Source organism: Desulfobulbus rhabdoformis (genome assembly GCF_016919065.1).
Classification (GTDB): Bacteria; Desulfobacterota; Desulfobulbia; order Desulfobulbales; family Desulfobulbaceae; genus Desulfobulbus; species Desulfobulbus rhabdoformis.
In genome coordinates, this window is sequence record NZ_JAFFQA010000008.1 from 57,672 (window position 1) to 154,797 (window position 97,126).

The 97,126-nt window shown below is 48.9% G+C and carries 94 protein-coding genes and 3 pseudogenes (1 of these 97 running past the window's edge); 56 read left to right on the forward strand and 41 right to left on the reverse strand.

Annotation, left to right across the window (positions count from 1 at the left end; all coding sequences use genetic code 11):
- From JWJ90_RS05975 to JWJ90_RS06010, 8 genes are all read left to right on the forward strand, one after another.
- A protein-coding gene (locus JWJ90_RS05975) for a 2-oxoacid:acceptor oxidoreductase subunit alpha (RefSeq protein WP_240194776.1) crosses the window boundary here: on the forward strand, nt 1-141 show its end. 999 nt of this gene lie to the left of the window's left edge; the window shows 141 of its 1,140 coding nt (coding positions 1,000-1,140); its start codon lies beyond the left edge, outside the window; it ends in the stop codon at nt 139-141.
- A 9-nt stretch (nt 142-150) separates the two neighbouring features.
- Nucleotides 151-981, forward strand: coding sequence for a 2-oxoacid:ferredoxin oxidoreductase subunit beta (locus JWJ90_RS05980; RefSeq protein WP_205226290.1), 831 nt, complete (start codon nt 151-153; stop codon nt 979-981).
- A 3-nt stretch (nt 982-984) separates the two neighbouring features.
- Complete coding sequence (locus tag JWJ90_RS05985) at nt 985-1,578, forward strand: 2-oxoacid:acceptor oxidoreductase family protein (RefSeq protein WP_205226291.1); 594 nt, start codon at nt 985-987, stop codon at nt 1,576-1,578.
- A gap of 2 nt (nt 1,579-1,580) precedes the next feature.
- On the forward strand, nt 1,581-2,156 hold the full coding sequence (locus JWJ90_RS05990; protein WP_205226292.1) for a flavodoxin family protein: 576 nt from the start codon (nt 1,581-1,583) through the stop codon (nt 2,154-2,156).
- A 302-nt stretch (nt 2,157-2,458) separates the two neighbouring features.
- Entirely contained in the window at nt 2,459-2,638 is a 180-nt protein-coding gene (locus JWJ90_RS05995) for a zinc-ribbon domain-containing protein (protein WP_205226293.1), read from the forward strand.
- Between the two features lie 79 nt (nt 2,639-2,717).
- Nucleotides 2,718-3,317 carry a hypothetical protein gene (locus JWJ90_RS06000; protein ID WP_205226294.1) on the forward strand — a complete coding sequence of 200 codons (600 nt, stop codon included), beginning with the start codon at nt 2,718-2,720 and terminating at the stop codon, nt 3,315-3,317.
- Between the two features lie 212 nt (nt 3,318-3,529).
- Nucleotides 3,530-3,808: a TIGR03905 family TSCPD domain-containing protein gene (locus JWJ90_RS06005; protein ID WP_240194777.1), complete on the forward strand. Its 279-nt coding sequence runs from the start codon at nt 3,530-3,532 to the stop codon at nt 3,806-3,808.
- Nucleotides 3,809-4,324: 516 nt separating this feature from the next.
- Complete coding sequence (locus JWJ90_RS06010) at nt 4,325-5,374, forward strand: porin (RefSeq protein ID WP_205226295.1); 1,050 nt, start codon at nt 4,325-4,327, stop codon at nt 5,372-5,374.
- Between the two features lie 628 nt (nt 5,375-6,002).
- Here JWJ90_RS06010 and JWJ90_RS06015 read toward each other — a convergent pair.
- The 8 genes from JWJ90_RS06015 to JWJ90_RS06050 all read right to left on the reverse strand — a co-directional run bounded on the left by JWJ90_RS06015 (nt 6,003) and on the right by JWJ90_RS06050 (nt 14,752).
- Nucleotides 6,003-6,662, reverse strand: a complete 660-nt coding sequence (locus tag JWJ90_RS06015) for a YccT family protein (RefSeq protein ID WP_205226296.1) — start codon at nt 6,660-6,662, stop codon at nt 6,003-6,005.
- Between the two features lie 502 nt (nt 6,663-7,164).
- Complete coding sequence (locus JWJ90_RS06020; RefSeq protein WP_205226297.1) at nt 7,165-8,205, reverse strand: extracellular solute-binding protein; 1,041 nt, start codon at nt 8,203-8,205, stop codon at nt 7,165-7,167.
- Nucleotides 8,202-8,969, reverse strand: a complete 768-nt coding sequence (gene potC, locus JWJ90_RS06025; RefSeq protein ID WP_205226298.1) for a spermidine/putrescine ABC transporter permease PotC — start codon at nt 8,967-8,969, stop codon at nt 8,202-8,204. The genes JWJ90_RS06020 and potC overlap by 4 nt, the downstream gene beginning before the upstream one ends.
- Nucleotides 8,966-9,820 carry an ABC transporter permease subunit gene (locus JWJ90_RS06030; protein WP_205226299.1) on the reverse strand — a complete coding sequence of 285 codons (855 nt, stop codon included), beginning with the start codon at nt 9,818-9,820 and terminating at the stop codon, nt 8,966-8,968. The genes potC and JWJ90_RS06030 overlap by 4 nt, the downstream gene beginning before the upstream one ends.
- Nucleotides 9,810-10,931: a spermidine/putrescine ABC transporter ATP-binding protein PotA gene (potA, locus tag JWJ90_RS06035; RefSeq protein ID WP_205226300.1), complete on the reverse strand. Its 1,122-nt coding sequence runs from the start codon at nt 10,929-10,931 to the stop codon at nt 9,810-9,812. The genes JWJ90_RS06030 and potA overlap by 11 nt, the downstream gene beginning before the upstream one ends.
- A gap of 158 nt (nt 10,932-11,089) precedes the next feature.
- On the reverse strand, nt 11,090-11,947 hold the full coding sequence (locus JWJ90_RS06040; protein WP_205226301.1) for a YitT family protein: 858 nt from the start codon (nt 11,945-11,947) through the stop codon (nt 11,090-11,092).
- A gap of 284 nt (nt 11,948-12,231) precedes the next feature.
- The gene (locus tag JWJ90_RS06045; protein WP_205226302.1) at nt 12,232-12,453 is read right to left on the reverse strand and encodes a hypothetical protein; all 222 of its coding nucleotides are present in this window, start codon (nt 12,451-12,453) and stop codon (nt 12,232-12,234) included.
- A gap of 262 nt (nt 12,454-12,715) precedes the next feature.
- A complete protein-coding gene (locus tag JWJ90_RS06050; RefSeq protein ID WP_205226303.1) occupies nt 12,716-14,752 on the reverse strand; it encodes a sigma-54-dependent Fis family transcriptional regulator in 2,037 nt (678 codons plus the stop codon).
- A gap of 732 nt (nt 14,753-15,484) precedes the next feature.
- Between JWJ90_RS06050 and JWJ90_RS06055 the strand changes: the two genes are divergently transcribed.
- The 9 genes and pseudogenes from JWJ90_RS06055 to JWJ90_RS06095 form a co-directional block, all read left to right on the forward strand.
- Nucleotides 15,485-16,831 carry a 2-oxo acid dehydrogenase subunit E2 gene (locus JWJ90_RS06055; protein WP_205226304.1) on the forward strand — a complete coding sequence of 449 codons (1,347 nt, stop codon included), beginning with the start codon at nt 15,485-15,487 and terminating at the stop codon, nt 16,829-16,831.
- 15 nt (nt 16,832-16,846) lie between these two features.
- Nucleotides 16,847-17,242 (forward strand): Lin0512 family protein, encoded by a 396-nt coding sequence (locus JWJ90_RS06060; protein ID WP_205226305.1) that lies wholly within the window; start codon nt 16,847-16,849, stop codon nt 17,240-17,242.
- Between the two features lie 197 nt (nt 17,243-17,439).
- Nucleotides 17,440-18,399 (forward strand): thiamine pyrophosphate-dependent dehydrogenase E1 component subunit alpha, encoded by a 960-nt coding sequence (locus JWJ90_RS06065; RefSeq protein WP_205226306.1) that lies wholly within the window; start codon nt 17,440-17,442, stop codon nt 18,397-18,399.
- A 65-nt stretch (nt 18,400-18,464) separates the two neighbouring features.
- Nucleotides 18,465-19,439, forward strand: a complete 975-nt coding sequence (locus tag JWJ90_RS06070; protein ID WP_205226307.1) for an alpha-ketoacid dehydrogenase subunit beta — start codon at nt 18,465-18,467, stop codon at nt 19,437-19,439.
- Between the two features lie 41 nt (nt 19,440-19,480).
- Nucleotides 19,481-20,470: an ATP-NAD kinase family protein gene (locus JWJ90_RS06075; RefSeq protein WP_205226308.1), complete on the forward strand. Its 990-nt coding sequence runs from the start codon at nt 19,481-19,483 to the stop codon at nt 20,468-20,470.
- A 148-nt stretch (nt 20,471-20,618) separates the two neighbouring features.
- Nucleotides 20,619-20,930 carry a DUF6506 family protein gene (locus JWJ90_RS06080; RefSeq protein ID WP_205226309.1) on the forward strand — a complete coding sequence of 104 codons (312 nt, stop codon included), beginning with the start codon at nt 20,619-20,621 and terminating at the stop codon, nt 20,928-20,930.
- 18 nt (nt 20,931-20,948) lie between these two features.
- Nucleotides 20,949-21,377: pseudogene (locus JWJ90_RS06085) on the forward strand (alcohol dehydrogenase catalytic domain-containing protein); the annotation flags it as partial.
- Nucleotides 21,378-21,475: 98 nt separating this feature from the next.
- On the forward strand, nt 21,476-22,732 hold the full coding sequence (locus JWJ90_RS06090) for a hypothetical protein (RefSeq protein WP_205226311.1): 1,257 nt from the start codon (nt 21,476-21,478) through the stop codon (nt 22,730-22,732).
- A gap of 36 nt (nt 22,733-22,768) precedes the next feature.
- Nucleotides 22,769-23,392 (forward strand): annotated as a pseudogene (locus JWJ90_RS06095) (zinc-binding dehydrogenase); the annotation flags it as partial.
- 195 nt (nt 23,393-23,587) lie between these two features.
- Here JWJ90_RS06095 and JWJ90_RS06100 read toward each other — a convergent pair.
- From JWJ90_RS06100 to mobB, 6 genes are all read right to left on the reverse strand, one after another.
- Nucleotides 23,588-23,914 carry a carboxymuconolactone decarboxylase family protein gene (locus tag JWJ90_RS06100; protein ID WP_205226313.1) on the reverse strand — a complete coding sequence of 109 codons (327 nt, stop codon included), beginning with the start codon at nt 23,912-23,914 and terminating at the stop codon, nt 23,588-23,590.
- Between the two features lie 695 nt (nt 23,915-24,609).
- On the reverse strand, nt 24,610-25,431 hold the full coding sequence (locus JWJ90_RS06105; RefSeq protein ID WP_205226314.1) for an MBL fold metallo-hydrolase: 822 nt from the start codon (nt 25,429-25,431) through the stop codon (nt 24,610-24,612).
- Nucleotides 25,412-26,269, reverse strand: coding sequence for a lipoyl synthase (gene lipA / locus JWJ90_RS06110; protein WP_205226315.1), 858 nt, complete (start codon nt 26,267-26,269; stop codon nt 25,412-25,414). The genes JWJ90_RS06105 and lipA overlap by 20 nt, the downstream gene beginning before the upstream one ends.
- Nucleotides 26,256-26,966, reverse strand: a complete 711-nt coding sequence (gene lipB / locus JWJ90_RS06115) for a lipoyl(octanoyl) transferase LipB (protein ID WP_205226316.1) — start codon at nt 26,964-26,966, stop codon at nt 26,256-26,258. Before lipB ends, lipA begins: the two co-directional genes overlap by 14 nt.
- A gap of 107 nt (nt 26,967-27,073) precedes the next feature.
- Nucleotides 27,074-28,135: a magnesium/cobalt transporter CorA gene (corA, locus tag JWJ90_RS06120; protein WP_205226317.1), complete on the reverse strand. Its 1,062-nt coding sequence runs from the start codon at nt 28,133-28,135 to the stop codon at nt 27,074-27,076.
- Nucleotides 28,132-28,668, reverse strand: a complete 537-nt coding sequence (gene mobB, locus JWJ90_RS06125; RefSeq protein WP_205226318.1) for a molybdopterin-guanine dinucleotide biosynthesis protein B — start codon at nt 28,666-28,668, stop codon at nt 28,132-28,134. Before mobB ends, corA begins: the two co-directional genes overlap by 4 nt.
- Nucleotides 28,669-29,114: 446 nt before the next feature.
- Between mobB and JWJ90_RS06130 the strand changes: the two genes are divergently transcribed.
- From JWJ90_RS06130 to JWJ90_RS06140, 3 genes are all read left to right on the forward strand, one after another.
- A complete protein-coding gene (locus JWJ90_RS06130) occupies nt 29,115-31,436 on the forward strand; it encodes an AsmA family protein (protein WP_205226319.1) in 2,322 nt (773 codons plus the stop codon).
- 34 nt (nt 31,437-31,470) lie between these two features.
- On the forward strand, nt 31,471-32,307 hold the full coding sequence (locus tag JWJ90_RS06135) for a tetratricopeptide repeat protein (protein WP_205226320.1): 837 nt from the start codon (nt 31,471-31,473) through the stop codon (nt 32,305-32,307).
- A gap of 89 nt (nt 32,308-32,396) precedes the next feature.
- Nucleotides 32,397-32,534, forward strand: a complete 138-nt coding sequence (locus JWJ90_RS06140) for a hypothetical protein (protein WP_205226321.1) — start codon at nt 32,397-32,399, stop codon at nt 32,532-32,534.
- A gap of 147 nt (nt 32,535-32,681) precedes the next feature.
- On the opposite strand, the gene hcp (JWJ90_RS06145) is transcribed toward JWJ90_RS06140, so the two are convergent.
- Entirely contained in the window at nt 32,682-34,403 is a 1,722-nt protein-coding gene (gene hcp / locus JWJ90_RS06145; protein WP_275889071.1) for a hydroxylamine reductase, read from the reverse strand.
- Nucleotides 34,404-34,729: 326 nt separating this feature from the next.
- Here hcp (JWJ90_RS06145) and JWJ90_RS06150 point away from each other — a divergent pair, with 326 nt between their 5' ends.
- The 4 genes from JWJ90_RS06150 to JWJ90_RS06165 are packed head-to-tail and all read left to right on the forward strand — an operon-like array spanning nt 34,730 to nt 37,944.
- A complete protein-coding gene (locus tag JWJ90_RS06150) occupies nt 34,730-35,959 on the forward strand; it encodes an ABC transporter substrate-binding protein (RefSeq protein ID WP_205226322.1) in 1,230 nt (409 codons plus the stop codon).
- Nucleotides 35,956-36,648 carry a GTP-binding protein gene (locus JWJ90_RS06155; RefSeq protein WP_205226323.1) on the forward strand — a complete coding sequence of 231 codons (693 nt, stop codon included), beginning with the start codon at nt 35,956-35,958 and terminating at the stop codon, nt 36,646-36,648. Before JWJ90_RS06150 ends, JWJ90_RS06155 begins: the two co-directional genes overlap by 4 nt.
- A 27-nt stretch (nt 36,649-36,675) precedes the next feature.
- Nucleotides 36,676-37,689 (forward strand): ATP-binding cassette domain-containing protein, encoded by a 1,014-nt coding sequence (locus tag JWJ90_RS06160; protein ID WP_420828897.1) that lies wholly within the window; start codon nt 36,676-36,678, stop codon nt 37,687-37,689.
- A 12-nt stretch (nt 37,690-37,701) separates the two neighbouring features.
- Nucleotides 37,702-37,944, forward strand: coding sequence for a hypothetical protein (locus JWJ90_RS06165; protein WP_205226324.1), 243 nt, complete (start codon nt 37,702-37,704; stop codon nt 37,942-37,944).
- Nucleotides 37,945-38,189: 245 nt separating this feature from the next.
- On the opposite strand, the gene JWJ90_RS06170 is transcribed toward JWJ90_RS06165, so the two are convergent.
- From JWJ90_RS06170 to hcp (JWJ90_RS06185), 4 genes are all read right to left on the reverse strand, one after another.
- Nucleotides 38,190-39,500, reverse strand: a complete 1,311-nt coding sequence (locus tag JWJ90_RS06170; RefSeq protein WP_205226325.1) for a multiheme c-type cytochrome — start codon at nt 39,498-39,500, stop codon at nt 38,190-38,192.
- Nucleotides 39,501-39,509: 9 nt separating this feature from the next.
- The gene (locus JWJ90_RS06175; protein ID WP_205226326.1) at nt 39,510-40,022 is read right to left on the reverse strand and encodes a cytochrome c3 family protein; all 513 of its coding nucleotides are present in this window, start codon (nt 40,020-40,022) and stop codon (nt 39,510-39,512) included.
- Nucleotides 40,023-40,070: 48 nt separating this feature from the next.
- Nucleotides 40,071-40,265 (reverse strand): ferredoxin, encoded by a 195-nt coding sequence (locus JWJ90_RS06180; RefSeq protein ID WP_205226327.1) that lies wholly within the window; start codon nt 40,263-40,265, stop codon nt 40,071-40,073.
- Nucleotides 40,266-40,398: 133 nt separating this feature from the next.
- Entirely contained in the window at nt 40,399-42,027 is a 1,629-nt protein-coding gene (hcp, locus tag JWJ90_RS06185) for a hydroxylamine reductase (RefSeq protein WP_205226328.1), read from the reverse strand.
- A gap of 381 nt (nt 42,028-42,408) precedes the next feature.
- On the opposite strand from hcp (JWJ90_RS06185), the gene JWJ90_RS06190 reads away from it, so the two are divergent.
- From JWJ90_RS06190 to JWJ90_RS06225, 8 genes are all read left to right on the forward strand, one after another.
- Nucleotides 42,409-43,095: a type 1 glutamine amidotransferase gene (locus JWJ90_RS06190; RefSeq protein WP_205226329.1), complete on the forward strand. Its 687-nt coding sequence runs from the start codon at nt 42,409-42,411 to the stop codon at nt 43,093-43,095.
- A 38-nt stretch (nt 43,096-43,133) separates the two neighbouring features.
- Nucleotides 43,134-44,141, forward strand: coding sequence for a 4Fe-4S binding protein (locus JWJ90_RS06195; protein WP_205226330.1), 1,008 nt, complete (start codon nt 43,134-43,136; stop codon nt 44,139-44,141).
- A gap of 71 nt (nt 44,142-44,212) precedes the next feature.
- Nucleotides 44,213-44,812 (forward strand): TetR/AcrR family transcriptional regulator, encoded by a 600-nt coding sequence (locus JWJ90_RS06200; RefSeq protein ID WP_205226331.1) that lies wholly within the window; start codon nt 44,213-44,215, stop codon nt 44,810-44,812.
- A gap of 268 nt (nt 44,813-45,080) precedes the next feature.
- Complete coding sequence (locus tag JWJ90_RS06205) at nt 45,081-45,398, forward strand: cupin domain-containing protein (protein ID WP_205226332.1); 318 nt, start codon at nt 45,081-45,083, stop codon at nt 45,396-45,398.
- Nucleotides 45,399-45,537: 139 nt separating this feature from the next.
- Nucleotides 45,538-47,172, forward strand: coding sequence for a hydroxylamine reductase (hcp, locus tag JWJ90_RS06210; protein ID WP_205226333.1), 1,635 nt, complete (start codon nt 45,538-45,540; stop codon nt 47,170-47,172).
- An 85-nt stretch (nt 47,173-47,257) separates the two neighbouring features.
- Complete coding sequence (locus JWJ90_RS06215) at nt 47,258-47,881, forward strand: CBS domain-containing protein (RefSeq protein ID WP_205226334.1); 624 nt, start codon at nt 47,258-47,260, stop codon at nt 47,879-47,881.
- Entirely contained in the window at nt 47,881-48,417 is a 537-nt protein-coding gene (locus tag JWJ90_RS06220; RefSeq protein ID WP_205226335.1) for an HPP family protein, read from the forward strand. The genes JWJ90_RS06215 and JWJ90_RS06220 overlap by 1 nt, the downstream gene beginning before the upstream one ends.
- A 57-nt stretch (nt 48,418-48,474) precedes the next feature.
- Nucleotides 48,475-49,665 carry an anaerobic nitric oxide reductase flavorubredoxin gene (locus JWJ90_RS06225; protein WP_205226336.1) on the forward strand — a complete coding sequence of 397 codons (1,191 nt, stop codon included), beginning with the start codon at nt 48,475-48,477 and terminating at the stop codon, nt 49,663-49,665.
- 239 nt (nt 49,666-49,904) lie between these two features.
- Here JWJ90_RS06225 and lpxB read toward each other — a convergent pair whose 3' ends face one another.
- From lpxB to JWJ90_RS06260, 7 genes are all read right to left on the reverse strand, one after another.
- Nucleotides 49,905-51,071, reverse strand: a complete 1,167-nt coding sequence (gene lpxB / locus JWJ90_RS06230) for a lipid-A-disaccharide synthase (RefSeq protein ID WP_205226337.1) — start codon at nt 51,069-51,071, stop codon at nt 49,905-49,907.
- 8 nt (nt 51,072-51,079) lie between these two features.
- Nucleotides 51,080-52,087 carry a Gfo/Idh/MocA family protein gene (locus JWJ90_RS06235; RefSeq protein ID WP_205226338.1) on the reverse strand — a complete coding sequence of 336 codons (1,008 nt, stop codon included), beginning with the start codon at nt 52,085-52,087 and terminating at the stop codon, nt 51,080-51,082.
- Between the two features lie 53 nt (nt 52,088-52,140).
- Nucleotides 52,141-52,848: an ATP-binding cassette domain-containing protein gene (locus tag JWJ90_RS06240; RefSeq protein WP_205226339.1), complete on the reverse strand. Its 708-nt coding sequence runs from the start codon at nt 52,846-52,848 to the stop codon at nt 52,141-52,143.
- Nucleotides 52,841-53,629 (reverse strand): ABC transporter ATP-binding protein, encoded by a 789-nt coding sequence (locus tag JWJ90_RS06245; RefSeq protein ID WP_205226340.1) that lies wholly within the window; start codon nt 53,627-53,629, stop codon nt 52,841-52,843. Before JWJ90_RS06245 ends, JWJ90_RS06240 begins: the two co-directional genes overlap by 8 nt.
- A 23-nt stretch (nt 53,630-53,652) precedes the next feature.
- On the reverse strand, nt 53,653-54,858 hold the full coding sequence (livM, locus tag JWJ90_RS06250) for a high-affinity branched-chain amino acid ABC transporter permease LivM (protein WP_205226341.1): 1,206 nt from the start codon (nt 54,856-54,858) through the stop codon (nt 53,653-53,655).
- 13 nt (nt 54,859-54,871) lie between these two features.
- On the reverse strand, nt 54,872-55,774 hold the full coding sequence (locus JWJ90_RS06255; RefSeq protein ID WP_205226342.1) for a branched-chain amino acid ABC transporter permease: 903 nt from the start codon (nt 55,772-55,774) through the stop codon (nt 54,872-54,874).
- 204 nt (nt 55,775-55,978) lie between these two features.
- Nucleotides 55,979-57,094 carry a branched-chain amino acid ABC transporter substrate-binding protein gene (locus tag JWJ90_RS06260; RefSeq protein ID WP_205226343.1) on the reverse strand — a complete coding sequence of 372 codons (1,116 nt, stop codon included), beginning with the start codon at nt 57,092-57,094 and terminating at the stop codon, nt 55,979-55,981.
- A gap of 329 nt (nt 57,095-57,423) precedes the next feature.
- Between JWJ90_RS06260 and lpxK the strand changes: the two genes are divergently transcribed.
- The 13 genes from lpxK (at nt 57,424) to glyS (ending at nt 70,518) form a co-directional block, all read left to right on the forward strand.
- A complete protein-coding gene (gene lpxK, locus JWJ90_RS06265) occupies nt 57,424-58,491 on the forward strand; it encodes a tetraacyldisaccharide 4'-kinase (RefSeq protein ID WP_205226344.1) in 1,068 nt (355 codons plus the stop codon).
- A 297-nt stretch (nt 58,492-58,788) separates the two neighbouring features.
- Entirely contained in the window at nt 58,789-59,784 is a 996-nt protein-coding gene (lpxC, locus tag JWJ90_RS06270; protein ID WP_205226345.1) for a UDP-3-O-acyl-N-acetylglucosamine deacetylase, read from the forward strand.
- A gap of 205 nt (nt 59,785-59,989) precedes the next feature.
- On the forward strand, nt 59,990-60,805 hold the full coding sequence (gene proC / locus JWJ90_RS06275; RefSeq protein WP_205226346.1) for a pyrroline-5-carboxylate reductase: 816 nt from the start codon (nt 59,990-59,992) through the stop codon (nt 60,803-60,805).
- Nucleotides 60,802-61,665 (forward strand): NAD(+)/NADH kinase, encoded by an 864-nt coding sequence (locus JWJ90_RS06280; RefSeq protein ID WP_205226347.1) that lies wholly within the window; start codon nt 60,802-60,804, stop codon nt 61,663-61,665. The genes proC and JWJ90_RS06280 overlap by 4 nt, the downstream gene beginning before the upstream one ends.
- Before the next feature lie 272 nt (nt 61,666-61,937).
- Complete coding sequence (locus JWJ90_RS06285) at nt 61,938-63,245, forward strand: adenylosuccinate synthase (protein ID WP_205226348.1); 1,308 nt, start codon at nt 61,938-61,940, stop codon at nt 63,243-63,245.
- Between the two features lie 382 nt (nt 63,246-63,627).
- Nucleotides 63,628-63,894 (forward strand): DNA-directed RNA polymerase subunit omega, encoded by a 267-nt coding sequence (gene rpoZ, locus JWJ90_RS06290; RefSeq protein WP_205226349.1) that lies wholly within the window; start codon nt 63,628-63,630, stop codon nt 63,892-63,894.
- Between the two features lie 129 nt (nt 63,895-64,023).
- Nucleotides 64,024-65,184 (forward strand): molecular chaperone DnaJ, encoded by a 1,161-nt coding sequence (gene dnaJ / locus JWJ90_RS06295; protein WP_205226350.1) that lies wholly within the window; start codon nt 64,024-64,026, stop codon nt 65,182-65,184.
- Nucleotides 65,177-65,671, forward strand: a complete 495-nt coding sequence (gene moaC, locus JWJ90_RS06300; RefSeq protein WP_205226351.1) for a cyclic pyranopterin monophosphate synthase MoaC — start codon at nt 65,177-65,179, stop codon at nt 65,669-65,671. Before dnaJ ends, moaC begins: the two co-directional genes overlap by 8 nt.
- A 47-nt stretch (nt 65,672-65,718) precedes the next feature.
- Nucleotides 65,719-66,081, forward strand: coding sequence for an RNA polymerase-binding protein DksA (gene dksA, locus JWJ90_RS06305; RefSeq protein WP_205226352.1), 363 nt, complete (start codon nt 65,719-65,721; stop codon nt 66,079-66,081).
- Nucleotides 66,082-66,086: 5 nt separating this feature from the next.
- Nucleotides 66,087-67,085, forward strand: coding sequence for a galactose-1-phosphate uridylyltransferase (galT, locus tag JWJ90_RS06310; protein WP_205226353.1), 999 nt, complete (start codon nt 66,087-66,089; stop codon nt 67,083-67,085).
- 9 nt (nt 67,086-67,094) lie between these two features.
- Nucleotides 67,095-67,451, forward strand: a complete 357-nt coding sequence (locus tag JWJ90_RS06315) for a response regulator (protein WP_205226354.1) — start codon at nt 67,095-67,097, stop codon at nt 67,449-67,451.
- A 207-nt stretch (nt 67,452-67,658) separates the two neighbouring features.
- Nucleotides 67,659-68,360: a GTP cyclohydrolase I FolE2 gene (locus JWJ90_RS06320; protein WP_205226355.1), complete on the forward strand. Its 702-nt coding sequence runs from the start codon at nt 67,659-67,661 to the stop codon at nt 68,358-68,360.
- 82 nt (nt 68,361-68,442) lie between these two features.
- Nucleotides 68,443-70,518 (forward strand): glycine--tRNA ligase subunit beta, encoded by a 2,076-nt coding sequence (gene glyS / locus JWJ90_RS06325; RefSeq protein ID WP_205226356.1) that lies wholly within the window; start codon nt 68,443-68,445, stop codon nt 70,516-70,518.
- 163 nt (nt 70,519-70,681) lie between these two features.
- On the opposite strand, the gene JWJ90_RS06330 is transcribed toward glyS, so the two are convergent.
- The 11 genes from JWJ90_RS06330 to JWJ90_RS06380 form a co-directional block, all read right to left on the reverse strand.
- The gene (locus JWJ90_RS06330) at nt 70,682-71,077 is read right to left on the reverse strand and encodes a cytochrome c3 family protein (RefSeq protein WP_205226357.1); all 396 of its coding nucleotides are present in this window, start codon (nt 71,075-71,077) and stop codon (nt 70,682-70,684) included.
- Between the two features lie 60 nt (nt 71,078-71,137).
- Nucleotides 71,138-71,986, reverse strand: coding sequence for a c-type cytochrome biogenesis protein CcsB (gene ccsB, locus JWJ90_RS06335; RefSeq protein ID WP_205226358.1), 849 nt, complete (start codon nt 71,984-71,986; stop codon nt 71,138-71,140).
- Between the two features lie 44 nt (nt 71,987-72,030).
- Entirely contained in the window at nt 72,031-73,383 is a 1,353-nt protein-coding gene (locus JWJ90_RS06340) for a cytochrome c biogenesis protein ResB (protein WP_205226359.1), read from the reverse strand.
- Between the two features lie 141 nt (nt 73,384-73,524).
- Entirely contained in the window at nt 73,525-74,751 is a 1,227-nt protein-coding gene (locus JWJ90_RS06345; RefSeq protein ID WP_205226360.1) for a lactate racemase domain-containing protein, read from the reverse strand.
- On the reverse strand, nt 74,735-75,997 hold the full coding sequence (locus JWJ90_RS06350; protein WP_205226361.1) for a (Fe-S)-binding protein: 1,263 nt from the start codon (nt 75,995-75,997) through the stop codon (nt 74,735-74,737). Before JWJ90_RS06350 ends, JWJ90_RS06345 begins: the two co-directional genes overlap by 17 nt.
- Nucleotides 75,994-77,421, reverse strand: a complete 1,428-nt coding sequence (locus JWJ90_RS06355) for an FAD-binding oxidoreductase (protein ID WP_205226362.1) — start codon at nt 77,419-77,421, stop codon at nt 75,994-75,996. Before JWJ90_RS06355 ends, JWJ90_RS06350 begins: the two co-directional genes overlap by 4 nt.
- Nucleotides 77,422-77,428: 7 nt before the next feature.
- Nucleotides 77,429-79,282: a hypothetical protein gene (locus JWJ90_RS06360; RefSeq protein WP_205226363.1), complete on the reverse strand. Its 1,854-nt coding sequence runs from the start codon at nt 79,280-79,282 to the stop codon at nt 77,429-77,431.
- A 42-nt stretch (nt 79,283-79,324) separates the two neighbouring features.
- On the reverse strand, nt 79,325-79,963 hold the full coding sequence (pdxH, locus tag JWJ90_RS06365) for a pyridoxamine 5'-phosphate oxidase (RefSeq protein ID WP_205226364.1): 639 nt from the start codon (nt 79,961-79,963) through the stop codon (nt 79,325-79,327).
- 283 nt (nt 79,964-80,246) lie between these two features.
- Nucleotides 80,247-81,074 (reverse strand): SIR2 family NAD-dependent protein deacylase, encoded by an 828-nt coding sequence (locus JWJ90_RS06370; RefSeq protein WP_205226365.1) that lies wholly within the window; start codon nt 81,072-81,074, stop codon nt 80,247-80,249.
- Nucleotides 81,075-81,346: 272 nt separating this feature from the next.
- On the reverse strand, nt 81,347-81,973 hold the full coding sequence (locus JWJ90_RS06375) for a LysE family translocator (protein ID WP_205226366.1): 627 nt from the start codon (nt 81,971-81,973) through the stop codon (nt 81,347-81,349).
- 12 nt (nt 81,974-81,985) lie between these two features.
- Nucleotides 81,986-82,813, reverse strand: a complete 828-nt coding sequence (locus tag JWJ90_RS06380) for a DUF2156 domain-containing protein (RefSeq protein ID WP_240194779.1) — start codon at nt 82,811-82,813, stop codon at nt 81,986-81,988.
- A gap of 72 nt (nt 82,814-82,885) precedes the next feature.
- Between JWJ90_RS06380 and JWJ90_RS06385 the strand changes: the two genes are divergently transcribed.
- Nucleotides 82,886-83,167: a hypothetical protein gene (locus JWJ90_RS06385; RefSeq protein ID WP_205226368.1), complete on the forward strand. Its 282-nt coding sequence runs from the start codon at nt 82,886-82,888 to the stop codon at nt 83,165-83,167.
- 280 nt (nt 83,168-83,447) lie between these two features.
- Here JWJ90_RS06385 and JWJ90_RS06390 read toward each other — a convergent pair whose 3' ends face one another.
- Nucleotides 83,448-83,792, reverse strand: a complete 345-nt coding sequence (locus JWJ90_RS06390; RefSeq protein ID WP_205226369.1) for a hypothetical protein — start codon at nt 83,790-83,792, stop codon at nt 83,448-83,450.
- A 311-nt stretch (nt 83,793-84,103) separates the two neighbouring features.
- On the opposite strand from JWJ90_RS06390, the gene JWJ90_RS06395 reads away from it, so the two are divergent.
- The 7 genes from JWJ90_RS06395 (at nt 84,104) to secA (ending at nt 92,127) form a co-directional block, all read left to right on the forward strand.
- Nucleotides 84,104-84,289 (forward strand): indolepyruvate ferredoxin oxidoreductase subunit alpha, encoded by a 186-nt coding sequence (locus JWJ90_RS06395; protein WP_205226370.1) that lies wholly within the window; start codon nt 84,104-84,106, stop codon nt 84,287-84,289.
- A 102-nt stretch (nt 84,290-84,391) separates the two neighbouring features.
- Nucleotides 84,392-84,841 carry a hypothetical protein gene (locus JWJ90_RS06400; RefSeq protein ID WP_205226371.1) on the forward strand — a complete coding sequence of 150 codons (450 nt, stop codon included), beginning with the start codon at nt 84,392-84,394 and terminating at the stop codon, nt 84,839-84,841.
- Nucleotides 84,831-85,970, forward strand: a complete 1,140-nt coding sequence (gene alr, locus JWJ90_RS06405; RefSeq protein WP_240194780.1) for an alanine racemase — start codon at nt 84,831-84,833, stop codon at nt 85,968-85,970. Before JWJ90_RS06400 ends, alr begins: the two co-directional genes overlap by 11 nt.
- A 250-nt stretch (nt 85,971-86,220) precedes the next feature.
- Nucleotides 86,221-87,870 carry an arginine--tRNA ligase gene (gene argS, locus JWJ90_RS06410; protein ID WP_205226372.1) on the forward strand — a complete coding sequence of 550 codons (1,650 nt, stop codon included), beginning with the start codon at nt 86,221-86,223 and terminating at the stop codon, nt 87,868-87,870.
- Between the two features lie 460 nt (nt 87,871-88,330).
- Nucleotides 88,331-88,891: a hypothetical protein gene (locus tag JWJ90_RS06415; protein ID WP_205226373.1), complete on the forward strand. Its 561-nt coding sequence runs from the start codon at nt 88,331-88,333 to the stop codon at nt 88,889-88,891.
- 41 nt (nt 88,892-88,932) lie between these two features.
- Nucleotides 88,933-89,433, forward strand: coding sequence for an N-acetyltransferase (locus JWJ90_RS06420; RefSeq protein WP_205226374.1), 501 nt, complete (start codon nt 88,933-88,935; stop codon nt 89,431-89,433).
- Nucleotides 89,434-89,568: 135 nt separating this feature from the next.
- Nucleotides 89,569-92,127 carry a preprotein translocase subunit SecA gene (gene secA, locus JWJ90_RS06425; RefSeq protein WP_205226375.1) on the forward strand — a complete coding sequence of 853 codons (2,559 nt, stop codon included), beginning with the start codon at nt 89,569-89,571 and terminating at the stop codon, nt 92,125-92,127.
- A 224-nt stretch (nt 92,128-92,351) separates the two neighbouring features.
- On the opposite strand, the gene JWJ90_RS06430 is transcribed toward secA, so the two are convergent.
- The 3 genes from JWJ90_RS06430 to JWJ90_RS06440 all read right to left on the reverse strand — a co-directional run bounded on the left by JWJ90_RS06430 (nt 92,352) and on the right by JWJ90_RS06440 (nt 94,621).
- Nucleotides 92,352-93,176, reverse strand: a complete 825-nt coding sequence (locus tag JWJ90_RS06430) for an AraC family transcriptional regulator (RefSeq protein ID WP_205226376.1) — start codon at nt 93,174-93,176, stop codon at nt 92,352-92,354.
- A gap of 463 nt (nt 93,177-93,639) precedes the next feature.
- Nucleotides 93,640-93,942 carry an AzlD domain-containing protein gene (locus JWJ90_RS06435; protein WP_205226377.1) on the reverse strand — a complete coding sequence of 101 codons (303 nt, stop codon included), beginning with the start codon at nt 93,940-93,942 and terminating at the stop codon, nt 93,640-93,642.
- Nucleotides 93,935-94,621: an AzlC family ABC transporter permease gene (locus tag JWJ90_RS06440; protein WP_205226378.1), complete on the reverse strand. Its 687-nt coding sequence runs from the start codon at nt 94,619-94,621 to the stop codon at nt 93,935-93,937. Before JWJ90_RS06440 ends, JWJ90_RS06435 begins: the two co-directional genes overlap by 8 nt.
- Before the next feature lie 223 nt (nt 94,622-94,844).
- On the opposite strand from JWJ90_RS06440, the gene JWJ90_RS06445 reads away from it, so the two are divergent.
- The 3 genes and pseudogenes from JWJ90_RS06445 to JWJ90_RS06455 form a co-directional block, all read left to right on the forward strand.
- Nucleotides 94,845-95,447 carry a TAXI family TRAP transporter solute-binding subunit gene (locus JWJ90_RS06445; protein WP_205226379.1) on the forward strand — a complete coding sequence of 201 codons (603 nt, stop codon included), beginning with the start codon at nt 94,845-94,847 and terminating at the stop codon, nt 95,445-95,447.
- A gap of 445 nt (nt 95,448-95,892) precedes the next feature.
- Nucleotides 95,893-96,210, forward strand: a complete 318-nt coding sequence (locus JWJ90_RS06450) for a putative quinol monooxygenase (protein ID WP_205226380.1) — start codon at nt 95,893-95,895, stop codon at nt 96,208-96,210.
- A 336-nt stretch (nt 96,211-96,546) separates the two neighbouring features.
- Nucleotides 96,547-97,126: pseudogene (locus tag JWJ90_RS06455) on the forward strand (hypothetical protein); the annotation flags it as partial.

Sequence of the window (97,126 nt, forward strand, 5' to 3'; positions counted from 1 at the left end):
GTACCGGAAATGAATAACGGCCAGATCAGCCGTGAGGTTCAACGGGTGAATCAGGGGGATTGTACCATGGTCAAGCATAACCGTATTGATGGCCAGTTTATTACCCCGGATGAACTCTATACCCAGTTGCTTAAACTTTAGGGAGGGGATATGAGTGTTTCAGCGCAGGCAATCCGCCATGAATACCTCCGCCATAACAAGAAGTTTCCCCATGTCTGGTGCCCTGGTTGCGGCAACGGCATCGTCATGGCCGCCCTTTTACGGGCGATTTACAGGTCGCAAATGAGCAAGGATGACATCGTTCTCGCCTCCGGTATAGGTTGTTCCGGGCGTATGCCCACCTATCTGGATTTCAACACCCTCCACTCAACCCACGGTCGGGCCCTGACCTTTGCCACGGGGGTGAAGCTGGCCAAACCCAGCCTGCAGGTGGTGACCATCATGGGCGATGGCGATGCCACCGCCATTGGCGGCAACCATTTTATCCATGCGGCCAGACGGAACCTCGATCTCACAGCGATCATCATCAACAACCAGATTTACGGCATGACCGGTGGGCAGTATTCCCCCACCACTCCCTTTGGGGCACGCTCGACCACTTCGGTTTATGGGCATATCGAACACGCCTTTTCCATTGCCGAGCTGGCCGTCACGGCAGGAGCCTCCTTTGTGGCCAGGTCGACGGTGTATCATGCACAGCTTTTGGATAAGCTCATTGAACAGGCCATGGCCAAGCCGGGGTTTGCGGTCGTCGAGGTCCTGTCCAACTGTCATATTCAGTACGGGCGACGCAATAAGCTGGGGGGGGCAGTGGATATGCTGCAGAGCTTCAAAGACAATTCCGTCACGGTCAACCAGGCCAAAAACCTCACGCCCGAGGAGCTGGACGGTAAGACAACTATCGGCGTCCTGGCAGATAGAGAGCTGCCTATTTCAACCGAGGAGTATGATCGTATTCGCCAAAGGGCAGGGGAGGTGTAAAGCATGCCGAAAGAGAGGAAACAACGCTATGAGATGCGCTTTTCCGGATCCGGTGGCCAGGGGTTGATCACTGCTGCTGTCGTTTTTGCCGAGGCGGTCGGTGTCCATGACGGCAAGTATGTCTGCCAGACCCAGAGTTACGGCCCCGAAGCCCGTGGAGGAAAATCAAAGGCTGAACTGGTCGTCAGTGACACTGCCATCGATTACCCCAAGGCTCGACAGCTGGATCTACTTTTGACCATGAATCAGGCAGCCTGTGATGCCTATTATCGTGATCTCAAGCCGGAAGGGCTGTTGGTTATTGACAGTTCGCTGGTTGAGCAGTATCCCACCAACAGGGTTATTGCTATCCCTTTCACCCAGATAGCCAAAGAAGAATTGGGGAAGGAGATGGTTGCCAATATGGTGGCTCTGGGCGCAGTGGGCCTGCTTTCCGGACAGGTGATCAGTAACAGTCTGGAAAAAGCGCTCTTGTCCCGTGTGCCTGCAGGAACAGAAGAGCTGAATAAAAAGGCCTTGCATCGAGGGATGGATGAGGCCGCTAAAATCAACCTGGACGCGTTACCGCGCACCATACTTCACGATGACGAGGTGTAACCATGAAAGTTGTCGCCTTTAACGGCAGTGCCCGCAAAAACGGCAATACGGCCATGATGATTAACTATATGTTTGAGGAGCTTCATAAAGAGGATATTGAAACCGAGCTGGTCCAGCTGTCCGGTGAACATCCCCATGGTTGTATTGCCTGCTATCAGTGCTTCAAAAAGAAGAATGGCCGCTGCATTGTCGATGTCGACTGTATAAACAGCTGTGTGGAGAAAATGACCGAGGCCGATGGCATTGTCCTCGCTTCACCGACCTACTTTGCCGACATTTCCACCGAGATGAAGGCGCTTATCGATCGTTGTGGTATGGTTTCTCGGGCCAACGGAGACCTCTATAAACGAAAGGTAGGGGCTGCTATTGTCACCCAGCGTCGCGGGGGCGGTATTCATGCCTTTGATTCCATGAATCATTTCTTCACCATCGGCCAGATGATCATTGTCGGCTCAAGCTATTGGAATATCGGCTTTGGTCGTGAAAAGGGGGAAGTTAAAAATGATACAGAGGCTGTGACCGTAATGCGTGATCTTGGCAAAAATATGGGCTGGTTGCTGAAGAAAATTAACGGATGATAAACGGAGAAAAAAGAAGGCAACCTCCTGATTTGTTAAAAAATAATTTGACCGATGTCCCAGAACATCCTATAAAATGACAAGACGGTTGGAGAGTTGCCTCTTCCCTCGTTTTATGGGGATGTTCCCGGATTTTAAGTAAGCGATCCCCGGGGGCTGGCCCTGGAGTGTGATCGGACGGATTACGCGTACGCCTCGTGGCACAATCCCGCGGTGATCGCTTATAGTTTCAGTGATAACCGATGTTTTGAGATAGTTCCGCCATCGGTTACGCGCTTTTGTTTTACACAGGAGAAGAGACGATGCTGGCTATCTGCGAGGAATGTTCAAAAAAATACAACATTGACGAGTCCAAGATGAAGGGCCAACGAGCCCGTTTCTCATGCCAGGAGTGTGGTCATATCATTGTGGTCGTCAAGAGTGGCAATCCTGCTGATACCAAGAAAGAAGAGCCGTTGGCAACGAAGGAAGCTCAGAAATAAGTTGCGTCGTCTCTGCAATGCCGGATGTGTATGCAAAATCATTCTTTAACACGGCAAGGATCATGATGGATCAACAGTCATGTTAATTCCCCGGGAACAACCTTATCTGGAGGGATTAAACAGCTATTACCTCCATCTCGATAAATTTATTGAACACCTGCAGGGGGATATCGGCTCTGGTGCTGTGCACTGCGTTTCCTCCAGTCGAGAATTACTGATTTTTTTCAATGAAGAGGAAGTACTGAGCACCGTACTCAAAGAAGAGGACGGGAAACTCAGTGCAATTGGCTCCTTTGAAATTGTCCGCAGTCATTTCTACTCAAACAGCTTCACGGTCAAGGTTTTTCTGCTTGATGAGAATGCCATCTACTACTGGGCGCAGATGCCTCCTTTTCAACGAGCAAAGGCTAAACTCCGGTCCACGGAGATTCCTTTGCCAGATCTTATTTTTCGCCTTCGGACCAAGGAGTTTTCAGGCTTTATAGAGGTGCAGCTGAACAAGAAGCCTGAGGGAGGTGTTCTCTTTTTCCACGAGGGAGACCGAATCGGTGGCTCTTATTCCTGGGGCAGTGGTGGCATGAGTACAGCCAATGAGGATTACAATAGACTGCTGAGCCGGGTGCAATCCGGCGAGGGGATGTTTACTTTTGGAAGTTTTGTTAAAGAGGAGAGTCCTTGAGAAAGTAGGGGGCATCTTGAATAATTGCTTTTTCTGCCAATCCCGGCGTCATGCTTAAAATTTTATCCTCGGAATATCAATTATATGCCTGCGGTAAAATTTTGCGCAATCCTTGGCCTTGATTGAAAAATCTAATTATTCAAGACACCCTAGGGATGATAGATTCAGCTCATGTGACATGTGACAAATAGAATGAACAGAGTAGAGGTGTTATGCAATTTTTAGAACCAGTTGGAATGGTTAAAGATATTCATATTCCAGAGGGGGTCTGTGCCAAAGCAATCTCCTTTGACATAGAAGAAGGCAAGTTACGCAATCTTCACTTTACTGGTGGATGTCAGGGGAACCTCAGCGCAATTTCAGTATTACTTGAAGGTATGCCGGTCGAAGAAGTTATTTCCAAGGTCAGAGGCATTACCTGTGGCAATAAAGGCACATCCTGTACCGATCAACTTGCTCAAATTCTTGAAAAGCAACTTTCCCTTCCTTGAGTAACGCGCTAACTCACTTCCAAGATGACAGACATTGATACCCGAGCCTTCGGAACTCGGGGTTATTGTATAAAAAAATCCTCAATCAAAACCACCGCAGGTCCCTGACTAGGGATGCTTGAATTACTCCGCATACCAGAGAAAATGATTGACTCGATTGCAACTGTCATCATCTCTTCTTTGAGTCCTCCCCCCTCCACATCCCATTCTTAAATCACCTGTAGTTTGAAAGAATCACCCAACTTCAGGGAGTTTTTTCTGCGCATATTTTCCGTTGTCTATCAACTTTCTTCTTTCTCCCCATCCTTTGCTAGTCTTTGCACACTCTTTTTAACAATTCGCTAAAAAACATTTAACGCAACGGTAACTCTAACCTTTTGATTTTATAAGATTTTCCTGACTGAAATCAAATGCTCTCCTATTGAATACCTGCAGAATTACTAACAATCGCACCGTTTAATTAACAACCGTTAATCAGCATTTAGCTGAAAATTTATAGGTAGTTGACACACCCAAATGGAGGCGGTCTGGAAACCGTTTACTGCTTGTATCGAGGTGCCTGTCCTACACACAGTATTCAAAAGAGAATTGGAGAGAGAAATGAAGAAAGTATTATGTGCATTGGCTGTTGCGTCCATTGCAGCGCCAATTGTTTCGGCTCAGGCTATGACCTTGTATGAAAAGGATGGCCTGAAATACAAGATGAAGGGTGATTGGCAGATTCAGCTTCGTCAGAAGGCCGGTGAAGACAAGGATCTCGATGTAGAATACGATGACCTTGAAATCAAGAATAACATTACCTATGATTTGGGCAACGGCCTGAGAGCCATCGGTGAGCTGGATTTTGGATTTAAAAAGGCTGCCGACGAATCAGACGACGATGAGCGTGGGCACCTTGAGGAGGCCTATCTCGGGTTTGGCTACGAAAACTTTGAATTCGTTTTTGGTAAAACCGATAGCGCGACCGATGAATTCGGTATTGAGGGTGCCATTGAATCACCCCTAAAAGACGATGTTTTTGATAAGGAAAAGGTCGATGAGGGGGACGACCTGCTCAAGGTCAGCGCTGAATTTGCCGATATGGTTACCGTCATCGTTTCTCACGAGCTTGATGCTGAGAGCAGTGACAGTTCTGAAAATGGTGGGTTCACCGATATTTTTGCAAGCGTTGAGTTTTCCGGCTGCACCATTGGGGCTGCGTACTCCTCTTTCGACACCAATGTAGTTGGCGAGGACAGACTTGACCTCTATGGTGTAAGTATTGCCTATGACGCGAAAGTTGTCGAGGTTGGTGCTGATTACAGTGTGGTCGATGATCCCAATAAATATGATTATGATTTCTTAAATATTTATGTCGGGGTACCTGTTAAGTCCTTTAAAATTGGCGCAGGTTTTCAACAGATTGACTACGATACCGATGCAAAGGAAGATGTTTCCGCTTGGTACGCCAATGTCACTTATAAATTTCCGGCACACAAAAACGTGAGCGTTTTTGCTGAAATTCAAGACACCGATGAAGATAATTCCGATATGGGATATCTCGTAGGCGCACGCATTAAATTCTAAGAGTTCGCTTCTCTGTTATAAATTGACTGCCTGTCTCCTGAAACCGTTACGGCGGGTGCAACTGAACAATACATGAATTTGCAAAAATACGTTGTCTTATTAAAAAGATGCGTTGTTCAGTGACCACTCGCCGTCACGGATTCGGGTGTCTGTTCTGGCAGGCAGTCAATCTCATCCAGCTTTTTTTCTATCCTTCCCCGTACAATCCCTTTTATCCCCCCACTCCTCGATCACCCCGGTGAATACTGCGTGAAGGTGACTTCTCATTAGACCTCCTATCAAAAAATGGAAAGAGGTGAGATGAAGAAGGTTCAACGTGTCGAGACAATAATAGGGAATCTCGAATAATTGCTTTTTTTTCCAATCTCGCGGAGTCTGGCGCTTACCTGACCTTGATTGAAAAATTTAATTTTCCAAGACTCCCAATACATTGATAGTAACCGCTTACAGTTTCGATAATACGAGTTCTTTCAGGGGGCCCCCCCTGATCGCTTGCCATTGATATGGGGAGCTCTAAAAAGCAGAAATGCTTTAGAGCTCCCTCTGGTGGAGAATCTATAAATGGGGAATAGGGGAGAGACTTTGTCTATCTCAACAGGATGTTAGCTATCTGGGGACAAGCAAATATTTATTCTTTAATCCATCTCTTGAACTTATCCCGGGTGGCGTCATCAGCCTGCATATACCAGTATTTCAACATGTCATCAGCCATATTTGGTTGTGCCCCTTGGGGAGCCATGTCCTTGCCATGAACTTGCGGCATAGTGTGACGGGACATGGAAGACGAGGCTCCTTGGGAGAAGCCTTGTGAAGTGTAGGCAGGCATGGCAGCTGGAGAATTGGTCCGGTTAAATGCTGCAAGTTCGGTCTCGTAATCCCGCAAAAGCTGAAAACCTTCTTTTTCGAGTTTGTCGACGGCGATCTCTATTTTTTTGCCAGAGAGGGAGGTTACGGCAATATTTGGTTCTTGATTGAATTGTCTGATACTCTGTCCACTTCTGATTCGAGGGATGGTCATTTTAAGTGCTTGATCGGCAGCGCTAAATTTCACCACAAAAACATCAGAATATTCCATGTCTGCATCCATGTGTTTGCCAACATCTTTGATTACCCTCACAGCAAGTTGATTCATACCGTTTTGCAAAGATACTTTGTTTGTAAAATTTGTTGCCTTACCGTTAACGGCGAGAACTGTCATAGTTCTGGGAAGCTCCATAGAGACAGAGGCCCATGCAGGAGAACCAACACATAAAAGAGCAGCGGACAGGAAACCAATAAACAACTTCATAACGAGTTTTTCCTTAAAAAAAGGGTTTGGGCCTCACGCGGTATGCTTCAATGTGAGCAACGCACCGGGATGCCTGTGACGATAGTAATGACCTCTATACGAATTCATTTGCTTGCCAACACTACACTCTGACAAGAAAAACATGTTCCGGTATCAGTCCCGATTTGGTAACTACGGGATAACTAATCGACGGTAAATTATAATTGTATTTCACCCATATTTTTAAAGGATTAGGAAAGAGTTATAACTCTGTGCGGCACGAATGACACGTCACCGAACCAGTGCAGCAAGCCATGTTTACAACCACCAAACGGATATGAGCAGAAACCGTTGGCCTGAGGAATACTTTTTGCCGGCCAATATTGTCTTCTTGCGTTATTTTTAGTGTGCTTTGCATACCTTGGGCAGTTGTTCCCGCTGTCGGCAACATAACTTGCCAATAAAAAAAGGTCGTCTCCTGCGTAGCGGATGACGACCTTATCTCTTTGAAAATAAAAAATCTTTAGTGGGTTTTCAGTTGTACCCAATACTGTTCATAGAGCTTCAGCGTGTCGGCATCAAGGTGATCCAGAAATTCTCCTTGAGCAACCATTTCAGGGCTGGGATTGACGATGCTATTTTTTTTCATCGCCTCAGGGAGCAGAGTAATGGCTTTGGTATTGGGGGAAGAGTAGCCCATGGCTTCGCTTATAGCGGCCGATACCTTGGGGGTAAGTACATAATCCATAAAGGCATAAGCTGCCTCAAGGTGCTCAGCCCCTTTGGGGATGCAAAAACTATCTAGCCAGAGACTGAATCCTTCAGGCGGATAAATATAGGTAATAGCAGGATTCTCGCTGTTGGCGATAAAGGCCTCGCCATTATAGACGAGCCCTGCGGCTACCTCGCCAGCCAAGAGAGCCTGTTTGGGGGAGTCCGAGTCAAAGACGCGAATATTGGGCATAAGTTTCTGTAACTGCTGATAGGCCTTTTCCAGGTGTTCAGGGTTGGTCTCGTTAATGGAGTAGCCCAATGTTTTCAGTCCAATGCCAATGACTTCACGCAGATCATTGGGCATTATCAGCCGCCCTTTGAGTTCCGGTTTCCACAGATCAACCGCCTTGGTAATGGTTTCTTTTGGCAAAAGTTCGGTATTGACCGCAATAGAGGTCGAGCCCCACATGTAGGGAATCGAATAACCGTTGTTCGGGTCAAAGGACTGATTGACGAACCGTGGCGCAACCAAACTGAAATGAGGAATTTTTTTGGTGTCGATTGGAAGAAGCAAGCCTTCTCGCCGCATCAGACCGACAAAGTCTGAAGAGGGGACAACAATATCGTAGCCTTTGCCCACCAGTTTGACCTTGGCATACATGGCTTCGTTGGAATCATAGGTAGAGATATTGACCTTGATTCCTGTTTTTTTACTAAAGTCAGCCACCACCTCATCGGGAATGTATTCCGACCAGATATAGAGATTAAGGACCTTGTCGCTGGCCAGAGCTGAGGTCGTTAGCGCCCAGACGGTCGCAGCCATGAGCACAGCTTGTACAATGTTCTTCATTCTTTCTCCTTAAGCAATGTTCTTGAGAGAACGAGGGCAACTATGGTGATGCCCATCATCACCACGCAGAGAGCGTTAACATCGGGTTTTATCCCGAGACGAACCATGGAGTAAATCCGTAGCGGTAGTACCTCGAAGTCGGGGCCGGTGGTAAAAAAACTGATAATGACGTCATCAAGCGAAAGGGTAAAGCTGAGCAGCCAGCCGCCGACAACAGCGGGTAATGCCAGCGGGATGACTATAAAGCGAAAGACCTGATACTCATCGGCTCCCAGATCCTTGGCTGCATCGAGAATGTCACGCTGAAAGCCATGGAAGCGCGAGTAGACCGTGGTCGCGACAAAGGGCACGCAGAGCACCGCATGGGCCACGAGCAGAGTCGGAAAACCAAGGGGCAGATGCAGGGCTAAAAAGAGTAGCAGCAAAGAGATGGCGATGACGATGTCCGGTGACATCATCATCACAAAAAGACTGCCAAAGAGCAGTTTCCTGCCGGGGAATCGGTATTGGTGCATGATAAAGGCGGCCACTGTTCCCATCAGGGTAGCCAGGGTAGCTGCACAACCGGCAATGAGCAGTGAATTCAGTGCCGCAGACATAAGACTGCTGTTATGCCAAAGCTTTTCGTACCAGCGCAGGGTAAAACCGTGCCAGGCGAGTGAATACTTGGAATCGTTAAAGGAGAAAATCGCTACCACCACAAGGGGCAGATACAAAAAGGCGTAGACCAGGCCAGCATAGATCCATTTGAGCCGGCGACTCATTGCATCGCCTCCCTGTTCAGTCGCTTGCTGGCAAAAAAGTAAAGCAACAGCATCAGCCCCATGGCAACAGTCATGGTTACGGAGGCGGCGGCTCCCATGGGGATGTTGCGGTAGATCAGAAACTGGTCACGAATATAGTTGCCCAAAAGCATGGAGCGCGCACCACCTAACACATCTGCCACGTAAAACATGCCAAGAGCAGGCAGGAAGACCAGCATGCACCCGGCTATAATGCCAGGTGTGGTCAGGGGAACGGTGATACGAAAAAAGGTGTTCAGCCAGTTTGCTCCCAGATCTCGCCCTGCCTCGACCAGGCGGGGATCAACCGCTTTGAGCGCCGCATAGAGGGGCAAAATCATAAAGGGGAGCAGGGTGTACACGAGGCCGATAAACACCGCGGTCTGGGTGTACATCAGCTGTAGGGGCATTTCAATCAGGCCAAGCGCCATGAGTACCTGGTTGATGACGCCGTTTGCCTTGAGCATCATGACCAGGGCGTAGGTGCGAATGAGGGAATTGGTCCAGAAAGGGATCATGACCAGCAGCAGCATGAGGGGTTGCACCTTTGCGGAGGACTGCGCCAAAATATAGGCAAAGGGATACCCCACCAGCAGGCAGAGCAGAGCCGCCACCCCGGCAAGAAGAATGGAGGACCGAGCCATGCTGAAAACAGCAGGGGAGATGAGATGCTGATAATTGGAAAAACTCAGACCGGATTGGACGAGCTGATCATCTCCAGGTAGAAGAAAACTGGCAATAAAAAGGATCAGGTAAGGGATGAGAGCCAGAACAACCATCCAGGTGTAGGTCGAGCCAATAAGGAGCTGTCGAAATCGGGAGCTATTTTTCATAGGGCAGCACTACCTCCCACCCTTCGTACCAGCCAAGGATAACCTTATCCCCTGGCTTGAAGCTGAGGTCTTCACTGTCCTCATCGAAGAATTCCGTTACCTGAACGGTTTTTCCATCCTCAAGGGTGACCTCGACATCATAGGTTGCCCCTTGATAATAGAGGCGTTGCACGGTTCCTTTGAGCTTTGCCTGGTGAAAAGAGGCGAAAAGATCTCGGGACTTGGCCACGTCTTGCTCCAGCTCCAAGCGAAAATCCTCTGGACGCAAGAGCACATGCACCCGTTGACCTGGGGTAACATTCCGCTTACTGCGCAAGCTGACCTGGGCGCCTTCCACCATGGCTGCAAAGGTTTGCGGTCCGCTCTGTTGCTCGATTACACCGTCAAGCACATTGATATCTCCTACAAAGTCCGCAACATAGAGATTGACCGGTTCTTCGTAGATTTCCATGGGAGTGCCAATCTGCTCAATGTGCCCACCCTGCATCACCACCACCCGGTCTGACATGGCAAAGGCCTCGTCTTGATCATGGGTTACCAGAATGAAGCTGATGTTGAGTGTGCGCTGCAGTCGCTTGAGTTCGCGTTGCATCTGTTTGCGCAGGCGGTGATCCAGGGCAGAGAGTGGCTCGTCCAAGAGTAAGACACGAGGTTGATTGACAATGGCGCGTGCTATGGCCACCCGCTGTTGTTGGCCACCTGAGAGTTCAGACGGGCGACGACGTTCTCGACCGGTAAGCTGTACTCGTTTGAGAGCCTGAGCAACGAGGCCGTTGATTTCGTCCTGAGCTTTCCGGGCCATGCGTAACCCAAAGGCCACGTTATCAAAGACGCTCATGTGGGGAAAGAGCGCGTAATTTTGAAAGACCGTATTGACAGCGCGTTTTTCCGGGGGAATTCCCTCAACCGGCATGCCATCAAGCAGCAGGGTACCACTGGTACAGGATTCAAATCCGCCGATCAGCCGCAGCAGGGTGGTCTTGCCACAACCGGATGGCCCCAGCAGTGAGAGAAATTCTCCGTCGGCAACACGTAAGGAGATGTCAGAGAGTGCCTGCTCTCCGTTGTATTGTTTATTCACCTCAATGAGTTCTATAACCGGTTTGTCCAACCAAAGTCTCCCACGCACACGAATAAAAGGTGACCCAAAGTCATTGAATATAAAGAATTAATCCGTTGTACGACTAGAACAACGAAAAAAGTCATCAATAATTTTACTGCATCTGTGACTGCGGATGGTCGCTGAGCGCTCACAGATTGAGGTACGACTTAATAAATTTTTCGTTTCCCAAACGTTGAGCCAATAACGTTAAAGCTGTTTTCGACGATAAACAGGGCATGTTCATCAACGTTGAACACGGCATTTTCTAGCTTTTTTAGCTGAAGGTTGTTGGTAATCGCCATGAGGATCAAGCGATCGTTGCCACTAAAGGCTCCTTTGGCTTTTATAAAGGTTGCACCTTGGCGCAGAACCTCGCTAAAGGTTTTGGCGATAGCCTCATTTTTTTCGCTGATCACATAAACGATTTTTCGCTGATTGAAAAGAGAGAGAACATGCTCAACCGTGGTCGAGGAAATAAAGACAAGGATAATTGAAGCGATGATGATATCAGGAGTGTAAAACGAGATGGTTAACCCGAAAAGCAACACATTAAAGAGCATATAGATCTTGCCCACCCCTAGGTTAAAACGGGTGTTGAGCATGATCGCAGCAATATCGAGTCCACCTGCAGAACCAATCGAGCGCAGGATAATACCCGAACCGGCACCGCTGACAATACCACCAGCAATGGCAGCATAGAGTTGATCCTTAATCTGAAAATCAAAGGTGACCCACTGGGTTGCCAGAGTGATCACCAGCATGCCATAGAGGCTGTACCAAAAAAAACGGCGGCCAACGAAGAACCAGCCCAAAACAAAGAGAGGAATATTAAAAATAAGATACCATAGTGAAGGCGAGAGGAGCTGGGTCTTATAATAGACCAGCAGTGTCGCACCATAGAGGCCGCCGGTTATAAAGGAGTTGTTGATCACTGCTCCGTTAATACCCAATGCAAAGAGCACAGAACCAGCGGTGAGCAAAACAAGATTCCATAAAATAGAAGAGGTGGGATTACGATGTATCATGAGCGTCCCACCTCAAAATCAAAACATATTATTATATACATCGGTTACTCAATACGATAGCCAGGGGGCATGCACCGGATATACAAAGAGGAATCTCAGTCAGGCACCGGTTGCGATACATGTTGTACAAGAAGACCTGAATCCGTGACGGCGGATGGTCTCTGGATAGCATATTCAGTTGATAATACGAAAATTTTCAAACTAATTTATTTGCTATTCAGTTTCACCCGCCGTTACGGATCCAGAGAAGAGGATGTAAGTGGACCATAGCGAAGACAAGAAGGCTAATCGTCATACTCATCGTCAAAATCACTGCCTTCATCCTCCCCCTCATCCAGAGGTTGCAGGCGAATGGGGTCCAAGGAAACGATCAGGTATTCGGCCTCACAATCGTTGCAATAGACGGCATCATCCTCTTCACTGAAACCTTCGATGATGATATCACCGCCACAGAGTTTACATTCTTCAATCTGAACGTCTTCCTCTTCCTCAGTATAATCAATCATTGGTCAATCCTTAGGAAAGTTAAAATCCCTAAAAATGGGTCGCATACCCCAAAGGGGCACAACGCGTCAGCTTCGACACAGTGAAGGGGAAAGCAGCACCCACCTTCTTGTGGGCACTATACACCGCTTAATCCGTCAATGAAAAATGAAATTTTTTCAAGATATTTATTTTTATAAAAAGCAAATAATTTTGTTGGAAAACAGCAAGGAGGTGGCGCTATGCCATGAGTGATGGTTTTTGCGGCAAGGGAGCCTGCGCAGGTCAGAGCAAGCCAAATTTTTTTAATTTCGCATAGGTGGTATTGCGGCCAATTCCCAGTGCTTTGGCCATCTGAGAGACATTGCCGTTATATTGGACCAGAGCCTGCTGTAACGCCTGCTTCTGTATCTCGTCGAAATTAAGCGAGGTGAACTGAGGTGAACCACTGGACGCTGGAATTTGTGGTTGCATTATTGCCTCCTGAACTTTAGGTGGCAGTGTGTCGACAGAAAGTTTGGTGGACTCAAGTAAAACCATGGTGGATTCGATAACGTGTCGAAGCTCACGAATATTACCAGGCCAGGAATAGGCCGCCAGTGCCTCTCGAAATGCGGGATCGACCGCATCAATGGGGCAGTCCAGTTTTTGGGAAAACTCTTGAATAAAGTGATCGGCAAGGAGCTGAATATCGGTTTCCCGCTGGTTGAGTTGCGGCAGAACCAGATTGACTACATGGAGGCGATAGTAGAGATCTTTACGAAAGGTTCTCTCTTCAACCATGGCTTCCATGTTCCGGTTGGTTGCGGCAATCACGCGAACATCGATCGGTAGGGAACGTTTTCCCCCTACCCGGGTTACCTGATGCTCATCAAGCACCCGCAAAAGATTCACCTGAATGGACAGGGGCATCTCGCCAATCTCATCAAGAAAGATCGTTCCTCCCGATGCCTGCTCGAATTTTCCTGCCTGCCCCCCTTTGGAAGCTCCGGTAAATGAGCCCTCCACATAGCCAAACAGTTCGCTTTGAATCAACTCCGGAGCGATAGCTCCACAGTTCACTGCCACAAAAGGCTTTTTCGCTCTGGGACTTGCCCGATGCAGGGCCCTGGCCATGACTTCTTTGCCGGTTCCGGATTGGCCGGTGATAAGCACGGTGGTGTCAGTAGGAGAGACCCGCTTTGCGGTTTTAACCACCTTTTGAAAGGCCACGGATTCACCGATCATACCCGCAAATCCATCGTCATGGTCAATCGTCCTGGCGGCAGCAGGTTTGTTTGACTTGAGCGGGGGATAGATGCAGAGGGTTAGTCCATGCAGGTGATTAAAATTGTTCACCAACGGTGTGGCATAAATGTTCCACGTGGGGTTATGCAGGCAGCGCAGTTCCTCCATGGCAAAAGAATCGGAGAGCGTTTCATGAGCCTGCCGTGAAAAGAACGGAGATAAGTCAAACCACTTCGAGGCATCCTTTCCGCTGAGTTTATGCAGAGAACTCTCGAAAAGTTCTGCTGCCGCCTGGTTGCAGTAACAGACCTTGCCATACCGATCCAGCGTAATCAGGCCGATGGCATTATGGTTGAGAACCGTGCCTATCATCCCCATGCACTGCTTCTGAATATAGAGTGCCTCAATGGCCCGGGCATAATACATAGCCAGAGCCAGGCAGCGATCATGCTCGTTTTCATTAGGACCCGAGATGTCAACACTGCCCAGTAGGACCCCGTGCAGATCAAAGATAGGGGCAGCTGAGCAGGTCCAGCCATGCTGGCTTTCGCAAAAGTGTTCTTTGCCTATGACCCGGTGGGGGAGACCACTGGTCAGGGCAAGTCCAATGGCATTGGTGCCAACACTTCTTTCACTCCAATCTGCCTCAGGCCCAAAATCGATGCCATCAGCCATGCTCAAGGTTTTATAGGAGCCAATGGTTGCGGTCAAGTAGCCGTACCGATCACTGACTGTGAAAAGCAGTCCCTTGCTATCAAGGTAGGAATACAGATCTTTGGGCGTATTTTTAACGGCATCACGCAAAAAATGGTGTTCTGTGTCGAGTTTGCTGCGGTCACAGAAGTGCTCGCATCGTTTACTTGACGGGTCCACCCCCATATGCAGGCAGCGTTTCCAGGAATCAGTGACGCTGGTTTTGATGTACTCCTGATTGAGTTTCTTGCTGGTGACAAACTGACTCCATACGGATTTTTCCAGTTCATTTTCAAGCTCAAAGGGAAAGGCCCCGATCACCCCCCCAGGGTTAACAACGATCTTGTCTTTAAGGGATGGGGTTATCGTAAATTTATTCCTGTTTCGTACGAGCTCGTGCATGACTTTCTACCTGTTCAATCAAAATGACGGCGATGAAGAAAACTACTGCCTGGCAACGTGTAAGCGATCTCGAAACACTTACGTGCCTTCCTTCTCGGGGCGGTCTGGGCCTCTCCCTTTAGGGGGGGGCGAATGCGTGACCTATCCTAAAAAACAAAGCAAGTAAAGGCCTGTTTAATATAGTTTCTAAAAATATTCCTCCCTTTTTTATCATTTTTAACTTTTATCAGATATCAACTGTTCGAATATCGAACAGGGTGATTGCTTTTTTGCAATACCTCCCTCCTATACTTGCTTAAATTCACGGTAAATATCATTCAACAGGGTGTTCAATTTTTGAACACTCCTGCAGTTTTGTCAAAGTTGAAATTTTTCATATGGATATATCCATCTATATACACGAGTGCTTCATTTTTAAAAGAAAATCGGTAAACGCATAAAACGTTTAAGACAGCTCAGAGAGGTCAATGCAGTCAATTATCCCTTATTGATCGTCTTCGTCTGGCCTGGTTCTTGCTCAATCCGGTGCAGGCAATTTTTTGCATGCACCAGCCAAAGCTGATGGCATCGTCAAGAGTCATAATTCTGAATTTCATGCGCCTGAAATGAGAGGATTAGAAGTTCGGAACGTCGTTCTCGAGGTTTTTCACGGGAAGGACAAAGCTAACTTGTGAGGGAAACGGTTCTCCTTGGGCCGAAACCCGACTGATTGAGAAAACGGAGGCAGATACTGTGGCTACAGACATTCTTATGCCCAAATGGGGCCTGACCATGAAGGAAGGAAAACTTTCCAAATGGTTAAAAAACGAAGGGGACACCGTCAAGGCAGGTGAACCTATTTTTGAAGTTGAGACAGATAAAATTACCAATTCGGTAGAGGCCACTGGTGACGGTGTACTTTTCAAGATTCTGGTTGGGGCTGGAGATACCGTAGCCGTAAAAACGGTGGTGGGCATTCTTGCGGCCGATGGCGAGACACCCGATGTCCCGGAGAGTGCAGGAGAAACCGCCTCCACTGCTCCAGCCAAGGGCGCAGCCCCCAAAGCCGCTGAAGCCAAAGCAAAAAATGAAGGCGGCTTTGTCCTCGCCTCTCCCATTGCCAGACGACTTGCCAAAGAAAAAGATATCGATCTGGCCGATGTGACCGGCACCGGGCCCAATGGTCGAGTAACTGAAAAAGATGTCCTTGGCTACACCCCTGCGCCCGATGAGTACGACAGCTACAACGCCGCACCCCAGGCCATTGCCTTTGCGCGTCAGCATGAAATCGATCTCTCCCAGATCACCGGTTCTGGCGAGGGAGGAAAAATCCTTAAGGTCGATCTTCTGCGGGCCATGCAGCCAGCGGCTCAACAGGAACAGACTACAACCTGTTCTTCCGAAAAGCCCGAGATCATTCCCTTTGAAGGTATGCGTAAAGTCATCTCGGACAACATGATGGCCAGCCTCCATGGCATGGCCCAGCTCTCTGTCTTTGTTGAGTGCGATGTCACTGCAATGGAATCGTTTCGTGACAAGGTCCGGGCGAAAAATGCCAAGAAAGAAGACATACCGCGTGTATCTTACAACGATATCATTGCCCTGGCTGTCAGCCGCACCCTCATGAAGTACCCCTATATGAACGCCTGGCTGACCGATGAGGGCATCGTTCGCCACAAGACGGTCAACCTTGGCATCGCCGTGGCTTTACCTGAGGGCTTGGTCGTGCCTCATGTAAAAAATGCCGAGAAGAAGACCCTTTCCGAGCTTGCCGTCGAAATACGCGAGGTGGCAGGCAAAGCGCGGAAAGGTGGCCTGACCATGGATGAGCTCCAAGGCGGAACCTTTACCATCACCAATGTCTCCATGATGGGTGTGGATGGTTTCACCCCCATCATTAACCCGCCTCAGATTGGTATTCTTGGCGTGGGCCGCACAAAGGTGCGTCCGGCGGTCGATGAAAACGGCCAGATCGTCAGCCGAACCATGATGACCTTAAGCCTGACCTTCGATCACCGTGTCGTTGACGGAGCTCCCGCAATGAATTTTCTCCGTGGCCTGGCAGATTGCCTCGAAGACCCGGCCATGATCCTGGCCTGACGCCGCTGTAATTCAATGGAAAAGAAACGGTATATCGTCGAATTGGGTACAGGCGCAGATCTGCACGGCATGAACGTCACCAAGGCGGCCTGCAGGGCGGTGCGAGATGCCATTGGTCGCAGCTGTCTCTGTGGCCTGGTGGAAATTTTACACCGGGAAAATTTTGAGGGGGTGGTGATCGATGTCACGGTTGCCTGTCCCTTTCCCGAACAGGTGAACCAGGAAGAGGTTCTGGCTGTCCTGCCGGTGGGAAAACCCAATATCAAAATCATTCAGGGAGGTCTGATAACCGATGGCCTCTGCGTGGAGTGTTTTGGCAGCAACTGCGCATCCATTGTTGTTGCCAATGCCGCAGTAACGGTATGGATCGAGCCTGCAGAACCTGGATGTTCAAAGGCAATACAAGATTAGAGGGTGTCTTGAATAATTAGATTTTTCAATCAAGGTCAAGGATTGTGAAAAAATTTACCGCAGGCATATAGATGATATTCCGAGGATAAAATTTTGAGCATGACGCAGAGATTGGCAGAAAAAGCAATTATTCAAGATTCCCTAGAGACGATTATTCGATAACTTATATCAAGTGATGATCAATTAAGGAGGATGTCATGACAATTAAGAAAAAAACCATGGTCCAGATGTACAACACCATGTACCGGATCCGTCAATTTGAGAAAAAGCTTCAGGAATTTTTCGCCGCAGGCAAAATTCCAGGCTTTGTCCATCTCTATCTGGGGGAAGAAGCGGTTGCTGCCGGTACCTGCGCCGCTCTGAACAAGGAAGACTACATCACCAGTACCCATCGTGGTCATGGTCATCTGATCGCCAAAGGGGGTGATCTGAAACTGATGATGGCAGAAATTTACGGTAAGTCAACGGGGTACTGTAAAGGGAAGGGCGGTTCCATGCACATCGCAGATGTTGATTTGGGCATCCTGGGTGCCAACGGTATCGTTGGTGGTGGTGGCCCAATCGCTGCCGGAGCGGGCATGGCCATCCAGTACCGAGGTGAGGATCGGGTTGCTGTCTGTTTCTTTGGCGATGGCGCCTCCAACCAAGGGACCACCCAGGAAGCGCTCAACCTGGCCAGCGCCTGGAACCTGCCGGTTGTCTTTGTCAACGAGAACAACGGCTACGGTATCTCCTGCCCCATCAGTAAATCCATGGCCATTACCGATATTGCCGATCGTGCCGCTGGCTATGATATGCCGGGTGTGATTGTTGATGGGAACGATGTCGTCGCAGTTTACGAGGCCATCACCGCCGCCGTTGAGCGTGCACGCAAAGGTGAGGGCCCCTCACTGGTTGAGTGCAAAACCTACCGTTGGCGTGGCCATTTTGAGGGCGATGCTTGCACCTATCGTTCCGATGATGAGTTGGACGAGTGGGTGAAAAAGGATCCGATTCCTCGCTTCGCCAAGAAATTACTGGATGATGGCATCCTCACTCAGAAAGAGCTCGACAAGCTTAACGCCGATATTGATGACGAGCTTGCTGCGGCCATTACCTTTGCCGAGGAGAGTCCTCTCCCTGAACCTGCCGATATGTTTGATGATGTTTACGCCTGATCATAAGTAGCGGCTTTAAGGAATAACACTTCATTTCGTACGATTTATATATTTTGGAGGAATAGATGGCACAAAAAACATATATGCAGGCGCTCAACGACGCCATGCGCGAAGAGATGGAACGTGATCCCAATGTCTTGATTTTTGGTGAGGATGTCGGCCAGTTTGGTGGCTGCTTCGGTGTCACCAAAGGACTCTTTGATCAATTTGGCGAGCGTCGTGTGCGCGACACCCCTATTACCGAAAGCGCGATCGTTGGTGCGGCAACCGGTGCTGCCGCTGCCGGTCTGCGTCCTGTGTGCGAGCTGATGTTTGTCGACTTTATCGGTGTCAGCATGGATCAGCTGTTTAATCAGGCAGCCAAGATGCGCTACATGTTTGGCGGCAAAACGACCATCCCCATGGTGCTGCGCGCGCCTCAGGGCGGTGGCATCGGTGCGGCTGCACAACACAGTCAGTCGCTTGAGTCCTGGTTCATGCATATTCCCGGACTCAAAGTGGTAATGCCGGCGACTCCAGAGGATGCCTATGGGCTGTTGATCAGTGCGATCCGTGATGACAACCCGGTTGTCTTTCTTGAGCATAAGATGCTCTACGGTGTTGAAGGCGAGGTGCCTGATAACGCTGGTCCCATTCCTTTCGGGAAGGCACGGATCCATAGAGAGGGGACCGATGTGACCATCGTAGCACTTTCCAAGATGGTCTACTCCGCACTTGAGGCCGCCGAGACCTTGGCTGCAAAAGGGATCAGTGCCGAGGTGGTTGATCCGCGTACAGTCTCTCCGCTTGATATGGATTCTATCCTTACTTCCGTGAAAAAGACCCATAGCCTGGTCATTGCCCACGAGGCTGTCAAAATAGCTGGTGCGGGTGCCGAAATTGCCGCCCAGGTAGCAGAGGATGCCATTGATTACCTGGATGCGCCGATCATGCGTGTTGGCGCTCCCTTTGTCCCGGTACCGTTCTCACCGCCACTGGAAGAAGCCTTTTTGCCGAATGCAGAGGATATCGTGGCAGCAGTCGAGAAAATTCGTTCCTGAAGACAGGTTCGTTCTTACGACCTTTTACAAACATTTGTCTCATGAAAACAGTCGGTATCATCGCAAACCCTATTTCAGGCAAAGATATTCGTCGTCTCGTCGCCCACGGCAGTGTTTTTGACAATCAGGAGAAGGTCCGCATTGTGCGTCGCCTTTTAGTTGGTCTTGCCTCCGTTGGCATCGAGCGGGTCATCTTCATGCCCGATTATTATGCCATTGTTCAGCGGGCACACAAGGGGATTCATTCCCCCATTGAGATTGCCTCAGCCCCTATGTGCGCAGAGAATACCCAGGAGGATTCGACTAAAGCAGCCCGCCTGATGGTCGATGCCGGAGTCGGCTGTATCTTTGTTCTGGGAGGTGACGGCACCAGTAGGGCCGTGGCCAAAGGCAATGCGGTGGTACCGATTTTGCCTCTATCAACCGGAACCAACAATGTTTTTCCCTACATGATTGAGGCAACCGTCGCTGGATTGGCTGGAGGGGTATTGACCTCCGGCCAAATCAGTGTGGAGGAGGGATGCTTTCGCTCCCCTGTGCTTGAAGTCCTGGATGACGACAACAACCTTGTCGATATAGCCTTGGTTGATGCGGCCGTGCACACAGATACCTTTGTCGGCTCCAAGGCCATCTGGTCCATGAAACAGATAACACAGATTGTTCTTACCCGTTGTCGACCAGACAGCATCGGTCTCTCTGCCATTGGTGGACAGTTACACACTCTTACTCCCCAGGAGCATCGCGGCCTGCACCTGATCCTCGGTCCTGGAGGAAAGCGCGTTCTTTCTCCGATCGCGCCGGGGCTCATTGAGCCGGTGGATATTGCATTAGAGGATCATTTGACTCTTGGTCAATCCATACGTGTCGACCAGTCTCCCTGTGTTATTGCCCTGGATGGCGAGCGGGAAGTAGAGGTGAAACGAGGGGCTCATGTCCATATTCGATTCTCCGATAGAGGACCATGGGTTGTCGATGTCTCCAAGGTTATGGCTTTGGCTCAACAAGCTGGAATATTCGTTCAACCCAGGTAACCCCAGAGGAGAATAAACCAAAAGACGACTTTGCGCAGGTGCGGTGGCTAGGTCAATCCTCTAGAGCTTGCTTGATGGCTCCCTCTTCCTTCTGGTTCTGCCGCCCCTGCGCATTTTCACCAATATGTTCACCACAAAAGGAGCAGTAATGGCAGAAATTGTTAAGGCAGCATTCGTGTTTATTGCCCCCGAGGCCGACCCCAAGACCCATCGCCAATGGATTGAAACCCCTGTGATCCATCTGCTGAGCATTGGGGTTGGGAGTTACACAGAGGCAGTGGATATCTGTAGAGACATCGTAGAACAGGAGGGTGTAAAAGCCATCGAACTTTGTGCAGGTTTTGGCAATAAAGGCGTCGCAATGATTGCAGAGGCTGTTGGAAAGGATATTGCGGTTGGTGTGGTTCGTTTTGATATACATCCAGCACTTGGCAATGTCAGTGGCGATACAATTTTTTGATAAGACGAGGTACAGCCCATGAAAGCAGCGAAGTGGTACGGTAAAAAAGATATTCGCGTTGAAGATGTTCCCACTCCTCCGGCCCCCAAACCAGGAGAGGTACAGATCAAAGTTGCCTGGTGTGGCATCTGTGGATCTGATTTGCACGAGTACCTGGCAGGCCCGATATTTATTCCAGTGGAGCCCCATCCCCTGACCGGAGTCAAGGCGCCATTGATTCTTGGTCATGAGTTTTCCGGAGAAGTTGTTGCTGTAGGTGAGGGCGTAACGACGGTTCAGGTGGGGGATAGTGTCGCCCCTGATGCCTGCCAGCACTGTGGGACCTGTGTGACCTGTCGGGAAGGCCGCTACAATGTCTGTGAAAAACTAGCCTTTACCGGGCTGATGGCCGAAGGCGCCTTTGCCGAACTGGTCAATGTGCCCGCTGAACTTTGTTACGTTCTGCCTATAGTGCATCGCACATGAAATGATACTTGACTGGCCTGCCCAATACTTGTTAATGTCCCATTATCTTACAGGGTCAACCATTTAATGGAGGGGCAGGCATGGATTCACGACGCGGTAGGCCATTAACACCAGAGGTAAAAAAACTTGCTGTATCTGTCAAACATTACTTTGATCAAACTGAGATCGAACCTAATGAACCAAGTGTAAACAGAACAGCTGATGCTCTTGGGATCGGTGTGGCTACTGTTAAACGAATAATGGCGGATTATAATCGTGATCCCAGTCTGCTTGAGGCGCCTGCAAAAAATCGAGGTCGTCCAGTTTATGCCGTCAGTATTTCATATCAGGCGGCAGTCCGTGTGTATATAAGGACTGCGAATAGTGAGGGGCGGCATATCACTCTTGCTGATATACTGGAGTTTCTTAAAAAAAACTATGGTGATGATTCTTTCCACAAGGCAACATTAGCCAGAACCCTGAATAGATGGGGCTTTGAATTTGGCAAAGGCATCCGCTCTCAACATCTAAAAGAAAAAGATCATATTGTAGCGGCCAGGAGACGATATCTTCGTGAGAAAAAAAATAATCGGGTAGATGAAAGCAACACAGCAACTCAGCGCCCAGAAGTGTATCTTGATGAATCCTATGTGAACAAAAATCACAGCAATGATTTCACCTGGTATTTTGGCGAAGATGGCCCATGGTTACAAAAACCAACGGGCAAGGGAGAGCGCCTGATAATACTCAATGCAATTACTTCCAGTGGCTGGGTGCCCGGGGCAAAGCTTGTGTTTAAAAGCACAAAAAAGACAGGGGACTATCACGGGCAAATGAATTGGGAACTTTTTAAAAAGTGGTTTGCAGAGATGCTTCTCCCTAATATCCCAAAAGGTTCTTTAATTATAATGGACAATGCACCATACCATAATATTCTTTCGAAACATTCTCCGCCCACCCCTCATAGTTCCAAGGGAAAAATTAGAGAATGGCTGGAGCAAAATAAGATCTACTGTCGGGACGACTGCTTAAAACCTGAGCTGGTTGAAGTGCTTAAAAAACTGGCACCCGAGCCAATTTATGCGATTGATGAATTGGCTGCCGAGCATGGCCACAAAGTGCTCAGAACTCCTCCGTACCATCCGGAGTTACAGCCGATTGAAACATGCTGGGGCGTTGTTAAGAATCACATTGCGAAACACTGCGATTTCACGATGAAGAACTTGATCAAACAGCTTGATGACGGTTTCAAAAAAGTGACCAAAGAAACATGCACAGCGATTATCCAAAAAATAAGGAAAATAGAGGATGAATTTTGGGTGTCAGACCTGCAAATAGATACAAAATTGATGGAATGAATTGGTATCAATTCATGTGCTACGGACTATAAGGGATTTGACATGGAGGCCGCCTCTTTGATCGAGCCGCTGGCAACAGGCTTTAAGGCCGTGCGCCTGGCAGGATCGCTTTTGGGGCAGACGGTTGTTGTTCTCGGTGCTGGTACCATTGGCCTGGGAACGATAATGTGCGCCAAGGCTGCCGGTGCTTCCACAGTTGTCAGCATAGAAACGGCTGCTGCTCGCAAAGAACTGGCCAAGGAATGTGGTGCTGACATCATCCTTGATCCGTTGGAGTGCGATGTTGTGGCCGAGGTGAAGAAGATGACCGGTGGTTCAGGTGCTGATGTCTCCTTCGAGTGTATCGGCCACAAGGACACCGCCCCCTTGGCTGTTGATATTATACGTAACAACGGCAAAGCGGTGATTGTTGGTATTTTTGAGGAACCGTCGAGTTTTAATTTCTTCAGCCTCAGCGGAACAGACAAGGTCGTGATCGGAACCCTTGCCTATACCATTGATGATTTTCAAGGCGTGGCGAATCTGTTGGCAACCGGCCAGCTCAAAGCAGCCCCGCTTATTACCGGGAAAATCAAGCTTGATGATATCGTGGAAAAAGGTTTTGAGGAGTTGGTGAACAATAAGGCTACCAATATCAAGATTATCGTTACCCCCTTTTGATGTTGTAAAATCGAATTACGTTCTGCAAAAAAAAGGGCCGCTCCACATGGAGCGGCCTTTTTTTTACCTGATATCAAACGCTCTGTTTGGCATCAGATAAAAAAAATCCTCTTGCCGGTCACTGTCGCTATAACCGGCAAGAGGAGAGGTTCAGGGCAACTCAAATTCCCTGAGAAGTTTGTTATGCTTTAACTATCAACCAAACAGATCCTCCAAAGCCTCATATACATAGGACATATACATCAGCTTGGGCGATCCTCCCATGGCAACGGCCATCAAGGCTGCCTGCAGAATTTCATCGCGACTTGCACCCGCAGATGCTGCAGCTTCAACATGGATAGCGATACACATTTCACACTGCGACATAACAGATGTCGCCACAAGGATGAGTTCCAACTGTTTGTGTGGCAGTGCATCAAGCGAAGCGAGCTGCTTGGTAAATTCCAGATATTTGCCATACTCGTTGGGGGAGTATTTGGATAAATAGGCGAGTGCTTGTCCTGCCTTCTCAGATGAGTTCATAGGTGCTCCTCTTTCAAGATTGTTGATGCTGAATGACGATGGGCGATAGAATCTTCGCCTTCATTGCATTCATTATTTCCTCACTTTATAAAGCAAGTAGCGTACCTGATAAGAAGAGGGGCAGAGGAACATTGTGGGGATTTTTGCTCGTTACTTCAAAGAGAAATAGTTCCGTAAAAACAGGATAATGACAGGGGTTGCTTCCACTTGATATTCACCCGTCTCCATTGTTGCGCCCGCTTTTTGCCATTCTCAAGTGTGGCCGACTTTTCCCCTATGATTTTTCACGAATAGAAACCCAAATTTCGCTGAGAAAATAGCGCAATACCTGCTTTGACCGCCCACATTACACTGGCAATTACAAGGGCAAAAACGGTGCTGTACTAAGTCAGGACACACAACTGTGGTCGCATGTTCAGAAATGGAACAGTGATTACTTCCAACTTAAAAAAAATCTAATTGCCTCCAATACGTGGCGTGGGCACGGTCAGACGTCCCCACGCTATCGTTGTTTGTGACATGCCGATTAAAGTAAACTTTATCGGTATGTTGCAGGCAATGAAGGTGGCGTGCTAATGGATGTCCCAAAGGGCGGCGGGGGCAACTGAACAATACATGAATTTGTAAAAATACGTCGTCTTATTAAAAAGATGCGTTGTTCAGCACCCCTCGCCGTCACGGATTCGGGAGGAAATTCAGGGGTGAAGCACGAGAGATTGCTTTTCTGCCTGAAAGATATGGGTGTGTCTTTCAGTACACTGGAAGCGTTGTTTGGAGCGTTCCACCATGGAGCCGAGCCCCATGGTGTCATCTTCAGGAAAGGGGAGGTGGTAGACAACGAGATGTTTGGGGGTGAAAAGGGTGTTGATGAGCTTTTGCCCTTGGGGATGTTGATAGAAAAGAGGGTTCACAAAGACCAGATCAAGCTCTATTCCACTAAGAGCCGTTTCATAGTATTCTCTGACAAAATCGCCATCCCCTGTGAAGAGCAGGGTAAATCCACTAAGATCAAAGAGATAGCAATAATTTATCACAGACTGATACTGCGGTCCCATATGCCGAGTCGCTATGATCCTCCCCGTGATGTTGGGCCCAAGCTGAAAGGGTTCAAACTCACCTGGCTGTAAACTCAGTATCTCAGATTCCACCGATTTTTTTCGGAGATGATTATAGAGCAGGGCCAACTCAGGTGAGAGGGAGGCTGCCTTCGGAAGAAACACCTTTTGAATCTCCCTGGCATGAATAAGTTCCGTCACATACAGCGGGGAGAAATGATCGGAATGTTCATGGGAAAAAAAGAGGTAATCAAGCGTTTTGAAGGCCTGCTTTCCCAGGCGCATATGGAGGAGATCCACCCTGGAAACGGGGCTGAAGCGGCTGGTGGCATCATGATGGATCCCATCCACCAGTATTCCGGTCCCGTCGTATTCGATGAGTATGCCTGCGTTGGCAATCAACGTCAGAGTGATGTCTTTATTCATGAAAGAAAGGTCTGTTTCAGGTTCGTATCGCGGCATAACTTTCTGCAGCGTGGTAGGAGCTGCGGACCAGCGGCCCGGCGACCACCTGACTAAAACCACGACTTTCTCCAATATGAGCCAGTTCCTCAAAGGTGTCAGGCTGTATATATGCAACAAGCGGATGGTGTTCGGGAGAAGGGCGCAGGTATTGACCAAGCGTCAATATCTGGCAGCCCGCTTCGAGTAAATCATCCATGACTGCCAAAATTTCCTCTTTGGTCTCACCAAGGCCAAGCATGAGGCCTGATTTTGTGGAGATAGGCCTCTGGCCTCTCTGAGCGGCGACTCGTCCAATGAGTTCAAGTGACTGTTGATACCCGGCACCGGGCCGCACGGCCCCGTATATACGTGGGACAGTCTCAAGGTTGTGATTGATTACATTGGGCTGGGCAGCAATCACCTGTTGCAGGGGAGTCTCCTCCCCGCGAAAATCGGGAATGAGCACTTCAACAGTTGCCGTTGTCTTTTCTTGAATTGCTCGTATTGTCGCCGCAAAGTGAGCAGCACCGCCATCTGGGAGATCATCACGGGTCACCGAAGTGATCACCACATGCTTAAGCCCCAGTTGCCTGGCAGTAAGAGCGACCATCTCAGGCTCAGTAGGGTCCGGTGGCAGGGGGCGACCATGGGAGACCGCGCAAAAGGCGCAATTTCTGGTGCAGATATCACCCAAAATCATAAAGGTACAGGTTTTATTGGCAAAACACTCGCCAATATTTGGGCATTGGGCTGACTCACAGACCGAGTGAAGATGCCCCTTATCCAGTAAGGCCTGTATCTGATCCATACTATCCGCATTGGGGGCCGGTAACACCAGCCAGTTAGGCCGTTTCAAGAGAGTCCTCCGTAAGTAGCTGTTTAAGGGATGCTGAACGTAGGGGAAATTTAAAGATGGTGGAAAACTGATGACGCATTTCCCGGCGCACCGCCATTAAATGAGGTGTATAGCCAAGCTGCTGCTGCATCGAGGTCACCGAGTGGGCAGTTATACCGCAGGGCACTATAAAACTGAAATGACGAAGATCAGGACATACATTGAGCGCGATACCATGCATGGTGGTCCATTTGCGAACAGCAATCCCCATGGCACCAATTTTCTCACCACCAACCCAGGCTCCGGGGAATTTAGATTTTCTCCCGGCGTTGATCCCATAACGACGCACGGTTTGAATCATGACCTCTTCCATATTCCGGGCATAGGCATGAAGGTCGCGCTGTTCACCACGTAATGCAAGAATGGGGTAACAGACCAGTTGCCCCGGACCATGATAGGTTATATCCCCGCCTCGCGAGGTTTCGTGGACCTTGATGCCGTGCTGTTGCAAGATTTCTGCATTGGCTAACAGATGCTGGTGGCCACCGGAGCTGCCAATCGTTATCGAGGGCGTGTGTTCAAGCATGAGCACCACATTGGGGATGTGACCATGCTCTCGCTTTTTGTGAAGGATCTTTTGGATTCGATGCATCTGCTCATAGTCTTCGAGCATAAGATCAATCCACAGTGTCTCCTTATCAGAGTCATATTTGTCCATATACTTGCATCCTGTCTTTGTTTGGGGAACATTTACCCCATCCAAGATGGATGCCAGTATTTAGAACGCTACTTAGAATGCAGAAGGAGGTTTCGATCTGGATACGGTTACAGCCAGTGTTTGCGCTTAAAAAAATAGAGTAACCCTGTTGGAATAATAAAAAACAGTCCCCAGAGGGAAAAGTATCCCCACTTCCAGTGCAACTCGGGCATGTGGTCGAAATTCATGCCATAAACTCCCACGATAAAGGTCAGGGGGATGAAAATGGTCGCAAACACCGTCATCACCTTCATTATTTCATTCATGCGATTGGAGACGCTGGAGAGATAGATGTCCAACAGGCCGTTAATCAGATCCCGGTAGGTGTCCAGCGTATCAATGACACGAAGACAGTGTTCGAGGACATCATGGAAATAAGGATGGGTTTTCTTTTTTATCAGAGGGGATTCACTGCGCTGAATCGAAAGCATAACCTCTCGCATGGGCGTAATAGCCCGGCGAAGAAAGACCAACTCTTTTTTCAGGTGGGCAATGGTGCTGAAGAGGTGAGACTGGGGGCGGGCGAGCAACTCCAACTCTATGTTTTCAATGACGTCCTCCAGAGTATCGGTGAGCACAAAATAGTGATCGACCACGAGATCGATAATGGCGTAGGCGAGATAATCTGAGCCGAGGGCGCGAATGCGGCTGTTTGGGGCATCAAGCCGCTGTCGAATGGCGGTAAAGAGATCATCGGCCTGTTCTCGAAAGGTGAAGACCATGTCGGCAAAGACAAGAAGACTGATCTGTTCGTGGGTTATGCGCAGATCCTCATGCACCCGCAGGGTTTTAATCACAAAATAGAGGTAATTGTCATGTTCCTCAAATTTAGGCCTTTGATGGGTGTTAAGAATATCCTCAAGGACCAGAGGATGTACCTCAAGCTCACTGCCAAGCGCCTGCACCATTTCCACAAGATCAAGCCCCTCACACTGGATCCAGAGGCGTCGATTTTTTTGACGGAAGGGTACAATATCAGAGAATTTTTCGATCTGGGTCGTGCTGCAGCCCTCTGGATCGTAGGCGCTTACGGTTATACGGCCAGTTTGCAGGGGCAGCTCGCTCACATGAACCAGGGCGCCAGGTGGCAACCCGGTTTTGTCTGATGCATAGGTGGGAAGGCGGCTCATGGGGTATCCTCTCTTGTGTCTGGGCCGAGGGCAGCGCTTAAAGGGGAAAGAAACGTTTTCTCGATATATGCAGCTATCGACTTGGCATCGCTGAGCGCGAAATGGATCAGATCATGCGCTCCAGCAGTGTCACTGGCAATGGCAAAGACCCCACTCACCTGCTGATAGAGCCAGGGAGAATCCTGATCCCTGCGAACTTCAATTTTAGGAACGTTGGCAGCGTGTTTGAACCCCTCAGCAATAATGATATCCACCTCAGGGAAAAGCTGAGGGCCAAGCAGGGCAAGTTCTGTGTGCATCGGCTTGCGTTGTATAATGAGCTGATCCGGGGCGAGCAGGGCAAGTGCATCAGCGCCAGCCTCTTTGTACAGCGCCGTGTCAGTACCCGGTTGGTCAACAACAATACCGGTTTCCTTGGTGGATTTAATGACAGCCACTTGGTATCCCCTGTCCTTGAGCAGGGTGACAACGAGGCGGGTAAGGGTGGTCTTTCCTGAATTGTGCCAACCAATAAAACTGACTACCGGGGGCATTGAATATCCTCTCTCAAGTAACACATAATCTCATAGTTTGATCAAAAAATAACTTTCCTCGGCAACGGTTTGATATTATCTCTTTTTCATGGGATGACTTCAAATTTTTCTTTTTTATTCCCTTGCATTAATTTTTTGAGTGTTGAGCTGTATCGTTGTTTGGCGATATACTTTTATGCACTACAGATTTTAAATCTGTGAGTAACCTGAATCCGTCACGGCGGGTGCAACTGAACAATACATGAATTTGTAAAAATACGTCGTCTTATTAAAAAGATGCGTTATTCAGTGACCACCCGCCGTCACGGATTCGGGGGGAATTCTCCGCTGTCATGGATGGAGGGACCAGCTTAAACCAGGACAAAGGTATCTGAATCCTATTTCAGGGATTATTTTTATAACGCACGAAAAAATGCACCATTTCCAAGCTTTGAAGGAGTCAAAGTATGAAAAAAGGAATTTTTTTCAAGATTGCCGTAAGCGTTATCGTACTTGTCATCCTGCTCATTGCGGGAGGTTTCATTGCGATTCAATCAATCAATACCGATCAAATCAAGGAGGTGCTGGCAACCCAGGTGCAAAAGAATACGGGGCGTACATTAACAATCAACGGGGCTGTGGAGCTGAAAATTGGTTTGGTTCCCAAGGTGGTGGTGAACGATGTCACTCTCTCCAACCCTGCCGGATCGACGCGACCGGAGATGGTTACCATCAAACGTTTTGAAATGGAAGTTGCCATAGCCCCTTTGCTGCGTAAACAGGTTATGGTCAATAAACTGATATTAACCTCCCCGAATGTCCTGATCGAAACAGAGCCCAACGGTCCAGGAAACCTTGATTTTTCCCCCCCAGAGGATAAAGAAGCCAGCAAGCCAGTACCGGCTGATGTTGAGAAGCAAGCAGAGGAGACCAGCCCCAGCACTTTTAGCCTGGCCTTTAACGAGTTGAAAATCGAGCAGGGGATCCTGACCCTTTATGACCGTTCAAGCAAAAAAACGGAAACAGTCGGTATCGATCTTTTACGCATCAGTCCCAGTGCAGAAAACCCCGCTTTATTGGACCTGAATCTGGTAACCCAGGTACGAGGGCAAAAAATAGATCTGAGCGGTACAGTCGGCAGTCTTGATTCGCTTCTGCAACAAAAGTCCTGGCCTCTGGCCCTGAAAGCCGCAGTAGCAGGGATGCAGCTGCAGGCAGAGGGGGCTGTTGAAAACCTCCAGGCATTGCAGGGGGTCAATATCAAGCTTGGGGTTACAACCAACGAGCTGAGCAATGTTTTACCACTGCTGGGAGAGCAGGCGCCCAAACTTTCCAGCCCCATAGGCCCACTCAATCTCTCTGCACAACTCCTGGGCAGTGAGAAGAACTTTCGTGTAGAAAACATCAACCTGAATCTCGGGAAAAAAGAGTTGGCGACTGTTCACGCCACTGGAACGCTTGCTGATCTTTTAGGTAAGCCCACCCCCAATCTCAAGCTCTCTGTAGCCGTCCCGGATCCCGCAAGCCTCGCTTCACTGACAGGTTCAGCCATACCAGTACAGGGACCAGTCGCTTTGCAGGCGCAGGTGAAAGGGAGCGGTACGAGCTGGAATATCTCTTCCATGCAACTCACTACCCAAAAGAGTGATCTGGGCGGCAACATGGCCCTAAAGCTTGGTAAGCGTCCCTTTATAAGCGGCTCTCTGGAGAGTAAGACCATAGCCGTTGCAGACTTTACAGCATCAGGATCAAACGAGACGAAGACAGAGAACCAGGTAAGCGCAAAATCCGCTACAAAGGATGGCCGACTTTTCTCTGATCAGCCGCTGCCTTTGGCCTCCCTGCAAAGCGTTGATGCCAAGGTGCAGATCAAGGTGGCTAAACTCCTTTTGGAGAAGCAGACGCTCAGTAACAGTCAGCTTACACTCTCTCTGAAAAATGGGTTGCTCACTGTTAATCCCTTTTCCACCGGGGTTGCCGGTGGCACGCTTAACGGGTCAGTTACCTTGGATAGTGGGCGTTCCACCCCAAATTTGGCGATCACCCTCAAGGGAAACAACCTGAACCTCGAGGCTTTGCAGGCTAAAGACGCTATCAGAGGGGGAAGAACAGAGCTGAACATTACACTGAAAGGCTCGGGCAAATCGGTGCGCGCTCTTATGGGATCCCTGACTGGTGAGAGTGTTATCAGTGTAGGTGAGGCCAAACTTGCCAATAAATCGATGGAATGGCTTGCTGGTGATTTTATCTTCCAGGTTTTAGGGAGCATCAATCCCTTTGCTGCCTCTGAAAAATATACCCAGATGAGTTGTGCTGTGGTGCGTTTTGTCCTCAACGATGGTGTTGCCACAGCTGATAAAGGGATCGCCATGCGCACAGACAAGGTGGATGTCATTGGTTCAGGAACCATTAACCTCAAAAATGAACAATTGAACCTGGGAATCAAGCCCCGTGCTCGTGGTGGGGTAGGCGTTTCTCTCTCAAGCCCGTTGGCCGGTCTTGTCAAAGTTAAAGGGACCTTGGCCAATCCTTCCATGGGGCTTGATGCAGCGGGCACTATGAAAACAGCGGTTTCTTTAGGTGCGGGAGTGGCTACCGGAGGCATTTCCACCCTGGGGGAACTGTTGGTGGATAAGGTTGTGGCCGATGGCGATCCCTGTAGCACCGCCTTGGGCAGGACCTCCAAGGCGAGCAAAACATCCAGTTCGTCAGGTCAAGACCAGAAGGCTCCGTCATCAAAGAAGAAGTCTCTTGAAAAGCAACTGCTGCAAAATGTCTTTGGAAACTAAGTTCGGTTTTCCAGAGAGAGTTGCAAGGCAAGCCATGTCTGCTCTCACTTCTGAAACCGCCCCAAGGCAGAACGCGTTTCTCGTACTCTGCCTTGGGCTGCTTGTCCTGCTGACACTCGTCTTCCACGTCTGTCCTGACGCCGGCCAGGCCAGCCAGGAACAAAACAATGACTCATTGCTGGTTCGTCGACTTAAAGCGCAGGCATACAGAGCGTATTATGGGGTAGGGGAACCTGTTAATTTTGAGCGAGCGCTTTCTTTCTATGAGCGTGCTGCCCATAAGGGCGATCCTGAAGCCATGTATATATACGGAGGCATGTTGTATCAGGGGCAAGGAACAGAAGAGAATAAGCGGGGTGGCTTTAAATGGCTTATGCAGGCGGCAGAGGCAGGAAAAACGACACCCGAGTCATTGGCTGTTATCGGATCCATGTACCTGCGTGGCCAGACTGTACCCCAAAATTTTTTGGAAGCTAAAAGATGGCTCAAGAAAGGAGCCCAACAGGGCAATATGACCGCGCAGACAGATCTGGCATATATGTTTTATAACGGTCTGGGGGGAGAACGCGATTATGAAAAGGCGCTTGCGTTGTACGAGAAGGCAGCCTTCCAGGGGGATATCCTGGCCCAGGCCAATACCGGCCTCATGTACGCAACAGGAACGGGAACCGACATTGATCGGGCTAAGGGGTATGCCTGGTATTCGCTAGCAGCCAGTCGTGGGAATACCATGGCCGCTATTAACCGAAACGAGCTGATGACGGAAATGAGCTGGGAAGAACTCAATGGTGCTCAGGCTATTTCCCTTGATCTTTATCGCCGTGTGGAAAACATCAAGGAGCCACGCCTGTTGGGACCAGAACAAAGGTAAACGGAAAATAACCTGTTCGGATGGGCAAAAATCCTGTAGTTAAATTTCAATAGGTTAATTTGATACGATATTCAAACAAGGAGATACGCATGAATCAGATTCAAGAAATGGATTGGGCTGAAGAAGCCTGGCATGGTCATACAGGTATGGATAGTACCAACGATTACTGCGTTGTCGATGAGGAGGAGAAAAACGAAGAGCAGCAAGAGTCTGACGACGAGAAATAAGGGTGTCTTGAATGATTATGACAGGGAAGGAAACTGATCACGGCTGCTAGGTTATTAGACTTGGCGAGGGGGGAGCGTACTTATTGGGGGCCCCATAAGCTATCTGCTGCCGTTGAAGCAGGCAGCAGATAGGAAGGCTTTTTTAATTTAATTTCCGGCCATCATAGCGGTAATATCCTCTTCGACAGTACCGATTGGCTTGATATCGAAGTTTTCCACGAGAACATTCAACACTGTCGGGGAAATAAAGGCCGGCAGGGTCGGTCCAAGACGGATACCTTTGACGCCGAGGTGCAGCAGGGCCAGCAATACTGCGACCGCTTTCTGTTCATACCAGCCGATATCAAATGAGATCGGGAGCTCGTTGATGTCTTCAAGCTCGAACACTTCCTTGAGCTTGAGCGCAATCACGGCAAGCGAGTAGCTGTCATTACATTGCCCTGCATCAAGTACTCGGGGAATACCGCCGATGTCACCGAGATTCAGCTTGTTGTAGCGATATTTGGCACAGCCCGCGGTCAAAATCACCGCATCCTGGGGAAGCTTTTGGGCAACTTCCGTGAAGTAGTTACGACCTTTCTGCCTGCCGTCACAACCTGCCATGACGACAAAGCGTTTGATGGCTCCAGACTTAACCGCGTCCACAACCTTGTCTGCCAGGGCAAGTACCTGATCGTGAGCAAAACCACCGACGATGGTGCCCTTTTCAATCTCTACCGGTGGTTTACATCCTTTTGCCTGCTCAATGATGGCCGAGAAATCTTTCGGGTTACCGTTCACTCTCTCTGGAATATGAGTCACACCTGGGTACCCTGCCATGGCAGTGGTATACATTCGTTCTTTGTAGGTGTTGGATTTTTTAATAGGTATAATGCAGTTGGTGGTCATCAGGATAGGACCGTTAAACGATTCAAAATCCTCGTTTTGGTGCCACCATGAGCTGCCATAATTCCCTTTCAAGTTCTCATATTTTTTGAAGGCCGGATAGTAATGCGCTGGAAGCATCTCGCCATGGGTGTATACATCTACACCAGTACCCTGGGTTTGGATGAGCAGCTCTTCCATATCTTTAAGATCATGACCGCTGATCAGGATTCCAGGTTTTTCTCCAACACCAAGTTCCACCTGCGTAATTTCAGGGTTGCCGTAAGCCGTGGTGTTAGCGCTATCCAAGGCAGCCATAGTCGTTACCGCGCACTCACCCGCCTTTAGAACCAATGCGACCATTTCATCCACGGAAAGCTCTTCCGTAGTAGAGGCCAGCCCCTCGATAACAAAGTCATAGATTTCTTCTTTTTCAACACCAAGAACCGCTGCATGTTCGGCGTACGCCCCAATACCTTTCAGGCCGAGGATGAGCAGCTCTCGCAATGAGCGGACATCTTCGTTTTCTGTTGCAAGAACGCCCACTGTTGCTGCTTTTTCTTGAAAGAGCGAGCGATCGCTGGAAAACCAAAGTGCTGAGTGATGGAGCTGCTCAGAGGCGCTCTGCTGTTTTCCGCCCCCCAGGAATTGCATCAGTTTTGTCCAGATCGAGGTTTTTTCCTCGGATGGATTCATAGCATCAAACTGATCCTTGAGTCTGGCCTTGATAACTTGGGATCTTTTTATCCAGGATTCGAGGCTTGCGTTGTCAAAGTTCGCATTTGTTATGGTTGTAAACAATCCCTGAGCAAGAAACAGACCGACAGACATATCAACCTCTACACCTGCTTTTTTCAGGTTTTTTGCCAGAACCGCAATGCCTTTCATGTCATAAATGAGCAGGTCCTGCAGCTTTGCAGTTGACTCCTCCTTTCCGCACATCCCTTTTATCGTACACCCGGTACCTTTTGCCGCCTCCTGACATTGAAAACAGAACATACTCATATTGATCACCTCGATTTTTGTTGATGCTGAGCTGATTTTATCCAGCCTTGCTTATTGGTTAACTGATTAATTTTCCAGCAAAGAGCAGGGGAAAAACCGCATATTCCTGCCTTCACGTTTCCTTGCATCATACACACTCTGGCGAGGAGATCTTTGACCTAGATCAATTTTCTAAAAAAAGCAGATTCTTTAGCACCACGTCAATAAGCCACAGAAAGAAAATAACGGTTTTTGACGTAGATCAATTTCAAATCTGAAAAACGGGGTACATTGAAATCATTCCTTCAGAGGAACAAAATCAACCCTAGAAGCAACAGGAGTACCCCATGACGGAATATATTCAGGCAACAGATACCCTGCATTCGATCGCTGATCGGTATCCGGAAACAGTTGCAGTCTTTATGAGTAACGGATTCCCGCAAATGGAAGATGCAACCCAGCGTGAACAGTTTGGAAAAATGATCACGCTGGATGCAGCGCTAGCAATGAAAAATTTGAATCGAGAAACATTTATATCGCTGTTACATGAAGTTATTAGTGCTGAGCGCAACAGTGCAGACCTAACCCTGGCAAGACCGGAAGCAATAAATGAAGACGGGTTGAATGTGGTTGGCCTGCTTCCTTGCCCGATTCGGATACCTCTGCTTGAGCAATATAACAGCTTTGCTGAAGAAACCGGTCTTCGCGGTGTAAACACCGAACTTAAAGCTGCAAGTGTCGGTACCCAGTGGGTAGCGGATAACCTGGCTGGAATCACATCCTCCGAAGAATTGCCGGATCTTTTTATGTCGGCAGGGTTTGATCTCTTTTTCGACCTGGAAAAAATTGGCCGTTTTCGGGAGCAGGGAGTGTTTGCTGACCTGGTGCAATACACCGACGAAAACCCCTTGTTCGCAGGCCGTGACCTACGGGATCCTTCAGGGAACTACTCAGTTATCTCCGTTGTTCCCGCAATCTTCCTTATCAACACAGCAGAGTTGAAAGGCCGAGAGATCCCACGTTCATGGGTTGATCTGCTGGAGCCGGAATGGGAACGTTCGGTTTCATTGCCTGTTGGGGATTTCGACTTATTCAACGCAATTCTTCTCAATATACATGATCGTTACGGAGACAAAGGCGTTGAAAAATTGGGTCGTTCGATGCTTCTTTCGATGCACCCAGCTCAGATGATCAAAAGTAACAGGATGAAGCAGAAACGGCCTTCGGTCACCATTATGCCCTATTTTTTTACAAAGACGGCGAAAGAGGGCGGGACGATGCAGCCGATTTGGCCAGAAGATGGAGCAATTATAAGCCCGATCTTTATGCTCGCGAAAAAGAAGCGTGGTGCAGAATTGCAGCCAATTGTTGATTTCTTCGCCTCGAAAGCGGTTGGAGAAACTCTATCGCACCAGGGCCTTTTTCCATCGTTGCATCCAGAGGTGGATAACAAGCTGCCCGCAGATGCTCCGATGATGTGGCTTGGCTGGGACAAAATTTTAAAAAACGATCTATCTGATGAAATAGCACGTTGTGAGGAGTTGTTTAACCGTTCTGTACAGGGAGGGGAAATATGAACCTTGTGACTGTATCCGGCCCGCCCTCATCTGGAAAAACAGCGATTATCCTAAAAACGGCAGCGACATTGATGCAGAAAGGGGTGAAGGTTGGCGTCGTCAAGTTTGACTGCCTTTCTACCGACGATGACCTCCTGTATGAAAAAGCGGGCATTCCCGTTCGTAAAGGTATCTCCGGTGCATTGTGTCCTGATCACTACTTCGTTTCCAACATAGAAGAGGTTGCTCAATGGGGAGTGAAGGAAGGGTTCGACTTACTGATCAGTGAATCAGCAGGACTGTGTAATCGCTGTTCGCCCTACATCAAGGAAATCGGGGCGATCTGTGTCATTGATAACCTCAGTGGTATCAACACCCCGAAAAAAATCGGTCCGATGTTGAAAAGCGCGGATATTGTTGTGATCACCAAAGGGGATATCGTCTCACAGGCGGAGCGAGAAGTATTCGCAAGCCGAGTCAACTCCGTAAACCCCAAGGCTACCATCATGCATGTCAATGGTTTAACTGGGCAAGGTGCCTATGAACTCGGCACCCTTATGTATCAAGAAGAAGTCCAAGTGGATACCGTTAAAGGAAGAGAACTACGTTTTCCCATGCCTTCAGCACTCTGTTCTTATTGCCTTGGTGAGACTCGTATCGGAGACGAATATCAGATGGGCAATGTGCGTAAAATCAACCTTGAACGATGATCGATAAAGGATAACGCAGTGAAGCAAATACAAGAAGAACTCGATAAATTGGGTATTGGGCAGCTGTTTGGTCGCTATCCTTTCTTAAATGGCTATCTGAGCACACAAGGCCTCGAATTGAACGGTGAAGAAACGGATACACTTCCCACTTTTCTGAAAAAACTCGATCCTGACGAGATTGAGGATAAGGCGCTTGATGCAGAGTCAATTATCACTGGCACCGCAACCTATATCAGCCAGATGCTTGAGTTTTTAGGTGATGGGAAAGAACGTTCGGTTACTGAAATAACACTTTATCCTGGAACCAATAAAGATGGCGAACCAGAAAATTTTGACAAACTGACATTCCAGCGGGGCGAGATAGTTTGCATTGTTGGTCCTACAGGATCTGGAAAAAGCCGACTATTGGGCGATATTGAATGGATGGCTCAGAAGGACACTCCTACCAGACGGAGATTGCTGGTCAACGGTGATGTACCTGATCCGAAATGGCGCTTCAGTTCGTCCGATAAGCTGGTTGCTCAGCTTTCCCAAAACATGAATTTTGTCATGGACCTGACTGTTGAGGAATTTATACGGCTTCATGCAGATAGCCGTATGGTGAACAATGCGGAAGAAGTGGTGCAGAACATCATCCGTGAGGCAAATGCTCTTGCAGGGGAACAATTCGCTCCAAATACAGCAATCACCTCACTCTCCGGCGGGCAGTCACGGGCGCTCATGATCGCAGACACTGCCATTCTCAGCCGTTCCCTCATCGTACTGATCGATGAGATAGAAAATGCGGGAATTGACCGAAAAAAAGCCCTGAAACTCCTGTTAAATGAGGACAAGATCGTTTTGATGGCAACCCACGACCCCATGCTCGCTCTTATGGGGGACCGTCGCATCGTCATCAAAAACGGGGGTATTCACCGAGTGATCGAAACAAATGACCGGGAACGAGCAATTCTCTCAAATATAGAAGCTCTGGACTTCAAGGTGCAGTCAATGCGCCATATGTTGCGCCAGGGTGAATCACTGGAACATTTTGAATTTTAATGGAGATTGGTTATGCATGACGGATGTAGTGGAAGTTTTGAAAATGGACAGCAGGTGGTAGATAAAGTACGGATGATGGGATTTGCGGAGCAGCCTACGCCGGTTCCACTTTCGATAACCTGTGGTCAGTGTGGGAAACCTTTTGAAATGGAAACCTTTGAAACCGTGTGTCCCGAATGCGGTTGCGTCCATGCGGTAACTCCCTGTCACGCCTTCGATCCGGCCAACGTATCATCTGCTGGGATTGGTTACTAAAAAAGAGATCAGTGTTTATTTGGTTACTGGAAAAATCGGGGTGTGGCGGAATAAGCACATCATACACAGGAGGTATTACCCCCCTTTAGAGGGAAGCCGGAACCCCGAAAATTTCCGTCTACCATCACTTTCAGGGCAAGCTGGGATTAGTTGAATATTGCCCCGTTAGTCCAAATTGGAAGGAACCAATAAAAAAAAGGGAGGGCAATCATCGCTGCCCTCCCTTCTGACTCTTTGCTTCTTACTTAGTTCTCAATAGATCCCGTTTCCAATCGTTTTTTATAGATACTCTTGAGTTTGTAGAGATCTTGTTGTACCTCAAAAACACCATGCCAATGGGCATAATCCGGCCCACCCATGGCAGCCCCTTGACGCATACGACGACCTTGATGATGCCAGAGATGGTAGTAGATGATCTGGAATTCATCATCCCAGGGATTTGCTTTCAACAGGTTTTTATCGGCCAGTTCTTTACGCATGGCTTCGGCTGGCTGGTAGTACCCTTCGTTGTAGAGCCCGATATGCTGGTCTGCCTGTTCAAAGAAGTTCTCCGTATGGAGCTTGCTGTGACAGTTGCTGCAGACCTGTTTCATTTTTTTCCGGCCCTCCACGCCGTCTCCGGTAAGAGGACTGAGAGGATCAGGTGAGTTACGGACCTTAGACTCTTTTGCCCATAGGTTCCAATGCAGTCGCTCAGAAATGTTATGGGTTGTGGTCAGTTCGCCGATGCCACTCATATGACAAACAGCACAGGTCGGGGCGCGATAATCGCCTGGTTCCCAGGCATCCGGCGCACTGTCATAGTTCCATTCGTCTCCTTCAGATTCATAAAGGTGACCGTGTTTCGAGTTGGTGTAAATTTCAATATCGGGATGATCCGGTCCTAAATGGCAAGAAGCGCAGGCTGCTGGTTTTCTCGCCTCGGCAATGTTAAAGCGGTGGCGGGTGTGGCAGACTACGCAGTTGCCCACAGTACCGTCCGGCCAGATGGTTCCGACACCCGCTGCTGGCCAGCTTCCCTTGGTCGGGCGCTTGTCAGTGCCCATACTGATTTTGGAGCCATGACATTGCATGCAACCGGTCATTTCCGCAGCACGCTTATATTTTTCCATGCCTTGCCCCTCATGCTTTTCGATCAAGGCAGTCATGCTTTTGAAATTTCGCCCTTCAGGTACGTTGTATTGTAAGCTGCCACGAAAGTGGCCGCTCTTGCTAAACTCCTCAACTTCCTTGGCGTGACAACGGCCACAGGTGGCGGGGGTAACCATGCTGGTCACGTAGGTATCCGTCCCTTTAACGCCAGGACAATTTTGCGCCGCCATGGGGGAGCCCTTGTCAACGCTATGGCAATCGAGACAGGAAACTCCGACATGGCCATGTCGACTATCTGCCCAGTCGGCGACGATACCCGGTTGTTTATCGGCATGACATTCCACGCATTTTTGCGCTTCCGGGGTCAAGCCACGTTCAACCTTAAGGGTCTTGACGGGGCTGTCCAGGGCGAATGCGGGTGCAACCGTCCCGACAGCTAACAGCACCGCGAGTAGTACACGCATATTATCCTCCTATAACTGCTGTGTTTGAATATAATTTTTGATGTCTTTGTGCCCGACATGTTTATGACAATGGACGCAGGATGTAACGATCCCCATCTTGAAATCTCGATGGGCAAGATACGCCTTGGGGATCTCATAGCGAATGGCATCGAGATCATGGCATTGCTTGCAGCCCGAAGAATAAGTGAATTTTTCACGGTGCTGCAGGTTCCCCACCCAATCAAATGATTTTGCCCAAAACAATTCGCCCAATACATCCTTGGCGCCGCTGTACCCCTTAGCGATGACATATTGAGCAACGTTATCGTGCGGCAGGTGGCAATCGACGCAGTGAGCTTTGACTCCGAATTTATTCATCCCTCCATGAATATCTTCTTCATAAGCCTGCGCAACTGCCTTCATGGAGTGACAAGAAGAACAAAATTCTATTCCCGAAGTTCGTTCAATCATTTCGGCACCTCCCAATGCCAGAACGACACCGATCAGGATACCGCCTATAAGGAAAAGCATCATTTTCTTCATTTGTGTCCTTAAACTTTAAGAAGACATAGCTCTTGGCTAGAGCTGATATTATTTATCCTTATTAGTGATGCATTCCGCAGGACACGCAGCCATTGCCTCATTGATACAATCTTCATCTCCTCCTTCAGGCATTATGACATACGCCTTATTCTCGTCATCGTTAAAGGCAAAAATCTCTGGACACAATTCAACACACGTCTCACAACCGATACATTCATCCTTCTCAATCTCAACCTGTTTCATAATCATCCCTCCTCCACGAAGAATTAGGTTAAAAAAAGCCGGTTTCTTCGAGTCTTCTGGATCAAAAAAAACCGGCTACGAACTCTCTGTATGTCCAGCGAGCCACAAGCTGAACTGATTTATTTTTTATGGCCTACCCCAGGATCGCTTTTAAATCCGTCTCCGGAGTATCTATGGGTTTGATATCGAAGGTGCTAACAAGAAAATTAAGCACATCCGAAGAGATAAATGCCGGAAGCGATGGCCCTAAGCGTATGTCCTTTATACCAAGGAACAACAGGGTGAGTAATATTGCCACGGCTTTCTGTTCATACCAGGAAAGGACCAGCGACAAGGGGAGATCGTTGACTTCACAGTCAAACGCCTTGGCCAAGGCAACTGCAATTTGAATTGCTGAGTAGGCATCATTGCATTGGCCGACATCCAAGAGGCGGGGAATGCCGCCAATATCACCCAAGTCTTTATCAAAAAAGCGAAACTTACCACAGGCCAGGGTCAAAACAACGCAGTCGTCAGGTACTTGTTCAACAAACTTGGTAAAATAGTCCCGACCTGGTTTGGCTCCGTCACATCCTCCGACGAGGAAAAAGTGACGAAGGGCTTTGGATTTCACGGCCTCAATGACCTTATCGGCAACACCAAGCACACTGTTACGGCCAAAACCGACCAAAACCTGACCGTTATCAACATCATCAGTAAATCCTGACATACTCAATGCCATATCGACAACCTGAGTATAGTCTTTGTCGTTGATGTGTTTTACGCCTGGCCACCCCACAAGACCGTTTGTGAAGACTCTATCCTTATAGTCATCACGCGGTTTCTGGATACAGTTCGTCGTGAAGAGGATCGGCCCGGGAAAGTTCGGGAATTCTTTCTGTTGATTCTGCCAGGCCGTACCGTAGTGACCATAGAAATGGGGATATTTTTTTAACTCGGGATATCCATGGCACGGTAACATCTCGCCATGAGTGTAAATATCGATCCCTTTCCCCTCGGTTTGTTTTAACAGAAGTTCAAGATCATGCAGATCATGGCCGGTAATGAGAATGCATTTGTTTTTACGGTGTCCGAGAGGAACAGGGGTGGGGACAGGATGACCATAGGTTCCGGTGTTGCCTGCGTCTAACAACTCCATAGCCCGTAAATTGATCTCACCAGCCTTCATCACCAGGGCTACTCCATCATCCATAGGTAATTTGGGAGTGAGTAACATGACCAAGGCCTCATAGCAAAAGGCAGGGATCGCTAGATCTTTCTGGCCAAGGATTGCAGCATGATCAGCATAGGCACCAATGCCTTTTAAGCCAAACAAAACTGTCTGTTTTAACGACCGAATGTTGTTGTCTTCATCAAGGTTATTGAGGAAGTCCAGAGCCTTGCCTTGTTCCGCCAAATCGGCAACTGATCCTGTTGGGATAAAGGAAGCTGGAGCTTCCTTAAAATCGGTCTTGCCTCCAGCGCTCGCAACTTTGGCTTTCATTGCTTCACGAAGCTCAACGGATCGGTTGATCAGCTCAACAAATCGGTCAGGATCAAAATCAACATTGGTTAAGGTGGAGAATATTGCCTCCAAGATGAAAAGATCCGTGTCCTCGTCAACTATGGAGAGCTTACGTCCTTCCAAAGCGTACAAAGACAACCCTTGCAGAGAATAGATTAGAAGATCCTGAAGGTCTGCCACCTCCTCATTCTTGCCACAAACACCAACAACAGTACAACCGATACCCTTCGCCGTTTGCTCACATTGATTGCAAAACATCCGTCTTTCCTCCTCGGTGAGTATTTGTCACGTCGTGATTGGATTTTTGGCCATTAAACAACGATTTTTTTATTATAGGGCATTGCCTCGGTGAAGCCAAAGGCCAGATTTACCCCAGTAAAATTTTAGAAAATTGAATGATTCTTTCTCTAAATTATTCAGAAGATAGGATCTCGCCCTCAGGCAACTGGAACAAGGGTACACTCTTTCTTTTCATTTTCTTTGATCTAAATCAATTTATTGTGTGCGCGATCCGGTTATCGTGCTGCGAAAGGTGCTCTCTTTCCTTTTCAGGGAGCAAGCTTCGATGTAGGGCAAAAAAACATTTCCCCAACACAGGGCGAACCAGGCTAACAGGCACAAAGTTACAAGGAAAATTTTATGAGACTTCATTATCTGCAACACGTCCCTTTTGAGGGGCTAGGGAGTATCGAACATTGGGCCGTTTCTTCCGGGGGCCAAATTTCATGTACAAGGTTATATGCCGGTGACCGGCTTCCAGCTTTGGTCGATTTTGATTATCTCGTGGTCATGGGGGGGCCGATGAATATTTATGAGGAAGCCAAGTACCCCTGGCTTGCTCGAGAAAAAGAGTTTTTGCAGGAGGCTGTAGCCGCCGATAAACCAATCTTGGGAATCTGTCTTGGTGCTCAGCTGATTGCCGATGTTTTAGGGGCTCAGGTCTATAAAAATACAGAAAAAGAAATCGGTTGGTTCCCCATCAACATTGCTCAAGAGGCTCCCGAAGAAATCCGCAGCCTGTTTCCGGTCGACCTCCGGGTTATGCATTGGCATGGAGACACATTTAACCTGCCCAAGGGTAGTGTTTTACTGGCCAGGTCTCAAGCCTGCCCGCACCAAGGGTTTATATATAAAAATAGGGTGATTGGCCTGCAGTTCCACCTGGAAACGACCAAGGAAAGCCTCCAAAGTCTTATCGACCATTGTGCGGATGAAATTATAGAAGCTCCATTCATCCAACAGCCCGATGAGATGCAACAGGATCAAAGCCGATTCCTTGCAATCAATTCGGTGATGAGCGGACTCCTCAATTACTGGACTCGATAAATTGATAGATCTGTCGCCTTTGTCTCTAGGAGTGAAGCATGTCTACAAACGCATTTTTTCATCAAAATATCAGTAAAATAAGAAGAGTCGTCCAAGCATCATTCGGGCTGTTCACCCTTTTCATAGGATATCGATTTTTTCTCTTCTACCAATGGACTCAGGATCAGGGACAGTATGTTGCCAGGCCACCAGGGGTGGAAGGATTTTTGCCGATCTCAGCCCTGCTGAGTCTCAAGCGATTCATCCTCACCGCCGAATTTGACCCCATTCATCCGGCTGGTTTAGTCATTTTCATGGCTGCATTAACAATTGGCTTATTGGCCCGAAAGGGGTTTTGCGGTTGGATTTGCCCGGTAGGGTTTCTGAGCCATCAGGTTCAATGGATAGGGGCAAAATTCAAAATCCTCCGGAAGGTCCCTGTTTGGTTGGCTCTTCTTCTCAGCAGTATCAAATATTTGTTCCTCGGATTTTTCCTCTACATCATCTGCTGGAAGATGGATGTGGCAGCAATCGCATCCTTTTTGCAAACCCCTTATAATCTGGCGGCAGACGCCAAGATGCTCCAGTTTTTTCTGTCTCCATCACACCTGACCTTGGCCATCCTGATTTCTTTGGTCGTTCTCTCTTTTGTCATTGCCAACTTCTGGTGTCGATTTCTCTGTCCCTATGGAGCCCTGCTTGGCTTGCTCGCCTTGGTGAGCCCGCTGCAGGTCAACCGTGAGAGCAAGACATGCATTGACTGCCGGAAATGTGATGCCCGGTGTCCAGGTGGCATTAAGGTCAGTCAGAAACATACCGTCCGCTCTCCTGAGTGTGTCGGCTGTCTTGAATGTATTGCCATCTGCCCTCAGAAGGAGTGCCTCACTCTGCAAGGGGCGGGCAGAAAGGTCGGGTCTTGGCTCCTTCCTCTCTTGACCGTGATTATATTTCTCGGTTTTTGGATTGGAGCCAATTTCAGTGGTCACTGGCAAAGCCAGGTCTCTCCCGCTACGTTCAAGCAGATGTACCAGGTGGCTGAAAAAATTAGTCACCCAACAACATACTGATAATCGATACCACTCTTGACACTACCATAGCCCGCGCTTAATGTGAAAGTAAATTCACATGGAATGCTGCGATGACCACAGAAAAAGTTGCCACTGACATACGAAAAGAACAGATCGTTGAAGCTGCTCTCCACATTTTGAGCGATACCGAGGTTAAAAAATTAAAGATCAGCGGTATTGCCGCCCAGCTTGGTCTGGCTCCCTCAGCGCTTTATCGGCACTTCAAGAACAAAGACGCGATTCTCGGTGCGATCCTCGAGCACATACGGGATAAGATGTATAAAAATGTGGAGATTGTCCGGAAAAATAATGAAAACGCCATAGACCGTCTTCGTGAATTACTCCGTTTACATGAAGGCCTGATTTGTCAGAATCAGGGAATCCCTCGCATCGTTTTTTCAGACGAATTGTGGGGGCAGGAAAGAATTAAACGCCAAAGGATGTATCTTATTATCCGTGGTTATTTGCTTGAACTGGAAGCAATAGTTCGTGAGGGACAGAAAAAGGGCGAGATTCGTCCTGACCTGGAACCCGCTGCTGTGGCACGGATGTTTTTTGGCATTGTGCAACCAGCAGCACTCCTTTGGCATATGAGTGAGGGGGATTTTGATGTCAAAGGCCATTTTATCGCGGCTTGGCCACTCTTTCACCTCACATTGGTCACAAAGTAATCAGATATGTGCCTCAGTTCATTCATCTGATCACACGTTTCCGGATCAACTTTTCGAAGTTGTTTTTTTTAGGCCTTTTATGTGAATTTATTTTCACATAAGAACTGCTGGTAACCCTTGGAGCAGGAAACTTGATTGATGCACTACCGTCACCACCGTGCAATCGAGTTACCCGCAGAACAACACTCCAAACCAGCAAAGTGACAAACATAGTACCGGGATGAGAGCGACGTTCTCCTGTCCCCCAATTCCTCAAAGAGGTGTTCTTATGAAGAAAATGAGCCTGAACGACACAAGAGTATTTGAACAAGGAATGACACGGTTTTTTCTCGTTGAAGACTCGCCGTATTTCAAAATTATCAACTTCAACCTCTCGGCAGGTCATACCTTTCCGGTGCACTCGCATGACCTCGACGGTGAACTCTCAATTCTTGTTATCGAGGGGGACGGTTTTTTTCTCGGCAAAGATGGAGCGGAACTACCCGCTACAACGGGAGACATTCTCATTTCTGAAATACGGGAGCCCCATGGTGTCCGCGCAGAAAGCGATATGCGCATTGTGGTTACCATCGCTCCACCAATTTAAATTTTTTGGCTTATTTCGAGGAAATTGACCTAAGTCAAGGCCGTCATCCTGACAATGGGGCAACATAGCCCCCAGAAGAACACAATCGAGCAAATAAAAGAGTCATTTTAGCAATATTGCGAACGCAAGGAGGAACGCTATGTTTTGTAACCAGTGTGAACAAACCATCCAAGGAATCGGCTGCACCAAAATGGGTGTCTGCGGAAAAAAAGAAGACGTCGCAGGGCTTGAAGATTTACTAACGCATGCGGTACAGGGCCTTTCCATCGTTGCCCATGCGGGACGCCAGGTGGGGGTTGTTGACAACAAAATAGACCGTTTCACCAGCGAAGCTATTTTTTCATGTTTGACCAACGTCGATTTTGATCCGGCCCGATTCGAAGTCTGGATCAGGGAAGCCGTCACCTTGCGTGAGGAACTCAAGGCCAAGGTTCAAGCCGCTGGCGGAACAGTCGATAGTGCAGCCGCCGCCCTGAACTTTACGCCTGCTGATAGCCTGGCTGGCCTTGAAGAGCAGGGCAGGGCGCTCAATTTCATTCCCTCGCTTGACGCCAATGAGGATCTGCGTTCCCTGAAGCAAATTATCCTGTACGGTCTGCGCGGTCTTGCCGCCTATACCGATCATGCTGCCATTCTCGGCCAGGAAGATGAGATGGTCTACGCCTTCATCCATGAGGCCATGGCAGCGATCACAGGGGAAATGGGACTCAACGATTTGGTGGCCATGGCCCTGAAGACTGGAGAGGTCAATATAAAGGCCATGGAACTCCTCGATGCCGGGAACACCGGAACCTACGGGCATCCGGTTCCAACCGAAGTTCCCTTGGGGCATATCCCCGGCAAATGTATCCTCGTTACCGGCCATGATCTCAAGGATCTGGAGATGCTGCTCAAGCAAACCGAAGGCAAAGGGATCAATATTTACACCCATGGTGAAATGCTGCCCTGTCACGGGTATCCAGGATTGAAGAAATACTCCCATTTCTATGGCCACTACGGAACCGCCTGGCAGAATCAGCAGAAAGAGATGCCTGAATTCCCCGGAGCCATTCTTTTCACGACAAACTGTATCCAGAAACCACTCGATTCGTACAAGAACAATGTATTCACCACCGGCCTGGTGGGATGGCCTGATGTTGCCCATGTAGCAGGGAGTGGTGAGAAAGACTTCAGTGCAGTGATTGAGAGAGCCTTGGCCTTGGACGGGTTCACCGATGAGCTGGACAAAGGCAGTGTTCTGGTGGGATTTGCCAGAAACACGGTTCTTGGAGTCGCTGACAAGGTCATTGAGGCGGTGAAGTCCAAAGCCATTCGTCACTTCTTCCTCGTCGGAGGATGCGATGGTGCCAAGCCTGGACGCAACTACTACACGGAGCTGGTGGAGAAGGTTCCCGAGGATTGCATGGTCCTGACCCTGGCTTGCGGTAAATTTCGATTCTTTGACAAAAAGCTCGGTGATATCGGCGGAATTCCCCGGCTGTTGGATGTTGGCCAGTGTAACGACGCTTATTCAGCGGTCAAGATTGCCATGGCCCTGGCCGATGCCTTTGAGTGTGGAGTCAATGATCTCCCCTTGTCGCTGGTCCTTTCCTGGTACGAACAAAAGGCCGTGGTTATCCTGCTGTCCCTCTTTTCCCTGGGCATCAAGGAAATTCGTCTCGGACCCAGTCTTCCGGCATTCGTCACTCCGAATGTGCTGAATGTCTTAGTGGAGAATTTCAGCATCATGCCCATCTCCACTCCTGACGAAGATTTGAAAGCTATTCTTGGATAAACGGTAGACCTTAAGAAGCAAACAAGCCCGACATGGCCCAATGGGCATCTCGGGCTTGTTTTTTTCAACATTCAGGACGGAAACTATGAAACAGAACCCGACTTCCTCAGCCCCAGACATCCCACTGGAAATCGACATTTCTGACGAGGATATCTATACCGCCATGCAGGAAATTCATGGCTACTTGGATATCACTGCCGCTGATTTTAAATTGCTTTATCGGCACGCTTACCAGCATGCTCTTGGTCGTTTGCAGTCAATAATGGTGGGAGAGCTTGCCAGCCGTCAGGTGGTGACTGTGTCGACCACTACCCCTCTTGTTGAAGTCGCCCATAAAATGGCCGCTGCCACTATATCCGGCGTCCCGGTCCTTGATGAAAAGGAAAAGGTGGTCGGGATAGTTTCGGAACGAGATTTTTTCAAGCAGATGGGAGGAGCAAACCGGTCTTTTATGGATGTGGTCACTTCTTGCCTGCAAGGAGGCCAATGTGAAACTGCCTCCATTCATCAGGCAACGGCAGCCAATATCATGAGCACACCCGCCATAACCATTGCAGAAGACGACCTTTCCATTGCGGCAGCGGCTATCCTTCAGGAAAATGGAATCAACCGTTTACCGGTATTGGCCAAAGGCAGTGATGTCCTGGTAGGTATTTTAACGAGGTCTGATCTGGTAGGTGGTCACATTATGCGCACCAGGAGGGCCTAATGAACTATTTCGGAAAAATGAAAGGGTTTACCAAAAGTCCCCCAAGGCCACCTCTCAGTGAAGTTTTCTGGTCCTGGCTTGGTGCGTTTCTTGGTATCTCAGCCGTTTCCTTCAGTCATTTTAATCTTCTTGCCCAGAGCGACCTGGTCATGATTATCGGGAGCTTTGGTGCATCCGCTGTACTTATTTACGGGGCCATAAAAAGCCCCCTGGCACAACCCAGGAATTTACTCGGTGGCCATATCATTTCTGCGGTTATTGGTGTTTTCTGCTACCAGACCTTTACCAATCAACTGTGGCTTGCTGCTGCGCTTGCCGTCGCGACCGCCATCGCTGTCATGCTCGTCACTCGTACCTTGCACCCCCCTGGTGGCGCTACAGCGTTGATCGCGGTTATAGGCAGCGCCAAGGTGCATGCCCTTGGTTATTTGTATGCTATAATCCCTGTGGGATTAGGGGCGACCATTATGCTGGTGGTGGCTCTGCTGGTCAATAACCTCTCATCAAAACGGCAATATCCTGAATATTGGTTCTGACGGGAAGCTTTCAGGAAATGGTTCCTGATTCTTGACAAGAAAACGGAGGAATGGAATATGAGTTTTCAGGTAAAAAACAACGTTTATTGGGTTGGAAAGATTGATTGGGAATTACGAAGATTTCATGGGGAAGAGTATTCGACCCATCGTGGTTCAAGTTACAACCCATACCTGATAAAAGATGAAAAGACGGTCCTGATTGATACCGTATGGGGAAAATATTCCAATGAATTTATAGAAAATCTGCAAAAGGAGATCCCGCTCGACAAGATCGATTACATTATTGCCAATCACGCCGAATCAGATCACAGCGGTGCCCTGCCGGAACTGATGAGCCATATCCCCGATACGCCAATTTACTGCACTGCTAATGCCGTCAAATCCCTGAAAGGCCATTATCATCAAGACTGGAATTTCCAGGTTGTCAAGACAGGCGACACACTCCAGTTAGGCTCAAGAGAGCTTATCTTCATCGAAGCTCGAATGTTGCACTGGCCAGATAGCATGATGAGCTATCTGACAAAGGATAATATCCTCTTTAGTAACGATGCCTTTGGCCAACATTTTGCGTCGGAGTTAATGTACAATGATCTAGTAGACCAGGCGGAGTTGTACCAGGAAGCCATAAAGTATTATGCCAATATCCTCACACCATTCAGCGCCTTGGTTGACAAAAAAATCAAGGAGGTCCTTGGGCTGAATGTGCCCGTAGACATAATCTGTCCGAGTCATGGTGTAATCTGGAGGGATGATCCTTTGCAGATCGTCAACCAATATGCACGATGGGCAAACGACTATTCCGAAAATCAGATTACGATTCTCTACGACACAATGTGGGATGGGACCAGGAAAATGGCTGAGGCCATTGCTCAGGGAATTACGGAAATCGACAAGACTATCACTGTAAAACTTTTTAATGTCGCTAGGTCAGATAAAAATGATCTGATTACAGAGGTTTTTAAATCCAAAGCTATTCTTGTAGGGTCACCGACGATCAATCAAGGCATTCTTTCTGCTACAGCGGCTATTCTGGAGGAAATGCGAGGCTTGAAATTCAAAAATAAAAAGGCGGCTGCTTTTGGGTGTTACGGTTGGAGTGGTGAGTCAATAAAGATGATTTCCGATAGGCTTAAGGAAGGCGGGTTCCAGTTGATGAATGATGGTATTCGCGAACAATGGAATCCGGGTAATGAAGCGGTTGATAATTGCGTGCGTTTTGGAAAAAGCATCGCTTTGGATTTTCGATAAAACAGAATGGTCAATTATAAGTATGAGCGAGGTCATTGTTATAGGGGCCCGCAGAAAAAGGGTAGAGTCGAGGTACGGCAGTGCTCTTTGTCCTGATAGGCTCGGTCGGGGATAAAAGTCACCAGAATTTGTAAATGCTTGATATACCATCGCTGATAGTACTCATCAGGGAGGATCATTGTGCAGGTACACTTGACCAAGCGATAGATCACTTATTGCGTCCGCTAGACCACTCACTGTTACGGGTTCAGAGGAACATCAAGCAGCGTAAGTGCCACATTCGCTGCCCGCTTTGAAGCACCCGGTCCACCGAGTCGTTCATGTACCTCGGAAAATCCGGCGAGCATGGCCTTGCGCTCGGCAGAATCTGTGATCAGCGGTTCGAGTTCCTTGGCTATCCTCTCGGGAGTGACTTCGTCCTGCAGAAGCTCGGGGATAATTGCACGCTTGCCTATGAGGTTAACCAGGGAGAAAAACTTAATCCCACGTATGAGCAAACGTCCCAGCCGGTAGGTCATAGGAGAGACGCGATAGGTTGCCACGGTCGGGATGCCGAGAATTGCCAGCTCAAGGAGCACGGTGCCCGAAGCAGCCACAGTTGCCTCGCAAGCGGCCATCATAGAGTACCGGTCTTCGCTGATGAGGCGAATATCAAGCTCTTGCTGTGCTTGCGAAAGGCCCTGCTCATCAAGCAGTTCCTGGCTGACAGTGGGGGCCTTGGGGAGCAGAAAGGTAAGGTCCGGATGTTTGCTGGCAAGCAACTTTGCCGCCTGGAGAAAAATCGGTAGGAGAGAGGATATCTCTTTTCTACGACTTCCCGGAAGCAGGCCAACCAGGGGCTTCTCACTGGCAATACCCAGCTCTTGACGAAACGTGTCCACGCTTTTCTGTGGTTTGACCGTGTCCATCAAAGGATGGCCGACAAAGTCCACCTCGTAGCCGTACTGTTTATAAAAATCCTGCTCAAAGGGGAGAATGACGGCGACACGGTCAGTGAGTCGGGCAATAGCGTGGACTCTTCGTTTCCGCCAGGCCCAAATTTGAGGGCTGATGTAATAAAGAACAGGAATACCCAGTTTTTTAGCCTGCCGGGCAAGCAGGAGGTTGAAATCCGGGTAGTCAATCAGAATAAGCAGGCCAGGCCTGTGTTCGCGCATGCGGGTCAAGAGGGTTTTGCGCGCGGTAAGAATATCGCCCAGATGGGCAATGACCTCAAAGGCACCCACCACAGCAATAGAGGCCGCGTCCCAGAGAAGCTCCACTCCCGCTTCCACCAGTGCTGGACCGCCCATACCGGAAAAATGGAGTTCGGGCTCTTGCTCTCGCATAGCCCGAACAAGGTTGGCCCCGTGCATATCGCCCGAGGCCTCCCCGGCCACAATCATGACTTCCCGTGTGGATTGCATCAGATGAATCAGGCTTGTCCCAAGTAGGCCAACAGGTCTGTCTTGCCTTCACTGACTAATATTTCTGCGACCTGCTTGCGGTTTTCTTTGATCTGCTCAACGACCTTCAGGGCCACGTCCAGGGCGCGACGGCCCTGCTCACCGGTGACCTGGGGCAGGCTACGATCAGAAACATGATCAATGAAATCACGTAACTCAAGCTCAAGGGCATCCTGATCCTGAAAACCCGCCTTTTCAATTTGGGGGATGGGCGTGGTACCTGGTTCACCTTTTTTCAGGCGCACGGACATCACCTCTTTTTTGCCGAAATCCACCGAGAGATACTGGCCTGGCTGAAAGATGCGCATACGTCGCATGTTATCCATGGAGATGCGGCTTACTGTGATGTTGGCGGTACAGCCGTTTTCAAAGATAAGACGGGCGTTAGCGATATCGGTGTGTTTGGTTACAACCGGAGATCCGGCGGTTGTGATGGACTTGAGTGGCGAGTTGACGATGGAGAAAACAATATCAATATCGTGGATCATCAGGTCAAGGACCACGTCGACGTCCGTGCCCCGGTCTTTAAAGACAGCAATACGGTGGGCCTCAATAAAGAGCGGGTGAGTGAGCATGGGCTTGGTGGCAATGACCGCCGGGTTGAACCGCTCCAGGTGGCCAACCTGAAGCAGACATTTGTTTTCTTTGGCTAAGCGGATCAGATCATCGGCTTCCTCAAGCGTGGTGGTAATGGGTTTTTCCAGCATCACATCGACCTTCGCTTCAAGGCAGGTCCGGGCCACTTCGTGGTGGAGACTGGTGGGCACAGCGATTGAGACCGCATCCACCTTGGAGAGTAATTCGGTATAATCGCTGAACCCTTGCGTACCGACTTCCGTTGCTATCTCCTGGGCGCGTGCATCACTGGCATCGGCGACACCGACAAGCTCAACATGTTCCATGGCCGCATATTTCTGGGCGTGGAAACGTCCAAGATAGCCAACTCCAATTACTCCAACCTTAATTTGTGTACTCATAATAATCCTTTAGGGAGCATGAGGAAAACATCTCCACGCCAGCCCTTTTGATCTCAGATACCGAGATACGCTTTTTGAATAGCGGTGTTGCTTAACAGCTCTGCCGCCTGATCCTGCATGACCACTCGTCCGTTTTCAAGGACATAACCGCGATGGGCTGTCTGCAATGCCAGGTTGGCATTTTGTTCGACGAGAAAGATGGTCGTGTGTTGTTCTTGATTGATTGTCCGAATAATATCAAAAATCTGTTTGGTGATTAAAGGCGCAAGTCCCATAGAGGGTTCATCCAAAAGCAGAAGCCGTGGCCGGGACATAAGCGCCCTGCTGATGGCCAGCATCTGCTGTTCGCCCCCGGAAAGATTCCCTCCCGGCTGATGACGACGCTTGGCCAGGATGGGAAAGAGCTGGTAAATATACTCCAGGTCCTGGGCGATTCCTTTGCTGTCTCTACGCAAAAATGCTCCCATGTCCAGGTTTTCTGTCACGGTGAGCTCTGGAAAGATATGCCTGCCTTCCGGGACCTGGCAGAGCCCAAGCTTGAAGATCTCATCAGCCGCCATTGCACTGATATCCCGGCCCTCGAAGAGGATGGATCCGCTACGCGGGGGAACAATGCCGCTGATCGCCATCAGGGTGGTCGATTTTCCCGCTCCGTTCGCTCCAATCAGGGTAATGATTTCCCCCTGATTGACACGCAGACTCACCCCATGCAAGGCCTGGATGTTGCCATAGAAGACGTCGATGTTCTTTATTTCAAGCACGAACATCCTCCTCACCCAGGTAGGCTTTGATCACTGCTGGATTGTACCGGACCTCATCGGGAGTACCTTCAGCGATTTTTCGGCCGTAATCCATAACAAAAATGTGATCCGACAAGGCCATGACCATTTTCATGTCGTGCTCTATCAGCAAAATAGAGAGCCCGTCGTCCTTGATCGAGAAAATCAGCTCGTTGAGCTCAAGGGTCTCCTGTGGGTTCATGCCCGCAGCCGGTTCATCGAGCAGGAGCAGGGTCGGCTCTGTGGCGAGTGCACGGGCAATTTCCAGCCGCCGCTGCGCTCCATAGGGGAGGTTTTTGGCAAAGGTATTTGCCTGATCAGCCAAGCCGATTCGTTCTAATAAAGCAAAACTTATGCCGATGATATCCTCTTCTTCGCGTAAGGTGGCAGGGTCGCGAAAGATTGCTCCAAATATTTTTGACCTGGTGCGGCAATGACGACCGATCATTACATTTTCAAGCACACTCATGTTGCTGAAAAGACGAATGTTTTGAAATGTTCTGGCCAGGCCGAGTTCTGTAACCTTGTTGGGTTTGAGCCCGTTGATCCGCTTGCCTCCCTTGCCCTGGTGGTTCAGGAGGATCGTGCCACCTGTCGGTGTGTACATACCGGTAAGGCAGTTGAAAAAGGTGGTTTTTCCCGCACCGTTCGGGCCGATTAAAGCCACAATTTCACCAGGATGAATGCGCAGGTTTACCTGATCCAGGGCGCGTATGCCGCCAAAATCCATGGTCAGGTCTTCAACGGAGAGTAGTGGTTCCATGGGTGTGTCAAAAATGCAACAAATTAGCGTTTGAGTGTGTAGGTTCGGCGCACAGTGCTGATGATTCCCTGAGGGCGAAAGATCATCATCAACACGAGAGTGGCTCCAAAGACCAGCATGCGATAATCGGAAATCGCACGAAGGTATTCAGGCAGCAGGATCAGGATCAGGGCGCCAAGGATGATACCGATAATAGAGCCCATCCCCCCCAGAACCACCACACAGAGAATAATGGCTGATTCCAGGAAAGTGAAGCTTTTGGGGCTGACATAGGTGTTTTGGGCAGCGAAAAAGACGCCGGCCATGCCAGCCCAAAAGGCACCCAGAGCAAAGGCGGTCAGCTTGGTTCGGGTTTTATCGATGCCCATGGCCTGACAGGCGATGTCGTCTTCGCGCAGGGCAAACCAGGCCCGACCGATGCGGGAATTCTGCAACCGATTGACAACGAAAATAGTGAAGGCAACCATCAGCATCATCAGGTAGTAGGTGTAGATGATGGATTGATTAAGGCTCAAGTCCAGGCCAAAGAGACCGGGACGGGGAATATTGGATATGCCTGAGGGGCCATGGGAAAATTCACTCCAGTTTTCAAGAACCATGCGAATGATCTCACCAAATCCCAGGGTAACAATAGCCAGATAGTCGCCGCGCAGACGCAGCACAGGGAAACCCAAAAGAACACCAAAAAGAGCGGCCAGGAGCCCGGCAACAGGTAAAACCGTCCAGAACCCAAGGCCAAAATGAAGGTTCAACAGAGCGTAGGAATAGGCTCCTACTGCATAAAAGGCGACGTAACCAAGATCAAGAAGGCCAGCGACGCCCACCACGATATTCAACCCCAGACCGAGAACAACATACATCAGTGCGGTCGTCATGATGGTTGTCTGGTAGGTGGAAAATTGGGTAGGAAAAAGAATAAAAAAGAGGAGCACCAGGCTCAGAAGAGGTAGGTACACCATTTTATGATGCAGGTGTGTACGGATCCGGCTGCTCAGCCGAGAATTCTTGAGAGAAGCGTCCTCTTGCTTTTTTTGAACCAGCAGACGGCGGCCACTTCTCAAGGCAAGAGTTGCCACAAAGCAGACTCCGCCAATGATAAACATGTTGTTCCAGCGCCAGATAATGGTGTCTTCAATGGTGTTGACCTTGATTACCAGTAAAGGGAAGGTGAGAAACATAAACCAGAGGCCGATGAGAAGGGCCTGTCGTACATCTTTGGCTGTAAGCATCACCCGTTCCTCCTTACACCTTTTCAATAGTCGCCTTGCCCAAAAGACCGGCAGGTCTGAAAATTAAAATCAGTACCAGAAGGGAAAAAGCAAAGACATCTTCATAGTCGCTGCTCACATACCCGGTGGCAAAGGCTTCGGTGAGCCCCAGGATATAGCTGCCAAGCACCGCGCCGGGTATTGAACCGATTCCTCCCAGTACAGCAGCGGTGAAAGCTTTGATGCCGGCAATAAAACCAATGTAGAGGTTAATCTGGCCGATATGCGAGGCGATCAGCACTCCTCCAAGCGCAGCCAGTCCACTGCCAATGATAAAGGTGATGGAAATGATGCGATCCACATTAATGCCAAGCAAAAGGGCCATCTTTTTATCCTGGGCCGTGGCTCGCATGGCTTTGCCGGTACGGGTATACTTAATCAGCAGCATAAGTCCAATCATGCCCAGGGCAGAGACAACCAGAATAACCAGGTCTGTTGAGCCAACAATCCCTGCGTAAGGCTCTAAAAAATCGAATTCTGGAATCAGAGCAGGGAAGGGGAGGTAATCGGCAGTTTGAGCAAGCTGTACATAGTTTTGCAGAAAGATCGACATGCCGATAGCTGAGATAAGCGGCGAGAGTCTCGGCGCATCGCGAAGAGGCCGGTAGGCAATTTTTTCCATGGTGTACCCGTAAGCTGCGGACCATATTATAGCGGCCAGAGCTGCGAGAATCAGGATGGCGGGTAGGGGGAGGCCAAGATAAGTAAGGACTGAGGAGGCGATGAGCGCAGTAAAGGCGCCGATCATATATATTTCACCATGGGCAAAGTTAATCAGGCCGATGATTCCGTAAACCATGGTGTAGCCCAGGGCAATCAGGGCATAGATGGAGCCACGGGTGAGACCACTGAAAGTCAGTTCAATAAAATATTCCATGGGGGCATAGCAGTACAAGCAGCCTATGAGGGATGGTTTGAGTGGTTGATTTCATCAATCTGAATCCGTGAAACCGGGTGAATACTGAGCAGTAAATTATCCTGAACAAAAAGAATTTATGAGGGCTCACTGACTCAGGAGTAAAAAAATAAATGCCTGAAACCGACGAGCGATTCCAGGCATACATAGACATGGAAAACCGGCTTACTGTACCTGTACGTATTTCCCCTCTTGCACCTGATAGATGGAAAATCCGATGCCAATGGGATCGCCTTTGTCATCGAATTTAATTTTGCCAAATGGGGTGTCCACCTCTTCATTATGCAGGGCTGTGGCAACGGCTTTGGGATCGGTTGAGCCAGCCTTGGCTATGGCGTTGGTCAGGGCAAGGGTTGCTGTCACTGCGTTGTCAAAAAAGGCACCAGGCTCCTTTCCTTCACTTTGTTTGAATTTCTCACGATACTCGATACCAATGGGGCTTTGTGATACATCCGCAGGACCTGTTGCGTAGACACCTTCGGCGTATTTCCCGGCAACCTTGATGAAGGTGTCATCTTTTACACCATCATCAGAGATAAACGGGATACTGAGTCGTTTTTGGCGCATACGGCTGACGATCTTGGATGCTTCGGGATGATACCCTCCAAAAATCACAGCATCGGCCCGGAACCGTTTTATCTTCTGAACAATTGCCGAGTAATCCGGCGCGCCTTGAGTCACTCCTTCAAAAAGTACGACTTTTGCTTCACCTGAGTCCTTTATGAACTTAAGAGCATACTCAGCAAGTCCCTTGCCGTAATCCGCTTTGTCGTGGATAACAGCGATTTTTTTAGCCTTCAGCGTATGTAAAGTGAAATCGACCACATAGCGGGCCTGGACAGCATCCGAACCGATGGTGCGGTAAAAGTTGGGGTAGTCACCACTTTGGGTCAGATCCGGTGTGGTTGCAGAGGGGGAAATAGCGATCACCTTGGCGTCACGGTAGATGGGAAGTGCTGCCTTTGTGGCACCGGAGCAAATGTGTCCAATGACCACTTTAACACCAGAAGAGACCAGTTTGGTCGCGGTACTGGTGGCTATCTCAGGTTTACAGGCCTCGTCTTCGATCAGGAGTTCAATCTCGCTGCCGTTGATGCCGCCATTTGCATTAATATCTTTGACAATCAGTTGAGCGGCTTTTAAAGTCGGCAAGCCGTAGCTGGCAAGATCTCCACTGTGGGCACCGGCAACTCCGATTTTAATAGGCTCTCCCGCAAACGCCAGGGCAGTGGCAAAGGCAACAGCAGCACAAATTGAAACTATCTTGAATGTTTTCAGCATGAAAATACCTCCTTTTAACGTAGCTCGTCAGTATACAAGACAGCCGTAACAACGAATACCCGTGGGGTGGCATCATCTCCTGCGGTGTACAAATGTGACAAAAGATGTCTCCTCAAGACCTGCTAGCTGGTCTGGTCTTGGGAGCGACGGCGGGGGAATCGAATGCGGCAAGGCGTTCGTATTTGTAATTTTTTAGAACTTTTTTTTACTCTACTGAGATTATTTTGCACTAAAAATGACCGAATTTTCCATGAAGTTACTCCACGATTGGAGTCATCTGCGCATAAATAATATCCCACAAAAAAGGATGTAGACCAGAGGATCGACGCATGAAATCAACAGCCTTTTATTACTCTCTGGGGCGGCCCTTTTCCCCGATCTATGGTCTGGCCATGCGTCTACGGGAGAAGATGTATGCCAGGGGGGTGTTCAAAAGTTATTCGCTCTCAGTTCCCGTTATCAGTGTGGGAAATCTGACCATGGGGGGAGCTGGTAAGACTCCGGTTGTCTGTTATCTGGCAAGAAAACTCAAACGGGCAGGGTACAGTCCGGCTGTGGTTAGCCGGGGGTATGGGGGCAAGGCGAACGGTAAGGTCAATATCGTCTCCGATGGAACCACCCTCAAGCTCAGCGCCGACATGGCGGGAGACGAGCCCCGCATGCTGGCTGAACTCTTGGAGGATATTCCAGTGCTTACAGGAATCGTTCGTCGTTTTCCTGCGCAGCGTGCCATTGAAATGGGGGCAAACGTGCTGCTCCTTGACGATGGTTTTCAGCATATGGCAATCAACCGGGATATTAATCTGGCCCTTTTTAACACGGACTGGTTGGCCGGTAACTCGCGAGTCTTTCCCGGTGGGGACCTTCGGGAACCAGTTGCCGCACTGCGTCGAGCGAGTCGTTTTGTCATGACTGGAATGCGAGAGGACAATCGAGAGCGAGCAGAGCGCTTTGCTGATTTATTACACTCTAAATTTCCCGAAATTCCACTTTCTTTTCTTGAGTACGGTCCCAGTTCTTCAGTTGCCATTGAGCAGGGGACTGGCCGCCTGGTTGAGTCTTCGTGCTCGCTTAAAGAAAAATCATGGTACGCCTTTGCTGGTATTGCTCAGCCGCAATCATTCTATAAGAGCCTGGAAGAGTGCGGAGTTGCCATAGCTGGTTTTCAAGGTTTTGCAGATCACCAGGTATACACCAAAGAAATCCTTGATCAGCTCAATCGGGAGGCTGATAAATCGGGTGCAGCTGGTCTTGTGACGACAGAAAAAGACCTGGTCAAACTTGCTGCAGTTGCCGAGTCTACAACCTTACCCCTTCTTGCGCTTCGTATGGAAGTGAGAGAAAGCGGCGATTTTTTAAATAATATCCTGAAAGAGTTACAGTGTTCGTCATCCTGATTCTCTCTGCAATAAACCTGAATTCGTCACGGAATCATACAAGGACAAACGCAACTGTGTAAAAAAAGACACAGTTTGGGCTGAGACGTACTGTGTCTTTTTTGCCACATTTTGCTAGGGCTGATTTTGTTTTTTTGAATGTCTCTTTTTGATAGGCGTTCTTTTTGTATGTAACTACAGGAAATTATGCCTAGGTCCTTCGGTTTTTCGTGTTCTTGGATTAACAATTGCATAATGATATTCAAATATTTGCACCAAAAGAGATCGAGTAAAAAGAGTATAATAAGGACGTATTCCATGGCATCTTCAATTGAGCCACATCAATATACCGTAAAACGCGCCGTTAGTTGTTGCGGTGTTGGCCTGCATACCGGCAGAACCGTAAACCTGACCATCAGTCCGGCCCCGGATAATACCGGAATTCAATTTGTGCGTACCGACGTAGAAGGTAATCCCCTTATCCCTGCCCGGGTTGAACGTGTTGTCGATACCACCTTGGCAACCACTCTGGGAGACGGGGAGAATCGTATATCGACCACCGAGCATCTGCTGGCTGCCCTGCGTGCCTCTGGGATCGACAACGCCCTTTTGGAAATAGACTCCCACGAGACCCCTATCATGGACGGAAGTGCAGGACCTTTCATGCGTCTTCTGAAAAATGCAGGGCGTCAGCGTCAGCGTTCGCTTCGCAAGGTGATGCGCATCACTCAAACAATTTCGTTCACCGACGGCGATAAAACCATTCGCGTAGAGCCCAGCGACGTTTTTAAGGTAACAGGTCGCATCAAGTTTGATGACGCACTGATCAGCGAACAACGCTATTCGACCGTGGTGGATCGTGATCATTTTGCCAAGGAAATAGCGACGGCTCGTACCTTTGGATTTGTCGAGCAGGTGGAACAACTCTGGCAAAACGGACTTGCCCTTGGCGGTACCCTGGAAAACGTTATTGCCATTCACTGGAACCGAAAGTCAATCCTCAATGAGGATGGCCTTCGTTTTGATGATGAATTTATTCGCCACAAAGTCCTCGATATCATTGGCGACATGACCTTGCTTGGATCTCCGTTGCTGGGTCACGTAATTGCCGACCGATCCGGCCACGGCCTGCACTTAGGTCTCATGCAGACTATCATTGCCAACCCGCAGTGTTGGGAGTATGTTACCTTGGAACAGCACAACGGGTCTTTGCTTCAGCATGTTGTTGATTCAACCCCACAGCCCGGACGTTTTGCTCCGATCTTTACGCCGGTGCACGGTAATCTGCGTTCACCGCAACCCTGCGCTCTTTAAGCGTCCTACAGGGCGATACACTCATAACCGTCGGATTATTCCGACGGTTTTTTTTTGTCGTTCGCCTGCCAATATTCGAAAGAGTTGTCGGAGCAGTAGAGAATGCGTATAGTTAATCTCTCGCAACGTCATCCCCCCTTGTCTCCGATAGGGGAGTGCAGAGTCTCGAATCCCTTTAAACCAACGAACCAACCACAGAGTATCAATGAATAATTCAATTCCTTCCATCGGATTTATCGGTGGTGGCCAGATGGCCGAAGCCATGATTCGCGGTATCCTTGCAAGCGGACTTGTGGAAGCCGATGCTATCAAAGTTGCAGAACCCTCTGCAGACCGCTGCCAGTATCTTGAAAGCGAGTATGGTGTTGGCTGCACAACGAGCCCTCAGGATCTTTGCACCGCTTCAACCGTCTTGGTGCTCGCCATAAAACCACAAATGGCTGCCGAAGTCCTAGCTGGATACAAAGGGTACCTTACTGACCAGCATCTTGCCATTTCCATTATGGCAGGTGTTCCGCTCGAGGCCTTGGCGACCATGTTAGGTGAGTCACGGCGATTAATTCGGGTTATGCCCAACACACCGGCGCTGGTGCTTGAAGCGGCCACTGCTTTCAGTCCCAATACCTTTGCTACGCAGGAGGACCGCATCATAGCACAGGCTCTCTTCTCCGCTGTTGGGAGTTGTGTCGAAGTACCTGAGTCTCAGCTTGATGCTGTAACCGGTTTAAGTGGCAGCGGTCCCGGCTATGTGTTCACCTTTATCGAGGCCATGATCGACGGAGGCGTTCTTGCCGGTATTCCCAGGCCGGCAGCAGAAAAGCTCGTTTTGCAGACAATTTATGGTTCCGCGAAATTGGCTCTGGAAACTGGAGAGCACCCGGCAGTACTCAAGGGGAAGGTGACCTCACCTGGTGGGACAACCATCGCTGGCATTCAGGCCCTTGAAGATGGAGCCCTGCGCGGTGTCGTTATGGCGGCAATTGAGGCCGCGACCAATCGCTCTAAGGAGCTTGGTGCATGAACATTGGTTTTGCCGGGGTGATTACCCGCCCCGATAGCCCCGAAGTGGAGCAGATTGGGGGAGATGTCTGTAAGTGGTTTGAAGAACGATCCATTCGAGCCCAGATGAATAAAATCGATCCGGAAATGGACGTGGTTATTGTTCTGGGGGGAGATGGCACTCTCTTGCATGTGGCCTGGGAGGCTAGTCGGTACCAGGTGCCAATACTCGGGGTAAATCTCGGCAATCTTGGTTTTTTGACCGAAGTCGCCGCCGATGAAATGTATATGGCCCTGGAGACCTTGTTGGTCGAAGATGACGTGCGCATGGAGTATCGCATAATGCTTGCGGCTTCGACGATCAATGGCAACACGGGGGAACGAAGCGAAACCTTTCATGCGCTCAATGAGGTGGTCATCGTTAAAAAAAGCACAGAGGCCATGATACAGATGCGTTGTTGGGCAGATCGGGAGTACGTGACCACTTACCGTGCCGATGGCTTGATTATGTCTACGCCTACGGGGTCAACCGCCTATAACCTTTCTGCTGGTGGGCCGGTGGTCCATGCGGAACTCGATGCCATTGTGGTGACCCCTATTTGTCCCTTTATGCTCGAGTCGCGGCCGGTGCTCCTGGGCTCGGAGTACAAGGTTACCACCCAACTGCTCGCTCCGGCCGGTGAAGTGAAGGTTATTGTTGATGGCGAAATGCGCTGGACCATAACGGAAAACGATTATCTGCTTGTGCAGCGCGCCTCCAAGCCGCTGCGTTTAATCAGTTCCCCCTGGAAGAGTTATTTTAACATTCTTCGCAGCAAGCTCAATTGGGGGGGTGCCAGTGTTGATTTACCTTTGCCTGAACAGGTTTGCAAACACTGCTAAAGGGGAGAATCTTTTTTCGAGAGAGGAGTGTTCTCTTACTTGTTGATTTTGCGGTGAAATATGCATATTATTGACTTTTTGCTTCAATTCTGCTAGATTGCTCAAGTTTTGATAACAGCTCGCCCAAATACACACCTGTACCCTTCGGGTACGGGTGATCTTGAGCGCTTCGTTTTCTCCCACTGCAACACAATGAGTGGAATGAGACGAAGCCTATACTATTGATCAATAGGCATAGTTATGCCTACCAGAGAAAACATGGTGGAGAGAACATGGCCAGTGTGGTAGTGGTCGGCACCCAATGGGGTGATGAAGGCAAGGGAAAAATAGTTGATCTGCTGACTCGTTATGCAGATTTTGTGGTGCGCTTTCAGGGAGGCAACAACGCCGGACATACCTTGGTGGTTGACGGCAAACAATATATCTTTCATATCATTCCCTCCGGAATCCTCTATGAGGACAAGACCTGTGTCATCGGTAACGGTGTCATCATTGATCCCGGTGTCTTGTTGAAAGAAATGGCCAGCCTGGCCGAAAAGGGCCTAACTGTCACACCAGGAAAGATGTTGATCAGTTCCAATGCGCACCTGATTATGCCCTACCATCAACGACTCGATGTCGCCCGGGAAAATGCTCTTTCCAAAGATAAAAAAATCGGCACAACCGGACGTGGGATTGGCCCTTGCTACGTGGATAAGGTCGGTCGTGTAGGGGTGAAGGTTGGAGATCTGATGGACCCCAGCCTGTTTAAAGAGAAGCTGGAAGCTGCAATAGACGAAAAGAATTTCGTTCTCAAAAAACAGTTTAACGCAGAACCTGTTGATCTGGCTGCCATCACCGATGAGTTTACGCGTTATGCCGAACAGCTTGCTCCCTTTGTCGGCAACGTTTCCGTCACCCTTGATAAGGCGAGAAAAGCCGGGCAGAACATTCTCTTTGAAGGCGCTCAGGGAACACAGCTTGACATCGATCACGGAACCTACCCTTTTGTGACATCCTCCAACACCATAGCCGGCAATGCCTGTATTGGCTCTGGATTTGGCCCAAGTCACATCGACGAGGTTATTGGTATTCTCAAGGCATACACCACCCGTGTGGGCGAAGGCCCCTTCCCGACTGAACTGCCGGAAGGCGATGCTATCGGCGATACTCTTCAGCAAAAAGGTCATGAATACGGGGCCACCACCGGCCGTCGCCGTCGCTGTGGCTGGTTTGACGGAGTTGTTGCCAACGATGCCGTTCGCTTAAACGGTTTGACCGGGTTTGCCGTAACCAAGCTGGATGTCCTTTCCGGGATGAAAAAAATTAAGCTGGCAACCCAGTATGATGTCGAAGGCACTCCCTATGAGTACATGCCTGAAAATATCCGACTGGCGCGCGCTGCAAAACCTGTCTATGAAGAGGTTGATGGCTGGTCAGACGAGTTGACTGATGTCCGCTCTTATGATGATCTGCCCCAAGAGGCGAAATCCTATCTCAAACGTGTGGAAGATCTCACTGGTATTGCACCGGCCATAGTTTCTGTTGGGCCTGGTCGCGAGCAGACATTGATGCTCCGCAATCCCTTTGAGAAAAAATAAGGATTGCAGAAATTTAAGCACCAGGGTGTCTTGAATAATTAGATTTTTCAATCAAGGCCAGGTAAGCGTAGACTCCGAGGATTGCGCAAAATTTTACCGCAGGCATATATGTGATATCGGAGTCTTCGCTTACCTCCGAGGATAAAATTTTAAGCGTGACGAGGTAAGCGCCAGACTCCGGGGGATTGGAAGAAAAAGCAATTATTTAAAATTCCCACCAAGCGCTTGTTGACTTGTCAGGAGCGCAACAATGATTATAACTCAGCCTATCGGTACGCCTTTGCATTTTCCCTGTCACCCAGCAAAGCTACCAGGTTGCGCAGTGTAAGTTCGATTCCCGGAGGCTCTCCCTCCGGGATTTTTATTCCATGGAGGTTTGTACATGGCACGTATTACAGTAGAAGATTGTCTGGAAAAAGTAGGCGATGATAACCGTTTTTCTCTCATTCATCTGGCAGTTGAACGTATTCGCCAGCATCGTGATGGCGAGCCCTTTCTTGTCAATGGCAAGAATAAGGAAATTGTCATGACGCTGCGTGAGATAGCCTCTGGTGAGGTTACCTTTGGTAATATTCACGAGTTGCCCAAACAGCGTAAGGCAAGTTTAGCCAAGTCCGAAGAGGCTGCCGACGCTGAGGCCGCAGAGTAATTTTTTCGGTCCTGGTTGCCTTAACCAAGGAACAAGCTGATTGAAGCCGTTGTCGAAAACAGTCTGCATGAACGTTTTTGACAGGGTGACATAACTATACAAAACGACAAAAGCATTTCAGTAAGGGATATGAGCAAGAGCTATTACGAAGTCCTCGGGGTGGCCAAGGATGCCTCGGCAGACGTTATTAAGAAGGCGTACCGCAAGCTGGCAATGAAGTATCACCCTGACCGCAACCAGGGAAACGCCGAGGCTGAAGAAAAGTTCAAGGAAGCCACAGAAGCCTATGAAGTGCTCAGCGACCTGCAGAAAAGGCAAATTTACGATGCCTACGGTAAGGAAGGGCTAAAGAGCAGCGGCTATAGCGGCCCCGGTTCCAACGAGGATATCTTTAGCCATATCAACGATCTCTTTGGTGATCTTTTTGGCTTTGGGGGGGGAGGACGTGGGGGACGTCGGCGTGATCCCAATGCTCCCGTCCAGGGCGAAGATCTGCGCTACGATATCCACATCTCGTTTATGGAGGCCATTCACGGCGTCAATAAGGAGGTCGAAGTAACCAAGCGTGAAACCTGCTGGACTTGTGAAGGGTCCGGTTGCAGGCCCGGTCACAAGCCGGAAACCTGCCCAACCTGCCATGGGCGAGGTCAGGTTGTTCGCTCCCAGGGATTTTTCCAGGTCAGTACAACCTGCCCCCACTGTAACGGCACGGGCCAGGTTATTAAAGAACCCTGCCAGGACTGCCATGGCGAAGGGCTGGTCAACAAAAGTAAAAAAGTCAGCATTCGTATACCGGCAGGCGTTGATACGGGTTCTCGCATGCGTCTTTCCGGAGAAGGGGAAGGGGGGCGTCGCGGTGGACCCTCAGGTGATCTCTACGTCATTATTCACGTGGACGAGCACGAGCATTTCCTCCGTGACGGCCAGACGATCTTTTTACGCCTGCCTCTCTCTATGGTGAAAGCATCTCTTGGCTGTGAGGCAGACGTTCCCACGGTCCATGGGACAGCTAAATTGAAAATTCCCGCCGGCACCCAAACCGGACACCGTTTCACCTTGCGCGGAGAGGGGGTTCCCTCCCTTCGTGGTGGCGGCAAGGGAGATATGGTCGTCGAGGCTAAGGTGCTGACCCCCACAAAACTCTCCAAAGAGCAGAAAGAATTGCTCAAACAGTTTGAGTCGCTGGAAAAGAACCAAGAGGAAGAAGGATTTTTCTCCCGGTTGTTTCACGGACATCTCGGCAAGCAGAAAAAGAAAAAAGAAGGCAAAGAGAAGGTAGCCAATGGCTGATCAGGCAGAATTCACTCACTTTGATGAAAGCGGAAACGCCCGTATGGTGGATGTCAGCGTCAAGGCTGAAACCGTTCGAGAGGCCATTGCCGCCGGTACCATCACCATGTCACAGCAGGCATATGACATGATTCGCCAGGGCACCGTCAAAAAAGGCGATGTGCTCGGTGTTGCCCGTATCGCCGGTATCATGGCTGCCAAAAAGGTAGATCAGCTTATTCCTCTCTGTCATCCCTTAGCGATTACCTCAGCTGATATCGATTTCTCTTTCAATGATACTGACTGTGCCATTGGTATAGAGGCCACCGTTTCCATGGCGGGACGTACCGGTGTGGAAATGGAGGCGTTGACAGCAGTTTCTGTGGCTGCTCTGACAATTTATGACATGTGCAAGGCCGTGGATAAGACCATGGTCATCTCCGATACTCGGCTTTTGCGCAAAAGCGGCGGGAAGAGCGGCCTATTTGTCAGGCCTGATGTCCCATGATATAACATAGGCAAAGAGACCACGTTAACATTCTGTGGGAGAGCGATATGGAAGAAAAAGACTTGCTGAGATTCAAAGAGCGACTGGAAGATATGAAGTCTGAGATCAACACCGATGTTGAGCAGACACTCACTGACATGACCAGCCAAAACGGCAATATTCCAGACCCCAACGATCGGGCGACCGTTGAATCCGATCGAAGCTTTGAGCTTCGTATTCGCGGTAGGGAACGCCGTTTGATGGAGAAAATCGAAGAAGCGCTTTCCCGCATTGAAGACGGTTCCTACGGAGTTTGCGCCGGTTGTGGAGAGGATATCGCTTTAAAGCGGCTGGAGGCACGACCGGTTGCCAAGTTTTGCATTGACTGCAAAACCAGCCAGGAGCAACGCGAAAAAGAACAGGGACGTTAACGCCTATGCCGGAACTACGAAAGGATCCTATTCTTGGCCGTTGGATCATTATTGCCCAGGAGCGGGGAAAACGGCCCACTGACTTTTTAGTTGAAGAGTACAAGGTCAAAGGCGGGTTCTGCCCGCTTTGTCCTGGCAACGAAAAGACCACCCCTGATGAGGTTTTGGTCTATGGTCGGGAGTGGGGCTATCCCAATACTGCGGGGTGGAAATTGCGTGTTGTGCCCAATAAATATCCAGCTCTGGTTATCGAAGGAGAGCTGGATAAACAAGGGGAAGGGCTGTATGACCGCATGAACGGCATCGGTGCGCATGAAGTGATCATAGAAAGTCCCAATCATAAGGACCGATTTTCGCATATGCCGCCTCATGATATGCTCTTTACCTTCCGGGCCTATCGTGACCGTATCCGTGATCTTTCAAAGGATCCGCGTTTTAACTACGTGGTCATCTTCAAAAACTTTGGCAAGGCAGCTGGCGCCTCCCTTGAGCATTCCCACTCTCAGCTCGTCGCCCTGCCCATCTTGCCACGCATGGTGACCTCCGAGCTTGACGGTTCACTCTCGTATTACAAATACAAGGACCGCTGCGTCTTTTGCGATATCATTCGTCAGGAAATTCAGCAGAAAATACGTCTGGTCTGTGAAAATGATCAGTTTGTCACGGTTACCCCCTTTGCTCCCCGCTCACCCTTTGAGATGTGGATCATGCCCAGGCAACACAGCTCGTCCTATATCGAACAGGATGAAAGTTCCCTGATTGCCCTTGCTGAAATTTTCTCCGAGACCCTGCGGCGACTCGATGCCTGTATTCCCAACGTCCCTTATAACTTTGTTCTGCACACCCAACCCCTGCGTTCCGGTCCTCTGGAACACTACCACTGGCACTTTGAGATTGTCCCTAAATTAACTTCAATTGCTGGGTTTGAATGGGGAACCGGGTTCTATATCAACCCCATGCCGCCTGAGGAGACCTGCCGGTATCTTCGCGAGGTGAAATTTTAGGAGGTGTCTGTGGAAAGTAAACGTATCCTTTTAGTCGACGACGAAGAGTCTATTCAATTGCTCTACAGGGAGGAATTTGAAGACGAAGGATATATCGTCGACTCGGCCTATAACGGTCAGGAGGCTTTGGCGAAATTCGCAGAAAATCCACCGGATCTTGTCGTGCTTGATATCAACATGCCAGAGATGAACGGGATTGAAGTGCTGCGCCAGATGAAGGAGATCAAAGGTGATCTCCCTATTATACTCAGTTCTGCCTATCAGGAGTATAAACAGGATTTTGGCAGCTGGGCCTCTGAGGCTTATGTGGTTAAATCGGCCAACATGGATGAACTCAAGGCAACCGTTCGTCAATACCTGGGGTAAGGACAGATTCTGGCCTCCCCAATGCCCCCTGTCAGGGGGCTTTTTTTTTCAATTGTGATTTCTGTATCTTAAATCCGTGACTACCGCCGTTACGGATTTAAGGTAACTGTCCCGGACGTTTGCGGATAGCCTCGCGTAAGTGCGCTGTTTGCAGGTTCTCCCCCTTTAGGTGACACAACCGGTAGGTTATTCAAGCCGTTTTATACTATGAAAGATATCCAAAGCTCAGCTGACTCCCGACGAATAGATATTCGTAAAGTTGGCGTTAAAACCATAACCTACCCCATTACGGTCTTGGACAAGTCCAAACGGACGCAGTCAACCATCGCCAAGGTTAACATGTATGTGAATCTCCCTCACCAGTTCAAGGGAACGCATATGAGCCGGTTTGTGGAAATTCTTAATCAATTTCATGGAGATTTCAACCTCAAGACATTTCAGTCCATCCTTGAAGAAATGAAACGCCGCCTTGATGCAGAGGCAGCACACCTGGAAATGGATTTTCCTTATTTTTTTCAAGAAAACTCTTCAGATGCTCCACGGTCCCTACGACGTTATGACTGTCGCTTACACGGCTCTTTAGACGGCAAACTCGATCTCCAGGTTGAAGTCGACGTGCCTTTAGCCTTCACCGGGGAGCACCATGTGAGCCAAAACGGACTCACTGGGCATTGGGGCATGATGACGGTTTCGGTGCGAATGAAATCCTTTCTCTGGATTGAAGATCTCATCGCGCTCGTCGAGAATGCGGTGGCCTCACGATCACTTGAAAAAGAAACGGTTGAGTCACTTTGTTTGCAAATCTCTGATGTCCTGCTAGCCAGTGGAGCCTTTCAATGGTACAAAGTTGTTGTGAAAAATAGTGCCAACGGGTATTCAGCATTTGCTGTGTCCCAGTGGCCCCATTAATCGTTAACCACTTATTTTATATACGGTACGCACCTTCACAGGTTGCCTCTACGCTTAACCATCTCAACACCAACAGACTGCGATGAGTGAACTTCTTTTTGAAATAGGAACAGAAGAAATCCCTGCTGGGTATATCCAGCCGGCCCTGAATACCCTGGCAGAACAATCCGCCAAGAAACTTGGGGCGCTGGAGCTCACCTATGGTGCCATTCGCACCTATGGAACCCCGCGTCGGTTGACTCTTATTATTGAGGATCTGCAGGCCAGACAGGCTGACCGGAGTCAGGAGCATATCGGGCCATCGAAAAAAGCTGGCTACGATGACGACGGTAATCCAACCAAGGCCGCCATTGGCTTCGCACGCTCTAAGGGATGCGATCCTGCCCAACTGCAGGTTGTGGAGACCCCCAAAGGCGAGTATTTGATGGTCGTTGAGGATGTGCAGGGGCAGGAGACCAAAGCACTGCTGCCTGCCATGCTGGAGTCGCTTATTCGTGAGTTGGTTTTTCCTAAATCAATGAAGTGGTCTGACTACGCAATTACCTTTGCCCGCCCGATTCAGTGGCTGGCTCCGCTCTATGATGGAGAGGTCTTGCCGGTCGAGGTCGAGGGGGTGAGCTGCGGCAACACCTCACGTGGTCATCGCTTTCTCTCACCCAATACCTTTGAACTCACCGATGCAAAAGGGTATTTGGAGTTGCTCCGCTCTCACTCTGTTATAGCCGATCCCAAAGAACGTCGGGAGATGGTCATTGCAGAGGTCAAACGTGCGGTGAAAGAGCATGCTCATATAGACGGTGCAGCCGCAATTCTCCACGAGGGACTGCTGGATACGGTCACCAACCTGGTAGAATATCCTTATGGGGTCTGTGGCCGTTTTGATGAAAAATTTCTCCAGCTCCCCGATGAAACCCTGGTCACTTCCATGCGGGAGCACCAGAAATATTTTCCTGTTGCTGGGAGCGACGGCAAGCTGCTCCCTCTGTTTGTTGCAGTCAATAACACCAAAATTGATGATATTGAGTTGGCGGCAAGTGGTCACCAGCGTGTGTTGCGGGCTCGCCTGGAAGATGGTCTGTTCTTTTTTAATGAAGATAAAAAACAGCCGCTGGCATCGCTCTGTCCTGAACTGAAAGGCATTGTATTTCAAAATAAACTTGGCACCATGCTTGCCAAAAGCGAGCGTATGGTTGCACTTTCGGCCACCCTGGCACGGCTCATCGCCCCTGAGCTTGAAGAAGACGCGAAAAAGGTTGCCACCCTGGCCAAAGCTGACCTGCTGAGTCAGATGGTTGGGGAGTTTCCCTCGCTTCAGGGCATTATGGGGCGGGTTTATGCAGAAAATGATGGCGAAAAAGCCGAGATCGCCCTGGCCATTCAAGAACATTATCTGCCGGTACGCGCCGGTGGCGCCGTGCCCTCCTCGTTGCTCGGTGCTCTGGTTGGCATTGCAGACCGGCTGGATACGCTGGTCGGCTGTTTTGCCATTGGCGAGAAACCTACGGGGAATAAAGACGCCTTTGGCCTCAGGCGTCAGGCGATTGGCCTGATCAGCATCATTAAGGGGTTGAAAATAGCCTTTTCATTACAAGACATGGCAACTGCCGCGCTGGAAGGCTACGCAGGTGTTGTTGCAAACGATGAGGCAACCGTCCTTGAGGTGATGGATTTCATTCGCCTGCGTTTTGAAAACGACCAGGTCGCAGCCGGCTTGCCACAGGAATTGGTTGAAGCAGCCACCTCGGTGGGCTTTGACGATATGATGGACTGTATTCAGCGTATCGAAGCACTGGAGCAGATCCGCTCCCAGGAAAGTTTTGCTGTCCTCGCCGGTTCCTTTAAGCGTATCCGTAACATCATCAAAGAGAATGCGGAAACAACAATTGATGAAGCGTTACTGAGCGAGCCAGCAGAAAAGTCACTGTACGCCGCCTTCACTGAGGTCAAGGCGCAGGCGCAACCGCTCATTGAAGAGAAAGAATACTGCAAGGCCCTCTTGGCCTTACTTGAGATGAAAGAACCGGTCGACCAATTTTTTGATCAGGTTATGGTTATGGCCAAAGAGGATGCGATTCGTCAGAATCGTCTTAATCTGTTGACCGGACTTGGTGAGCTGGTCCTCTCTGTGGGAGATATTTCTCGAATGCATGTTGAATAAGCCCGGTCGACATATTCATAAGCTAAAAAAAATAGCTGCTCACATTTTTGTGGGCAGCTATTTTTTTTGGGTGGGGCAGGGGACAATGCTCTTTGATTACATGAAGTTGCACTTGCAATCATATTTGCAGAGTGTCTATATCCCCACCACCTGAAAAATCAGATCATTTATGGCAGGTTTTACAGCTTGCGAGCTTCTTGTCAATTTTCCGGTGACAGGTTGTACATTTTTTGTGGGCTGCCTTCTTGAAAGTGTTGAGCTTTGCTGACATAGCTGCCTCACCGGTGTTGTGACAGCTTTCACATTTTTCAACTTTTTGTCCCTCCACATAGGCAACCTGTTTGCCGTCAGCATCTTTACCGTGATGACAGGTGCCGCATTCCAGCCGTGACTGATGTTCCCCGTGGGGTAAAAAGGCGGGTTTGGGTTTTGCATTACCATCAATGGTTGATTCCAGGGTGATTTCAGCAGGCCCTTTATCGGCTGCCATTGCAGTGGCCAAGAGACAGGGCGCACAGCAAAAGGCAATAAGGGAAACACCAAAAATAATCTTTTTCATTGAATACCTCCTTCAGAGTGAAGTGAATGAGACAGGATAGGACATCGTTGTTTCAACCGATCAGACCGATCCATAACTATGTAGACCCGATAAAAAGAAGTTAACGCCAAAATAGGTAAAGAAAACGGCAAGAAAACCTACGATAGCCAACCAGGCTATGCGACGACCCTGCCAACCACGGGTAAAGCGCGCATGCAGGGTCAACGCGTAAACAAACCAGGTAATAATAGACCAGGTCTCCTTTGGATCCCAACTCCAGTAGGTTCCCCAGGCCTCATTGGCCCAGATAGCCCCGGTGATAATGCCCGCCGAGAGCCACATGAATCCAAAAATAATAGTCTTATGCGTTAAATCGTCAATGATTTTGAGCTCAGGTAATGAGCCTAATATCGATAAGTTCTCTTGCTTGTTCCGACTTGCGCTTTTCAGCAAATACATCATGCCCAGGCCCCCTGCCACGGCAAATGCACCGTAGCCGATAAAACAGGTGACAACATGGGCAATAAGCCAATTGGACTGAAGTGCGGGGATAAGCGGGCTGATGGTGTCATCAATACGGGCCGAGAGTGAGGCGTAGGCCATGGCCACGGCAACGCAGGGCATGACAAAGGCCCCCATGATGCGTGCCTTGAAGCGGTATTCAAGCCCAAGGTAAAAAAGAGTGGTACACCAGGCGAAAAAGACGAGCGACTCATACATATTGGTCAAGGGAGCATGCCCGGCACCAATTTGGTAAGACTCGTGCCAGCGCATGCCCAGTGCGATTGTTTGAACAATCACGCCACCTGCGGCAAAGAGCATACCGATGAGACCAACCTTATCGTTTTTAAAAAGAAACAGGCCCAGATAAAAAGCTGCGGCCAGAATATAGGCGATCATGGCCAGGCCAAAGAACAGGGAACTCTCCATAGATAATCCGTAAGCAGAAATGGACGAAGGTAAGGTGGGCTTGTTCAGGAAAGTTGCTCTAAACGCTTGATACGCTCAGTAAATTTCCTTTCAAAACCTACCTTGTTTTTATTGGCATCGCCAGCCAAAAGTATGTGACACTCGGAGCCTGTGGCCTGGATGGAACCATAGAGACGCCGATGTGAGAGAAAAAATGCCACATAGAGTCCTACAAGCATGAGTATGCAGCCGCTATACACAAGCCCAACTCCAGGGTCTTTAGTTGCCTGTAAACCTGTGGCGTACGCCTGTTCAACCTTCAAAATATAGGTCGCGTCTGGACGCTTGATTTTCGCCTCCTGCCCGGGCTGCAACCAGAAAATGGAAGCCTTCCCCTGACCATCCGAAAACCAGATTTTAAGCTGTCTTGTTACCTCTCCTCGGTTTTCCCGATTGATAATACCATATCTGACCCCGGCCTCGCTCCAAAGAACCTCCCTGGCAACGCCAATCTTGGAACTGGTGGCAAGTCCGTCTGCTGCCCGTTTGATTTGAACAAGGTAGTTCTGAAAGGGTTGGTAACTTGACTGGTAGAAAGTGACGCCCTTGTAGGTGAGTGGTTTGTTGACCTCTATTATCGCATGCCGGACTTCTCTGCCTTCTTCGATAATACCCACCTCCGTGCGATAGGTTTTCGGCATACCATTGGGATAGTATTCGATGGTGAAGTCCTTGCAGAAAAGTTGGAAGTCAAGATCGATATGCTGGCCACCTTTGAAAGCGTTGATATGACCCGAGGCCTGCCCCTCGGGGAGCATCATTGCTCCTTTAAAGGCAAAGGTCGGGTTATGAAGAATTTTTTCGGCAATGGTGGATGAGCCTATAACAGCGCCCAAGAGCACAATGAGGATCGAGCAATGCACCACATAAACGCCAAAACGACTCCAGCCACCTTTCTGGGCAACATAAAGAGAGCTTTCGTCCTTTTCAACTTTTTGCGCTTTAAATCCAAGCGAGCGAAAAAATTGCATCACCTCCTGTTCAGCTGCATCAACAGTACTTAAACGGGTGTATGCATGTTTCAGGGGCATTTGGGCCAACTGCTCTGGGGACGTCATGCCCATATCTCGGCCAAGGATTCGAAAAACCAGGGGTATTCGCTCAAGGCTGCAGACAATGAGGTTCAGGGCAAAAAGGCCCAGCAGGCTCAGAAACCACCATGAATTGTACATATCAGCAATATCAAGAAGCCCAAAAAACTGTGCAGTCTTTTCCCCAAACTGCTGCACGTAAAAGCCGTGGCTTTGATTTTGAGGAATGATGGTCCCGATGATGGAGGTTGCTGCAAGAATAAAGAGGAGGAAGAGGGCCAGTTGCACTGAGGCGAACAGGCTGACAAAACCATTTTTTTTGCGCATGATCACGAGGTGAGTTGTTAAATGACGGGCCGGGAGCGAGTTGATCGCTTCGGTTGATCATAAAGGATTTGAATGTGATTTCCTTAGCATGAGTCCATGAAACTGGCAAGAATCTTTTACCCTACCACTTTGTGGTCTGGTTTAACAGATGAGCATGGAACTGTTTTTGATTATTGCTGCGTTGTTATCATGTAACAGAGCCGCCTGTGCCTGATCAGTTGATATTGAACTGACTCCTATTTGCCGGCAGAGTTCCGAGGAGAGATCGCTGAGCAGACTTATACGGATGCGACGGGTTTTTGCCATCATCGAAAGGGCTGTGCCTCCGTTTCCAGAGTAACATTTTTCAAGCTCCGCAAAGGCCCTTTTGGCCCCTCCCAGAGCAAAGTAAGGGAGAAAGGTAGTGGAGCCGATCCCGTCACGGCATTGGGCCAGAACAATGAGGTGGCCTCCGTCTTCGACAAAGCCTGCAGCATTGTTGATCGCCTTATGGGATTGGATAAAATTAATATCCTTGGGAAATCCACCTGCAGATGCAAGCACCAACGAATATTTTTTATCGTTGGGCAAGCGAAAGTGGTGATCATGGATTTTACAGACATCGAGAAAATCCGTGTAGGATCGACCACAACGATAGTCTACCACCTGGCCGTCACTGCCGAGAAGTCCATGGATAGAGATATAGTGCGGCAGAGCCTCATCTATTTCTTTGAGGTCTTCAGCAAGAGGATTGCCCAAGAGTTGGCCTGAGGTACAACCGGGAGCCAGCCCCTGAATGCTGGAATCAAGGAAAAGCCGATGATTTGCCCATATAGCCTCCCTTTCAGCAAGACCGGGGAAAAGCAATTTTCTTCCGCCGCCAAATCCGGCAAAGTAATGGTGAGAGATGGCCCCTACGGTAATGATGAATCCTGCTTGCAGGAGATCGCGCCGAATGCGGATCGGTGTCTTTCTTTTTGTGGTGCCTAAGGTGACAAATTGTCCCCGATCCTCGCTTTCATGGTGCACAAAGTGAAATTGCCGGTACGTTTCACCGTAACAGGCCAGGGATTCCTCCTCGCTTTGGCGAATATGAGTGCCGTAGCTGATATAGAAGCAGATTTGTTTGCCGCTGATGCCACAGGAAAGCAAGAGGTCAATGAGCCAGGGAAGAATCCTGGGATAGCCACAGAGCCTGGTTTTATCGGCCACCACGATGGCAACAGGTCCAGGGGGCAGGGAAGAGGGCAAAAGCGCTCTCAGCTCAAGGCTCAACCGACCCAAATCGACCTTGTTTTCGGGCTCATGCGGGTCGAGAAACCGTGTCTGCAGCGATACGTCAAAAGGGACCGTCCCCTCTCCAAAGCAAAGATTAACTTTGTTGTTCATCGGTGAGGGCCTGGTCTATGAGCTCAAGGGTATGCAGCGCCTGCATTTGCAAGCCATTACGGTCAATAATATCCTGCAACTGGAGAATACACCCAGGGCAACTGGAAGCCACAATCGTTGCTCCTGTTTTTTTCAGACCGCTGCTTTTTTTATCCCCGATCATACGGCTTAAGTCAGGGTGATGAGCGGTAAAGGTCCCCCCAAGTCCACAACAGAGACCGGCTCCTTCCATCTCAACATAGTCTGCCTGGGGCAAAGCCTGAAGGAGGGCACGTGGCTCCCTGGTTATTCCCTCGCTACGTAAATGGCAGGGATCGTGGTAGGTTATTCTGGTTGTCTGCTTTTTTTGAGGAAGCGCGGCAAGTATTTTATCAACTCCGTTTGCTACCAGGAACTGATGGATATCAAGAATTTTTGAGTCAAACGGGGAACCTGATTTTTCCGCATAATGACCAGCAAGCATCCCGCGACAGGATGCACAACCAGTGAGAATGACAGAACTCTTTTTTTTGTTCAGGGCCCCAATGTTGGTTTCACTGAGTTTGGAGATTAATGCGGAGTTTCCTGAAGAGAGCGCGGGCATACCGCAACAGCCCTGTTTTTTGGGAAAATACACGGAGAACCCCAGTCTATGCGGAATCCGTATTAAAAGTTCGCCCCACTGGGGATAGATATAACTGAGAGCACAACCGGCAAAAACCGTGACTATCCCCTTTTCCGGATCTCCTTCGAGAAACTCTGGAACCCGGTCAAAGAGGGTGCGTTCGGCAAGAGGCGGCAAACTCCTGCCTTTGAGTATTTCAGGGGAGAAGCGAAGTCGCAGCCCACTGGATTCAGGGATCTTTTTAAAGAGCAGGGGAGAGAGAAATTCGGCTCCTTTAATCAGGGTCTTCATGAGTGACTTGGACCCCGTAACCTTTGCCACCTTTTTGCCCACAGAAGAAAGTCCATGTTGGTCGGTTATTTTTCTTCGCAGGGCCCCGACAATTTTATCCGTGGGAACCTGGTTGGGGCAATGGGTAACACAGGAGCCACAGAGCAGGCAGAGCCCCATATCCTCTTGCAACCGCTCATCAAGCACTACCTGACCACTCAGTACGGAGGCGGCGAGAACGATCTTGCCGCGTGCTACAGAGCCTTCCCTGCCTGTTTCACTGTAAACAGGGCAATGGGCCTGACAGGCTCCACAGCGAACACATTGTTGGAGGACGTGCGCGTATTCTTCAAGATCTTTCTGGTTACTCATACTGCGGAATTTTCCAATAAAGGCAGAGGGGACTCCGGGTTCAACTCTGGAAAGATTTTACCTGGGTTCATGATATTATGCGGATCAAGAGCTTTCTTTATGGCGCGCATGGTCCCCAGAGTTTCAGGGCTGAGTTCGATGGCGATATAGGGCTGTTTTGCCGTACCTATCCCATGTTCGCCACTCACTGATCCCTGAAGGGCAACAGTAGTTTCAAAAATTTCTTTGAGCACCTTCTCCACGGTTTCACGCATCCCCTGTTCATCGAGATTCACCATTACGTTGACGTGGATGTTGCCATCCCCGGCATGACCAAAATTGACAATGGGAACATTATAATGTGCGGAAATTTTTTCCAGGGCGCGGATCATCTCCGGAACCCGTGAGCGAGGAACGACAATATCCTCGTTGAATTTATGGGGGTTAAGCTGACGCAGGCTTGGGCTGATGGCTCGACGCACCTTCCAGATTGCCTCAGATTCTTCCTGGGTTGCTGCTACTCGGATCTCCAATACGCCCAAGGGGGCAAGCAGTTCCTCTATCCGTGCGACCTGGGGATCAAGCTGATCGGAGGCCCCATCAACCTCGATAATAAGAACTGCCTGGGTGTGTTCGGGCAAGCCGAGATCGCCACCAGCCTGGCGGATACAGCTCAACGCTGAATTATCAATGAATTCAAGAGTAGTCGGGATAACTTTCCCCCGAATAATGGTCGAAACTCCCTCTGCAGCTCCTTCGATCGAGGTAAAGGCGACCAGCATGGTCTTGCGGGCCTCCGGTTGAGGGATTAGGCGTAGGATAATTTCGGTGACAACACCAAGGGTCCCTTCGGCGCCGACAATCAGCCGGGTCAGATCATAGCCCACTACATTCTTGATGGCACGGCCACCGGTTTGGATGATATCCCCGGTGGGCGTAACCACGGTCAACCCCATGACATAATCTCGGGTCACACCGTATTTGACGCACCTTGGCCCCCCGGCACACTCGGCAACATTACCGCCAAGGGTCGAGAAATCCTTCGAGGCAGGGTCTGGAGGGTAAAAAAGGCCTAACTGCTCAACCTTACGTTGCAGGTGAGCTGTTACCACCCCAGGCTCGACCACAGCAACCAGGTTATCGGTGTCAATTTCGATGATGCGATTCATGCGGGTCAGCACCAAAACGATGCCGCCGCGTACAGGCAGGCTCCCCCCGGTAAAGCCTGATCCGGCACCCCTGGGCAGGATGGGGATCTTTTCCTCGTTGGCCAGTTTGACAATCTGGCTCACCTCCTGCGTGGTGGTAGGATGGACCACCACATCAGGCATACATTGACGCTGGGTAGCGTCAAAGGAGTGAGTGACGAGGTCAACCTGCTGCCAGGAGACCCGACTTGACCCCACAATCTTCTCAAGTTTATCGAGAATATCTTGGTTGAGCATGAAATCTCTACTCGTCTGTATTTTCCGGCAGATGCACAGAGAGCTGCGGGAATGGAATTTCCCAGTTGTTTTGATTCGAGCATTCAACACACCACCGGGAAATAGAGCGTTCAATGCGACCGATGATCGGTGCTTGGTCCCCCTTCATATTGGCAAAGATCACCACATCAAGTGACGATGCGCCTGCCTGAAGAAAATCGACGCTGAGACTGAGGCAATTTTGGGCAAACCCTGCCTCTTCAAATTTTTGCTGCATGTAGGCGTTGAGTTTTTCCAAAACCGTGGAGGTAATTTCCTTTTGCAGGTCATAGGAAAGGCCAAAGACCACACGAACAAAAAAGTTGGTGGACAGGTTCGCAGGAGAAAGCCCCATAAATTCAGCCGTCGAATAAACGATTTTGCGGCCACCGAGTTCCACAACCTCGACCATCTCATGGGTCAGACTCACCACCTTGGCGTTATTCTTGCCCTCTATCGCGACCCAATCACCTTCCTCACAGGGGAACCATGGCTCATGTTCTTCATACGGTCGGGAAATCTGGCCTATCAAGGTCTCAATGGGGAGACGTAACTGCACTTTCAGGGTCGGATTGGAGAGTTTGCAAAACAGGTTAATTGATTCAACCCGCCAGGGGACACTCTGATAAATAATTCGCTCACCTTCTCGAACCGAGCCCATGTTCAACATCAGGCGAACCTGTTGCCACATCTTGGGCAGGGTTTGACGTACAGCCCAGATCAGTCCAAGGGCAAAGATAATGGTGGCGCTTAAAAGAAACCAGTCCTCAGCCATGTAGAGTACAAGGATAAACCCTGAAATGGCGAAGATAATGGAAAACGCCTGTAAAAAGAGTTCAGTAAAACGAACATGGACCGGACGCTGTTCTTTGCGAGCCCCTGGTAAAACGGTGAGGATGAAACGCGCAAACAGGCGAAAAGCGATGAAGATGACGATAAAAGCCCCAAAGGCCAGCAGCAGATACAAGCCTCGTTCGCGGAAAAAGTTGCGGACGGAGTCACTGGAACTCTGGATAAATGAGACGTCGTTTGCCTCAAGTTTGTTGAGCTCCTTTTGGGCAAGATCGAGTTTACCATTGACTCGTTTGTCCATGTTTTCCCAGGCAGGCAGCAGTTCACTCAGATAATTTTTTATCTCCGGGGTTTTTGCTTCCTCTATGAGCCCGCTAAGATGGGCAATTGCCGCCTTGGCCGTTTTGGCCTGCTCCTGGTAGGTGTTGATTGTATCTTTAAGATCGGACTTTTGCCTGGCCTTGGCAGTCAATGCTTTGAGTTCTTTAATACTGGGCTCAAGCAGGGTGGCGACTTCCTCTTTCCAACTGAATTTTGCCTCAGTCTTGTTGGAAAAAGCGCTGGAGTCGACTCCGGTTGCTAATCGTTCAAAATCAATTCCGGTTTCGTTAAGCTGTTTATCAAGATTTTTAAGTTCTTCCTTAAGGGTCTCCTGCTCGGAGACCGAGGAACTCTTTTCAATGCGCGCATTGATGGTGGCAATCTGCATCTTGAGGTTTTTCTGCAATTCAACCAATGAGGAAAGCATCTGCAGGGTTTCATCGGCCTTTTGCCCCGATTTCTGGCTGTCCCCCTTGGTCAATACAGACTCAATCTGTATTGGTTCGGTTGCCTCAGGTTGAATATCCTCAACTGCGTTTTCAGTTTTCAACTCTTGAACGACTTGATCATCAACCGTAGATATGGGGTTAATCGCAATCTTAGCGCTGCCCTTCCTATGCTCTTCAGCAAGGGTGACCTGCTTGTTTTTTGCAGTATCAATGGGCTTGGTTTCAGCAAAGCCTCCACCTGTAAAGGAAAACAGCACAATCAAGATGATCAGAAAACGCATAGTCCTTATCCTTGGTTTAAATTATTCAAGACACCCTGCAGGTCAGGGCGCAAGGCGCTCAAGCGACCATTGCCCATCAGAATCAAGCGTATAAAGGAAACGGTCGTGAAGGCGGCTGGTCTGCCCTTGCCAAAACTCAACCGTCTGTGGTCGAACACGATACCCACCCCAAAAATCGGGTAAAGGGATTTCTCCCTCAAGAAATTTCTTTTTAATTTTTTCGAATTCGAGCATCAGCATCTGCCTAGAAGAAAGCACAGAACTCTGACGGGATATCCACGCCCCCAACTGACTTTCCCGTGGGCGGGATGAAAAATAGCGGGCAGACTCCGCAGCGCTGACTTCTTCTGCTATTCCGGTGATAGCCACTTGCCGAGCAATCTTGATCCAGGGGAAAAGCAGGGCAACACGATTGTTTTCAGCAATTTCCCCTGCCTTGCGACTTTTGTAGTTGGTGTAGAAGACAAAGCCGTTTTGGTCAAAAAATTTTAAGAGCACTGTACGTGAAGATGGTTGTCCATCTTTATTGACAGTGGAAAGGGTCATGGCGTTGGGCTCGAGAAGCTCAGCTGCGCATGCATCCTTAAACCAGTGCTCAAATTGGGAAAAAGGGTCAACGGCCAGGGTTTTACGGCTCAATACCGGTTTTTTATAATCTTTGCGGAATCCTTGAATATCCATACTCTACTCCAAAAGGGTGTCTTGAATAATGAGATTTTTCAATCAAGATCAGGTAAGCGCCAGACTTCGCGAGATTGGCAGAAAAAGCAATTATTCAAGATTCCCAAAAAAATAATAGCCTCCCAACTGTAAGAACCGTTTTAAATCAGGTCAACATCTGCAGAGCCCCTGAGTCTGTGACAGCGGGGGAACTGGATGAAACATAAATTTCTGAAAAATAATGACCGATTCAGAATGACAGGTTGTTCAATTCCCACCAGCTACCACGGATGCAGGACAAAGCTCATTGCCCCTCGGTGAGAATATCCAGCAATTCCGGAAGGGCTGTGGCGCTGGGCTGTTGGATAAAGAATCCCTGCTGGCTTTGTTGGGCAAGCTCTGAGAAGGGGTTGGCCTCAATGTTGATATCAACAATGATCCCATTGTTACGATACACTTCCCGTGCTACCTGATTGGGCAGGTTGGTTGCTCCAGCTGTTCCAACAATAATCAGAAGCGCAGTTTCCTGGGCCAAGGCCATTGAACTGTAGAAATGGTAATGGTGCTCGTTGTAACTTTCATCGAAAAGAAGAACATGCGGCCGGGTACGGGCTCCGCAAAGCGGGCAACGTAAGGCCTGTATATCCTGAGCAGTGAGCTGCTCTTCTTTTGTTTTTGGAGAGACTGTCTCGGGTATGGGATAGACCTCTTCGCTGCATTCCAGTGCGCAACGCATATGAAATACATTGCCATGAATTTGATAGGTGCGCTGAAGGGAATTGCCTGCACTCAGATGCAACCCATCTATATTTTGGGTGATAAGCGCGAATCGATCTTTGAAAACATTTTCCATATCGACCAGCGCTTTATGGCCGTCGTTGGGGCGAGCACCTTTGCAAACGCCCATACGATAGAGGTACCACTTCCATACCTCCTCAGGTATCTGGCTAAACATTTGAAAGGTGGCCATCTCCTGGGGATGGTAGACCTCCGAGCCAACGGTCCAGTATCCTTCAGGTCCACGAAAGGTTGGAATACCGCTTTCTGCAGATATTCCGGCCCCGGTGAGTACCGTGATTTTCCCCGCTCCTTTTGCAATACGCTGCAACAGCTGCTTTTGGCTTGTTTCCATGCATGCTCCCGTGTTCAGGACTCAGTCATCTTTCCGTTGCAATATCCAGCAGATAAAACTTAGTCATTCTGAATAGAGCACCTAAGTCAAGAACAGATTCTTTTTCAAGCCCTATTTCAGAAAAATGAAAAAAGGGGCTTGATCCTGCTGTTCGCAACTACAGTTATGGCTCATAGCCGTATTCACTTACGGAACAAGGTTGAATTGATTCTGTAGGCTTGATTGTAAAAGTGTTTCGAGCCGCCTGAATACCTGAGAAAGAAAGGGGAAGCTTAACGGGTAGCCGTTGCCAGCTTGAGGGCGAGCAGGGTAAAGATGGATCCGGCCGTCTTGTTTAACCATTTTTGTGCCGAGGCGGATTGTCGCAACCACTGCCCCAGGTGTGCAGCAAGAAAACTGATGGCACCAAAAACAAGAAATGCACAACAGATAAATACACTCCCCAGCAGGGCGATTTGCACGGTCAGGTGACCACGGTCAGGGTGGGTGAATTGGGGGAGAAAGGCGAGAAAAAAAATAGAAACCTTGGGGTTGGTTACATTCATGATAATACCCCGAAGGTAGTAGCGAAAAAGACTGGTTTCCTGCTGTGTCCGGTCCTCCAGCGACTCGGCTCCGGCACGAAATGCCCCCCAGGCCAGATAGAGCAGATAGGCAGCACCTGCACATTTCAGCAGGGTAAAAGCCGTGGCGGAAGCCTGAAATATGGCTGCTACGCCAAAGGCGACAAGGGAAGTATGGACAAGGAGCCCGGTACAAAGACCTAAGGTCACCACAAGGCCAACCAGGCGACCTTTTACTGCCGATTGCGTCAGCACAAAGATATTGTCCGGTCCTGGAGCCAGGGCGAGTAACAGGGAGGCAGAGACAAACAACGCAAGCTCAGTCAACGCAAACATGCAGGCACTCCACTACAGCCCTGATGTGTCAGAGGGGCCGCCGGTATCCATGGGATACACTTTAAATTTTTCTATAAAACCAGCTGGTTTATAGCTTAACTTTGCCTGACGCAGTCCCTGGTCCCCCAGGTCCTGCTCACGATTTATGGTTTCGTAATCCTCGGGAAGCACCGAGGCAAAAGATTTATTGATAAACTGATACAAACCTTTATAGCCGGTGACAGCCTTTTCAAAATGAATCAGGTAGCTGGCCACGTTGCCGAGCTCTTCTCCAAGGGCATAGGCTACAGGTTTTTTGTCAACATAGTAAATACCGCCGCAGAGCACAAGCTCATCAATAAGCTCAAGCGCTTCACGGGCAGCTGCGTAATCGCCATCGCGGCCAAGATTTGCCCGCCACTGGTCAAGCACCTTGATGGCGTCATCGACATACTCTTCGCGCAGGGGGCGGGCCTCGTAATTATGGTTGGTGATAAAGGCCTTTACCAGATTACGTTTTTTATGGTAGTTGCGACCGCGCAGTACGGCCAGATCCTGGCGGTTATAGAGATAATCAAAGTTATCCCTATCGGGCAGTACACGGTAGCCCAGGTCAACAAGCTGTTGCTGCTGACTAGCCGATGCAGCCTTCATCATGCCTTGATCTTCAAAGAGTTGTGCCAAAATTTTCGGCTCAGGAAGAGCAAAGGGCAGCATGAAAAAGGGGATATCATCATCTCTCCCCAGCAGCACAAGGGTGCCATCGGCCACCTGAGTCAACCGATAGTTATGACTCTGCCGGAATAGATAAATGTTAGCAAAGGTAAACTCGGATATACCGTCATGCAATGCATGAAACATGGGGTGCAAAAACGGACGGTGTTCTAAGCGTATTTCAGAGGTGTTTGGATAGGCTGGAAACATGGACGAAGAATGAAAAGCAAGAAAATGGCAGGTTGTTGCAAGATAACCTGCAAGTTCACCTCAGAGATTCTTGGCAGAGAACAGGCTTTTGCCAAGGGACTTGAAGAGATTGCAAGAGTAGGTAAAACTCAGTCTGAATCCGTGAGCATTCATTGGTGTGTCAGTTCCCTCGCTTGCAACATGCCGATTAATGTACACTTTATCGACGTGTTGCAAACAAGGAAGGTGTGTGCCGATGGATGTCCCAAAGGGGCGACGGGGAAACCGAATAAGAACGATGCTTATCCATAAAACCTGATTTATTCGAAATAATCTGGTGGATGGCAATCACCCGCCGTCACGGATTCGGGGCTGGAACATGGTCTACCTTAGACATGATCATGGAGTTGAGCAACCCTGCAACATGATAAACACTGGAATAAAATAAATGTATTTCTGCTTTCTCCCTGTAAACCGGAAGTTAACTCCCAAGTCCGTGAGCATTTAACGGACGTCAGTATGGTTGTTTGAAAATCATTGTATTCTTAAAAAGATACATCGAACTATGAGCACCCGCCGTCACGGATTCTGATTACTGTTCCGTTCCCAGTACTTTGTCGATAATCATTTTTTTGGTGTACTCGTCTGGCTCAGGAGTGTTCCAATAAATGAACTGTTTGATCATCCGCATGTAACTGCCATTATCCTCTTTGCACTGATCGCAGATCGATTCGGCGTGGTCACGGTACATGATGATTTCACTGGCCGGTTCACCTGATTTATTCACCGCTGCCATTTTTCGGCAGCCACAGTCGTAGCGAATAACAGCAACGCCCACAGCATCGGGGCTGCCCTCGATGATCCCTTCTATCATGGCCAGTTCACCTTTTTCCGCTGAGTAGGTGTTATTCTTCTTTGGGGTCAGTTTCTTTGCCATACAAATCTCCTTCAAGGGTTCATGAAAATCCGGTTCTTCTTACCCATGATTTATCCACAAGCATATGAAAAAATGAATCGGCATGTGATTAATGGGTTGTTATGAAAAAATTATCAGGCTGAAAATCAATAATTTTCAAACGTAACCACAGATTTGTGGGATGCAACCCGGATATCTTTTATCTTGACAAAGGTTGACCGGTCTTTTAAAAAAAATCGATTCTTACGTATTGTTTGCCTCGTCCCCGGGGTTGTAACAACATCGTGTTTCGAGTTTTTATTCATTTATCCATTCTTTTTGGAGGTAGTGCCATGTGGGAAATCGTTGTAGATAAAGACAAATGTACTGGTGATGAAGAGTGTGTAAACGCTTGCCCCGCACAGGTTTTCGAGATGCAGGATGGTAAAGCAGAGCCGGTTAACGGCGACGAGTGCCTGGGCTGCGAGACCTGTGTAGAGGTTTGCCCTGAAGGTGCCATCACTGTTACCGAAATCTGATTCTATCAGAACATTCGGTTGGTTTACAAGCCCATCCCTTTACGGGGATGGGCTTGATTTGTTTTAGGCAACCGAATCGGCCTCTGTTGTTTGCTCTTTCTCATGACGCTACGTAAATTCACCCGAATCGTTAAACCCGGTGTTCCGCGCTCGGTGCATCTTTTTGCTGCGCCATTTTTATGGACCGTCATCGGCTGTATGCTGATGCTTCGCGGCATCGGCTGGATGCACCAGGGACACCGCTTGATACTGATCATTCTCGCACTGGTTATTGGAACGCTCAAATCCCTGTTTATTCTTGATAAGGTGGCACGGAAATCCATCGATCGCATCATCCGTTTTCAGGATGGGACCTGTCTTGGCGCCATTTATTCCTGGAAAAGTTGGCTCATGGTCGCCATGATGATGGGAGCGGGTATGATTTTACGCCACCTGGGACACCCTGGTCAGTGGGTAGGGGCGCTTTACTGTGCCGTTGGCTGGGCACTGTGTTTTTCCAGTCGACTGGGCTGGGGCCAGTGGTATACACTGAGAAACTTTCATGAACACTAACACCATACATTCTCTCAACCAAATAACCATCAGCCGCAGCGCACTGCTCCATAATTTTCGTCTTTGCAAAGAGCTGGCGCAGGGGGCACCTTTGCTTCCCCTGGTCAAGGCTGATGCCTATGGTCATGGGCTCCTGGATTGTGCCCGAATCTTTGCCAAAGAGGGCGTGGCCGCCTTTGGTGTTGCCGAGGTGGTTGAAGGCGTCCGCTTGCGAGAGGCGGGATTCACCGAACCCATTTTCGTGCTGGCAGGTGTCATTCCCCAAACCCTTGAGACCATCATTACTTATGATCTTACTCCGGTGGTTGTCGATAAGGCACTCTTCCCGGAACTCTCACGGTTAGCCGGTAAGTACCAGAAAACAGTAGCGGTGCATCTCAAACTTGATGCCGGCATGGGAAGGCAGGGTATTTTACCCAAAGATTTCGCGCAGGTAGTTGAAATCCTCGAGCAAACGGACCATCTCCAGCTTGCAGGTGTCATGGCACATTTTCCCATGGCAGATGATCCAAGCTCTGACAACTCAAGCAAGGTGCTCGCAACTTTTACAGAGACAACGGATAAACTCGACACGGTTCAACGCCGGAAGTGCTGCCTCCATCTTGCCAATTCCGGTGGATTATTTTATGTTGCCGGCGCCCAGCTCAACATGGTCCGGCCTGGAATCTCCCTCTACGGGTATTATCCCGACGGGGACCAGGGGCGTGGCAATGCATCTGCTCCACTGTTGCAGCCCGCCATGCGTTTTAGCACGCAGGTCATCCAGGTTCGAGAGGTTCCAAGGGGACATGGTTTAGGATATGGCCACCTCTTTACAACGACCCGACCAACGACCATCGCGGTGCTTCCGGTTGGCTATGAAGATGGGTATCTGCGTATTTTGTCAAACCGTGCCCAGGTGTTGGTAAACGGGCAACGAGCGCCTGTCGTTGGCCGAATCTCCATGAATCTGACCCTTGTCGATGTGACCGATGTCGGCTCCGTGCACGTTGGAGATGAGGTTGTCCTTCTTGGAAAGCAAGGGGATGCAGAGATTACCGCAGATGATATTGCCACCTGGATGGAGACCATCAATTATGAGGTGCTCTGCCTCTTTGGCAATCTCAACGATCGAAAACTTGTCGACTAATATTTGGGCTGAATCCGTGAGCATTCATCGGTGCGTCAGTCTCAAAGTTTGTGCCGTGCCGATTAAAGTACACTGTATCGGTATGTTGCAGGCAATGGTAGCGGCTGAGTACTGAACAAAAAGTCGGCGTATTACAAACAACGAAGCTAATCCAATAATGAGTTCATACGGCTTCGTGGATATCATGAAACCTGATACATCACCATTTTCCCTTACACTATTGTCGGTTTTTGACCGCAGTTGTTAGCCCATGATAAAATCACAGATAAAAGAAATTGTTGATCGATGTTTCCAGAAAGGTGTTGCCCTAGAGTATTGGAGTAATGCGGCAGCAGGTCGTTACGCCATCGAAGTACCCAAGCGTGAAGGGCAGGGGGATTTTTCGACCAATTTTGCCCTGGTCGCAGCCGGTATTGATAAGCGAAAACCCCGTGACCTTGCGGCTCAACTGGCACAGCTGCTGGAAGCGGAAACCATGATCGAGAGGGTTGAGGTCGCTGGCCCCGGTTTTATCAACCTTTTCTTGAAAACAGAAATCTGGACCACGGTGCTTGCTCCCATCTATGAGCAGGGAACCGCCTTTGGCTGTACTGATGTCGGTGCTGGCAACAGGGTCCTGGTTGAGTTTGTTTCTGCCAATCCCACCGGTCCCTTGAGTGTCGGACATGGCCGCAATGCGGTCTTGGGAGATGCCATCGCCAGGGTACTGAAGGCTGCCGGGTATAACGTGGAGCGGGAATATTACTTTAATGATGCCGGACGGCAAATGCGTGTTCTTGGTGAGTCGACCCGCGCTCGTTATCTGGAGCTTTTGGACCTGCCAAACACCTTCCCCGAAGATGGTTACCAAGGTGACTATATCTACGATATAGCCCGCGCCATGCAGGAAGAGGGGGGCGATTCGTATAAAGATGCCGATGTTACGGTCTTTAAAGAGCATGCCCAGAAGGCGATTTTTGCCGACATCGACTCAACCCTCAAGCGTATTGGTATCGGTTTTGATACCTATTTCAACGAGCATACCCTCTATGCCGACGGGCGTATTTACAAGGTCGTCGACGAGCTGCGGGCCAAGGACCTGGTCTATGAAAAAGAGGAGGCGACCTGGTTTAAAACCTCCGAGCTTGGGCAGGAGCAGGATAGAGTCATCATAAAAAGTACTGGCGAGCCAACCTATCGCTTGCCCGATATCGCCTACCACCTTGATAAGTTCAAACGCGGCTATGACTGGATGATCAATGTTTTTGGCTCTGATCATATTGCCACTGTTCCCGACGTTCTTGCCGGTGTACGTGCTCTGGGCTGTGATGACAGCAAGATCACTGTTGTGCTGTACCAGTTTGTGACCCTGCTGCGCGATGGGAAACAGGTCAAGATGTCAACCAGGAAGGCGACCTTTGTCACCGTTGATGAACTTGTCGATGAGGTCGGACCGGATGCGCTGCGTTTTTTCTTTCTCATGCGCAAACCCGACAACCTGATCGAATTTGACTTGGATTTAGCCAAAAAACAAAGCCAGGAAAATCCTGTTTACTATGTGCAGTACGGGCACGCGCGCCTTTGCTCTATCGAGCGCCAGGCAAAAGAACAGGGGGCCAGCAGCGCTGCCGGTCCTGATGCGCTAAATCGGCTCGTCGAACCGGAGGAATACGCTCTACTCAAGGCTCTGGCCGATTACCCGCAACTGGTTGCCGGGGCAGCGACTGACCTTGCACCGCACCGTGTCATTTTTTATCTGATGGAGCTGGCCGGGCAATTTCATGGCTACTATAATAAGCATAAGGTCCTCACCGATGACAGCCAGTTGAGCGCAGCCAGGCTCTACCTCTGTGGCGCGGTCAAACAGGTCTTACGGAACGGTCTCGAGCTCATCGGTCTTAATGCCCCGGAATCCATGTGAGAAAACTGGACGGGCTTTTTTGAATTCCAGGTTGCATTTTCCGGCAAAAGACTTACCAAATAGGACGGAGGCGAGAGTGAAGACGTTTCCGTCCTTGTCTGCCTATCCTTCCAGGAACTCCTGAGGCGCCATGGGATTGTTTGCACGTAAAGCTGCCTCTTCTTCAACTTCGTCCCGGGATGGGACCAAGCCAAAAAAGGCAAAATCCTTCCGTATCGAACTGGGCTGGCGCGGTCTGTTGAGTCTGATACTGGTTTGCTTTTGTTTGTTTTTCTGGATGTTTGTATTAGGGATTTGGGCTGGTCAGACCATTCTTTTTCCGCAAAAAAAAGAAACTGTACACAGCTCGGCATCCCCCAGGGAACGCTCGGCACAGAAAATTCCACCGGCACGGATTGCTACACAAAAACGTCCTGCCGGATAACCCGTCATTAAGAAGGACTCAAGCAGCAGCTCAATTATGAATGGAACACGACGTAGGCGCCCAACAAAGCAAAAACAGGTCTCGTTGTTTGTAGCTTTGGGGCTACTGCTGCGTCGGCTTCTGTTAGTTCGTGTAAGCTGGTATGTTCCGGCTATCACCCCACTTTGTATATTTTTCCTTGCCCATCTCCTCACGCTTGTTACTTTTATTCTGATTCGCAATCATCTTGTAAGCGTTGAAGAGTCCGTGTACGCCTCTTTGGTGACTTGGTCGGTGTATGGTCTGTTTCCACTGAGTCTGAGTTCCTATGTCTGTTTTTTTTTAGTCGCCCGTCCCGCTGTGACCTTGTTACACCATTGTTTTCCCTCATGGTCCGCCTTCAACCTGCATCTGCTTAACGGCAGCATATATGGCGCTGCCATAGGGCTGTCGCTGCTGATATTGCTGCAGCCGGGAGTAGGGGGCAAAGCCCTGCTTCTTTTTGTTATAGGCTACGCCTGCGGTCTTGGAAACTGGCAGCTTTACAGACGGCTTGCCTCCGTTCCGCCTCTGGTACAGCAACAGTCAGTCCCCAAGGGGGAGAACGGTCGGGTTTAGAAGTTTTTTTCCATCGAAGGATGGTTCTGAGAGTAAATTTTATGCTTGAAGCTACAGTACAAAAAAACAATGGTCGTATTCGTCCGGCGCGAATGGGTGATGTTCGGGCCATTCACTCCCTGTTGAGTTCGTTTGCCGCGAAAGGTGTCATGCTCCCTCGTTCGATCAGCTCTCTCTATGATCATTTGCGCGACTTTGTAGTCTATGAAGAAGCCGGTACGATACTTGGCATCTGTGCCCTTCAGCTTTGCTGGGATGATCTTGCTGAAATTCGCTCGCTCGCGGTGGTCGAAGAACGACAGAAATGCGGTATCGGTGCACTGCTAGTGGAATCCTGCCTGGATGAAGCGCACAGCCTTGAAATTTCAAAGGTGTTTGTCTTGACATACCAGGCTCCCTTTTTCCGCAAGTTTGGTTTTATTGACTGCGATAAATCGGATCTGCCCCATAAAATCTGGAGTGATTGTATTCATTGCTCCAAGTTTCCGGACTGCGATGAAGATGCACTTATTCGCACCTCATCAGACCCTGTCGAATCTTGATTTTTGTGCCCTTACCTTCATTTGCACCTTTGTCGGCCGTTTGGCCTGAGAAAGCCTGCATACAGGAAATATTTTTGTAAAAGCGACAACCTTTTTTACCTTATCCCGGGGTGGTCACCCCGATGGAGATAGACGATGGTCGGAAAAGTACTGACAAAAGTTTTCGGAAGTAAAAACGACAGGATAGTCAAGCAATACCGACGAATGGTTCAAGCTATCAATGATCTTGAACCTTCGATTGAGCCGCTTTCCGATGAGGAACTCAAGGCAAAGACCGCTGAATTTAAAGACCGGCTTTCCCAGGGCGAGACGCTTGATGACCTGTTACCGGAAGCTTTTGCTGTTGTTCGCGAGGCTGCGAAGCGGGTCCTTGGTGAGCGCCATTACGATGTGCAGCTCATAGGCGGCATTGTGTTGCACCAGGGAAAAATTGCTGAAATGAAGACCGGTGAAGGAAAAACCCTGACTTCCACAGCTCCTGTCTATCTCAATGCACTTTCTGGAAAAGGCGTTCATGTGGTTACGGTGAACGATTACCTGGCCAGCCGCGATGTCGAGTGGATGGGCGAGGTCTACCGCTTTTTAGGCATGAGCACCGCCTGCATTGTCCATGATATGGATGATGACCAAAGACGCCAGGCCTATGGAGCCGATATCACCTACGGAACCAACAATGAGTTCGGTTTTGATTACCTGCGCGACAATATGAAATTTTCTTTAGAGGACTACTGTCAGCGCGGTTTTAACTATGCAATTGTTGATGAGGTTGACTCCATTCTCATCGATGAGGCGCGAACACCCCTGATTATCTCAGGCCCGGCGGAGCAAACCACGGATCTCTATCTCAAAGTCGATAGAATCATGCGCCATTTCAAGGTGGATGACCATTACACCAAAGATGAAAAGGCTCGTCAGATCATGCTTACTGACGACGGTGTCGCCCTGGCCGAAGAGCTCTTGGAACTCGATAACCTCTATGACCCAAGAAACATCAACCACCTGCACCATGTAAATCAGGCGCTCAAGGCACATTTTCTCTTTCAGCGTGATGTGGATTATATCGTCCGTAACGGTGGCGTGGTCATTGTCGATGAGTTCACCGGACGTACCATGGAAGGTCGGCGCTACTCTGATGGTTTGCACCAGGCACTGGAGGCAAAGGAAGGAGTAAAAATCGAAAAAGAGAATCAGACTCTGGCTTCGATTACCTTCCAGAACTACTTCCGCATGTACGATAAGCTTGCGGGGATGACCGGTACAGCCGATACCGAGGCGCCTGAGTTTAAAAAGATTTATGAGCTGGATGTTGTTATTATTCCCACCCACCAGAAGATGGTGCGCATAGATTACGCTGATCTTATTTATAAAAACCAGGCCGCCAAATATCGCAATATCGTTCGCGAAATTAAAGAACTCAACGCCAAAGGTCAGCCTATCCTGGTTGGTACCATTTCCATCGATGTTTCTGAAAAAATTTCTAAAATGCTCAGCAAGGAAGACATTCCCCACGACGTGCTCAATGCCAAGCAGCACGAGCGTGAGGCTGAGATTATTGCAGAAGCCGGACAGAAGGGCAGGGTGACCATCGCAACCAACATGGCGGGACGTGGTACCGATATCAAACTGGGCGAAGGCGTTCGAGAAATTGGAGGGTTGCACATCCTTGGCACCGGACGGCATGAGAGTCGGCGTATCGATAACCAGCTGCGCGGTCGTTCCGGTCGTCAGGGGGATCCTGGATCTTCACGGTTTTACCTCTCCCTGGAAGATGATCTGCTGCGTATTTTTGGCTCTGATCGGCTTAGTTCCGTGATGGACAAACTCGGCATGGAAGAAGACGAGCCCATTGAGCACTCCATGGTAACGCGCGCCATTGAAAATGCCCAGCGCAAGGTAGAGGGGCATAACTTTGATATTCGTAAGCATCTGCTGGAATACGACGATGTTATGAATAAACAGCGTGAAGTTGTGTACAGCCAGCGCCGCGAAGTACTGGAAGGAGAAAATATACGTCCGATTATCGACGATTTTATCAGCGATTTGGCCAGCCAAATCGTGGCAGAACTCGCCAGCAGCCGTGGCAGCTCTGAGGAGTGGGATTGGGAGGCCATTGAAGATCGGGTCGAGCAGGTCTTTAACCTGAAACTAGACTGGGCTGAAGAAGAACGCAACGACATGACCAGCGAAGAGTTCAGCGAGAAGCTCAATGAGGCTATCCAGCAGGCCTACGCTGTCCAGGAAGAGAGAAATGGTTCCGAGCAGATGCGACAGCTTGAGCGCATGGTCATGCTCCAGGTGGTTGATGGCCTCTGGAAAGAGCATCTCTTGCAGATGGATCACCTGAAAGAGGGCATCGGCCTGCGTGGCTACGGTCAGAAAAACCCGCTCATGGAGTACAAGCGTGAAGGCTATGACCTTTTTGCCAACATGGTTGAGGCGGTCAAGCAGCATACCATCGCCAATTTGATGCGTATTCAACTGGTGCAGGATGAGGAACTTGCACGTCTTGAAGAGGAGCGCCGGTTGCAACGTGAGCAGGAAATGGCTGCCATGAAACGATTAGGGGCCAAGGAGCCCAGTGACAATTCGGGTTCGAAAACAGTGCAGCGCAGTGAAGAAAAAGTGGGCCGCAACGCTCCCTGTCCATGTGGATCTGGAAAAAAATATAAAAAATGCTGTGGGAAGGCCGCCTGACAGCCTGACGAAAACCTGAACACTCTTTGGGGTGTTGATCAGTCCGTAAGACTCTGGATGCAGGTTCGGAGCATATCTTACTGCAAAGCCGTTATTTCCTCTTTGGAAGTAACGGCTTTTTATATAGGGCTTTTAGAAGGATTTTATAGAGTTTTTTGTTACAGCGCCAGATTGCGCCTTACGGATGCGTTTTTTTTTCGTGTTCTGAAGCGTCGTTATATCGATTAATGGAAAAATGCGCGGTAACGACCTGGAGTCATTCCCGTCAACCTCTTAAAACAACGATTTAAATGGCTTTGGTCGTAAAATCCGCAGCCATATGTCGTCTGCGCTAAGCTCTCACCGCTTTGAAGCGCCTGTTTTGCTTTTTCAATCCGCAGGGCAATCAAATATTGATGAACCGAAATTGCAGTCGATTTTTTGAAAAGCCGTTGGAAATGGTATTTGGAAATATCGAGCTGCTCAATAATATCATCTAAGCTGATCTCTTTGTGGTAGTTCTCCTTCATATAATCCTTTGCCTTGCGAACAGCCCTTTCCCCAATGCTTTTACTGACTTCAGGTGGTGTCAGTTTCTGCAGGGCAAACAATGCATCCAAAAATTCTCCCATCATGCAATCATATTCCAGTCCTGTTGGTGCTTCAGAAGGAGATGCCTCGATAAGAAGGGTAAACAGGGCAGCCAATTTTGGAGAAACTACCGCCGCTTCTGTAAAACGCAGGGGATGGCGATTCTCAGGGAGAAAGGCATGGAGTACATTGGGTTTTATGAACAGCGTGTCGTGGCGATAGCCTTCATCGGTGAGAGCCTGATAAGCATGCGTTTCATCTGGATTGACACAGAGAAGAGTCGTGGGGGAACTTGTAAGGTTTTTCCCCTGTATAAAGGCCTCGACTGCGCCTTCACGAATGAGATTGACGGCATAGTCTTCGTGGATATGCTTGCCCGAGGAAGATTGATGGTGAAATGCCTTCTGCAACACCACCCGATCCATTGTGCTTGTCTTTTGGAAAGGAACCCTTGATCTGAGTTGAGTATCGTTTTTCATGGGGATGCCTTGAACCAAGGAAATAGCCTGAAATTCTTAGCCTAAATTAAAGGGTGTCTTGAATAATTATATTTTTCAACAAGGCCAGGTAAGCATAGACTCCGAGGATTGCGCAAAATTTTATTTGATTACCACTGAAACTCAGCTGCAATATTTGTCGCGGGCAAGGCCCACTCCTACGAGTCCGATAACATTTGGGAGACTGTAGGAGGCGAGCCATGCCCGCGGCAGGGCGAACGATTTACCGACTCTTTGCCTTTTGCGGAAGAGAAGAGGAACCTGGCACAAATTCTTCTTTTTCAGCGGAGCTTTGATGGTAATCATAAAATTTTAAGCATGACGAGGTAAGCCTCAGACTCCGCGGGATTGGCAGAAAAAGCAATTATTCAAGATTCCCTAAAATATAAAACCGGCTCAAGCTTTCTTCAAGAAGCAGACAAGCATATTTACCGCTGCACGTCTATTATCCGATAAGTTGTCTGCTGACAGCGATACACACAATACCAACAGTCATTGCAACCAAAGCGTTTTTAGTTGCATACATGCACCAGACGATAAGGATTGCGGCGAGTAAACCTTTTACTCCCTCCTCAATTATCGCCGGTACGACCAGTGAGATAAGCAATGTCGCTGGCAGTGAATCCAGGAATAATCGAACTTTCCCAGAATTGACCAAACGATCCGAGAGCAGTAAGCCGGAAATCTTAAACGCGTACGTTCCCACTGTGACGATGCCGAGCACAAGCACTACGTCCCAATTATGCATTTTTTTCTCCATTTATATGAGGAAAAAGGGTCATCAGAGAACCGGCAAGGGCTCCGCCTAGAATATACAGATTACCGGGGAGCCATTGCTTCAAAAGCAGGGAACAGACTGCTGCCACGCACCAAGGCAACCAGTTCTGGGATCCCCGGTACATTCCCGGCAAAATGGTTATAATCATGGCGACCAAAGCAAAGTCGAGACCGTAAATAGCCGGATTGCTCAGAGAACTCCCCAAAAAATATCCGGATATCGTCCCTCCCGACCAGGCAAAGAGCATGCACACGCCGCCACCGAAGAGAAACAACGGTGAAGTGGGCTGTGTCTCAAGGCGGGAGAGACTCAAGGCCCAGTTGGGTTCCGCTGTCAAATGGATGTACGCCAGCTTTTCGATCATCCGAGAGTTGACAAACAAGGGATGAAGCGCCATACACATGAGGAAATAGCGGAGATTGATTAAGAGGGCAGCCATTGAAATACCCAATATATCGAGGGGGGCATCCCACATCTCCACCATCAGGAACTGACCGGCTCCACCAAACACAAAGACGTTCATCAGCAGCAATTCAGATAATGACATCCCGTTCTGGACACTTAACGCACCACAGACCAGACCGAAGGAAACGATACTGAAGCTGATGGGAATCGTGGCTAAAAAGCCATCTTTAAATTCATGTTTCATGCTCCTAAAGTAACGCATGAAAATTTTGATGTATTGGATAATCGTGCTTTTATTCTGTATCTATGACGGCAGGGTAGCGCTGAGTAGCATATTATATCGACTAAACGAGAAGTTATTAATAATCACATTTCTTGTTCAGCTCAAAATCCCCTCTGGAGCCCCAAACAAATGAGGACAGATCAATATTCGTATTTATGAAATTGGAATTTTTTTGGCAAACCTAATGAAAATCAACATCAAAATGGAATTTATGAAAAAATTATTTTTTGTCATTCTTACCTTTCTCATGAGCACTGGTTATGTCCAAGCCAGCTCGTATATTTTTATCGGAGCTGGCCCGCTAACCGAGAAGGGCTATCTCGTCAGCGGAGCAATTTCCAAAACTGTTAATAATACAATCAAAAAATTTCACTTGCGTGCTTCTGTAGAATCCACACAGGGGGATCAAGAGACTCTCCGACTCTTGGAATCTGGCAGTGTCGAGTTCGGAGTTGTGCATTCGAAGACGCATGTTTCAAAAAATCATGTTCGGGCAGTTTTCAGTATTCCACAGACCTCTTTCATAGTGGTCACATCCGAAAAAACTCCTGACACTGTTGTGTACTCCTTTACAAAATCAATTTTTGAGAACCTCAACTTTTTAAAAATTAAGCTTGAGAGTATGAATATTATTCACCCATCAGCCAGTGAGTCCTTGGTCGGAGGTGGTCTGGCCGATGGTGCCGTGTTTACAAAGGGAAATATGTTAACTGGCTTCTCTTATGAATTACATCCAGCGGCATCAAAGTACTACAAAGAAGCAAGGATAAATCCTGAGAGATGGTGAAACAGAAAACTACGAAAATAGTTGTGCAAATGACAATAAAAAAAGCATAACTACCCCTGAACGTTTAGGATTTAGTAAGGAAGGTGTGATACGAAATGCTGAAAAAATATATGATAAATACTATGATTATGTTGTTTATGGTATGTTAAAAAGTAAATTTCAGCAATGATTGAAGAGAATATAATAACGTATCCAAGAGATTTTATAAAAAGATGAAGCTGAGAAGTTTGTGTTATTCCGGTTTAACGTAATTTTTATTGATCTGAAGGCAGGAAGATAAAATTACCAAATAATTATTTATTGGAAGTAGTTTAAGACCTTCTTTTTTAAGTGATCAAGGAGATACTTTCGATGAAATTCTATTTTGGACAAGAGTGATTCATTATAAATAATGTATAGATCATTTTTTATGATGCATGTTTGCTAAAGTTTGGAGATCCATATTATGGACAAGAATTTAGTTTTTACAGTACAATTTGATATTAAGCCTGAGTGTGTACATACATTCAAAGAGTCATTGTTAAATGTATTAAACAAAATGTCTTTAGAAGATACGTTTGTATCTTGTTATTTGGATAAAGATTCTAATGATGACGCTAAATATATTCTTTATGAAATTTGGAAAGAGCCTAGCGTGGAGGCGTTTTCTGAAAACCAAATCAATAAAGATTATCGTAAGGAATTTAATAGCAAGATAGATAAGTGGATTAAAAAGGATAAGGTAGTAACAATTCTGGAACCTGTACAAGAGTGGCACAAATAACACCAATATACAATAATTCTCTACTGCAGTAGTGTCATTGGATAACGTTCAATATTTATGACCTGATCCTTGTTTGTTGTTGGCGGCCAATATGTAGAATTTTTTTATGTTTTTTGTTAAATAATGCAGAAAATAGAGGGCGCGCCGCGATTAAATAATGATAGTGGACCGCATGTATCCCGGTATACCCGGAGGGGAGCATCCGATAGTTATGGAATTGCTCTGCAGATCGAAGTCGGCCTGTTTGGTTAATAATTTTAACACGTTACGTTATTTTTTTGTTTAAATGCTGCTTTTCACATGATATAATATCCCGTTAAATCAGGAGGTTGCATCATGGCGGCTGTGCGAAAAATTCGGAATTGGTCTAAATGTTACAAAGACATGTACGATAATATTCTCGATCAAAAAATTGCTCACATTATTCAGTGTGTTGATGCGCCCAACAACACGCTTTTTGAGATAATTAACAAGATCAGAAAAGAGTACCCGTCAATAGATCCCGAATTAGTCCAGATTGTCATTCAAGGTGAACTTGATCGGCAGATCCAAGCTCCGACATGCACTCCTTGCGGGAGCAAAGCTCATAAAAAATATTCCACGAAAAAAGAGTGCGTTACCACTATTGGCACCCTTGTCATTGACTGCCCGTACTATGTGTGCCCCAAATGTAAAGCCGTCCATACCCCGTACGAAAATGCTCTTAATTTGAGGGATGGCAAGTACCAGTACGATGTACAAAAAATAGCTTCTCTCTTCGGTTCCAAGGAAACTTTTGAGGAAGCTGCAGAAATGATGAACGAGATCTATCGTTTTGACATTTCCGCAGACACTGTCCATAAACTCACCAATCAAGTCGCGGATGAAATCAGCCTTGAAGAGATCACTCCTACTTCTCAAGAAATATCTAAAATCA

What these genes read in the sequence shown, in the direction of transcription:
- JWJ90_RS06390 (WP_205226369.1), bottom strand. Translation starts at nt 83,792, where the DNA reads ATGGCAAAGAAACTGACCCCAAAGAAGAATAACACCTACTCAGCGGAA.
- JWJ90_RS06135 (WP_205226320.1), top strand. Translation starts at nt 31,471, where the DNA reads ATGTCTGCTCTCACTTCTGAAACCGCCCCAAGGCAGAACGCGTTTCTC.
- JWJ90_RS05980 (WP_205226290.1), top strand. Translation starts at nt 151, where the DNA reads ATGAGTGTTTCAGCGCAGGCAATCCGCCATGAATACCTCCGCCATAAC.
- JWJ90_RS06175 (WP_205226326.1), bottom strand. Translation starts at nt 40,022, where the DNA reads ATGAAGAAAATGATGCTTTTCCTTATAGGCGGTATCCTGATCGGTGTC.
- JWJ90_RS06285 (WP_205226348.1), top strand. Translation starts at nt 61,938, where the DNA reads ATGGCCAGTGTGGTAGTGGTCGGCACCCAATGGGGTGATGAAGGCAAG.
- JWJ90_RS06225 (WP_205226336.1), top strand. Translation starts at nt 48,475, where the DNA reads ATGAGTTTTCAGGTAAAAAACAACGTTTATTGGGTTGGAAAGATTGAT.
- JWJ90_RS06155 (WP_205226323.1), top strand. Translation starts at nt 35,956, where the DNA reads ATGAACCTTGTGACTGTATCCGGCCCGCCCTCATCTGGAAAAACAGCG.
- JWJ90_RS06040 (WP_205226301.1), bottom strand. Translation starts at nt 11,947, where the DNA reads ATGATACATCGTAATCCCACCTCTTCTATTTTATGGAATCTTGTTTTG.
- JWJ90_RS06050 (WP_205226303.1), bottom strand. Translation starts at nt 14,752, where the DNA reads ATGCACGAGCTCGTACGAAACAGGAATAAATTTACGATAACCCCATCC.
- JWJ90_RS06060 (WP_205226305.1), top strand. Translation starts at nt 16,847, where the DNA reads ATGGAAAAGAAACGGTATATCGTCGAATTGGGTACAGGCGCAGATCTG.
- potC (WP_205226298.1), bottom strand. Translation starts at nt 8,969, where the DNA reads ATGAGTCGCCGGCTCAAATGGATCTATGCTGGCCTGGTCTACGCCTTT.
- JWJ90_RS06355 (WP_205226362.1), bottom strand. Translation starts at nt 77,421, where the DNA reads ATGCTCAACCAAGATATTCTCGATAAACTTGAGAAGATTGTGGGGTCA.
- JWJ90_RS06380 (WP_240194779.1), bottom strand. Translation starts at nt 82,813, where the DNA reads ATGTTTCATGCATTGCATGACGGTATATCCGAGTTTACCTTTGCTAAC.
- ccsB (WP_205226358.1), bottom strand. Translation starts at nt 71,986, where the DNA reads ATGGAGAGTTCCCTGTTCTTTGGCCTGGCCATGATCGCCTATATTCTG.
- JWJ90_RS06205 (WP_205226332.1), top strand. Translation starts at nt 45,081, where the DNA reads ATGAAGAAAATGAGCCTGAACGACACAAGAGTATTTGAACAAGGAATG.
- JWJ90_RS06200 (WP_205226331.1), top strand. Translation starts at nt 44,213, where the DNA reads ATGACCACAGAAAAAGTTGCCACTGACATACGAAAAGAACAGATCGTT.
- JWJ90_RS06045 (WP_205226302.1), bottom strand. Translation starts at nt 12,453, where the DNA reads ATGATTGATTATACTGAGGAAGAGGAAGACGTTCAGATTGAAGAATGT.
- rpoZ (WP_205226349.1), top strand. Translation starts at nt 63,628, where the DNA reads ATGGCACGTATTACAGTAGAAGATTGTCTGGAAAAAGTAGGCGATGAT.
- JWJ90_RS06090 (WP_205226311.1), top strand. Translation starts at nt 21,476, where the DNA reads ATGGATTCACGACGCGGTAGGCCATTAACACCAGAGGTAAAAAAACTT.
- JWJ90_RS06450 (WP_205226380.1), top strand. Translation starts at nt 95,893, where the DNA reads ATGGACAAGAATTTAGTTTTTACAGTACAATTTGATATTAAGCCTGAG.
- lipB (WP_205226316.1), bottom strand. Translation starts at nt 26,966, where the DNA reads ATGGACAAATATGACTCTGATAAGGAGACACTGTGGATTGATCTTATG.
- JWJ90_RS06255 (WP_205226342.1), bottom strand. Translation starts at nt 55,774, where the DNA reads ATGGAATATTTTATTGAACTGACTTTCAGTGGTCTCACCCGTGGCTCC.
- JWJ90_RS06190 (WP_205226329.1), top strand. Translation starts at nt 42,409, where the DNA reads ATGAGACTTCATTATCTGCAACACGTCCCTTTTGAGGGGCTAGGGAGT.
- lpxK (WP_205226344.1), top strand. Translation starts at nt 57,424, where the DNA reads ATGAAATCAACAGCCTTTTATTACTCTCTGGGGCGGCCCTTTTCCCCG.
- alr (WP_240194780.1), top strand. Translation starts at nt 84,831, where the DNA reads ATGAACACTAACACCATACATTCTCTCAACCAAATAACCATCAGCCGC.
- JWJ90_RS06345 (WP_205226360.1), bottom strand. Translation starts at nt 74,751, where the DNA reads ATGAACAACAAAGTTAATCTTTGCTTTGGAGAGGGGACGGTCCCTTTT.
- JWJ90_RS06005 (WP_240194777.1), top strand. Translation starts at nt 3,530, where the DNA reads ATGCAATTTTTAGAACCAGTTGGAATGGTTAAAGATATTCATATTCCA.
- JWJ90_RS06235 (WP_205226338.1), bottom strand. Translation starts at nt 52,087, where the DNA reads ATGAGTACACAAATTAAGGTTGGAGTAATTGGAGTTGGCTATCTTGGA.
- JWJ90_RS06415 (WP_205226373.1), top strand. Translation starts at nt 88,331, where the DNA reads ATGAATGGAACACGACGTAGGCGCCCAACAAAGCAAAAACAGGTCTCG.
- JWJ90_RS06395 (WP_205226370.1), top strand. Translation starts at nt 84,104, where the DNA reads ATGTGGGAAATCGTTGTAGATAAAGACAAATGTACTGGTGATGAAGAG.
- JWJ90_RS06445 (WP_205226379.1), top strand. Translation starts at nt 94,845, where the DNA reads ATGAAAATCAACATCAAAATGGAATTTATGAAAAAATTATTTTTTGTC.
- JWJ90_RS06130 (WP_205226319.1), top strand. Translation starts at nt 29,115, where the DNA reads ATGAAAAAAGGAATTTTTTTCAAGATTGCCGTAAGCGTTATCGTACTT.
- JWJ90_RS06430 (WP_205226376.1), bottom strand. Translation starts at nt 93,176, where the DNA reads ATGAAAAACGATACTCAACTCAGATCAAGGGTTCCTTTCCAAAAGACA.
- JWJ90_RS06260 (WP_205226343.1), bottom strand. Translation starts at nt 57,094, where the DNA reads ATGCTGAAAACATTCAAGATAGTTTCAATTTGTGCTGCTGTTGCCTTT.
- JWJ90_RS05985 (WP_205226291.1), top strand. Translation starts at nt 985, where the DNA reads ATGCCGAAAGAGAGGAAACAACGCTATGAGATGCGCTTTTCCGGATCC.
- hcp (WP_205226328.1), bottom strand. Translation starts at nt 42,027, where the DNA reads ATGTTTTGCAATCAATGTGAGCAAACGGCGAAGGGTATCGGTTGTACT.
- JWJ90_RS06350 (WP_205226361.1), bottom strand. Translation starts at nt 75,997, where the DNA reads ATGAGTAACCAGAAAGATCTTGAAGAATACGCGCACGTCCTCCAACAA.
- JWJ90_RS06180 (WP_205226327.1), bottom strand. Translation starts at nt 40,265, where the DNA reads ATGAAACAGGTTGAGATTGAGAAGGATGAATGTATCGGTTGTGAGACG.
- JWJ90_RS06420 (WP_205226374.1), top strand. Translation starts at nt 88,933, where the DNA reads ATGCTTGAAGCTACAGTACAAAAAAACAATGGTCGTATTCGTCCGGCG.
- JWJ90_RS06370 (WP_205226365.1), bottom strand. Translation starts at nt 81,074, where the DNA reads ATGGAAACAAGCCAAAAGCAGCTGTTGCAGCGTATTGCAAAAGGAGCG.
- galT (WP_205226353.1), top strand. Translation starts at nt 66,087, where the DNA reads ATGCCGGAACTACGAAAGGATCCTATTCTTGGCCGTTGGATCATTATT.
- JWJ90_RS06245 (WP_205226340.1), bottom strand. Translation starts at nt 53,629, where the DNA reads ATGGAACCACTACTCTCCGTTGAAGACCTGACCATGGATTTTGGCGGC.
- JWJ90_RS06140 (WP_205226321.1), top strand. Translation starts at nt 32,397, where the DNA reads ATGAATCAGATTCAAGAAATGGATTGGGCTGAAGAAGCCTGGCATGGT.
- JWJ90_RS06105 (WP_205226314.1), bottom strand. Translation starts at nt 25,431, where the DNA reads ATGCCGCGATACGAACCTGAAACAGACCTTTCTTTCATGAATAAAGAC.
- JWJ90_RS05990 (WP_205226292.1), top strand. Translation starts at nt 1,581, where the DNA reads ATGAAAGTTGTCGCCTTTAACGGCAGTGCCCGCAAAAACGGCAATACG.
- JWJ90_RS06015 (WP_205226296.1), bottom strand. Translation starts at nt 6,662, where the DNA reads ATGAAGTTGTTTATTGGTTTCCTGTCCGCTGCTCTTTTATGTGTTGGT.
- lpxC (WP_205226345.1), top strand. Translation starts at nt 58,789, where the DNA reads ATGGCATCTTCAATTGAGCCACATCAATATACCGTAAAACGCGCCGTT.
- argS (WP_205226372.1), top strand. Translation starts at nt 86,221, where the DNA reads ATGATAAAATCACAGATAAAAGAAATTGTTGATCGATGTTTCCAGAAA.
- JWJ90_RS06435 (WP_205226377.1), bottom strand. Translation starts at nt 93,942, where the DNA reads ATGCATAATTGGGACGTAGTGCTTGTGCTCGGCATCGTCACAGTGGGA.
- hcp (WP_205226333.1), top strand. Translation starts at nt 45,538, where the DNA reads ATGTTTTGTAACCAGTGTGAACAAACCATCCAAGGAATCGGCTGCACC.
- corA (WP_205226317.1), bottom strand. Translation starts at nt 28,135, where the DNA reads ATGAGCCGCCTTCCCACCTATGCATCAGACAAAACCGGGTTGCCACCT.
- JWJ90_RS05995 (WP_205226293.1), top strand. Translation starts at nt 2,459, where the DNA reads ATGCTGGCTATCTGCGAGGAATGTTCAAAAAAATACAACATTGACGAG.
- JWJ90_RS06075 (WP_205226308.1), top strand. Translation starts at nt 19,481, where the DNA reads ATGAAAACAGTCGGTATCATCGCAAACCCTATTTCAGGCAAAGATATT.
- JWJ90_RS06000 (WP_205226294.1), top strand. Translation starts at nt 2,718, where the DNA reads ATGTTAATTCCCCGGGAACAACCTTATCTGGAGGGATTAAACAGCTAT.
- JWJ90_RS06170 (WP_205226325.1), bottom strand. Translation starts at nt 39,500, where the DNA reads ATGCGTGTACTACTCGCGGTGCTGTTAGCTGTCGGGACGGTTGCACCC.
- mobB (WP_205226318.1), bottom strand. Translation starts at nt 28,668, where the DNA reads ATGCCCCCGGTAGTCAGTTTTATTGGTTGGCACAATTCAGGAAAGACC.
- JWJ90_RS06065 (WP_205226306.1), top strand. Translation starts at nt 17,440, where the DNA reads ATGACAATTAAGAAAAAAACCATGGTCCAGATGTACAACACCATGTAC.
- JWJ90_RS06220 (WP_205226335.1), top strand. Translation starts at nt 47,881, where the DNA reads ATGAACTATTTCGGAAAAATGAAAGGGTTTACCAAAAGTCCCCCAAGG.
- dksA (WP_205226352.1), top strand. Translation starts at nt 65,719, where the DNA reads ATGGAAGAAAAAGACTTGCTGAGATTCAAAGAGCGACTGGAAGATATG.
- JWJ90_RS06150 (WP_205226322.1), top strand. Translation starts at nt 34,730, where the DNA reads ATGACGGAATATATTCAGGCAACAGATACCCTGCATTCGATCGCTGAT.
- dnaJ (WP_205226350.1), top strand. Translation starts at nt 64,024, where the DNA reads ATGAGCAAGAGCTATTACGAAGTCCTCGGGGTGGCCAAGGATGCCTCG.
- JWJ90_RS06360 (WP_205226363.1), bottom strand. Translation starts at nt 79,282, where the DNA reads ATGCGTTTTCTGATCATCTTGATTGTGCTGTTTTCCTTTACAGGTGGA.
- JWJ90_RS06010 (WP_205226295.1), top strand. Translation starts at nt 4,325, where the DNA reads ATGGAGGCGGTCTGGAAACCGTTTACTGCTTGTATCGAGGTGCCTGTC.
- JWJ90_RS06165 (WP_205226324.1), top strand. Translation starts at nt 37,702, where the DNA reads ATGCATGACGGATGTAGTGGAAGTTTTGAAAATGGACAGCAGGTGGTA.
- JWJ90_RS06440 (WP_205226378.1), bottom strand. Translation starts at nt 94,621, where the DNA reads ATGAAACATGAATTTAAAGATGGCTTTTTAGCCACGATTCCCATCAGC.
- JWJ90_RS06215 (WP_205226334.1), top strand. Translation starts at nt 47,258, where the DNA reads ATGAAACAGAACCCGACTTCCTCAGCCCCAGACATCCCACTGGAAATC.
- JWJ90_RS06020 (WP_205226297.1), bottom strand. Translation starts at nt 8,205, where the DNA reads ATGAAGAACATTGTACAAGCTGTGCTCATGGCTGCGACCGTCTGGGCG.
- moaC (WP_205226351.1), top strand. Translation starts at nt 65,177, where the DNA reads ATGGCTGATCAGGCAGAATTCACTCACTTTGATGAAAGCGGAAACGCC.
- JWJ90_RS06195 (WP_205226330.1), top strand. Translation starts at nt 43,134, where the DNA reads ATGTCTACAAACGCATTTTTTCATCAAAATATCAGTAAAATAAGAAGA.
- JWJ90_RS06400 (WP_205226371.1), top strand. Translation starts at nt 84,392, where the DNA reads ATGACGCTACGTAAATTCACCCGAATCGTTAAACCCGGTGTTCCGCGC.
- livM (WP_205226341.1), bottom strand. Translation starts at nt 54,858, where the DNA reads ATGCTTACAGCCAAAGATGTACGACAGGCCCTTCTCATCGGCCTCTGG.
- JWJ90_RS06280 (WP_205226347.1), top strand. Translation starts at nt 60,802, where the DNA reads ATGAACATTGGTTTTGCCGGGGTGATTACCCGCCCCGATAGCCCCGAA.
- JWJ90_RS06070 (WP_205226307.1), top strand. Translation starts at nt 18,465, where the DNA reads ATGGCACAAAAAACATATATGCAGGCGCTCAACGACGCCATGCGCGAA.
- JWJ90_RS06320 (WP_205226355.1), top strand. Translation starts at nt 67,659, where the DNA reads ATGAAAGATATCCAAAGCTCAGCTGACTCCCGACGAATAGATATTCGT.
- JWJ90_RS06100 (WP_205226313.1), bottom strand. Translation starts at nt 23,914, where the DNA reads ATGAACTCATCTGAGAAGGCAGGACAAGCACTCGCCTATTTATCCAAA.
- proC (WP_205226346.1), top strand. Translation starts at nt 59,990, where the DNA reads ATGAATAATTCAATTCCTTCCATCGGATTTATCGGTGGTGGCCAGATG.
- hcp (WP_275889071.1), bottom strand. Translation starts at nt 34,403, where the DNA reads ATGAGTATGTTCTGTTTTCAATGTCAGGAGGCGGCAAAAGGTACCGGG.
- JWJ90_RS06385 (WP_205226368.1), top strand. Translation starts at nt 82,886, where the DNA reads ATGAAAAGCAAGAAAATGGCAGGTTGTTGCAAGATAACCTGCAAGTTC.
- JWJ90_RS06340 (WP_205226359.1), bottom strand. Translation starts at nt 73,383, where the DNA reads ATGCGCAAAAAAAATGGTTTTGTCAGCCTGTTCGCCTCAGTGCAACTG.
- JWJ90_RS06330 (WP_205226357.1), bottom strand. Translation starts at nt 71,077, where the DNA reads ATGAAAAAGATTATTTTTGGTGTTTCCCTTATTGCCTTTTGCTGTGCG.
- JWJ90_RS06080 (WP_205226309.1), top strand. Translation starts at nt 20,619, where the DNA reads ATGGCAGAAATTGTTAAGGCAGCATTCGTGTTTATTGCCCCCGAGGCC.
- glyS (WP_205226356.1), top strand. Translation starts at nt 68,443, where the DNA reads ATGAGTGAACTTCTTTTTGAAATAGGAACAGAAGAAATCCCTGCTGGG.
- JWJ90_RS06375 (WP_205226366.1), bottom strand. Translation starts at nt 81,973, where the DNA reads ATGTTTGCGTTGACTGAGCTTGCGTTGTTTGTCTCTGCCTCCCTGTTA.
- lpxB (WP_205226337.1), bottom strand. Translation starts at nt 51,071, where the DNA reads ATGCAATCCACACGGGAAGTCATGATTGTGGCCGGGGAGGCCTCGGGC.
- secA (WP_205226375.1), top strand. Translation starts at nt 89,569, where the DNA reads ATGGTCGGAAAAGTACTGACAAAAGTTTTCGGAAGTAAAAACGACAGG.
- JWJ90_RS06030 (WP_205226299.1), bottom strand. Translation starts at nt 9,820, where the DNA reads ATGAAAAATAGCTCCCGATTTCGACAGCTCCTTATTGGCTCGACCTAC.
- pdxH (WP_205226364.1), bottom strand. Translation starts at nt 79,963, where the DNA reads ATGGATATTCAAGGATTCCGCAAAGATTATAAAAAACCGGTATTGAGC.